The 112,808-nt window shown below is 50.7% G+C and carries 123 protein-coding genes (1 of these 123 running past the window's edge); 87 read left to right on the forward strand and 36 right to left on the reverse strand.

Annotated elements, in window-relative coordinates; all coding sequences use genetic code 11:
• Positions 1-253: 253 nt before the first annotated feature.
• Positions 254-337, reverse strand: a complete 84-nt coding sequence (yohP, locus tag ACJHWR_RS12770; RefSeq protein WP_000691708.1) for a small membrane protein YohP — start codon at positions 335-337, stop codon at positions 254-256.
• Between the two features lie 223 nt (positions 338-560).
• Between yohP and mdtQ the strand changes: the two genes are divergently transcribed.
• Positions 561-1,997: a multidrug resistance outer membrane protein MdtQ gene (gene mdtQ / locus ACJHWR_RS12775; RefSeq protein ID WP_001078163.1), complete on the forward strand. Its 1,437-nt coding sequence runs from the start codon at positions 561-563 to the stop codon at positions 1,995-1,997.
• A 52-nt stretch (positions 1,998-2,049) separates the two neighbouring features.
• Entirely contained in the window at positions 2,050-2,811 is a 762-nt protein-coding gene (locus tag ACJHWR_RS12780; RefSeq protein WP_000079513.1) for an SDR family oxidoreductase, read from the forward strand.
• A 119-nt stretch (positions 2,812-2,930) separates the two neighbouring features.
• On the opposite strand, the gene ACJHWR_RS12785 is transcribed toward ACJHWR_RS12780, so the two are convergent.
• The gene (locus ACJHWR_RS12785) at positions 2,931-3,509 is read right to left on the reverse strand and encodes a DedA family protein (RefSeq protein WP_410226700.1); all 579 of its coding nucleotides are present in this window, start codon (positions 3,507-3,509) and stop codon (positions 2,931-2,933) included.
• A gap of 169 nt (positions 3,510-3,678) precedes the next feature.
• Between ACJHWR_RS12785 and ACJHWR_RS12790 the strand changes: the two genes are divergently transcribed.
• Both ACJHWR_RS12790 and pbpG read left to right on the forward strand, forming a co-directional pair.
• Positions 3,679-4,266, forward strand: a complete 588-nt coding sequence (locus tag ACJHWR_RS12790) for a Yip1 family protein (protein ID WP_001295454.1) — start codon at positions 3,679-3,681, stop codon at positions 4,264-4,266.
• 173 nt (positions 4,267-4,439) lie between these two features.
• A complete protein-coding gene (gene pbpG / locus ACJHWR_RS12795; RefSeq protein WP_001319943.1) occupies positions 4,440-5,372 on the forward strand; it encodes a D-alanyl-D-alanine endopeptidase in 933 nt (310 codons plus the stop codon).
• 38 nt (positions 5,373-5,410) lie between these two features.
• Here the strand turns inward: pbpG and dld are convergent, their stop codons facing one another.
• Positions 5,411-7,126, reverse strand: a complete 1,716-nt coding sequence (gene dld, locus ACJHWR_RS12800) for a D-lactate dehydrogenase (RefSeq protein ID WP_000097379.1) — start codon at positions 7,124-7,126, stop codon at positions 5,411-5,413.
• A 195-nt stretch (positions 7,127-7,321) separates the two neighbouring features.
• Between dld and bglX the strand changes: the two genes are divergently transcribed.
• The 5 genes from bglX (at position 7,322) to yehW (ending at position 13,607) form a co-directional block, all read left to right on the forward strand.
• The gene (bglX, locus tag ACJHWR_RS12805) at positions 7,322-9,619 is read left to right on the forward strand and encodes a beta-glucosidase BglX (protein ID WP_000871485.1); all 2,298 of its coding nucleotides are present in this window, start codon (positions 7,322-7,324) and stop codon (positions 9,617-9,619) included.
• 251 nt (positions 9,620-9,870) lie between these two features.
• Positions 9,871-10,788 carry a glycine betaine ABC transporter substrate-binding protein OsmF gene (osmF, locus tag ACJHWR_RS12810; RefSeq protein WP_001131262.1) on the forward strand — a complete coding sequence of 306 codons (918 nt, stop codon included), beginning with the start codon at positions 9,871-9,873 and terminating at the stop codon, positions 10,786-10,788.
• Positions 10,789-10,794: 6 nt separating this feature from the next.
• Positions 10,795-11,952 carry a glycine betaine ABC transporter permease YehY gene (yehY, locus tag ACJHWR_RS12815; protein WP_000221775.1) on the forward strand — a complete coding sequence of 386 codons (1,158 nt, stop codon included), beginning with the start codon at positions 10,795-10,797 and terminating at the stop codon, positions 11,950-11,952.
• Positions 11,945-12,871, forward strand: a complete 927-nt coding sequence (yehX, locus tag ACJHWR_RS12820) for a glycine betaine ABC transporter ATP binding protein YehX (RefSeq protein WP_000569360.1) — start codon at positions 11,945-11,947, stop codon at positions 12,869-12,871. Before yehY ends, yehX begins: the two co-directional genes overlap by 8 nt.
• A gap of 4 nt (positions 12,872-12,875) precedes the next feature.
• Positions 12,876-13,607 carry a glycine betaine ABC transporter permease YehW gene (gene yehW / locus ACJHWR_RS12825; RefSeq protein WP_000783133.1) on the forward strand — a complete coding sequence of 244 codons (732 nt, stop codon included), beginning with the start codon at positions 12,876-12,878 and terminating at the stop codon, positions 13,605-13,607.
• Here the strand turns inward: yehW and ACJHWR_RS12830 are convergent.
• Entirely contained in the window at positions 13,588-13,695 is a 108-nt protein-coding gene (locus tag ACJHWR_RS12830; RefSeq protein ID WP_001216963.1) for a protein YohO, read from the reverse strand. The two genes, yehW and ACJHWR_RS12830, sit on opposite strands and share 20 nt — an antisense overlap.
• 59 nt (positions 13,696-13,754) lie before the next feature.
• Complete coding sequence (mlrA, locus tag ACJHWR_RS12835; protein WP_001240398.1) at positions 13,755-14,486, reverse strand: HTH-type transcriptional regulator MlrA; 732 nt, start codon at positions 14,484-14,486, stop codon at positions 13,755-13,757.
• Positions 14,487-14,707: 221 nt separating this feature from the next.
• On the opposite strand from mlrA, the gene btsS reads away from it, so the two are divergent.
• Genes btsS through ACJHWR_RS12850 form a run of 3 tightly spaced genes read left to right on the forward strand, consistent with a single transcriptional unit; the run spans position 14,708 to position 17,626 of the window.
• The gene (gene btsS, locus ACJHWR_RS12840) at positions 14,708-16,393 is read left to right on the forward strand and encodes a two-component regulatory system sensor histidine kinase BtsS (protein ID WP_001334139.1); all 1,686 of its coding nucleotides are present in this window, start codon (positions 14,708-14,710) and stop codon (positions 16,391-16,393) included.
• Positions 16,390-17,109 carry a two-component system response regulator BtsR gene (btsR, locus tag ACJHWR_RS12845; protein ID WP_012311742.1) on the forward strand — a complete coding sequence of 240 codons (720 nt, stop codon included), beginning with the start codon at positions 16,390-16,392 and terminating at the stop codon, positions 17,107-17,109. Before btsS ends, btsR begins: the two co-directional genes overlap by 4 nt.
• Positions 17,110-17,155: 46 nt before the next feature.
• A complete protein-coding gene (locus ACJHWR_RS12850; protein WP_012311821.1) occupies positions 17,156-17,626 on the forward strand; it encodes a DUF1456 family protein in 471 nt (156 codons plus the stop codon).
• Positions 17,627-17,666: 40 nt separating this feature from the next.
• Here the strand turns inward: ACJHWR_RS12850 and ACJHWR_RS12855 are convergent, their stop codons facing one another.
• The 9 genes from ACJHWR_RS12855 to metG form a co-directional block, all read right to left on the reverse strand.
• Entirely contained in the window at positions 17,667-18,128 is a 462-nt protein-coding gene (locus ACJHWR_RS12855) for a YehR family lipoprotein (protein WP_001296231.1), read from the reverse strand.
• A 124-nt stretch (positions 18,129-18,252) separates the two neighbouring features.
• The gene (locus ACJHWR_RS12860; protein WP_233336627.1) at positions 18,253-20,253 is read right to left on the reverse strand and encodes an SWIM zinc finger family protein; all 2,001 of its coding nucleotides are present in this window, start codon (positions 20,251-20,253) and stop codon (positions 18,253-18,255) included.
• Entirely contained in the window at positions 20,250-21,386 is a 1,137-nt protein-coding gene (locus ACJHWR_RS12865) for a VWA domain-containing protein (protein ID WP_012311939.1), read from the reverse strand. Before ACJHWR_RS12865 ends, ACJHWR_RS12860 begins: the two co-directional genes overlap by 4 nt.
• On the reverse strand, positions 21,379-23,658 hold the full coding sequence (locus tag ACJHWR_RS12870; RefSeq protein WP_001294440.1) for a DUF5682 family protein: 2,280 nt from the start codon (positions 23,656-23,658) through the stop codon (positions 21,379-21,381). Before ACJHWR_RS12870 ends, ACJHWR_RS12865 begins: the two co-directional genes overlap by 8 nt.
• A gap of 10 nt (positions 23,659-23,668) precedes the next feature.
• Entirely contained in the window at positions 23,669-24,757 is a 1,089-nt protein-coding gene (locus ACJHWR_RS12875) for an ATP-binding protein (protein WP_012311965.1), read from the reverse strand.
• Positions 24,758-25,332: 575 nt separating this feature from the next.
• The gene (yehK, locus tag ACJHWR_RS12880) at positions 25,333-25,653 is read right to left on the reverse strand and encodes a protein YehK (RefSeq protein WP_000636920.1); all 321 of its coding nucleotides are present in this window, start codon (positions 25,651-25,653) and stop codon (positions 25,333-25,335) included.
• Positions 25,654-25,713: 60 nt separating this feature from the next.
• Positions 25,714-29,370 (reverse strand): DUF4132 domain-containing protein YehI, encoded by a 3,657-nt coding sequence (yehI, locus tag ACJHWR_RS12885; protein ID WP_023141839.1) that lies wholly within the window; start codon positions 29,368-29,370, stop codon positions 25,714-25,716.
• Between the two features lie 9 nt (positions 29,371-29,379).
• Entirely contained in the window at positions 29,380-33,168 is a 3,789-nt protein-coding gene (locus tag ACJHWR_RS12890; RefSeq protein WP_001215564.1) for a DUF4132 domain-containing protein, read from the reverse strand.
• Positions 33,169-33,308: 140 nt separating this feature from the next.
• On the reverse strand, positions 33,309-35,342 hold the full coding sequence (gene metG, locus ACJHWR_RS12895) for a methionine--tRNA ligase (protein WP_001295427.1): 2,034 nt from the start codon (positions 35,340-35,342) through the stop codon (positions 33,309-33,311).
• A 131-nt stretch (positions 35,343-35,473) separates the two neighbouring features.
• On the opposite strand from metG, the gene apbC reads away from it, so the two are divergent.
• The 6 genes from apbC to ACJHWR_RS12925 all read left to right on the forward strand — a co-directional run bounded on the left by apbC (position 35,474) and on the right by ACJHWR_RS12925 (position 42,266).
• Positions 35,474-36,583 carry an iron-sulfur cluster carrier protein ApbC gene (apbC, locus tag ACJHWR_RS12900; protein WP_001005448.1) on the forward strand — a complete coding sequence of 370 codons (1,110 nt, stop codon included), beginning with the start codon at positions 35,474-35,476 and terminating at the stop codon, positions 36,581-36,583.
• 262 nt (positions 36,584-36,845) lie between these two features.
• The gene (locus ACJHWR_RS12905) at positions 36,846-37,127 is read left to right on the forward strand and encodes a YehE family protein (protein ID WP_001046488.1); all 282 of its coding nucleotides are present in this window, start codon (positions 36,846-36,848) and stop codon (positions 37,125-37,127) included.
• Between the two features lie 295 nt (positions 37,128-37,422).
• Complete coding sequence (locus ACJHWR_RS12910; protein ID WP_000830468.1) at positions 37,423-37,965, forward strand: fimbrial protein; 543 nt, start codon at positions 37,423-37,425, stop codon at positions 37,963-37,965.
• Positions 37,966-38,045: 80 nt separating this feature from the next.
• Entirely contained in the window at positions 38,046-38,720 is a 675-nt protein-coding gene (locus ACJHWR_RS12915) for a fimbria/pilus periplasmic chaperone (protein ID WP_000677183.1), read from the forward strand.
• A 15-nt stretch (positions 38,721-38,735) separates the two neighbouring features.
• Complete coding sequence (locus tag ACJHWR_RS12920; RefSeq protein ID WP_000945421.1) at positions 38,736-41,216, forward strand: fimbrial biogenesis outer membrane usher protein; 2,481 nt, start codon at positions 38,736-38,738, stop codon at positions 41,214-41,216.
• A gap of 15 nt (positions 41,217-41,231) precedes the next feature.
• Entirely contained in the window at positions 41,232-42,266 is a 1,035-nt protein-coding gene (locus ACJHWR_RS12925) for a putative fimbrial-like adhesin protein (RefSeq protein ID WP_000405736.1), read from the forward strand.
• A gap of 81 nt (positions 42,267-42,347) precedes the next feature.
• On the opposite strand, the gene rcnB is transcribed toward ACJHWR_RS12925, so the two are convergent.
• Positions 42,348-42,686: a Ni(II)/Co(II) efflux transporter accessory subunit RcnB gene (gene rcnB / locus ACJHWR_RS12930; protein WP_000153067.1), complete on the reverse strand. Its 339-nt coding sequence runs from the start codon at positions 42,684-42,686 to the stop codon at positions 42,348-42,350.
• A 218-nt stretch (positions 42,687-42,904) separates the two neighbouring features.
• On the reverse strand, positions 42,905-43,729 hold the full coding sequence (rcnA, locus tag ACJHWR_RS12935) for a nickel/cobalt efflux protein RcnA (protein ID WP_000134614.1): 825 nt from the start codon (positions 43,727-43,729) through the stop codon (positions 42,905-42,907).
• A 120-nt stretch (positions 43,730-43,849) separates the two neighbouring features.
• Here rcnA and rcnR point away from each other — a divergent pair, with 120 nt between their 5' ends.
• The 4 genes from rcnR to ACJHWR_RS12955 all read left to right on the forward strand — a co-directional run bounded on the left by rcnR (position 43,850) and on the right by ACJHWR_RS12955 (position 46,851).
• Positions 43,850-44,122, forward strand: coding sequence for a Ni(II)/Co(II)-binding transcriptional repressor RcnR (gene rcnR / locus ACJHWR_RS12940; RefSeq protein WP_000019944.1), 273 nt, complete (start codon positions 43,850-43,852; stop codon positions 44,120-44,122).
• Between the two features lie 329 nt (positions 44,123-44,451).
• The gene (locus ACJHWR_RS12945) at positions 44,452-45,672 is read left to right on the forward strand and encodes a tyrosine-type recombinase/integrase (RefSeq protein WP_000513574.1); all 1,221 of its coding nucleotides are present in this window, start codon (positions 44,452-44,454) and stop codon (positions 45,670-45,672) included.
• A complete protein-coding gene (locus tag ACJHWR_RS12950; protein WP_000163378.1) occupies positions 45,669-46,523 on the forward strand; it encodes a DUF6387 family protein in 855 nt (284 codons plus the stop codon). The genes ACJHWR_RS12945 and ACJHWR_RS12950 overlap by 4 nt, the downstream gene beginning before the upstream one ends.
• 103 nt (positions 46,524-46,626) lie before the next feature.
• The gene (locus ACJHWR_RS12955) at positions 46,627-46,851 is read left to right on the forward strand and encodes a helix-turn-helix transcriptional regulator (protein WP_001075377.1); all 225 of its coding nucleotides are present in this window, start codon (positions 46,627-46,629) and stop codon (positions 46,849-46,851) included.
• Between the two features lie 114 nt (positions 46,852-46,965).
• Here the strand turns inward: ACJHWR_RS12955 and ACJHWR_RS12960 are convergent, their stop codons facing one another.
• A complete protein-coding gene (locus ACJHWR_RS12960; RefSeq protein WP_157918692.1) occupies positions 46,966-47,139 on the reverse strand; it encodes a hypothetical protein in 174 nt (57 codons plus the stop codon).
• Positions 47,140-47,196: 57 nt separating this feature from the next.
• A complete protein-coding gene (locus ACJHWR_RS12965; RefSeq protein WP_000179579.1) occupies positions 47,197-47,502 on the reverse strand; it encodes a YlcI/YnfO family protein in 306 nt (101 codons plus the stop codon).
• A 197-nt stretch (positions 47,503-47,699) separates the two neighbouring features.
• Here ACJHWR_RS12965 and ACJHWR_RS12970 point away from each other — a divergent pair, with 197 nt between their 5' ends.
• The 7 genes from ACJHWR_RS12970 (at position 47,700) to ACJHWR_RS13000 (ending at position 51,556) form a co-directional block, all read left to right on the forward strand.
• Positions 47,700-47,903, forward strand: coding sequence for a host cell division inhibitor Icd-like protein (locus ACJHWR_RS12970; protein ID WP_012311676.1), 204 nt, complete (start codon positions 47,700-47,702; stop codon positions 47,901-47,903).
• Positions 47,896-48,216 carry a hypothetical protein gene (locus tag ACJHWR_RS12975; protein WP_001113141.1) on the forward strand — a complete coding sequence of 107 codons (321 nt, stop codon included), beginning with the start codon at positions 47,896-47,898 and terminating at the stop codon, positions 48,214-48,216. The genes ACJHWR_RS12970 and ACJHWR_RS12975 overlap by 8 nt, the downstream gene beginning before the upstream one ends.
• A gap of 6 nt (positions 48,217-48,222) precedes the next feature.
• The gene (locus ACJHWR_RS12980) at positions 48,223-48,522 is read left to right on the forward strand and encodes a DUF4222 domain-containing protein (protein WP_001261505.1); all 300 of its coding nucleotides are present in this window, start codon (positions 48,223-48,225) and stop codon (positions 48,520-48,522) included.
• On the forward strand, positions 48,519-50,336 hold the full coding sequence (locus ACJHWR_RS12985; protein ID WP_000710160.1) for a primase-like DNA-binding domain-containing protein: 1,818 nt from the start codon (positions 48,519-48,521) through the stop codon (positions 50,334-50,336). Before ACJHWR_RS12980 ends, ACJHWR_RS12985 begins: the two co-directional genes overlap by 4 nt.
• A gap of 287 nt (positions 50,337-50,623) precedes the next feature.
• The gene (locus ACJHWR_RS12990; RefSeq protein ID WP_000125507.1) at positions 50,624-50,869 is read left to right on the forward strand and encodes a hypothetical protein; all 246 of its coding nucleotides are present in this window, start codon (positions 50,624-50,626) and stop codon (positions 50,867-50,869) included.
• On the forward strand, positions 50,866-51,291 hold the full coding sequence (locus ACJHWR_RS12995; RefSeq protein WP_000126652.1) for a single-stranded DNA-binding protein: 426 nt from the start codon (positions 50,866-50,868) through the stop codon (positions 51,289-51,291). The genes ACJHWR_RS12990 and ACJHWR_RS12995 overlap by 4 nt, the downstream gene beginning before the upstream one ends.
• A 16-nt stretch (positions 51,292-51,307) precedes the next feature.
• Positions 51,308-51,556, forward strand: coding sequence for a hypothetical protein (locus ACJHWR_RS13000; RefSeq protein ID WP_024167808.1), 249 nt, complete (start codon positions 51,308-51,310; stop codon positions 51,554-51,556).
• Positions 51,557-51,591: 35 nt separating this feature from the next.
• Here ACJHWR_RS13000 and ACJHWR_RS13005 read toward each other — a convergent pair whose 3' ends face one another.
• Positions 51,592-52,098 (reverse strand): hypothetical protein, encoded by a 507-nt coding sequence (locus tag ACJHWR_RS13005; protein WP_001053662.1) that lies wholly within the window; start codon positions 52,096-52,098, stop codon positions 51,592-51,594.
• A 286-nt stretch (positions 52,099-52,384) separates the two neighbouring features.
• On the opposite strand from ACJHWR_RS13005, the gene ACJHWR_RS13010 reads away from it, so the two are divergent.
• From ACJHWR_RS13010 to ACJHWR_RS13070, 13 genes are all read left to right on the forward strand, one after another.
• Positions 52,385-53,554, forward strand: a complete 1,170-nt coding sequence (locus ACJHWR_RS13010; RefSeq protein ID WP_000733253.1) for a phage major capsid protein — start codon at positions 52,385-52,387, stop codon at positions 53,552-53,554.
• Positions 53,555-53,608: 54 nt separating this feature from the next.
• Positions 53,609-54,169, forward strand: a complete 561-nt coding sequence (locus ACJHWR_RS13015; protein ID WP_000798773.1) for an HK97 family phage prohead protease — start codon at positions 53,609-53,611, stop codon at positions 54,167-54,169.
• A gap of 1 nt (position 54,170) precedes the next feature.
• Positions 54,171-55,385, forward strand: coding sequence for a phage portal protein (locus tag ACJHWR_RS13020; protein WP_000270251.1), 1,215 nt, complete (start codon positions 54,171-54,173; stop codon positions 55,383-55,385).
• Positions 55,378-55,680: a head-tail connector protein gene (locus ACJHWR_RS13025; protein WP_001287546.1), complete on the forward strand. Its 303-nt coding sequence runs from the start codon at positions 55,378-55,380 to the stop codon at positions 55,678-55,680. The genes ACJHWR_RS13020 and ACJHWR_RS13025 overlap by 8 nt, the downstream gene beginning before the upstream one ends.
• Positions 55,680-56,120 carry an HNH endonuclease signature motif containing protein gene (locus ACJHWR_RS13030; protein WP_001145897.1) on the forward strand — a complete coding sequence of 147 codons (441 nt, stop codon included), beginning with the start codon at positions 55,680-55,682 and terminating at the stop codon, positions 56,118-56,120. Before ACJHWR_RS13025 ends, ACJHWR_RS13030 begins: the two co-directional genes overlap by 1 nt.
• Positions 56,104-56,289 (forward strand): hypothetical protein, encoded by a 186-nt coding sequence (locus ACJHWR_RS13035; RefSeq protein WP_001251188.1) that lies wholly within the window; start codon positions 56,104-56,106, stop codon positions 56,287-56,289. Before ACJHWR_RS13030 ends, ACJHWR_RS13035 begins: the two co-directional genes overlap by 17 nt.
• A 119-nt stretch (positions 56,290-56,408) precedes the next feature.
• Positions 56,409-56,765 carry a phage terminase small subunit P27 family gene (locus ACJHWR_RS13040; RefSeq protein WP_001353110.1) on the forward strand — a complete coding sequence of 119 codons (357 nt, stop codon included), beginning with the start codon at positions 56,409-56,411 and terminating at the stop codon, positions 56,763-56,765.
• The gene (locus tag ACJHWR_RS13045) at positions 56,749-58,410 is read left to right on the forward strand and encodes a terminase large subunit (protein WP_000127869.1); all 1,662 of its coding nucleotides are present in this window, start codon (positions 56,749-56,751) and stop codon (positions 58,408-58,410) included. Before ACJHWR_RS13040 ends, ACJHWR_RS13045 begins: the two co-directional genes overlap by 17 nt.
• A 5-nt stretch (positions 58,411-58,415) precedes the next feature.
• Entirely contained in the window at positions 58,416-58,697 is a 282-nt protein-coding gene (locus tag ACJHWR_RS13050) for a hypothetical protein (RefSeq protein ID WP_001353111.1), read from the forward strand.
• A 789-nt stretch (positions 58,698-59,486) separates the two neighbouring features.
• Positions 59,487-60,275, forward strand: a complete 789-nt coding sequence (gene thiM / locus ACJHWR_RS13055) for a hydroxyethylthiazole kinase (protein ID WP_001195575.1) — start codon at positions 59,487-59,489, stop codon at positions 60,273-60,275.
• The gene (gene thiD, locus ACJHWR_RS13060) at positions 60,272-61,072 is read left to right on the forward strand and encodes a bifunctional hydroxymethylpyrimidine kinase/phosphomethylpyrimidine kinase (RefSeq protein ID WP_000822274.1); all 801 of its coding nucleotides are present in this window, start codon (positions 60,272-60,274) and stop codon (positions 61,070-61,072) included. Before thiM ends, thiD begins: the two co-directional genes overlap by 4 nt.
• 64 nt (positions 61,073-61,136) lie before the next feature.
• Positions 61,137-61,955, forward strand: a complete 819-nt coding sequence (locus tag ACJHWR_RS13065) for a glycoside hydrolase family 25 protein (protein ID WP_012311759.1) — start codon at positions 61,137-61,139, stop codon at positions 61,953-61,955.
• A gap of 51 nt (positions 61,956-62,006) precedes the next feature.
• Positions 62,007-62,753, forward strand: coding sequence for a GntR family transcriptional regulator (locus tag ACJHWR_RS13070; protein ID WP_000434038.1), 747 nt, complete (start codon positions 62,007-62,009; stop codon positions 62,751-62,753).
• Here ACJHWR_RS13070 and ACJHWR_RS13075 read toward each other — a convergent pair.
• Genes ACJHWR_RS13075 through ACJHWR_RS13085 form a run of 3 tightly spaced genes read right to left on the reverse strand, consistent with a single transcriptional unit; the run spans position 62,727 to position 65,967 of the window.
• Positions 62,727-63,692: a carbohydrate kinase family protein gene (locus tag ACJHWR_RS13075; protein WP_000011975.1), complete on the reverse strand. Its 966-nt coding sequence runs from the start codon at positions 63,690-63,692 to the stop codon at positions 62,727-62,729. The genes ACJHWR_RS13070 and ACJHWR_RS13075 overlap by 27 nt on opposite strands.
• Entirely contained in the window at positions 63,689-64,693 is a 1,005-nt protein-coding gene (locus ACJHWR_RS13080) for an ADP-ribosylglycohydrolase family protein (RefSeq protein WP_000846208.1), read from the reverse strand. The genes ACJHWR_RS13075 and ACJHWR_RS13080 overlap by 4 nt, the downstream gene beginning before the upstream one ends.
• Positions 64,690-65,967, reverse strand: coding sequence for a nucleoside permease (locus tag ACJHWR_RS13085; protein WP_000858523.1), 1,278 nt, complete (start codon positions 65,965-65,967; stop codon positions 64,690-64,692). Before ACJHWR_RS13085 ends, ACJHWR_RS13080 begins: the two co-directional genes overlap by 4 nt.
• Before the next feature lie 256 nt (positions 65,968-66,223).
• Here ACJHWR_RS13085 and fbaB point away from each other — a divergent pair, with 256 nt between their 5' ends.
• The 8 genes from fbaB to ACJHWR_RS13125 all read left to right on the forward strand — a co-directional run bounded on the left by fbaB (position 66,224) and on the right by ACJHWR_RS13125 (position 73,753).
• Positions 66,224-67,276, forward strand: a complete 1,053-nt coding sequence (gene fbaB / locus ACJHWR_RS13090) for a class I fructose-bisphosphate aldolase (RefSeq protein WP_000129551.1) — start codon at positions 66,224-66,226, stop codon at positions 67,274-67,276.
• 228 nt (positions 67,277-67,504) lie between these two features.
• Positions 67,505-68,359 (forward strand): tagatose-bisphosphate aldolase subunit GatY, encoded by an 855-nt coding sequence (gene gatY / locus ACJHWR_RS13095; RefSeq protein WP_000289803.1) that lies wholly within the window; start codon positions 67,505-67,507, stop codon positions 68,357-68,359.
• A 28-nt stretch (positions 68,360-68,387) separates the two neighbouring features.
• Positions 68,388-69,650 carry a tagatose-bisphosphate aldolase subunit GatZ gene (gene gatZ, locus ACJHWR_RS13100; RefSeq protein WP_000853855.1) on the forward strand — a complete coding sequence of 421 codons (1,263 nt, stop codon included), beginning with the start codon at positions 68,388-68,390 and terminating at the stop codon, positions 69,648-69,650.
• A gap of 9 nt (positions 69,651-69,659) precedes the next feature.
• Positions 69,660-70,112, forward strand: a complete 453-nt coding sequence (gene gatA / locus ACJHWR_RS13105; protein ID WP_000182882.1) for a PTS galactitol transporter subunit IIA — start codon at positions 69,660-69,662, stop codon at positions 70,110-70,112.
• Positions 70,113-70,142: 30 nt separating this feature from the next.
• Positions 70,143-70,427 carry a PTS galactitol transporter subunit IIB gene (gene gatB / locus ACJHWR_RS13110; RefSeq protein WP_000823288.1) on the forward strand — a complete coding sequence of 95 codons (285 nt, stop codon included), beginning with the start codon at positions 70,143-70,145 and terminating at the stop codon, positions 70,425-70,427.
• Between the two features lie 3 nt (positions 70,428-70,430).
• The gene (locus ACJHWR_RS13115) at positions 70,431-71,786 is read left to right on the forward strand and encodes a PTS galactitol transporter subunit IIC (protein ID WP_000490678.1); all 1,356 of its coding nucleotides are present in this window, start codon (positions 70,431-70,433) and stop codon (positions 71,784-71,786) included.
• Positions 71,787-71,833: 47 nt separating this feature from the next.
• Positions 71,834-72,874, forward strand: a complete 1,041-nt coding sequence (gene gatD / locus ACJHWR_RS13120) for a galactitol-1-phosphate 5-dehydrogenase (protein ID WP_000844196.1) — start codon at positions 71,834-71,836, stop codon at positions 72,872-72,874.
• 105 nt (positions 72,875-72,979) lie between these two features.
• Positions 72,980-73,753: a DeoR/GlpR family DNA-binding transcription regulator gene (locus ACJHWR_RS13125; RefSeq protein ID WP_001295426.1), complete on the forward strand. Its 774-nt coding sequence runs from the start codon at positions 72,980-72,982 to the stop codon at positions 73,751-73,753.
• Positions 73,754-73,834: 81 nt separating this feature from the next.
• Here the strand turns inward: ACJHWR_RS13125 and yegS are convergent, their stop codons facing one another.
• Positions 73,835-74,734, reverse strand: a complete 900-nt coding sequence (gene yegS, locus ACJHWR_RS13130; RefSeq protein WP_000807362.1) for a lipid kinase YegS — start codon at positions 74,732-74,734, stop codon at positions 73,835-73,837.
• A 412-nt stretch (positions 74,735-75,146) separates the two neighbouring features.
• Here yegS and ACJHWR_RS13135 point away from each other — a divergent pair, with 412 nt between their 5' ends.
• Complete coding sequence (locus tag ACJHWR_RS13135) at positions 75,147-75,464, forward strand: hypothetical protein (RefSeq protein WP_001529307.1); 318 nt, start codon at positions 75,147-75,149, stop codon at positions 75,462-75,464.
• Between the two features lie 264 nt (positions 75,465-75,728).
• Here the strand turns inward: ACJHWR_RS13135 and ACJHWR_RS13140 are convergent, their stop codons facing one another.
• On the reverse strand, positions 75,729-76,742 hold the full coding sequence (locus ACJHWR_RS13140; protein WP_000985256.1) for a site-specific integrase: 1,014 nt from the start codon (positions 76,740-76,742) through the stop codon (positions 75,729-75,731).
• Positions 76,743-76,857: 115 nt separating this feature from the next.
• Positions 76,858-77,157: a helix-turn-helix domain-containing protein gene (locus ACJHWR_RS13145; RefSeq protein ID WP_001306384.1), complete on the reverse strand. Its 300-nt coding sequence runs from the start codon at positions 77,155-77,157 to the stop codon at positions 76,858-76,860.
• A 114-nt stretch (positions 77,158-77,271) separates the two neighbouring features.
• Here ACJHWR_RS13145 and ACJHWR_RS13150 point away from each other — a divergent pair, with 114 nt between their 5' ends.
• The 9 genes from ACJHWR_RS13150 to ACJHWR_RS13190 all read left to right on the forward strand — a co-directional run bounded on the left by ACJHWR_RS13150 (position 77,272) and on the right by ACJHWR_RS13190 (position 82,507).
• Positions 77,272-77,547, forward strand: a complete 276-nt coding sequence (locus ACJHWR_RS13150; protein ID WP_000043869.1) for a regulatory phage cox family protein — start codon at positions 77,272-77,274, stop codon at positions 77,545-77,547.
• Between the two features lie 10 nt (positions 77,548-77,557).
• On the forward strand, positions 77,558-77,728 hold the full coding sequence (locus tag ACJHWR_RS13155) for a hypothetical protein (RefSeq protein WP_001005162.1): 171 nt from the start codon (positions 77,558-77,560) through the stop codon (positions 77,726-77,728).
• Positions 77,725-78,225, forward strand: a complete 501-nt coding sequence (locus tag ACJHWR_RS13160) for a replication protein B (protein ID WP_097768294.1) — start codon at positions 77,725-77,727, stop codon at positions 78,223-78,225. Before ACJHWR_RS13155 ends, ACJHWR_RS13160 begins: the two co-directional genes overlap by 4 nt.
• 63 nt (positions 78,226-78,288) lie before the next feature.
• On the forward strand, positions 78,289-78,513 hold the full coding sequence (locus ACJHWR_RS13165) for a DUF2732 family protein (protein ID WP_000557703.1): 225 nt from the start codon (positions 78,289-78,291) through the stop codon (positions 78,511-78,513).
• Complete coding sequence (locus tag ACJHWR_RS13170) at positions 78,513-78,815, forward strand: DUF5405 family protein (protein ID WP_001277958.1); 303 nt, start codon at positions 78,513-78,515, stop codon at positions 78,813-78,815. The genes ACJHWR_RS13165 and ACJHWR_RS13170 overlap by 1 nt, the downstream gene beginning before the upstream one ends.
• Positions 78,815-79,039, forward strand: coding sequence for a TraR/DksA C4-type zinc finger protein (locus tag ACJHWR_RS13175; RefSeq protein WP_001113258.1), 225 nt, complete (start codon positions 78,815-78,817; stop codon positions 79,037-79,039). The genes ACJHWR_RS13170 and ACJHWR_RS13175 overlap by 1 nt, the downstream gene beginning before the upstream one ends.
• Positions 79,036-79,311, forward strand: a complete 276-nt coding sequence (locus ACJHWR_RS13180) for a DUF5405 family protein (RefSeq protein ID WP_000027664.1) — start codon at positions 79,036-79,038, stop codon at positions 79,309-79,311. The genes ACJHWR_RS13175 and ACJHWR_RS13180 overlap by 4 nt, the downstream gene beginning before the upstream one ends.
• A complete protein-coding gene (locus ACJHWR_RS13185; RefSeq protein WP_407241184.1) occupies positions 79,301-81,601 on the forward strand; it encodes a replication endonuclease in 2,301 nt (766 codons plus the stop codon). The genes ACJHWR_RS13180 and ACJHWR_RS13185 overlap by 11 nt, the downstream gene beginning before the upstream one ends.
• 417 nt (positions 81,602-82,018) lie before the next feature.
• Positions 82,019-82,507, forward strand: a complete 489-nt coding sequence (locus ACJHWR_RS13190; RefSeq protein ID WP_021561351.1) for a hypothetical protein — start codon at positions 82,019-82,021, stop codon at positions 82,505-82,507.
• Between the two features lie 13 nt (positions 82,508-82,520).
• On the opposite strand, the gene ACJHWR_RS13195 is transcribed toward ACJHWR_RS13190, so the two are convergent.
• The 4 genes from ACJHWR_RS13195 to ACJHWR_RS13210 all read right to left on the reverse strand — a co-directional run bounded on the left by ACJHWR_RS13195 (position 82,521) and on the right by ACJHWR_RS13210 (position 87,721).
• Positions 82,521-83,612, reverse strand: a complete 1,092-nt coding sequence (locus ACJHWR_RS13195; protein ID WP_021561350.1) for a ComEC/Rec2 family competence protein — start codon at positions 83,610-83,612, stop codon at positions 82,521-82,523.
• Positions 83,613-83,774: 162 nt separating this feature from the next.
• Positions 83,775-84,212, reverse strand: coding sequence for a hypothetical protein (locus ACJHWR_RS13200; protein WP_001752367.1), 438 nt, complete (start codon positions 84,210-84,212; stop codon positions 83,775-83,777).
• 702 nt (positions 84,213-84,914) lie between these two features.
• Positions 84,915-85,949, reverse strand: coding sequence for a phage portal protein (locus ACJHWR_RS13205; protein WP_047603079.1), 1,035 nt, complete (start codon positions 85,947-85,949; stop codon positions 84,915-84,917).
• Positions 85,950-85,951: 2 nt separating this feature from the next.
• Positions 85,952-87,721, reverse strand: a complete 1,770-nt coding sequence (locus ACJHWR_RS13210; protein WP_410226701.1) for a terminase ATPase subunit family protein — start codon at positions 87,719-87,721, stop codon at positions 85,952-85,954.
• 173 nt (positions 87,722-87,894) lie between these two features.
• Here ACJHWR_RS13210 and ACJHWR_RS13215 point away from each other — a divergent pair, with 173 nt between their 5' ends.
• The 27 genes from ACJHWR_RS13215 (at position 87,895) to ogrK (ending at position 107,231) form a co-directional block, all read left to right on the forward strand.
• A complete protein-coding gene (locus ACJHWR_RS13215) occupies positions 87,895-88,749 on the forward strand; it encodes a GPO family capsid scaffolding protein (protein WP_047603076.1) in 855 nt (284 codons plus the stop codon).
• A gap of 58 nt (positions 88,750-88,807) precedes the next feature.
• Positions 88,808-89,881, forward strand: coding sequence for a phage major capsid protein, P2 family (locus tag ACJHWR_RS13220; protein ID WP_001391285.1), 1,074 nt, complete (start codon positions 88,808-88,810; stop codon positions 89,879-89,881).
• 3 nt (positions 89,882-89,884) lie between these two features.
• Positions 89,885-90,628, forward strand: a complete 744-nt coding sequence (locus tag ACJHWR_RS13225; RefSeq protein ID WP_047603074.1) for a terminase endonuclease subunit — start codon at positions 89,885-89,887, stop codon at positions 90,626-90,628.
• A 99-nt stretch (positions 90,629-90,727) separates the two neighbouring features.
• A complete protein-coding gene (locus ACJHWR_RS13230) occupies positions 90,728-91,237 on the forward strand; it encodes a head completion/stabilization protein (RefSeq protein ID WP_000988639.1) in 510 nt (169 codons plus the stop codon).
• The gene (locus tag ACJHWR_RS13235) at positions 91,237-91,440 is read left to right on the forward strand and encodes a tail protein X (RefSeq protein ID WP_000846409.1); all 204 of its coding nucleotides are present in this window, start codon (positions 91,237-91,239) and stop codon (positions 91,438-91,440) included. Before ACJHWR_RS13230 ends, ACJHWR_RS13235 begins: the two co-directional genes overlap by 1 nt.
• A 3-nt stretch (positions 91,441-91,443) precedes the next feature.
• Complete coding sequence (locus ACJHWR_RS13240; protein ID WP_000123123.1) at positions 91,444-91,725, forward strand: phage holin family protein; 282 nt, start codon at positions 91,444-91,446, stop codon at positions 91,723-91,725.
• A complete protein-coding gene (locus ACJHWR_RS13245) occupies positions 91,725-92,222 on the forward strand; it encodes a glycoside hydrolase family 104 protein (protein ID WP_001144101.1) in 498 nt (165 codons plus the stop codon). The genes ACJHWR_RS13240 and ACJHWR_RS13245 overlap by 1 nt, the downstream gene beginning before the upstream one ends.
• A gap of 14 nt (positions 92,223-92,236) precedes the next feature.
• Entirely contained in the window at positions 92,237-92,662 is a 426-nt protein-coding gene (locus tag ACJHWR_RS13250) for a DNZ54_00345 family protein (RefSeq protein WP_000736595.1), read from the forward strand.
• Positions 92,650-93,075, forward strand: a complete 426-nt coding sequence (lysB, locus tag ACJHWR_RS13255) for an Rz-like lysis system protein LysB (RefSeq protein WP_047603069.1) — start codon at positions 92,650-92,652, stop codon at positions 93,073-93,075. The genes ACJHWR_RS13250 and lysB overlap by 13 nt, the downstream gene beginning before the upstream one ends.
• Complete coding sequence (gene lysC, locus ACJHWR_RS13260; RefSeq protein WP_234248334.1) at positions 92,975-93,220, forward strand: Rz1-like lysis system protein LysC; 246 nt, start codon at positions 92,975-92,977, stop codon at positions 93,218-93,220. The genes lysB and lysC overlap by 101 nt, the downstream gene beginning before the upstream one ends.
• On the forward strand, positions 93,183-93,650 hold the full coding sequence (locus ACJHWR_RS13265) for a phage tail protein (RefSeq protein ID WP_047603067.1): 468 nt from the start codon (positions 93,183-93,185) through the stop codon (positions 93,648-93,650). The genes lysC and ACJHWR_RS13265 overlap by 38 nt, the downstream gene beginning before the upstream one ends.
• The gene (locus ACJHWR_RS13270) at positions 93,643-94,095 is read left to right on the forward strand and encodes a phage virion morphogenesis protein (RefSeq protein ID WP_047603065.1); all 453 of its coding nucleotides are present in this window, start codon (positions 93,643-93,645) and stop codon (positions 94,093-94,095) included. Before ACJHWR_RS13265 ends, ACJHWR_RS13270 begins: the two co-directional genes overlap by 8 nt.
• A gap of 66 nt (positions 94,096-94,161) precedes the next feature.
• Entirely contained in the window at positions 94,162-94,797 is a 636-nt protein-coding gene (locus ACJHWR_RS13275; RefSeq protein ID WP_047603064.1) for a phage baseplate assembly protein V, read from the forward strand.
• A complete protein-coding gene (locus ACJHWR_RS13280; RefSeq protein WP_047603062.1) occupies positions 94,794-95,141 on the forward strand; it encodes a GPW/gp25 family protein in 348 nt (115 codons plus the stop codon). Before ACJHWR_RS13275 ends, ACJHWR_RS13280 begins: the two co-directional genes overlap by 4 nt.
• A 4-nt stretch (positions 95,142-95,145) precedes the next feature.
• A complete protein-coding gene (locus ACJHWR_RS13285) occupies positions 95,146-96,054 on the forward strand; it encodes a baseplate assembly protein (RefSeq protein ID WP_033550114.1) in 909 nt (302 codons plus the stop codon).
• On the forward strand, positions 96,047-96,577 hold the full coding sequence (locus ACJHWR_RS13290) for a phage tail protein I (protein ID WP_042032705.1): 531 nt from the start codon (positions 96,047-96,049) through the stop codon (positions 96,575-96,577). The genes ACJHWR_RS13285 and ACJHWR_RS13290 overlap by 8 nt, the downstream gene beginning before the upstream one ends.
• Before the next feature lie 10 nt (positions 96,578-96,587).
• Positions 96,588-98,882 carry a tail fiber protein gene (locus ACJHWR_RS13295; RefSeq protein ID WP_047603056.1) on the forward strand — a complete coding sequence of 765 codons (2,295 nt, stop codon included), beginning with the start codon at positions 96,588-96,590 and terminating at the stop codon, positions 98,880-98,882.
• Positions 98,883-98,885: 3 nt separating this feature from the next.
• Complete coding sequence (locus tag ACJHWR_RS13300; protein WP_001461858.1) at positions 98,886-99,413, forward strand: tail fiber assembly protein; 528 nt, start codon at positions 98,886-98,888, stop codon at positions 99,411-99,413.
• Positions 99,414-99,802: 389 nt separating this feature from the next.
• Positions 99,803-100,330 carry a hypothetical protein gene (locus tag ACJHWR_RS13305; protein WP_001461859.1) on the forward strand — a complete coding sequence of 176 codons (528 nt, stop codon included), beginning with the start codon at positions 99,803-99,805 and terminating at the stop codon, positions 100,328-100,330.
• Positions 100,331-100,628: 298 nt separating this feature from the next.
• Complete coding sequence (locus ACJHWR_RS13310; RefSeq protein WP_001286709.1) at positions 100,629-101,819, forward strand: phage tail sheath protein; 1,191 nt, start codon at positions 100,629-100,631, stop codon at positions 101,817-101,819.
• A gap of 12 nt (positions 101,820-101,831) precedes the next feature.
• Positions 101,832-102,350, forward strand: a complete 519-nt coding sequence (locus tag ACJHWR_RS13315) for a phage major tail tube protein (protein WP_047603452.1) — start codon at positions 101,832-101,834, stop codon at positions 102,348-102,350.
• Positions 102,351-102,406: 56 nt separating this feature from the next.
• A complete protein-coding gene (locus ACJHWR_RS13320; RefSeq protein ID WP_001031307.1) occupies positions 102,407-102,682 on the forward strand; it encodes a phage tail assembly protein in 276 nt (91 codons plus the stop codon).
• Between the two features lie 32 nt (positions 102,683-102,714).
• Positions 102,715-102,834, forward strand: coding sequence for a GpE family phage tail protein (locus ACJHWR_RS13325; protein ID WP_000785970.1), 120 nt, complete (start codon positions 102,715-102,717; stop codon positions 102,832-102,834).
• Positions 102,827-105,274 (forward strand): phage tail tape measure protein, encoded by a 2,448-nt coding sequence (locus tag ACJHWR_RS13330; protein WP_047603450.1) that lies wholly within the window; start codon positions 102,827-102,829, stop codon positions 105,272-105,274. Before ACJHWR_RS13325 ends, ACJHWR_RS13330 begins: the two co-directional genes overlap by 8 nt.
• Before the next feature lie 14 nt (positions 105,275-105,288).
• Entirely contained in the window at positions 105,289-105,768 is a 480-nt protein-coding gene (locus tag ACJHWR_RS13335; protein ID WP_000978920.1) for a phage tail protein, read from the forward strand.
• Positions 105,768-106,931 carry a phage late control D family protein gene (locus ACJHWR_RS13340; RefSeq protein WP_047603449.1) on the forward strand — a complete coding sequence of 388 codons (1,164 nt, stop codon included), beginning with the start codon at positions 105,768-105,770 and terminating at the stop codon, positions 106,929-106,931. The genes ACJHWR_RS13335 and ACJHWR_RS13340 overlap by 1 nt, the downstream gene beginning before the upstream one ends.
• Before the next feature lie 81 nt (positions 106,932-107,012).
• Positions 107,013-107,231, forward strand: a complete 219-nt coding sequence (ogrK, locus tag ACJHWR_RS13345) for a prophage transcriptional regulator OgrK (RefSeq protein ID WP_000468308.1) — start codon at positions 107,013-107,015, stop codon at positions 107,229-107,231.
• A gap of 272 nt (positions 107,232-107,503) precedes the next feature.
• On the opposite strand, the gene yegQ is transcribed toward ogrK, so the two are convergent.
• The 7 genes from yegQ to ACJHWR_RS13380 form a co-directional block, all read right to left on the reverse strand.
• On the reverse strand, positions 107,504-108,865 hold the full coding sequence (gene yegQ / locus ACJHWR_RS13350; protein WP_000476012.1) for a tRNA 5-hydroxyuridine modification protein YegQ: 1,362 nt from the start codon (positions 108,863-108,865) through the stop codon (positions 107,504-107,506).
• Between the two features lie 102 nt (positions 108,866-108,967).
• On the reverse strand, positions 108,968-109,264 hold the full coding sequence (locus tag ACJHWR_RS13355) for a type II toxin-antitoxin system RelE/ParE family toxin (RefSeq protein WP_001259172.1): 297 nt from the start codon (positions 109,262-109,264) through the stop codon (positions 108,968-108,970).
• A gap of 1 nt (position 109,265) precedes the next feature.
• Complete coding sequence (locus ACJHWR_RS13360) at positions 109,266-109,562, reverse strand: type II toxin-antitoxin system ParD family antitoxin (RefSeq protein WP_001305156.1); 297 nt, start codon at positions 109,560-109,562, stop codon at positions 109,266-109,268.
• A 208-nt stretch (positions 109,563-109,770) separates the two neighbouring features.
• Positions 109,771-110,103: a YegP family protein gene (locus tag ACJHWR_RS13365; protein WP_000929408.1), complete on the reverse strand. Its 333-nt coding sequence runs from the start codon at positions 110,101-110,103 to the stop codon at positions 109,771-109,773.
• A 179-nt stretch (positions 110,104-110,282) separates the two neighbouring features.
• Positions 110,283-111,005 carry a two-component system response regulator BaeR gene (gene baeR / locus ACJHWR_RS13370; RefSeq protein WP_000137877.1) on the reverse strand — a complete coding sequence of 241 codons (723 nt, stop codon included), beginning with the start codon at positions 111,003-111,005 and terminating at the stop codon, positions 110,283-110,285.
• On the reverse strand, positions 111,002-112,405 hold the full coding sequence (gene baeS / locus ACJHWR_RS13375) for a two-component system sensor histidine kinase BaeS (protein ID WP_000675174.1): 1,404 nt from the start codon (positions 112,403-112,405) through the stop codon (positions 111,002-111,004). The genes baeR and baeS overlap by 4 nt, the downstream gene beginning before the upstream one ends.
• On the reverse strand, positions 112,402-112,808 hold the 3' portion of the coding sequence (locus ACJHWR_RS13380) for an MFS transporter (protein WP_000130874.1). It continues 1,009 nt past the right edge of the window; the window shows 407 of its 1,416 coding nt (coding positions 1,010-1,416); the start codon falls outside the window, past its right edge; its stop codon occupies positions 112,402-112,404. Before ACJHWR_RS13380 ends, baeS begins: the two co-directional genes overlap by 4 nt.

The raw sequence follows: 112,808 nt of genomic DNA on the forward strand, positions 1-112,808 counted from the left end.
CATTGCATTCCGGGAGCGTCCATATATGTTACCTCGCGCCCGACCCGGTAGCCGCAAGGGATAAGCCGAGGGTACCGCGCAGCGGCGATTTTGTTCGCCAGAGCCCGGGGGTGCAGGGGGCGGCGGCGATTGGCCGCCCCCTGCGCGCTCCTTGCGCCAGTGATGATATGAAGCAATGCACATGACAGGAGCGCAACAGGATGAGAGACTGAAATATTCTCGTTATTTTCGGATCTGATGACGTTAATTAATTTTAAAATATCATCTTAAATACGCCAGTCACCACCAGTAGCCCAATCAGGAAAATAATCAATACAGCCCAGAGTATAATTTTCATTGGCGTTCCTTTATTTGTGAGTGCTGAATAAGTATAGGAAAAAACGAAGCCCTTTGCCGTTATCCATAAACGATTAAGATAAATCGGAAGATATCATTCACTTAGTGTATATTTTTCTGGATATGTCGTTTTATTGCTACTGATGTATTGCCACGCGAAACTAAAAAATATATCGCAACACACGGTAATCTCCGCGCACCTTTTCTTACCTGATTATTCCCCCATGAATCGTGATTCTTTTTATCCAGCCATCGCCTGTTTTCCGCTGTTACTGATGCTGGCCGGGTGTGCGCCTATGCATGAAACCCGCCAGGAGTTAAGCCAGCAAACACCCGCGGCACAAGTTGACACCGCATTACCCACGGCGCTGAAAAATGGTTGGCCAGACAGCCAATGGTGGCTGGAGTATCACGATAATCAACTCACTTCATTAATTAACAATGCACTACAGAACGCACCGGATATGCAGGTGGCTGAACAGCGCATTCAGCTGGCTGAAGCCCAGGCGAAGGCAGTTGCCACTCAGGATGGTCCGCAGCTCGACTTTTCTGCGGATATGGAGCGGCAAAAAATGTCGGCAGAAGGGTTAATGGGGCCGTTTGCTTTGAACGATCCGGCCGCAGGTACGACCGGTCCGTGGTACACCAACGGTACTTTTGGCTTAACGGCGGGCTGGCATCTCGATATCTGGGGAAAGAATCGGGCGGAGGTAACTGCTCGCCTGGGTACGGTTAAAGCACGGGTGGCGGAACGCGAGCAAACCCGCCAATTGCTGGCTGGCAGCGTAGCCCGCCTGTACTGGGAGTGGCAAACCCAGGCGGCGTTAAACACGGTCTTGCAGCAAATCGAAAAAGAGCAGAACACCCTTATCGTGACCGATCGCCAGCTATATCAGAACGGGATTACTTCTTCAGTTGAAGGTGTGGAAACCGATATTAATGCCAGCAAAACCCGGCAGCAGCTCAACGATGTCGCGGGGAAAATGAAAATTATTGAGGCACGGTTAAGTGCGCTCACCAACCACCAGACAAAGTCATTGAAGCTTAAACCGGTCGCGTTGCCGAAAGTGGCAAGTCAGCTTCCTGATGAACTCGGGTACTCCTTACTGGCCCGGCGGGCAGATTTGCAGGCGGCGCACTGGTACGTTGAGTCATCGTTAAGCACTATTGATGCGGCAAAAGCGGCATTTTATCCTGACATCAACCTGATGGCCTTTCTGCAACAGGATGCGTTGCACTTAAGCGATCTGTTCCGTCATTCCGCGCAGCAAATGGGCGTTACGGCAGGCCTGACGCTACCCATTTTCGATAGTGGTCGTCTTAACGCCAATCTCGATATCGCAAAAGCCGAAAGCAACTTGTCTATCGCCAGCTACAACAAAGCGGTGGTTGAAGCGGTGAATGACGTGGCGCGGGCAGCCAGTCAGGTTCAGACACTGGCGGAGAAAAACCAGCATCAGGCGCAAATTGAGCGCGATGCCTTACGTGTGGTAGGTCTTGCGCAGGCCCGCTTTAACGCGGGTATCATTGCCGGTTCCCGCGTCAGCGAAGCCAGGATCCCGGCGCTGCGTGAGCGGGCCAATGGCCTGTTATTGCAAGGGCAGTGGCTGGATGCCTCCATTCAACTCACTGGTGCGTTGGGCGGGGGTTACAAACGCTGATGATATGCGCCTTCTATACTTAACATTTATTCAGCGTTAAGTGGAGAACTCGATGGCACAGGTCGCGATAATTACCGCCTCCGATTCGGGGATCGGCAAAGAGTGCGCGTTATTACTGGCGCAGCAGGGGTTTGATATTGGTATTACCTGGCACTCAGATGAAGAAGGGGCAAAAGATACTGCGCGTGAGGTGGTTAGCCACGGCGTACGTGCGGAGATCGTGCAGCTGGATCTCGGTAAACTGCCAGAAGGAGCACTGGCGCTGGCGAAACTCATTCAACGGCTGGGGCGTATTGATGTGCTGGTGAATAATGCGGGCGCAATGACCAAAGCGCCGTTTCTTGATATGGCTTTCGATGAGTGGCGCAAGATTTTTACCGTTGATGTCGATGGTGCATTTTTATGCTCGCAAATTGCGGCTCGTCAGATGGTGAAACAAGGGCAGGGCGGTCGCATCATCAACATTACGTCGGTGCATGAACATACGCCGTTGCCGGATGCCAGCGCCTACACAGCCGCTAAACATGCGCTCGGTGGGTTAACCAAAACGATGGCGCTGGAGCTGGTCAGGCATAAGATTTTGGTGAACGCAGTCGCACCTGGGGCGATCGCCACGCCAATGAACGGCATGGATGGCGGCGACGTGAAGCCTGACGCGGAGCCTTCGATTCCCTTGCGACGTTTTGGCACAACGCATGAGATTGCCAGCCTGGTGGTATGGCTTTGTTCGGAGGGCGCAAATTACACCACCGGGCAGTCGTTGATAGTGGATGGCGGCTTTATGTTGGCGAATCCGCAGTTCAACCCAGAATAGCGCAGTGAGGTGCGTGGTTATTTCATTGGGTTAGGCCAGATAAGACACGCCAGCGTCGCATCAGGCATGGTGCACCGGATGTCGGATGCGGCGCGAACACCTTATCCAGGGCAATGGTTTTACGCCTGATGATCCGGCTTTTTCTTCCCGCGCCGTTTCAGCCACCAGCGCACGCCTACCACCAGAACCACGACCAGAATCAACCAGACCCAGTGCTTCAAATGCTGGTCGAGATTGTGCAACCACGGCGCAATCACCTGCCCACCAGCGTAACCGATAGTGGTAAAAATCAGCGCCCAGGCAAATGCGCCGAGAATATTCAGCGGCAGAAAGATTTTCGGCGGCAGCTGGCTGGCACCAATCAGCGTCGGGCCAATCACCCGAAAGTCATACATAAAACGCGTACCAATGACAAACAGATACGGATGGCGTTGGATAAGTTTCTGCGCCCGCTCAATTTTATCCTGATGTTTCGAGAAACGGCGTAACAGCTTGCCGCCAAAGCGCCGCCCGCACAGATAAAGCACCTGGTCGCCAATCATGCCGCCAAGCGCCACAGAAAGTACCACCAGCGGGAACTTTAATAGCCCCTGATGTGCCGCAACGCCTCCCAGCAAAGTCACGGTTTCACCTTCCGCCAGGCTACCGATCACCAGCGCGGCATAACCATATTGTGAGATGAGTGTATTGAGATCCATAGGACAGTCTGTCTCCCTTTGCTTGCCTGTAAGCATACACCCTGTGAATCATTCACGCTGAAAAAGGACATACATCAGACGGTGCAAATTACATGAGCGAACAAAAAATAATCACAAGCTGACTTATACTTGAACTGTCAGGTTCATGAACTCACAACAAGGGGGCGGTATGAGCCATGTCTGGGGACTGTTTTCCCATCCCGATCGTGAAATGCAGGTGATTAATCGCGAAAACGAAACGATTTCTCACCATTACACCCACCACGTTTTGCTGATGGCGGCGATTCCGGTGATTTGCGCCTTCATTGGCACTACACAGATTGGCTGGAATTTTGGCGATGGCACTATCCTGAAGTTATCCTGGTTTACCGGACTGGCGCTGGCTGTCTTGTTTTACGGCGTTATGCTGGCTGGGGTTGCGGTGATGGGGCGGGTCATCTGGTGGATGGCGCGTAATTATCCGCAGCGTCCGTCACTTGCGCACTGCATGGTCTTCGCGGGCTACGTTGCAACTCCGCTGTTTTTAAGCGGTCTGGTGGCGCTTTACCCGCTGGTCTGGTTGTGTGCGCTGGTCGGCACGGTGGCGCTGTTTTACACCGGCTACCTGCTGTATCTCGGTATTCCGAGCTTCCTGAATATCAACAAAGAGGAAGGACTTAGCTTCTCCAGTTCGACACTGGCGATAGGCGTGCTGGTGCTGGAAGTGCTGCTCGCCCTTACCGTTATACTATGGGGCTACGGTTATCGTTTGTTCTAGAAAGTTCTTTTGCGCTGCATTGCTGGCGTAAATGTCAGCAATGCAGCATTTCCTCACGATTCTTCTTTGACGATCGCACTTTTTGCTCGTTATGATGGCGTCGCTAGCCTCAGTAAATCCTTACTCCGGCGGTGCGCAACCCGTGCGCGTGAACCACTATCTGAATGCTCATCATGCCGAAATTTCGAGTTTCTTTATTTAGCCTGGCCCTGATGCTGGCTGTGCCTTTTGCACCGCAGGCCGTTGCGAAAACGGCAGCCGCTACCACCGCGTCACAACCGGAAATTGCCTCCGGTAGCGCGATGATTGTTGATCTGAATACCAACAAAGTGATCTATTCGAACCACCCGGATCTGGTGCGTCCGATTGCGTCTATCAGCAAATTAATGACCGCGATGGTTGTGCTGGATGCACGACTGCCGCTGGATGAAAAACTAAAAGTGGATATCAGCCAGACGCCGGAGATGAAAGGGGTCTATTCGCGCGTACGACTGAACAGCGAAATCAGCCGTAAAGATATGCTGTTGCTGGCGCTGATGTCTTCAGAAAACCGCGCGGCGGCAAGCCTTGCGCACCATTATCCCGGTGGTTACAAAGCCTTTATTAAGGCAATGAATGCGAAAGCGAAATCGCTCGGAATGAACAACACGCGCTTTGTTGAACCTACCGGATTGTCGGTGCATAACGTTTCAACTGCCCGTGACTTAACCAAACTGCTCATTGCCAGCAAACAATATCCGTTGATCGGGCAGTTAAGTACCACCCGGGAAGATATGGCAACCTTCTCTAACCCGACGTATACGCTGCCGTTCCGCAATACTAACCATCTGGTGTATCGCGATAACTGGAATATTCAGTTAACCAAAACCGGCTTTACCAATGCGGCGGGCCATTGTCTGGTGATGCGTACGGTTATCAATAATAAACCGGTGGCGCTGGTAGTAATGGACGCGTTTGGCAAATATACCCATTTTGCCGATGCCAGCCGCCTGCGTACCTGGATTGAGACCGGTAAAGTGATGCCTGTTCCGGCAGCAGCGTTGAGCTATAAAAAACAAAAAGCCGCCCAGATGGCGGCGGCGGGGCAGACGGCGCAGAACGATTAAGTGAAGTACGGATGGCGATACTCTGCCATCCGTAATTTTTACTCCACTTCCTGCCAGTTTTTCCGCTTACTGGTTTTACCGATCCCCGGATTCATACTGTTGGTCGGATCGTTCTCGCGATAGAACTTCTGCAACGTCTCCGGTGCTTTATACAAATGACCGACGTTATGCTCGGCAGGGTATTGCGCGCCACGCTGCTGCAGCAGTTCCAGCATCTGTTCTTTCAACGCATGCACATCCACGCCTTTTTTAACGATGTAATCCTGATGGAAGACATAGCACATAAAATGGCCGTAATAGAGCTTGTGCACCAGTTGGTTGTCGATCTCCGGCGGTAAATGCTCATACCACTCGGTGTCGTTACGCCGCAGAGCGATATCCAGTGCCAGAATGTCTTCGACTTCATCGGAATGCACCGCCTGATAACGAATTGCTGCGCCCGCAGCGGCGAAACGGTGTAAAAACGCTTTGCTACCTTCCTCCGGCGTACAGACAAAGAAATCGCCTTCGGCCTGTTTGAAATAATCCACCAGCCACGATTTGGCTTCACCGACGCCATCGCCCGCCATTTTTAACAGCAGATGATGTTCGTATTTATCGCGCCAGTTTTTCATGCGCGGCGGTAAATGGCTGGGGAACAGGTGACCGAATTTTTGCATCGCACGGTCGGTAAAATGGGGACGGAAGAATTTCACTTTCTCCAGCATCGCATCGGTGCGCCCCTTGAGATTAAAGAAGAATGGCATCTTGTCGGTGCCTAACTTATCAATCATCAGGAAGGTGTCTTTGCCGTATTTTTCCGCAATATCGTAGATATCCCGGTGCATATATTCCCCGGCAACCGGCAGATTTTCGAAATTAGCCAGAATATGACGGCGGATTTCGGTCAGCACTTCCGGCTGGTTGGTGCCGATATAAAACACCTGCTGATTTTTTTCCGCTTCGAAGGTATCAAGACGTACCGCAAAGACGGCCAGCTTACCTGCGCAACCAGAAGATTCAAATAACCGATCCGGATCGGCGTTATAACGTGCGGGCGTGTTGGCTTCAATATCACGAACGCGGTGGACATAGTCATAATCGTGGGCGTGACGACCATCGTGACGCACATCGTCATCTTTGATGCGATCGTCATCCAGCTTGCTAAGGATCTGCTCCGGCGTTTCGCCCAGATCAATCCCGAGATGGTTCACCAGCGTCAGTTTGCCGTCTTCATTTATACGCGCGAATAACGACATTTCGGTATACGCCGGGCCACGCTGCACCAGCGAGCCGCCGGAGTTGTTACAAATACCGCCGATGACCGATGCGCCTATACACGATGATCCAATCACCGAGTGCGGTTCGCGTCCCAGCGGTTTGAGTGCTTTTTCCAGCGAATAAAGCGTGGTGCCCGGATAGGCCAGCACTTGTTCGCCCTTGCCGAGAACGTGCAACTTATCGAGACGCAGGGTGCTGATGATCACGATATCGCGATCATAGTCGTTACCGTTTGGCGTCGAGCCTTCGGTCAGACCTGTATTGGCGGCCTGCATCAGAATAATTTTGTCGGCGGTGACGCAGGCTTTCAGCACCCGCCACAATTCCAGTAGTGAGCCAGGGAAAACGACAGCCAGCGCGTCGCCCTGACCAGAACGGAAGCCCTTGCGATAGCGGGCCGTTTTTGCGGGATCGGTGAGCAGGTGTGAATGACCGACCAGACGGGCAAGTTCATTCAAAAAGGCTTTATTATCAGTTGTTGTCATGGAAGACATTTTCCACTCCTTGTGGTGGCGAAAAAATATCACAAACTAGAATAGCGCCTTGTATGACAATTCAGCGAGTGAATATTTTGAAAATTCAGACAATAAACTGAGCATTCTTTTTCTCTCTCCATCATGCTTATGGCAAACTACGGTTTTTGCACCATTTTCGCTGCCTCGTCGGGCAACAGAGGAAGAAAAATCCATATGAAATGGCTATGTTCAGTAGGAATCGCGGTGAGTCTGGCCCTGCAGCCAGCACTGGCGGATGATTTATTCGGCAACCATCCATTAACGCCCGAAGCGCGGGATGCGTTCGTCACCGAACTGCTTAAGAAAATGACAGTTGATGAGAAAATTGGTCAGCTGCGTTTAATCAGCGTCGGCCCGGATAATCCGAAAGAGGCGATCCGCGAGATGATCAAAGACGGGCAGGTTGGGGCGATTTTCAACACCGTAACCCGTCAGGATATCCGCGCCATGCAGGATCAGGTGATGGAATTAAGCCGCCTGAAAATTCCTCTTTTCTTTGCTTACGACGTGCTGCACGGTCAGCGCACGGTGTTCCCGATTAGCCTCGGTCTGGCCTCGTCTTTTAACCTCGATGCGGTGAAAACAGTCGGGCGTGTCTCTGCTTATGAAGCGGCAGATGATGGCCTGAATATGACCTGGGCACCGATGGTCGATGTCTCGCGCGATCCGCGCTGGGGACGTGCTTCCGAAGGTTTTGGCGAAGATACGTATCTCACCTCAATAATGGGCAAAACCATGGTGGAAGCGATGCAGGGTAAAAGCCCGGCAGATCGCTACTCGGTGATGACCAGCGTCAAACACTTTGCCGCATACGGCGCGGTAGAAGGCGGTAAAGAGTACAACACCGTCGATATGAGTCCGCAGCGCCTGTTTAATGATTATATGCCGCCGTACAAAGCGGGGCTGGACGCAGGCAGCGGCGCGGTGATGGTGGCGCTGAACTCGCTGAACGGTACGCCAGCCACCTCCGACTCCTGGCTGCTGAAAGATGTTCTGCGCGACCAGTGGGGCTTTAAAGGCATCACCGTTTCCGATCACGGCGCAATCAAAGAGCTGATTAAACATGGCACGGCGGCAGACCCGGAAGATGCGGTGCGCGTGGCGCTGAAATCCGGCATCAACATGAGTATGAGCGACGAGTATTACTCGAAGTATCTGCCTGGGTTGATCAAATCCGGCAAAGTGACGATGGAAGAGCTGGATGACGCTGCCCGTCATGTACTGAACGTTAAATATGATATGGGGTTGTTTAACGACCCGTACAGCCATCTCGGTCCGAAAGAGTCTGACCCGGTGGATACCAATGCCGAAAACCGCCTGCACCGCAAAGAAGCGCGTGAAGTGGCACGCGAAAGCCTGGTGTTGCTGAAAAACCGTCTCGAAACGTTACCGCTGAAAAAATCAGCCACCATTGCGGTGGTTGGCCCGCTGGCAGACAGCAAGCGTGACGTGATGGGAAGCTGGTCGGCAGCAGGTGTCGCCGATCAATCTGTTACTGTGCTAACAGGGATTAAAAACGCCGTCGGTGAAAACGGTAAAGTGCTGTACGCCAAAGGGGCGAACGTCACCAGTGACAAAGGCATTATCGATTTCCTGAATCAGTATGAAGAGGCGGTCAAAGTCGACCCGCGCTCGCCGCAAGAGATGATTGATGAAGCGGTGCAAACCGCGAAGCAATCTGATGTGGTGGTGGCTGTGGTCGGTGAAGCTCAGGGGATGGCGCACGAGGCCTCCAGCCGTACCGATATCACTATTCCGCAAAGCCAACGTGACTTGATTGCGGCGCTGAAAGCCACCGGTAAACCGCTGGTGCTGGTGCTGATGAACGGGCGTCCGCTGGCGCTGGTGAAAGAAGATCAGCAGGCGGATGCGATTCTGGAAACCTGGTTTGCGGGGACTGAAGGCGGTAATGCAATTGCCGATGTATTGTTTGGCGATTACAACCCGTCCGGCAAGCTGCCGATGTCCTTCCCGCGTTCTGTCGGGCAGATCCCGGTGTACTACAGTCATCTGAATACCGGTCGCCCGTATAATGCCGACAAGCCGAACAAATACACTTCGCGTTATTTTGATGAAGCTAACGGGGCGCTTTATCCGTTCGGCTATGGTCTGAGCTATACCACTTTCACCGTCTCTGATGTGAAACTTTCTGCGCCGACCATGAAGCGTGACGGCAAAGTGACCGCCAGCGTGCAGGTGACGAACACCGGTAAGCGCGAAGGGGCGACGGTAGTTCAGATGTACCTGCAGGATGTGACGGCTTCCATGAGTCGCCCGGTAAAACAGCTGAAAGGCTTTGAGAAAATCACCCTGAAACCGGGCGAAACCCAGACCGTCAGCTTCCCGATTGATATCGAGGCGCTGAAGTTCTGGAATCAACAGATGAAATATGACGCCGAGCCTGGCAAGTTCAATGTCTTTATCGGCACTGATTCCGCACGCGTTAAGAAAGGCGAGTTTGAGTTGCTGTAATGCTTTAGCAAGGGCGCGACGTTTGCGCCCTTTGCCTGATGTTCATATCTTAACTTGCTGAATTTTCGCCCTTTGTAGGCCGGATAAGGCGCTCGCGCCGCATCCGGCAGGAAACGCCGGACCGAATATGCCTCTTAAGTATTTATCTGATTCTGCAACTGAATCCGTCCGCTCAGGCTAACCCTGTCATTATCAACTATGCTTTTCTCTTAATTCGCTGAAAACAACAGTAAAAGAATGAGGAAAGCATCATGCCACTCTCAAAGGTCTGGGCAGGTTCACTGGTTTTGTTGGCAGCCGTGAGCCTGCCGCTGCACGCGGCTTCCCCCGTTAAAGTCGGTTCAAAAATCGATACCGAAGGCGCGCTGCTCGGCAATATCATTTTGCAGGTGCTGGAAAGTCACGGCGTTCCTACGGTAAATAAAGTGCAATTGGGAACGACTCCCGTAGTGCGCGGGGCGATCACTTCTGGTGAGCTGGATATCTATCCGGAATATACTGGCAATGGCGCGTTTTTCTTTAAAGATGAAAACGATACGGCGTGGAAAAATGCCGGGCAAGGCTACGAGAAAGTCAAAAAGCTCGATGCAGAGCAAAACAAGTTAATCTGGCTGACGCCTGCGCCTGCAAATAACACCTGGACCATCGCCGTGCGTCAGGATGTGGCAGAGAAAAACAAACTCACTTCGCTTGCTGACCTGAGTCGTTATCTGCAAGAGGGCGGCACCTTCAAACTGGCTGCCTCAGCAGAGTTTATCGAACGCGCCGATGCGTTACCCGCCTTTGAAAAAGCCTATGGCTTTAAGCTCGGTCAGGATCAGTTGCTGTCACTGGCTGGTGGCGACACGGCGGTGACGATCAAGGCCGCTGCCCAGCAAACATCCGGCGTTAATGCCGCAATGGCTTACGGCACTGACGGTCCGGTCGCGGCGCTGGGGCTGCAAACCTTAAGCGATCCGCAAGGCGTTCAGCCTATCTACGCGCCTGCACCAGTGGTGCGAGAGTCGGTGTTGAAAGAGTATCCGCAAATGGCACAGTGGCTACAGCCAGTCTTCGCCAGCCTCGATGAAAAAACATTACAGCAACTGAATGCCAGCATTGCCGTTGAAGGACTGGATGCCAAAAAAGTGGCTGCCGACTACCTGAAACAAAAAGGGTGGACGAAGTAATTTCCCGTGACTTATTTACGTATTAATCCTGTTCTGGCGCTGCTGCTGTTGCTGACGGCAATCGCAGCGGCGCTGCCGTTTATCAGTTACGCGCCTAATCGTTTAGTCTCTGGTGAGGGGCGTCATCTCTGGCAGTTGTGGCCGCAAACGATCTGGATGCTGGTGGGCGTATGTTGCGCCTGGCTGACAGCCTGTTTTATTCCCGGTAGAAAAGGCAGCATTTTTGCACTCATTCTGGCGCAATTCGTCTTCGTATTGCTGGTGTGGGGAGCTGGAAAGGCGGCGACACAACTGGCGCAAAATGGCAGTGCGCTGGCGCGTACCAGCCTCGGCAGTGGTTTCTGGCTGGCTGCGGCGCTGGCATTGCTTGCCTGTAGCGATGCCATCCGACGAATCTCCACGCATCCGCTGTGGCGCTGGTTGTTGCATATGCAGATTGCCATCATTCCGCTGTGGTTGCTGTATTCCGGCGCGCTTAACGATCTCTCGCTAATGAAAGAATACGCCAACCGTCAGGATGTGTTTGATGACGCGCTGGCGCAACATCTGACGTTGCTGTTTGGTGCGGTGCTGCCTGCGTTAGTGATTGGTGTGCCGTTGGGCATCTGGTGCTACTTTTCCACCGCGCGGCAGGGGGCGATTTTTTCGCTACTCAATGTCATTCAGACCGTGCCTTCGGTGGCGCTCTTTGGCCTGTTGATTGCGCCGCTTGCCGCGCTGGTTACGGCCTTTCCGTGGCTGGGTAAGCTGGGCATAGCAGGAACCGGAATGACACCCGCACTGATTGCGCTGGTGCTCTATGCCTTGCTGCCGCTGGTGCGCGGCGTGGTAGTCGGCTTGAACCAGATCCCGCGCGATGTGCTGGAGAGCGCCAGAGCGATGGGGATGAGCGGGGCGCAGCGATTCCTGCATGTTCAGTTACCGCTGGCGTTACCGGTATTTTTGCGCAGCCTGCGGGTGGTGATGGTGCAAACTGTAGGCATGGCGGTGATTGCGGCGTTAATCGGCGCAGGCGGTTTTGGTGCGCTGGTTTTCCAGGGGCTGCTAAGCAGCGCCATTGATTTAGTGTTGCTGGGGGTGATCCCGGTAATTGTTCTGGCGGTGCTTACCGACGCGCTGTTCGATTTGCTTATCGCACTGCTGAAGGTGAAACGTAATGATTGAATTTAGCCATGTCAGCAAACTGTTCGGCGCACAAAAAGCCGTTAACGATCTCAATCTCAATTTTCAGGAAGGGAGTTTTTCGGTGCTGATTGGCACATCTGGCTCCGGCAAATCCACCACCCTGAAAATGATTAACCGCCTGGTGGAGCATGACAGCGGCGTGATCCGCTTTGCCGGAGAAGAAATTCGCTCGCTGCCAGTACTGGAGTTGCGCCGCCGGATGGGCTATGCCATTCAATCTATTGGCCTGTTCCCCCACTGGAGCGTGGCGCAAAACATCGCTACCGTGCCGCAATTACAAAAATGGTCGCGGGCGCGGATTGACGATCGTATCGACGAATTAATGGCGCTACTGGGGCTGGAGTCAAATTTACGTGAGCGTTATCCGCATCAGCTTTCCGGTGGTCAGCAGCAACGTGTGGGAGTGGCGCGCGCACTGGCTGCCGATCCGCAAGTCTTACTGATGGATGAACCTTTTGGCGCACTGGACCCGGTAACGCGCGGCGCGTTGCAACAAGAGATGACGCGCATTCACCGTTTGCTGGGGCGCACTATTGTGCTGGTCACTCATGATATTGATGAGGCGCTACGGCTGGCAGAACATCTGGTATTGATGGATCACGGTGAAGTGGTGCAGCAGGGCAATCCGCTGACGATGCTGACTCGTCCGGCGAATGATTTTGTTCGCCAGTTTTTTGGACGTAGTGAACTGGGTGTGCGCCTGCTTTCGTTACGTAGTGTGGCGGATTACGTGCGTCGCGAAGAACGGGCAGAAGGTGAGGCGCTGGCAGAAGAGATGACGCTACGCGATGCGCTCTCCCTGTTTGTCGCGCGGGGATGTGAAGTGCTGCCGGTGGTGAACACACAGGGCGAGCCTTGCGGCACGCTGCATTTTCAGGATCTGCTGGTGGAGGCGTAAGCGTATGAAGATGTTGCGCGATCCGCTGTTCTGGCTCATTGCTTTGTTTGTGGCACTGATTTTCTGGCTGCCTTACAGCCAGCCGCTGTTTGCTGCCTTGTTCCCACAACTGCCACGCCCCGTTTATCAGCAAGAAAGTTTTGCAGCTCTGGCACTGGCTCATTTCTGGCTGGTGGGAATTTCGAGTTTGTTTGCGGTGATCATTGGCACTGGTGCAGGAATTATTGTTACTCGCCCGTGGGGCGCGGAATTTCGCCCACTGGTGGAAACTATTGCCGCCGTTGGGCAGACTTTTCCGCCCGTCGCGGTGCTGGCGATTGCCGTTCCGGTGATCGGCTTTGGTCTGCAACCCGCGATTATCGCCTTGATCCTTTACGGCGTGCTGCCCGTCCTGCAGGCGACACTTGCCGGGCTGGGAGCGATTGATGCCAGCGTGACAGAAGTTGCGAAAGGTATGGGAATGAGTCGTGGTCAGCGACTGCGTAAGGTCGAGCTACCGCTGGCGGCTCCGGTGATTCTGGCGGGCGTGCGAACTTCGGTGATTATCAACATTGGTACGGCGACGATCGCCTCAACGGTAGGGGCCAGCACGCTGGGTATGCCGATCATCATCGGGCTTAGCGGATTTAATACCGCGTATGTGATCCAGGGGGCGTTACTGGTGGCACTGGCGGCGATCATCGCAGACCGCCTGTTTGAAAGGCTGGTGCAGGCGTTCAGCCAGCACGCAAAATAAAGGTATAACCTGCGAGCATGACGCCACCAATTCCGCCTAACGCCATAAACAGGAACAGGGCGATGACCCCAATTTTAGCTATGCGCATAATGCACTCCTTATGTTAACGAAAGGATTGTACAGTAAAGCGCATTTGTTAACGAATCATTAAATGCCGAGTGGGAAAATATCATGGCCTTGTTCCTGCCAACTGGTGAGTTGCTGCTGTTGGGCGGAGGTTCGATTTTCACCGCACCACACCAGCAATGTACGGCCTTCGAACAGTTCAGGGCGTAGTTGATTGAGCGAGTGGGCGAGGACATCAATGCGCCATCCTTGTTGACTGGCAATCCAGCCCTCCAGCCACAGACGGGTGGTATCGTGAATATTCCAGCCAACCACCAGCGCATCTTTACCCTGTTTTTTACGTGCCGAAGCCAGACAGATGGCGATGTAGTTGATCAGTACGCCGTCGAGGATCGCTAGCAGCGCCTGGAGAGTCGGTTGTTGACACTGAAGTCGTCGGCGCAGAGGAATAAACAGATGTGTGGTGAGTGTCTGGGCGGGGTAATCCTGACCGCGCTCTTTGATCCACGTTCGCAGGCTATGCAGATTGCCGCTTTGCAGGTAAGTCAGTAATGTTTCTTGCTGATCGCGCCAGCCGTTCTGCACATCAACATTTTCATTACTGAGCAGCATTTTTACTTTGCTGACCTGCACGCCGTTGTCGATCCAGCGTTTGATCTCGCGGATCCGGTCAATATCGGCATCGTTGAACAGCCGATGACCGCCGTCTGTCCGTTGCGGTTTCAGCAATCCGTAACGCCTCTGCCACGCGCGTAACGTGACAGGGTTAATATCACAAAGCAACGCCACTTCACCAATTGTGTAAAGCGCCATCGTCTCACCCTTGCTCGCGAGGTCCCGGTTTAACTTTAGACGCAGTTTTGCGAACCAGGTAGTTTTGCCCGTTTTTTGTGCATCTATAGGGTGATTTTATTTTTGCCAGGCGATTTTGAGTGATCGTACTCACGAATTCTCATTTTTCTGCAAGAGTTCAAAGAAAGTTAAACGCAAGCAATGTATGTTACGCGTTTTAAAGGGAAGTGTGGTTTGCGGGTATGTACGATTTTAATCTGGTGTTGCTGCTGCTTCAGCAGATGTGCGTTTTTTTAGTCATTGCGTGGTTAATGAGTAAAACGCCATTATTCATACCGCTAATGCAGGTCACGGTTCGTCTGCCGCATAAATTTCTCTGCTACATCGTCTTTTCCATCTTCTGCATCATGGGCACCTGGTTTGGGTTGCACATTGACGATTCTATTGCCAATACCCGTGCGATAGGCGCGGTAATGGGCGGCTTACTCGGCGGTCCGGTCGTCGGTGGGCTGGTTGGTCTGACCGGCGGGTTACATCGATATTCGATGGGGGGCATGACCGCGCTAAGTTGCATGATCTCGACCATCGTTGAAGGATTGCTCGGCGGCCTGGTACACAGCATCCTGATCCGTCGCGGGCGCACTGATAAAGTCTTTAACCCCATTACCGCCGGTGCCGTCACGTTCGTCGCTGAAATGGTGCAAATGTTGATCATCCTGGCGATCGCCCGACCTTATGAAGATGCGGTGCGTCTGGTGAGTAATATTGCTGCGCCAATGATGGTCACCAATACCGTCGGCGCGGCACTGTTTATGCGTATATTGCTCGATAAACGCGCGATGTTTGAAAAATACACTTCGGCTTTTTCTGCCACTGCGCTGAAAGTGGCGGCCTCGACGGAAGGCATTTTGCGCCAGGGGTTTAACGAAGAGAACAGCATGAAAGTGGCACAGGTGCTGTATCAGGAGCTGGATATTGGTGCAGTCGCGATTACCGATCGAGAGAAATTGCTGGCCTTTACCGGAATTGGTGACGACCACCATTTACCCGGCAAACCGATTTCTTCAACTTATACCTTAAAAGCGATTGAAACCGGTGAAGTGGTCTACGCTGATGGCAACGAAGTGCCTTACCGTTGCTCTTTGCATCCGCAATGCAAACTGGGGTCGACGCTGGTCATTCCGTTGCGTGGTGAAAATCAGCGAGTGATGGGTACCATCAAATTGTATGAAGCCAAAAACCGTTTATTCAGTTCAATCAACCGCACGCTGGGCGAGGGGATTGCGCAACTGCTTTCGGCGCAGATCCTCGCCGGGCAATATGAGCGGCAAAAAGCGATGCTCACCCAGTCAGAGATCAAACTGCTTCACGCCCAGGTGAATCCCCATTTTTTGTTTAATGCGCTTAACACCATTAAAGCGGTGATCCGCCGCGACAGCGAACAGGCCAGCCAGCTGGTGCAGTATCTTTCCACTTTTTTCCGCAAAAACTTAAAGCGGCCTTCGGAGTTTGTTACTCTCGCCGACGAAATTGAACATGTGAACGCTTATCTGCAAATTGAAAAGGCGCGCTTCCAGTCGCGGTTGCAGGTCAACATTGCTATTCCGCAAGAATTATCCCAGCAGCAATTGCCCGCGTTTACCCTGCAACCGATAGTGGAAAACGCCATTAAACATGGGACATCACAACTGCTGGATACAGGGCGAGTGGCAATCAGCGCCCGACGTGAGGGGCAACATTTGATGCTGGAGATCGAAGACAATGCAGGTTTGTATCAACCGGTAACCAATGCCAGTGGGCTGGGGATGAATCTGGTGGATAAGCGTTTACGTGAACGGTTTGGCGATGACTATGGGATAAGCGTCGCCTGTGAGCCTGATAGTTACACCCGAATAACGTTACGACTACCATGGAGGGACGAGGCATGATTAAAGTCTTAATTGTCGATGATGAACCGTTAGCACGGGAGAACCTGCGCGTATTTTTGCAGGAGCAGAGCGATATTGAAATCGTTGGAGAGTGTTCAAACGCCGTAGAAGGGATCGGCGCGGTGCATAAACTGCGCCCGGATGTGCTGTTTCTCGATATCCAGATGCCGCGCATCAGTGGTCTGGAAATGGTGGGGATGCTCGACCCGGAACATCGCCCGTATATTGTTTTTCTCACCGCGTTTGACGAATACGCCATTAAAGCCTTTGAAGAACATGCCTTTGATTATCTGCTGAAGCCAATTGATGAAGTGCGACTGGAGAAAACGCTGGCGCGATTGCGTCAGGAGCGCAGCAAGCAGGATGTTTCGCTGTTACCGGAAAATCAACAGGCGCTGAAATTTATCCCTTGTACGGGGCATAGTCGGATTTATTTGCTGCAAATGAAAGATGTGGCATTTGTCAGCAGTCGGATGAGCGGTGTCTACGTTACCAGTCACGAAGGGAAAGAGGGCTTTACCGAACTGACATTACGTACCCTGGAAAGTCGTACACCATTACTGCGCTGCCATCGTCAGTATCTGGTTAACCTCGCGCATTTACAGGAGATTCGTCTGGAAGATAACGGCCAGGCCGAGTTGATTTTGCGTAATGGCTTAACCGTGCCGGTCAGCCGCCGTTATCTGAAAAGCTTAAAAGAGGCGATTGGCCTGTAAAAGACTGCTAAAATGGCTTTTTGCCTCATCAACACCTGAAGGCCTCATGCTAAGTAACGATATTCTGCGCAGCGTGCGCTACATTTTGAAAGCCAATAATAATGACCTGGTGCGTATTCTGGCGCTGGGTAATGTCGAAGCCACCGCGGAACAGATCGCCGTCTGGCTACGTAAAGAAGACGAAGAGGGTTTTCAGAGTTGTCCGGACATTGTTTTGTCGTCATTCCTCAATGGCCTGATTTATGAAAAACGCGGCAAGGATGAGTCTGCTCCGGCACTGGAGCCGGAACGTCGCATTAATAACAACATCGTGCTGAAAAAATTACGCATCGCGTTTTCGCTTAAAACCGATGACATTCTGGCAATCCTCACCGAACAGCAGTTCCGCGTTTCGATGCCGGAAATTACGGCGATGATGCGTGCACCGGATCATAAAAACTTCCGCGAATGCGGCGATCAATTTTTACGTTATTTTCTGCGTGGACTGGCAGCGCGCCAGCATGTGAAGAAAAGCTAAGACGGGTATGGCGGCCATGCGAAACATGGCCGCCGACAGATTATTTCACTTCTTTAAAACCAGCGGCTTTCATCACCAGTTCCATTTGCGCCATAGTGATACCTTTTTTGGCATCTTCAGCAGAAACGTTGATTCCTGAAATACCCTGCAGGGCTTTAAAATCCACTTTTTCCATATCAATAGTCACGTTTTCCTGCGCGTAGGTATCGGTATAGGTTAATTTTTCTTCAACACCCGCGATGTTTTTGTATTTGGCGCTTAACGGCTCAAGTGTCCTGGCGGCATCTTCTTTGGTGGTTGCACCAATGGAGGCAAATTGAATTTTGGTTTCAGAAGATTGCTTAAGCACCTTGTCACCTTTGTAGACATAGGTAATGGCAATTTCAGTGCCGTTCAGATTGGCGCTGAATTTCTTTGATTCTTCTTTGTCACCGCAGCCAGCAAGAGAGAAAACCAGAACAGATGCAACAACAAGGGAAAACAGCTTATTGAAAGCCTTCATGTAAAACTCCATTTTATTTAATCAAGGAACTGGTGACTCTCACCAGGGGCTATATAGGATATGCCTAATACTGTGGCGTGAGCAGTCCGGAACAGGAGTAGAACTCTTAATAAAAAGCACTATTTCATCCTTGTTGCTGAAGCATGGGGAATAATTGTTCGCAAAGCAAAACACCGTTATTCATTGCTTCTACCCGTGCCTCGCTTTCTGTATTACGAAATTGTCCCAACACATGTGCCAGCCGATAAAAACCCACCGCGGTGAGGTCATTCGCCAGCAACTCTGCCTGACCAATAGCACTCTGTTCCTGATAGCGCCAGCCGTTATGGAGCAGTTGAATAAGTAACGCCTGGCAGCGCATCAGCAACTGATGAGCGGTAGACGGCACAGGCAAAACGCTGGCAGAAGGTAGCGGTGCTACAGGCGCAGTTTCTGCGTCCAGCGCCCAGGCGCGGGTTTTTGTCATCATCACCCGTGGTTCCAGTGTCAATTGCCCCTCTACAAAGCTGACAAAGCCAGAAACCAGACTCACGGGGTCGTCTGTTTGTTGCAAAAGCGCCGCCATGCGTTCAACAGCAAAGGGCGAACAGGCAGAGGCTGGTAGGGATAATGTCAGCACGTTATCTTCACCTTCGCCGCTGATTACCTGCGCATCCAGTGTCTGGCGGCTGCTATCCCAACTGAGTGAAATACACTCAGCGACTGGCAGAATAAATAAGTTATCGACCTGGTTGAGTGGTCGTATGCAGGCGGGGGGACGCTGGCGTAAATATTCACGCAAAGCCACAATGCCCGGCTGGCGCAATGGCGCGCTCAACATTTGCCAGGCGTCTGGCGACAGCGGCACAACACTACTCAAGCGGTTGCGGGTAGCTAATAGCAGTTCGCCATCGGCACTGCGTTTTGCTGCTTGTGAAACAATTTGCCCACCTGCCAGTGCGCCAGCCAGAAAACTAAACAGCCGACGCGTCGCTGCCGGTGAATTTTCCTGTTCGCTTCTCGGCCAACTACGCGAAAGATGCAAAATACTGCCGGTGTCGGGATCGGTGAACCAGATGCGTAAACCATACTGCTCAATATCCTGCCAGCAACGCATACCTAAAGACACCAGCCGCAGATGATCAAGCTTTGCTTCTCCGGCAATGCCAGCGCCAACGACCGTGCGCCACGGCACAGGAGGAACTTCACCAACACTGTCGCGCCGCGCCATCTCTTGTGCGCAATTTAATCGACTGTTTAATGCCGCAAGCTGACGTAAGCATTCTCCGGCATGGTAGTGGCTGGCGCGGGCGTGGAAGGCATCAACGCTGGCGCGCAATTGCCGTAGCGATTCACTCACCCATCGCCAGTTGCAGCGTTCCGCCGCTTGCTGCGCGCGGCTGAAAGCGGCCTCGTAATGAATAAGCGGCTGGCTGATGCCGCTCAGCCATAATGCCTGGCTTAGTTGCTGAACATATTGACGACACGCGTTGCCCTCTTCGCTGGCAAACGGATCGTCAGATGATGTGACGTGTTCGCTGCGCATCTGCCAGATTAAATGGTTAAATTCTGCTTGCTGCGCTTTGGCCTGGACAAAGGCCTGTACTGCCAGCACAACATGTTCGCAAAGTGTTCCTTCAATACAATCACAGCGTGCGAAACGAATGCTGCTGCGGGAATAAAAACGTACATCGCTCATCGGTAAGCGGGCAGAGGGAATTTCGCCCGGCGTACAGAACAACTCAATGGTGATGCCTTTAGCGACCAGCGCCTGCGCGCGTTTGCGGGTGGCATCGGGAAGGGTAGCCAGTTCTTCTAGCCAGATTGCCGGATCCCACTCTTCTTCTTTTTCCGTAGGCTGGGTGGTGGCGCAAAGTCGCTGATAACTTAAAACCAGCATCACGCGATGGCGGCACATGCCGCTGGCCCCGCAGCTGCATTGAGCCTCTTTCAGTGCCTGACCGTTCGCCAGCTGGGTACGGACACCGTCACTGAAGGTGGCGATTAAAGCGCCGTTCTTATGGCTGATTTCCGGGACGTTGCCATTTTCCAGTTCCTTAAGACTGCGTTTAACAAAACCGGCATTGCTTAACGCCGTCAGGGCCTGCGGCGTCAGTTCTAATAATTCCGGACGTAGTGAATTCATGACTGAAGATTCTCCGCAAGCCAGGCCGCCAGTTCGCCCGGTGTCATGGCAGCTATTTGTGCGCCGACATTAACCAGCGCCTGGGCCATATCGCGGTCATAGCAAGGTGTTGCGGTGCTATCGAGCGCCGCCAGTCCCAGCACTTTGACGCCGCTCTGGACACACTTTTTCACCTGATGCGTCAGCAATGATGATGAACCCCCTTCATAGAAATCGCTCACGAGGATAATGACGCTTTTTGCTGGTTGTTCAATAAGTTGCCGACCATACTCCACGGCACTGGCGATATTGGTCCCGCCGCCCAGTTGTACTTTCATTAATAACTCTACCGGATCAGCAACGTCTGCCGTGAGATCAACGACGCTGGTGTCAAACGCCACCAGATGGGTACGAATGCCGGGTAACTGCCATAAACAGGCCGCCATCACCGCAGAGTGGATCACCGAGTCAACCATCGATCCGCTTTGATCAACCAGTAAGACCAGTTGCCATTGTTCGCTTTGGCGTTTAATGCGGCTGTTAAAGCGGGGGGATTCGATATACAACTTGCCGTGTTGCGGGTGCCAGTGTTGCAGGTTGGCGCGCAGAGTACTTTTGAAATCAAAGTTTCGCACCAGTGAAATAAATGAGCGGCGACGGCGATCGCGTACTCCAGAAAAAGCCTGACGAACTTCCTTTGCCAGTCGAGCCATAATTTCTTCAACAACCTGGTGCACTATCCGGCGGGCGGCAGCCAGCACTTCGGGATTCATCAGATGTTTGGTGTGCAAAACGGCGCGTAGCAGGCTTTCCGAAGGCTGCATACGTTCCAGCACGTCGAGATTCGTCACCACATCTTCAATGCCGTAGCGCAGTACGGCATCGCTTTCCAGTCGCTCAATCACCTGTTGCGGAAACAGCGTGTGAATACTGTTGATCCACTCAGGGGGGGTGAGATTTGAGCCACCTAATCCACCAGAGCGTTCACCACGCTGGAGCCGTTCAGGATCGCGCCCGTACAGCCACTCCAGCGCGTGGTCTATCTGCCGGGCATTGTCATCCAGCCCACAAAGGGTCGTTTCTGCCGCTTCGCCAAGAATTAATCGCCAGCGTTGTAGCTCACGGGTGGTCAGAAGATCGTTCAGTTCAGACATGGAAAACTCCCCAGTGTTGCAGCGATGCCAGTGCCTGCTGTTCGAGTTGTTGATGATGTGCAATGGCTTGCGGTGGACAATGCAACGGCATTTGCAGCGCTGAAATGGGAAGCTGTGCGAGCTGGTAATGCTCAAGCACCTGATGCGCCAGTGTCCCGCGTTCTCGTGGTGGTAGCCAGGCCATCGCCGCGCGTAAATCGGGCAGGGCATTGATAAAATCGGCATCACTCAGTTGATTTAAATGACTGCTGAAACCGGCGATAAATGCCGGCTGACAGGCCAGTTGATGGCGGGCCAGCGCCAGCAAACCGTGCAGCGCCTCGCCGGATTGTGCCGGGGATAACTGCGCCAGCATCGTCAGCGCCGCTTCGGCACTGGCGTTGGGATGTTCCAGACGCATTAGTGCGCCAAGAGCCGCGCCGCGATCCAGCGCCGGGGCATGAATCGCCTGACTGCGTCGCTCCAGTAAGGCTACCGCCGCAGAAAGAGAAACGCCGGGTAAATTAACGCCGCTATGTAGATCGCGCAGGATATGGCAAAGCGCTTGCCAGCTATGCAGGTGAGCGTGAAACTCCTTTTCATCCGGTCTGCCGTTAGATTCACACAGCCACAGCGTGCGATCGATAGCCGCGCATAACGTCGTTTGTAATATCTGCGCGCCTTGCATACCGCTAATTTCATCCAGCCGCCATAAGGCATATAGCACTTCCAGCGCCTGGCCCATTTCGGCAAACTGATTTTCCTGGGCGATTAATAATGTAAGTTGCTCCAGTAATTGTTGACTGAAGGACGCCAGACCCGCTAACGCCGCCTGGCTAAGACATGTGGTGATACTGCCGATTCCACCCGCGTCCAGCATATCGGCTTCTAATTTATGGCGTGCGGCTTCCTGGAGTGTGGCACCAAAGCAGGCGGCCTCAATTAATGCCGCATGTTGGCTAAGCGGGCGGGTTAATTTCCAGCGTTCTTCACCGTTACCTGCAAGTGTCAGTGTGCTTCCCTGCTGGCGTACAATCCCTGGGATCTCCAGTATTGCCAGCCGATGTAACACCTGACTTTGCGCTAGTCCATTGGGGTTAAAGCGATTTAAGGTAAGCTCCGCCGGAAGAGAGATTGCGGTACGTTCCAGTTCGCAGGTGACATCTTTTGGCAGAGGCGGTTGTGGCGTAGAAGGGGCAAGTTTACCGAATCCGTCACCCGCTAATGTGTCTATCAACGTTAGCAGAATCGGATCGGTATCGGGATGAATAACGCCGCGATAGCTCCACGGCAACGGCGCATTCAGGGCTTCTTTAATCAGCGAGCCTGCTATGGCATCCAGCCAGTCAGTGCGTAACGGTAGTGTATGACCGCGCAACTGTGCCAGTGCCATCGCATGCAGATGAGCGGCAGCCATATCCGCTGTTGAAGCAGGCAAGTGGTGCTGGCGCAAACGGGTAAGAACCGTTTTCAGCAGTTGTTCACCTGCCTGCTGCAAGCCCCACCGCCAGCACCAGTTTTGCCAGACCGGGGCAGGCATTCCTGAAAGGTATCCTGCCAGCACATCAAGGCGCTTTTCACTGTAGGGCGTGAGATAGCAACCTGTAACGGCATCATCCAGTAAGAGCAATTCTGGCGTGTTAATTTCTTGCGGGCATTCGCGCCACATTTTTGCCAGTGCCGGAGCGTGCCAGCCTCCGCAGACGACTAATACGTCGCCATTATTTTGCTGCATCGCCCATGCAATCCAGCGGGCCATAAAGGCTTCGCGCTGACGATTGAGTGCATCGCCGGAGGCGTCGCCCCGCAGTTGTGCAAAATAGTGCGCCAGTGCAGAGGGTAATATAGTTTGCTGGCTTTCATCTTCGAACAAGTGATCCCACAGGGTGTCGCTGTTATCCATGCGGGTGGCACGCAGCAGCAAGGCCTGGCTTTCCTCTTGCATATCAGGCGAATCGTCCTCTTCTTCACTTTGTGCCCAGCAAGGCAAATCGATGAAGTAAGTTTGTGCCTGAATACGACGTGCGGCTTGTAGCGCCTGCCACTCCGGCGAAAATTCAGCAAATGGCGTCCAGGCACCACGCCCGGGGGCTGCACCGTCCTGATACTGGCAATAACTGTAAATAGCTACCGGAAGCTGGTGGGCTAACAACAGTTCGTCTACCCGGTCATTAAAATCAGCCGGGCCTTCAATCAACACGTATCGTGGCCGCTGGCTTTCGATTAACGATTTCACCAGCCGGGCGCAGGCCGGACTATGATGCCGGATGCCGACAATTAACGGCTCGCTCATGCATCTTTCCTCACGGCAGGCGGTGGCGAGCTTGATAATAAGCCTGCCAGTGAGCTTCTTTATGTGTAGCGACACGTTGTTCGAAGTAACGGCGCAGACGTGCGCGATCTTCTTCGTTATCTTTGACGATGGTTCCGGCAATGCAGTCCACCAGATCGGCAGGCTCCCCCGCGCGATTCGCTAAAAACCAGGCGCGGACACCCACAGCATGGGCCACGTTAACGGCTTCAGCGGTGGACATAATCGCTGTTAGTGTATCCATTGACGTTTTCTTTTCGCCGTTGGCACGCAGATCGCGGAAGGTGCGGACCAGTAACTCCAGTACCGCGTCAGGCACTTTATGCGGAATACCGCTATGGGCCAGCAAATGCGCCGAAGCACTGGCGACCAGTTCCAGCTCCTGGGCGAAATCCATAATCGGAAAGACGGTTTCAAAATCGAAGCGACGCTTTAGCGCGGCACTCATCTCATTGACGCCGCGATCGCGTGTATTGGCAGTGGCAATAATATTAAAGCCTTCCCGCGCATAGAGCTGACTGGCTTCACCGGTGAGTTCCGGCACCGTCATCACCCTGTCAGAAAGCATACCTAACAGACAGTCTTGTACTTCCAGCGGTGTACGCGTTATCTCTTCAAAACGGACGATTTTGCCGTCGCGCATTCCCTGGTAAAGCGGGGCAGGGACCAGTGCTTCCGTTGACGGACCATGGTTGATAAGCAGGGCGTAGTTCCAGCCGTACTTGATTTGATCTTCGGTGGTAGATGCGCCGCCCTGGATGGTTAACCCGGCATCGCCGCTAATAGCGGTTGCCAGTAATTCAGACAGGAGAGATTTTGCGGTGCCAGGTTCCCCCACCAACATCAAACCGCGCCCGGTGGCAAGAGTGACTAACATACGTTCGACAGCGGAGGGACTAATCACCACTTTACGGCTAATATTTTGCGCGCTATCGCCAAGGATAAAAGCACGGGCCGCAGGCAAACTTAACTGCCAACCGGGTGGGCAAGGTGCGTGATCATTTTGTTTTAATTTTGCCAGTTCATCGGCGTATAACACAGCGGCAGGCGGACGCTGCAGATGATTATTCTGCGGTGACATATATTCATCCCTGAAATGTATTAATGAAATAAACGATATTTTACGCGCAATAAATGTTTGGCGCATTAGTTGTTTGAGCGGAAAATATCTGGAAAGCAGATCACAGTAAATAAAAAAACCTGCTGGTGAGGCAGGTTCTTTTATTTACTATTTTCAGGCCCAACGCCGCAGCCTGTGCAACATCGTGTTCCAACGAACGAATTATAACCATCGGTGGACCCCGTTGCAATTAAGATAATGAGATTTATAATCCTGACTGTTGGGACGTTGCGCCGGATCGAACCCATTTCAAGTCATGGCTACCGGACGGGTGGTGCCGCAGGTAGTGCCCTGATCCGGAGTGCAACATCGTGGTCCAACATACGTAAACCAGTATCGACAGGCAGTGTAAGGGTAAGGTGCTGGTGTTGCGCTCCTTAATAAGGAGAGCGGATGGACACGCTGACACAAAAGTTAACTGTGCTCATTGCCGTACTGGAGTTATTAGTGGCTCTGTTACGGTTGATTGATTTGTTGAAGTAACGGGCAAATTGAAACGCATCTAAGGGGGAATACCGTCTCCCTCTTTAATAAAGCTATTTTTCTATTTCTTGGTTGAATATATTCTGTAGTTCACGATTAAAAATGGCTATTACCATTTCTGGTGATTCGCCCCGTAATTTTCGCTCATCAATAAACTCATCTCTTATATAAATCAACGCATCATTTATTAGCGGGTCGATATCCTCTCGATCACGTTGATGAAATGTTGGATGTAGCCGGAATCGCTCCAGCCGGTAGATGGAACCTGTAAATAATTCAGAGCATTTATGGATCTCAAGTCTGAAGGAAAACGGATCTTCAGGTACAGGGACTTCATAATCATAAATAGCGACCAGCTCTTTTTGCACGATCATCGCTTTTCCCGGTGGCAGGTCGTGTTAATAACGGGCAGTCGCATCACTGCCCGCTGTGGTTTAATGGAAAATGACGTCGGGTGCGCTTAACGCTTCACTCAAATCAAACACATCAAGTTCGGCAAAAGTGACAGATTTATTGTCACGGTATAAATGAAGAGAACGGAAGCTCATTAGCGCTTTGCTATCAACATTGTAGTGGTTAAAACCGGATGAAAACTTAAGGACCAGCCGGTACTCGCCCAGGTCATAGACAAATGCGTCCTCATAGCCTGACTCCCAGCCTTTGTATCGCATTCCCATAAGTTGCCCAACGGTAGCGGATTTACCTTCCCAGCGAGTCAGGCTGTTACTGGCTGACTCGTCAGGCGTGAGCAGCACTGTGCGCCTCGTCAACTGGCGAAAAGGCGGCATAATTTCGTAATCGGCAAAAAGCTGTGCAAATTCACTGCGCATTTCTGCTGTCATTTCTAACGGGTGGGCAATGCCAATCAAAGCATCCGCAGGCAGGTCAATGGGCTCATCTTGTGCATTGCAGAACTCCCCCTCTGCGGCCACACGAAAGGCGTTGAGTAAACGACGCGGTTCATTTGCCGGATACACGCCCCATATTAATCGCTGAGTAACCAGGCGGGTAAAGGGATGATTAACAAACAGAGTATGAAAATCTGCCAGCGACCAGCGTCGGGTGGTGCGTAGGGCCGTTTCAAGACGCGGGAGCAGGTTTTTGCTCACCTGAGTCGCATCTTTTTTTAGCCCTTTTAGTCGGGCCAGTGCCTCGGGCGCTTTCAGTTGATCGTCATCGGCGCGCAACCGGGGAACGCTTTTCTGGCGAACGTTTTGCTGATCAAAGATAACCGGGTTAAGGTTTTCATCAAAGCGAACGGTAAATTGCCGTGGACCAAAATCAAAACTCAACGCCTGCGGATCATCAAGACCCAGTGTTGGGACTAATCTGTCCGCTAACTGTTCCTGGCTTAGCCTACGATTTTCTGCGACCACCTGAAGAAATTCCGCCGCGTTATCACGTAAGGGGCGGGATTTCGCCCGTTGCGATATATGATGCAGCTGTATCAGCGCCATATCATTATTCATCTGAGTAAGTATGTTCAGGCCACTGACGGCACGGGCAGATTTGCCTTCCTGTGGCCAGGCGAGGATCTGTGTTGTCAGATCCCGAGCCGTGCTTTCGTCACCGAAGAGACTTAACGCCAGAAATGCCCAGTTGTCTTTTGCGGGGGCGCCAACTTGTTGCCACGCGGTGAAGAGATCCCAGGCAAAAGCTGCCAGCGTTTGTGGCTGGCAGAACGTTTTCAGTTGTTCCAGCCCGCAATAAAAACGTCCGCCCTGGGTAAAGCGCAGCATGTCGCCGATAATTTCCAGAGCATCATCGGTAACAGGCTGATTATTCGTGATAAGTCTCGGTCTGGACCACATTGTCGGATGCCAGAAATCAGGGGCTTTGGGAATGCGTGCCGGGTAAATGTCCATTGGACCCTGTTTAAGTAATTGCTCCAGGGCAGGCCATACATCTGTATGCTGCCAGCGGTTTGCCACGGTTTGCAGTAATTCGCCATGTCCCTGTTCGTAAAGTAAACGCAGGGCAAGTAATGCAGCTTCGCTATTATCGCTGGATTTGGTGAAGACAAGAGGGATAAGTGCAGTAGCTGTATGTTCCGGCCAATGTAAAATCCACTGGCGAGCCAGATCACGCTGCGCCGCGAAACGTCGCCAGACGCGGGCAACGGGCAGGGCCAGTTCTGTTGCGCCGAAATTTAAAATTAATGGAAATGTTTCTTTTGGACGATGTGAAAAAGCCAACAGCAGACCTGGTAGAGCATCCAATCCGAAGATACTGAGAAAATAGTCCTCACCCGCAGACAGATGCTTTTTCTCATTGATACGTAGCCAGAAAGTCAAAGCCATCTCACGCGGCAACTGCGCCAATAAATACAGGTTCCAGATACTCTTTTCCCGACGATAGCGTGAGTAGCTGTCATTTTCCCATATGTTAATTAACACTTCTACGTGACCGTTGCGAAGCGCCTGTTCTGCTAATTGAGCTTCCGGGGAGCTCCAGCCATTCATGATCTCTTCAACCCGCCCTGGGTAGTAATGCCACTGAACAATGAGTGAATTGCGTGCAGCATCCAGTTTTCCGGGGAGTATATAATTCAAAAACAGCCATACATCATCTCCAAAACCCAGCTCCTGTAATACAACTCGTCCACTTTTTTGTTCCATGCGTTCCGCAAGAGATTCCGTGCTGAAATAACGGGCAGACTCAGTGGCGGCAAGCCTCTCTCGTTCGCCTGGTTGCCAGTAAACTTGCGGCGTTAATTCGAACGGTGCCAAATCAAGACGTGGAACTGTCATTTTTTTCTTACTACGCCACGGTGGTGAAACGAGGATTTCAGGCATTTGGATGTTATCGGTGCTATCAATAACCGTTTTGGGCGGTGCCGATAAATAACTATTCAGCACTGCCTGGGCTTGAGTACTTAACCACGGCATCACCTCTTCTGCCAGTTGTGGCTGCGATGCCATCAGCGTTTGTAACAGCGTACGCCAGTATTCATCTCGAGCTTTTTGCTGTGCAGGCAGCTTTTTGTCTTCGATGATTGGATAACCAGGGCGTGCAGGCGGTTCTTTTAACGCCAGAAGCTCTGCCAGTGCGGCAAGCGTCGCATGGGGGAAGTTTTTACTGTATTTAGCCACACGTTGCAGGCTGGGTTTGTTTTTATCAGCAACTAACAGCAGGGTGCGGATGACCTGCGGATGGTTAATTTGTACCAGCAGGCTACCGCAATCTTCTTTATGGGCATACATCGCGAGGCGTGGAACGGCTGCAATTCCTTGTTCGCGCAAAAGGGCGGCGCAGGCCGCGTAGCCGAAGTGGTTTTCATGCGACATGTAGCTGGCTTCGCGATCGCTAAATATATCCTGGCTCCAGTAGCGTTCGAGTTTTCCCACTGCCCTGTGGTCAGTAGCAACAACTTTTAACCACTCCTTAGAATGAAAATGAGTCCACGGGCATTCAAGGCCTACCAACTCATTGGCGATTTCTGGTTTTTCCGGGAGGATGAGTGCAATAAAAGGACGGCGAACTTGGGGTAGTCCTGGCAGTGCGGCAATGAGTTTGTCGGCGCAACGCTGCCAGCAGCTTTCCTCTGCCAGAGAGAGATGCTTACGCAGTCGGAGATTGAATTCGTTATAGGTTTCTGAGCGATAACCATAGCCATAGCCATAGCCATAGCCATAGCCATAGTCCTCCTTCTGATACTGCAATGTTACTACCAGAGGATCACTCTCATAACACCGTACAATAAACTGGCGTGCAATCACCACTTCAGTCGCATATTCCAGTCCCTCTTGTTGGACGATTTCGTCGAGTAACTGTTGGCTATCATTTTGCGCGATACAGGCTAGCGCCGCCATTGTCCGGGCCGGGATTGAGGGTTTGTGTTCGCCGATCAAGTTGATGGCCTGCGTGATGGCGGACTGCCACTCCAGTGAAAAATTATCATAACGCCAGACAATGTTTTTTTTCTTCTCAGCAATGTGTAGCAATTCATCACCCAGTGTCTGGATGATGCTTTCAGTGATAACAGGCACCGGTTCACCCGGCCAATTGCGATGGCTGAGTGGTGTTTTACCCTTTTTATATTTCAGTTCCAGTTGCGCGTTATCCGCCAGCCACGGTAATTCCTTGTCCATGCTCTTTCCTTATTCAAAAAGGGCTTCAATATCGTTAATTAGCTCGCTGGCGGTGATGGCATCGAGTACGGAGAACTGCGCTTCCTGTGTTGAATTGCTCCCCCAGCCATAGCTTTCCGCTTTGCCTTCCCATAGCCACAGCTTACTTAAGAGTTGCTCGGCACTGAGTTCGGCTGGCGACATACCAACTGCAAATCCTTCATTGATTTCCATGATTAACGACCAGCGACCGAGAGGTTTGATCATCCAGCCGATCCAGCCTCCATCCTGCGGGGTGCCCTTTATCCAGCCTTTATTCGCCAGCCCCATTACCCGACCGCTCGGGCATTTTCTGCCTGCCCAGCGGGTCAGTTCGCTGGCGTTGCGCTCGGCTTCTGTCAGGGCGTAACTGTTACGGTCGAGCTGGCGGAACGGCGGTAGCAGTTCGTAGTCGGCAAAAAGTTGACCAAAGGCGGCAGCATCCGTGGGTGATATTTCCAGAACGTGAGGAATGCCAACAGAGATATCGCCTTCCGGCAGGGTGAAAAGATCATCGTCTGCGGTGCTGTAGCTGTTATCTTCCGCCACGCGAAAGCAAGCCAGTAGCTCGTTTTCGGTGCTATAAACGCCCCAAATCAGACGGCGGGTTAAGTGGCGAACCAGCGGATGCTCAACCAGGAAGAGCTGAAAGTTTTCCGGCGACCAGCGGCGGCGCAGGCACATGGCGGATTCCAGCCTTGCTACCTGCTGGGCGGCAACGGTACGCGCATCTTTTTTCAACAGTTTGTAGCGGTTAACTGCATCGTTCGCTTGGGTTTCATCATCGCTTTTGTTCGGTTTAGGCAAGTCTTTCAGGCGGCTGCCGGAAGCATCACGCACAAACGGTTTTAAGGTTTCATCAAAGCTGACGGTGAACTGCCGTGGCCCGAAATCCAGCAGCAGCGAACCGTTATCATCCAGACCGAGATCCGGTGCTAACCGATCTTCAAGTTCTGCCACTGTGAGTTCGCGACTTTCGGCAATGTCGGCAATTTTTTCTTTCGCCCGCTCCTGTAAGGCTTTGAATTTCAGTTTCTGGGCGATGCCGTTAAGCTGCATCAGGGCGATATCGCTGCCGATAGCAGCGAGAATATCCAACCCAACGGTGGCACGTTTATGCTGAGATTCGCCAGGCCAGGCGCGGATTAATGGCGTCAGTTTGCGGGCGGTGTCATCGTTGCCAAGAACACCTAATGCAGTGAACGCCCAGCTCTCTTTCGACGGCACGCCAGCGGTCTGCCAGGCGGTAAACAGATCCCAGGCAAACTCAGCCAGTGAGTCGGCAGTACAGGCGTCTTTCACCTGTAATAACCCCGGATACAGCGTATCTTCCTGAGGGAAGCGGAGCATTTCACCGAGGTGGAAGAGGGCGCTATCTGGCAGTGATTGGGCGTTTGCTTTTAATACCGGGCGCGTCCAGAGCGATGGCTGATAAAAGGCCGGAAGTGTCGGGATTTTAGTCGGGTGATTATCTAAGGGATCGAGCGCAAGTAGAGCGTTCACCGCATCGGTTACTTCCGGCTGGTTATAACGCTGGGCGATTTCTTGCAGTAATGACGGATAACCATTTTCAATCAACATACGTAAAGCGGCACGGGCGTTATCCTGGGATTCACCGGCTTTGCCGAGTGCCGCAGGTAGCAGGCCGGTAATGGCGTGTTGCGGGTATTTCAGCAGCCAGGTGCGGGCGTCTTGTCGTAGGGTTTTGAGTTTGTTGAAGGCGCGGGCGACGGCAGGTGCCAGTTCCGTTGCGGCAAAATAATTAGCAACCGCAAAACCTTCTTGAGGGTAGCGTGAAAACGAGTGTAGAAAACCACTCATACCTGCCAGTCGCAAATAAAGCATGACTGGTTTTATCGCGGTATGCGGCTCTTTGCTGAGAAATTCCCATAGCTTAATCGCTTTTTGCATAGGTAAAAAGGGAAGTGAGTTGAGATGCCACTCCCCCTGATACGGTGCATGGTGGGCTTTAAACATTTGGATGAGTGTAGCGAAGTCCTCACGTTCCCATGCGTCAATTGCTGAGTCAGAAGCGCCGATATATTTATATGTGTCAAAATCCCAGCGGCGATACCCCAGCGAGTAAAGGAAATCTTTAGCACCTTCACCTGGCTTATGCGGTTCCCAGTCCCAATGAGTTTGAAACTCTTTAGCTTCTGTGTCGGTTATTGTGCATATGGATTCGAGGTTGAGCGGTGCTAAATCAAGCACCGGAATCGGCGATTTTTTCTTTTTCGAAAGCCATGGTGGGGAGACTACTATGGCCGGCAGTAGATCGGCACTGGCATGGTTTGAGGGCTGTTTCAGTTGTTGCTGGCATGATTTCAGCACTGCAACTGCGGGTGTCGAAAGCCAGGGAATGACCTGTTCTGCTAGTGTAGGTTGCGAGATAAGCATCGTCATTAGCATAATGCGCCAACTATTCTCTTCTTTTTGCACTAGAAGTTCCGCCAGTGCTGCCAGTGCTGCGTGTGGGAACGCAGCGCAGGCTTTCGTCATTCGATCGTGACAGCGTTTAGTATGCCCGGCTACACGTATAAGCAGTGTTAATGCGAACGGATGATTGATATGACGCAACACATCGGCGCAGTAGTCACTTGCGACATAGGGAGCAAATCGGGGCAGGGCCGCAACACCTTGCTCCTGTAATACGGTGGCTGACCATATCGCACCACAATAGTAATCATCAAAAATGGCATATGGCTCGTGATATTTTTCTAATGAGGCAAGAATGTGCTCATCAGTCGCCACTATTTTTAGCCACTCCAGCGAGGGTAATTTCTTTTGCCCCAGTAGACGCTGGGCAATTTCATGTGCAATTTCTGGTTTTTCGGGCAATAACAAAGCAATTAATGGTTGCCGCCATTCTGGAATATGTGGAACTGCGGCAATAAGTTTTTGTGCACATTTTTGCCAGAGAGACTCTTCCGCCAGTGATAAATGTTTACGTAGGCGTAATTCAAAGCTGGAATATTGCTGCAAATAATCAGGTGAAATGCCAGACGACAGGAAAACAATATTATTGTTGACATAATCCCATTCAATAGATATTTGTTGAAGATGTATTATTACATCAGTAGCATATTCCAGACCGCCTTCCTGAATAATCTGATCCATAACATCCTCACGCTCTTTATATCTCGTGCAGTGCAGTTCAAGTGCCGCGAGTACAGCCATTACCGGTGATGGTAATTTTGTCGTTTTCGGGCTGTTAATCAGATCGATCGCCTGAGCGATGAAGTTTTGCCACTCTAAAGTACAGGCGCTGAAGTCAAATGTAGCTGTTTTGTTATCCCGTTGCGACACGCCACAGGCTAAGCGACGTAATTGGGTCAATTTGTCTGCTTGCTGAACAGGAACTCCGGGAAAGCGGCGATGACTTAACGTGGTGTGTACAACTTCGGGCGGAAAAACGACAGCAATATCTTTCGCCAGCCACGGTAAAACAGCATCTGTATTTTTGTCAGCCGCACGGGTTTCTGCTACGAAAGAGGGTTGTTCCTGAATAATGGTGGATAAGTTCGCTACCTTGAGAGAGTCCGTTACCGTTTGGGAAGGTTGCAAAGAATTATCCTTCGCTTGCTCCACATATCCCTTCTTCACCTTCTCCGCAATCAGCTTCAGTCCCGCTTTTTCCGCCGCTGCTGCATCCGCAAAACTTTTTACCTGGCTTTGTCCGTTGGTGCCGACTTTACCCCAGTTGATGTGCAGTTCGTTTCCCTGCTGCTCCACCGCCCAGAATTTATGTGATTTTTCGTCCTGAAAGATAAAGTGTCTCATTCTGCATCCCTGTAATTTTATCCAGTTGAATGCAGATGCTATCAGTATTTATGCGGGTTAGAGAGAGACAAAATCGCAAGAAAACAACTTTAGGAATTTATAAAGAAAAGGCGCTGTCGATGCAGCGCCTTGATGGGGGATTATTTCACCTGATGACCCGGTTTAGCACCGGCATCCGGGCTTAGCAGGAAGATATCTTTCCCGCCAGGACCGGCAGCCATCACCATGCCTTCGGAGATACCGAAGCGCATTTTACGTGGTGCCAGGTTAGCCACCATAATGGTGTGACGACCAATCAGTGCCTGCGGATCCGGGTAAGCAGAACGAATGCCGGAGAAGACATTGCGTTTTTCACCGCCGAGATCCAGCGTCAGGCGCAGCAGTTTGTCAGAACCTTCAACAAACTCTGCGTTTTCGATCAGCGCCACGCGCAGGTCAACTTTGGCGAAGTCGTCAAAGGTGATGGTTTCCTGAATCGGATCATCTGCCAGTGGGCCAGTAACTGGCGCGGCAGCTGCTTTCACTTCTTCTTTAGACGCTTCCACCAGTGCTTCAACCTGCTTCATATCGATGCGGTTATACAGCGCTTTGAACGGATTCACTTTGTGGCCCAGCAGCGGTTGCTGGATACCATCCCAGGTCAGTTCTGTATTGAGGAATGCTTCTGCGCGCTCGGTCAGTTTCGGCAGTACCGGCTTCAGGTAAGTCATCAGCACGCGGAACAGGTTTATGCCCATTGAGCAAATTGCCTGCAGGTCGGCATCGCGGCCTTCCTGTTTTGCCACCACCCACGGAGCCTGTTCATCGACATAGCGGTTAGCCAGATCAGCCAGCGCCATGATTTCGCGCACTGCTTTACCAAATTCGCGGCTTTCCCACGCTTCACCAATCACTTCAGCGGCATCAGTGAAGGTTTTGTACAACTGCGGGTCAGCCAGTTCGCTTGCCAGCACGCCGTCAAAACGTTTGTTGATAAAGCCTGCATTACGGGAGGCCAGGTTAACCACTTTGTTAACGATATCGGCATTCACGCGCTGAACGAAATCTTCCAGGTTGAGATCGATATCATCAATGCGCGAAGAGAGTTTCGCAGTGTAGTAGTAACGCAGGCTGTCGGCGTCAAAATGATTCAGCCAGGTGCTGGCCTTAATAAAGGTACCGCGAGACTTAGACATCTTCGCGCCGTTCACCGTCACATAGCCATGAACAAACAGGTTGGTCGGCTTGCGGAAGTTGCTGCCTTCCAGCATTGCTGGCCAGAACAGGCTGTGGAAGTAAACGATATCTTTACCGATGAAGTGATACAGCTCGGCAGTGGAATCTTTCTTCCAGTATTCATCGAAGCTTACGCTGTCGCCGCGCTTATCACACAGATTCTTGAAAGAGCCCATATAGCCAATCGGTGCGTCCAGCCAGACATAGAAATATTTGCCCGGCGCGTTCGGAATTTCAAAACCGAAATAAGGGGCGTCGCGGGAGATATCCCACTGTTGCAGGCCGGATTCAAACCACTCCTGCATTTTATTTGCCACCTGCTCCTGCAACGCACCGCTGCGGGTCCATGCCTGCAACATTTCGCTGAAAGAGGGCAGATCAAAGAAGAAGTGTTCAGAATCACGCATTACCGGCGTAGCGCCAGAAACCACCGATTTCGGCTCGATCAATTCAGTCGGGCTGTAGGTCGCGCCGCAGACTTCGCAGTTATCGCCGTATTGATCCGGGGATTTACATTTCGGGCAGGTGCCTTTCACAAAACGGTCCGGCAGGAACATGCCTTTTTCCGGATCGTACAGCTGAGAAATAGTGCGGTTTTTAATAAAACCGTTTTCTTTCAGGCGAGAGTAGATAAGTTCTGACAACTGGCGGTTCTCTTCGCTGTGCGTCGAGTGATAGTTGTCATAGCTGATGTTAAAGCCTGCGAAATCAGTCTGATGCTCCTGACTCATTTCGCCAATCATCTGCTCCGGGGTGATACCGAGCTGCTGAGCTTTCAGCATGATCGGTGTGCCGTGGGCATCGTCGGCGCAGATGAAGTTGACCTCGTGGCCGCGCATTCGCTGGTAACGGACCCAGACATCAGCCTGGATGTGCTCCAGCATATGGCCGAGGTGGATTGAGCCGTTAGCGTACGGCAGTGCGCACGTCACCAGAATTTTCTTCGCGACTTGAGTCATAGTAGGCATTACTTCTTAATAGTGAAAAGGGGTTAGATAGTACCAAATGGGAAAATGTTAAGTAAGTACTTCTCTATATTCTTCAGGTAAACTATCAGCTGATGGTTTATCTATACAAAAAAGGAGTCGGGATGAACGAACAATCCCAGGCCAAATCACCAGAAGCCTTGCGCGCAATGGTCGCCGGGACACTGGCCAATTTTCAGCACCCAACCCTGAAGCATAACCTCACCACGCTGAAAGCGTTGCACCATGTCGCCTGGATGGACGACACGTTGCATGTGGAACTGGTTATGCCATTCGTCTGGCATAGCGCGTTCGAAGAGTTAAAAGAGCAATGTAGCGCCGAACTGCTGCGTATCACCGGGGCGAAAGCTATCGACTGGAAACTGTCGCACAATATCGCCACCTTAAAACGCGTGAAGAATCAGCCGGGAATTAACGGCGTGAAGAACATCATTGCGGTCAGCTCCGGTAAAGGCGGCGTGGGTAAATCCTCCACGGCGGTAAACCTGGCGCTGGCACTGGCGGCGGAAGGGGCGAAAGTCGGCATTCTGGACGCCGATATCTACGGCCCATCAATCCCCACCATGCTGGGCGCAGAAAATCAGCGTCCAACTTCGCCGGACGGTACCCACATGGCACCGATTATGTCTCATGGCCTTGCAACCAATTCAATTGGTTATCTGGTCACTGACGACAATGCGATGGTGTGGCGTGGTCCGATGGCGAGCAAGGCGTTAATGCAAATGTTGCAGGAAACCTTGTGGCCGGATCTCGACTATCTGGTGCTTGATATGCCGCCAGGCACCGGTGACATTCAATTGACACTGGCACAGAACATTCCAGTAACTGGCGCGGTAGTGGTCACCACCCCGCAGGACATTGCGTTGATCGATGCGAAAAAAGGCATTGTGATGTTCGAGAAAGTCGAGGTTCCGGTGCTCGGTATTGTCGAGAACATGAGTGTGCATATTTGCAGTAACTGTGGTCACCATGAACCGATTTTCGGTACCGGTGGTGCAGAGAAACTGGCCGAGAAATACCACACGCAGTTGCTGGGGCAGATGCCGTTACACATCTCCTTACGTGAAGATCTCGATAAAGGCACGCCAACGGTTATCAGCCGTCCGGAGAGCGAATTTACCGCTATCTACCGCCAGCTGGCTGACCGCGTTGCAGCCCAGCTTTATTGGCAGGGAGAAGTCATTCCTGGCGAGATTTCCTTCCGCGCGGTCTAACGCGTATAAACCTTTTTGGTTGCTTTTCATACACCGCAGAGATGTTACATTGATGCGGTGTATTTGTTTTTGCCGCATTAATGAACACTTATTTAATGCTGCAAATATTCTGCGGACCTTCGTCCGAAACTCTATAAAGTCGATTGATCGTACAGGCAATGCTTCATTATCATCCTTCGTGGCTGTGTAGTGGATGTACAGCTATAGTTTGTTATGCACTCATTCTATCCAGGCATAACCTTTACTACAGGGATAACGTTCAATGAATAAGTACTGGCTGTCAGGAATTATTTTTCTTGCCTATGGAATGGCTTCTCCCGCGTTCTCTTCACAGACTGCCACATTAACGATTAATGGCAGGATCAGTCCCCCAACATGCAGTATGGCTATGGTTAATGGACAACCTCAACAGCATTGTGGTCAGTTAACGTATGATGTTGATACCCGTCATCAGGTTTCTTCGCCAGTCAAAGGTGTAACGACAGAAGTGGTTGTTGCAGGTAGCGATAGCAAACGTCGAATCGTGTTAAATCGCTACGATTAATTTGCCACCCTGGTTTTTTAATCGGATTTAGAAAGCTGAAATCATTCGTGTGAATGATTTTAGCTTTTTTATTGATATAAATAATACCATTTACAAAAATCTGCATTAATTAATAGATGTGATAAATATTTAATATGCTTAAGTATTTGTTGTATTTATATTGCAATAGTTAATTTGCTTTAAATCAATAAAACAATATGTTTACATTGCGGCAACTTTTTTGATGTGAGAAATTTGTTTCTAAGAGATACAGACTCTTAACAACCAAAAAATAAATTTTATTAAGGAACATATTATGAAACGTTCAATTATTGCTGCCGCTGTCTTTTCTTCTTTTTTTATGAGCGCTGGGGTATTTGCCGCAGACGTTGATACCGGAACATTAACCATTAAAGGGAATATTGCAGAATCTCCGTGTAAATTCGAAGCGGGTGGCGATTCAGTAAGTATTAATATGCCAACTGTACCAACCACTGTCTTTGAAGGTAAAGCTAAATACTCGACCTATGATGATGCAGTCGGTGTAACCAGCAGCATGTTAAAAATTAGCTGTCCGAAAGAAGTTGCTGGTGTAAAACTCTCGTTGATTACCAACGATAAAATAACCGGAAACGATAAGGCGATAGCCAGTAGCAACGATACCGTGGGGTACTATCTCTATTTAGGTGATAACAGCGATGTCCTGGATGTTTCTGCACCTTTTAACATTGAGAGTTATAAAACAGCGGAAGGTCAATATGCTATTCCGTTTAAAGCAAAATACCTGAAGCTGACAGATAATTCAGTGCAATCAGGTGATGTGTTATCTTCTCTGGTTATGCGTGTGGCGCAGGATTAATAAATAAAATTTCAAGTTTCTCCAGGTAATAAACATGGCCGCTATCCCCATGGCGGCCTTTTAATTTAAGAGGCATTAAGATGAAAGGATTATTTGCTTTACTCATTTCTTCTATGGTCCTTCCTGCACATGCCGGTATTGTTATCTACGGGACGCGTATTATTTACCCGGCAGAAAATAAAGAAGTGATGGTGCAGTTGATGAATCAGGGAAACCGTTCTTCGCTGCTGCAGGCGTGGATTGATGATGGTGATACGTCGTTACCACCAGAAAAAATTCAGGTTCCTTTCATGTTAACGCCACCAGTGGCAAAAATAGGGGCAAATTCCGGGCAGCAAGTAAAAATCAAAATTATGCCGAATAAACTGCCCACTAATAAAGAGAGCATTTTTTATCTGAATGTTCTGGATATTCCACCAAATAGTCCAGAGCAAGAGGGCAAGAATGCACTGAAATTTGCAATGCAAAACAGAATCAAATTGTTTTACCGGCCTGCGGGTATTGCACCGGTAAATAAAGCGACATTTAAAAAGTTACGGGTAAATCGCAGTGGCAATGGATTGGTGATAAAAAATGACTCAGCAAATTGGGTGACGATTTCGGATGTCAAAGCTAATAATGTCAAAGTCAATTATGAAACTATTATGATTGCCCCCTTAGAAAGTCAGAGTATTAATGTCAAAAGTAATAATGCGAATAACTGGCATCTGACCATTATCGATGACCATGGCAACTATATTAGTGACAAAATTTAATTGCAGGAGCTGCCTATGTTGAGAATGACCCCACTTGCATCAGCAATCGTAGCGTTATTGCTCGGCATTGAAGCTTATGCAGCTGAAGAAACCTTTGATACCCATTTTATGATAGGTGGAATGAAAGACCAGCAGGTTGCAAATATTCGTCTTGATGATAATCAACCCTTGCCGGGGCAGTATGACATCGATATTTATGTCAATAAGCAATGGCGCGGGAAATATGAGATTATTGTTAAAGACAACCCGCAAGAAACATGTTTATCAAGGGAAATTATCAAGCGGTTAGGCATTAATACCGATAACTTTGCCAGCGGTAAGCAATGTTTAACATTTGAGCAACTTGTTCAGGGTGGGAGCTATACCTGGGATATCGGAGTTTTTCGTCTCGATTTCAGTGTCCCGCAGGCGTGGGTGGAAGAACTGGAAAGTGGCTATGTTCCACCGGAAAACTGGGAGCGGGGTATTAATGCGTTTTATACCTCTTATTATGTGAGTCAGTATTACAGCGACTATAAAGCGTCGGGTAATAGCAAGAGTACATATGTACGTTTTAACAGCGGGTTAAACTTACTGGGGTGGCAACTGCATTCTGATGCCAGTTTCAGTAAAACAAATAGCAATCCAGGGGTGTGGAAAAGCAATACCCTGTATCTGGAACGTGGATTTGCCCAACTTCTCGGCACGCTTCGCGTGGGTGATATGTACACATCAAGCGATATTTTTGATTCTGTTCGCTTCAGCGGTGTGCGGTTGTTTCGTGATATGCAGATGTTGCCTAACTCGAAACAGAATTTTACGCCACGGGTGCAGGGGATTGCTCAGAGTAACGCGCTGGTAACTATTGAACAGAACGGTTTTGTGGTTTATCAGAAAGAGGTTCCTCCTGGCCCGTTTGCGATTACAGATTTGCAGTTGGCCGGTGGTGGAGCAGATCTTGATGTCAGCGTGAAAGAGGCGGACGGTTCGGTAACCACCTATCTGGTGCCTTATGCAGCGGTGCCGAATATGCTGCAACCCGGCGTGTCGAAATATGATTTTGCGGCAGGTCGTAGCCATATTGAAGGGGCGAGCAAACAAAGTGATTTTGTTCAGGCGGGTTATCAGTATGGTTTTAATAACTTATTGACGCTGTATGGCGGATCGATGGTCGCGAATAATTATTACGCGTTCACTTTGGGGACTGGCTGGAATACACGCATTGGTGCCATTTCCGTCGATGCCACGAAGTCGCATAGTAAACAAGACAACGGCGATGTGTTTGACGGGCAAAGTTATCAAATTGCCTACAACAAATTTGTGAGCCAAACGTCGACGCGTTTTGGTCTGGCGGCCTGGCGTTATTCGTCGCGTGATTATCGGACATTTAATGATCACGTATGGGCAAACAATAAAGATAATTATCGCCGTGATGAAAACGATATCTATGACATTGCCGATTATTACCAGAACGATTTTGGCCGTAAAAATAGCTTCTCTGCCAATATGAGTCAGTCATTGCCAGAAGGCTGGGGTTCTGTGTCCTTAAGTACGTTATGGCGAGATTACTGGGGGCGTAGCGGCAGCAGTAAGGATTATCAGTTGAGTTATTCCAACAACCTGCGAAGGATAAGCTATACCCTCGCGGCAAGCCATGCTTATGACGAGAATCATCATGAAGAGAAACGTTTTAATATTTTTATATCGATTCCCTTTGATTGGGGTGATGACGTTACGACGCCTCGTCGGCAAATATATATGTCTAACTCAACGACGTTTGATGATCAGGGGGTTGCCTCAAATAATACGGGATTATCAGGAACCGTTGGAAGCCGGGATCAGTTTAACTATGGGGTCAACCTGAGTTATCAGTATCAGGGAAATGAAACGACAGCTGGGGCGAATTTAACCTGGAACGCGCCGGTTGCGACAGTGAATGGCAGTTATAGTCAGTCGAGTGCTTATCGACAGGCTGGAGCCAGTGTTTCAGGGGGCATTGTCGCCTGGTCGGGTGGCGTTAATCTGGCAAACCGTCTTTCTGAAACGTTTGCTGTGATGAATGCGCCAGGAATTAAAGATGCTTATGTCAATGGGCAAAAATATCGCACAACAAACCGTAATGGAGTGGTGGTATACGACGGAATGACACCTTATCGGGAAAATTACCTGATGTTGGATGTGTCACAAAGCGATAGCGAAGCAGAATTACGTGGCAACCGGAAAATTGCCGCCCCTTATCGCGGCGCGGTTGTACTGGTTAATTTTGATACCGATCAGCGCAAGCCATGGTTTATAAAAGCGTTAAGAGCGGATGGGCAACCATTAACGTTTGGTTATGAAGTCAATGATATCCATGGTCATAATATTGGTGTTGTCGGCCAGGGAAGCCAGTTATTTATTCGCACCAATGAAGTACCGCCATCGGTTAATGTAGCAATTGATAAGCAACAAGGACTTTCATGCACAATCACCTTCGGTAAAGAGATTGATGAAAGTAGAAATTATATTTGCCAGTAATAGTCAGGTGGTTCTATGGAAATTCGCATAATGCTATTTATAGTAATGATGATGGTTATGCCTGTGAGCTATGCGGCATGTTATAGTGAGTTATCTGTTCAGCACAATTTGGTTGTTCAGGGGGATTTTGCACTTACTCAAACACAAATGGCGACATATGAGCATAATTTTAATGATTCGTCATGCGTGAGTACAAATACTATCACCCCTATGAGCCCGTCGGATATTATTGTTGGACTTTATAACGATACCATTAAATTAAATTTACATTTTGAATGGACCAATAAAAACAACATCACGTTGTCAAATACTCAGACCAGTTTCACCAGTGGTTATTCGGTAACGGTGACACCTGCGGCCAGTAATGCAAAAGTGAATGTTTCTGCGGGGGGCGGCGGTTCAGTGATGATTAATGGTGTTGCGACATTATCCAGTGCTTCATCATCGACACGCGGGAGTGCTGCAGTACAATTTTTACTGTGTTTATTCGGTGGCAAGTCATGGGATGCATGTGTAAATAGCTACAGAAATGCATTGGCACAAAATGCAGGTGTCTATTCCTTTAATCTGACATTGTCATACAACCCGATAACCACAACCTGCAAACCGGACGATTTATTAATTACGTTAGAGAGTATTCCCGTTTCACAATTACCAGCTACAGGTAACAAAGCAACAATAAATAGTAACAAAGGGGATATTGTTCTGCGTTGTAAAAACTTATTAGGTCAACAAAATCAAACATCACGGAAAATGCAGGTGTATTTATCAAGTTCTGACTTGTTAACCAACAGCAACACGATCCTGAAAGGTGCGGAAGATAATGGCGTAGGATTTATTCTTGAAAGTAATGGTACGCCAGTCACACTTTTAAATATCACTAACAGCAGTAAAGGATATACAAATTTAAAAGAAATTGCGGCAAAGTCAAAACTTACAGATACAACGGTTTCAATTCCGATAACGGCCAGTTACTACGTTTACGATACAAACAAAGTTAAATCTGGCGCACTGGAGGCAACCGCATTAATCAATGTGAAATACGACTAATAATAAGCAAGACGAGCAAGTGGCTAATAATAAAAAATAACAAGGTGTTTGCATTTCCCCCTCTCTCCGAGGGGGCTTTTTTTAGCGATGATAAAAAATCTCACCGTCGTAGGCTTTAATGATTTTACCGTCGGTGTCGCTGATCAACACGTACGCGCCACCCATATAGGTCCAGTGCGTCCCGGCATCAGGCGCGGGCAGGTTACGTAACTGCCACTGCTTAATGTTGTACTCATCGGTACGGTACATTTCTGGTACGGTGTCACCTGGTTTGAAATGCTTAAAGTCAGCAATGAAACTGCTTAACTCATACTTAGAAATTCCCGAGGTATTGGTCGAACCCGCGGTGGCTGGTGCGGCCCAGGCGGCACTGGTAACCAGCAAAAGCGCACCCAGCAACATCTTATTTTTAATGGTCATAAACTCTCCACTTTGGGGATCTGTAATATCAGTCGCATATCTTTCCTGCCATACAATATAACTGACAAGCGATATTTTGTTAGTGATCCCATGATTTCGTAAAAAGTGTAAATGAAAGGATGCCCTAAAAGCATCCTTAGCGAGCAGAGAGTCAGCGGAAATAGCTGATTTAAGAATCATCCTGGGCTGAAGATAACATGCAAGCCTAAAGGATTGAGTTATCGCATTATGCCCATGAAGCCATGTACGCCCATATACACACCAACTAAGCCAATCAACAGACTGGAAAAATAGGGAGCGCGTTTAGCGAGAGTGTTAAATCCGCTCCAGCGTTTTGCGACCTGCTGAACGCTGATTGCTGCGCCAACGCCTACGGTGACAAGCGTTAACGCCAGGCCGAGGCTGAAACTGACGACCAGTGTTGCGCCCAGTGTCAGGGCTTTCAACTGAATGCAAATCAACAGCACGGTAATTGCTGCCGGGCAGGGGATAAGGCCACCGGTTAAGCCAAATAGCAAAATTTGCCAGTTGGTGACCTCTCTACCATCAAAGCGTCGTTTAATGTCATTGGCATGGGCTCGTGCATGGGCATCCTGATACTCGCCATGTTCGTGATGGTGATGATGTCCATGGTCGTGGTGATCTTCGTGATCGTGGTGATGATGCTCATGATCATGCTCGTGCATATTCTCCAGCCAGTTGCGTTCGCCGCGCCAGGTACGCCAGAACATCCAGAACGCGGTGCTAATAATGATCACTGCGGAAATCAACTGGAGCCACGGTTCTGCTGATTGAGCAGTAAAGCGTTTGCTGATCACCATCCCGCCAAAGGCAATTAACCAGACCACTGCGGTATGCGAAATAGTTGCTGCCAGTCCGAGCATCACCGCCTGTTTAATGGTGCCTTTGATGGCGATGATAAACGCCGCCATCATCGTTTTTGAGTGCCCCGGTTCCAGGCCATGAAGCGCACCAAGTAAGATGGCGCTGGGGATGAAGAACCAGGCGTTTCCTTGCTGAAGAAGAGTTGTAAATTCGGTCATGATAATAATTCTTAGTATTAATTCGGCAATCTGATTCTACTCCCCCCCAGTACCTGATACTACCCCCCAGTAGATTAATAGTGCTATGATTTTTCATATTCTTGTTAACCTGGTGTTGCCATGTCTCATACCATCCGTGATAAACAGAAACTGAAAGCGCGTGCCAGTAAGATTCAGGGCCAGGTCGTGGCGCTCAAGAAAATGCTCGACGAGCCGCACGAATGCGCTGCAGTTTTACAACAGATTGCTGCTATCCGTGGCGCGGTAAACGGTCTGATGCGGGAAGTGATTAAAGGTCATCTGACGGAACACATCGTTCACCAGGGGGATGAGCTAAAACGTGAAGAAGATCTGGATGTCGTTCTGAAGGTGCTGGATTCATATATCAAATAATTTATTAACGCGATTGTAAAACTGCCGTTTTTCCTCGTTTACAACGCGTGCGCTGGACATTACCATCCTCCTTTGCGATTTATCATCGCAACCAAACGACTCGGGGTGCCCTTCTGCGTGAAGGCTGAGAAATACCCGTATTTTCTCATTTAGTGTTTTTTGTGGTTCGGGGTTGCTTGTGGTTGTTTATGTATGTATTTGATAAACAATAAATTATCCTGTTTTATTGTTTGTTGTTGTTCGTCGTTGTTCGTAGAGCTTCAACAAAATGTGTGGTCAGTTGTGTGGTCAGTTTTTTGAGGCTGGAGGACTGAAAAGAGGATCTGATAGTGGGAAAAGCACTAAACAAACTGAGCGATTCGACGTTAAAAAAATTGGCGGCTGTCCAGGCAGAAAAAGAGCGTTTTTACTCCGACGGGGGCGGGCTGGAGATTAAACACTCAAAGGGCGGCAAATTAACCTGGTATTTCCGGTACCGAACGGGAGGCCGTGAGGTTGCCGCAGAGCGGTTAAAGCTGGGGGCTTACCCTGAATTGTCGCTGAAAGCCGCAAGGGAAAAACGCACACTGTGCCGGGCATGGCTGGCTGAGGGTAAAAACCCCCGTTATGAGTTGTGCGCCACAGTACAGGAAGCACTAAAACCCGTTACGGTGAAGGAAGCGATTAACTACTGGCTGGAGGAATACGCGAAGGATAACCGCAAAGATTACATAAAGCTGGTGCAGCGTATGGATAAGCACATCATTTGCCATATTGGGGCAATTCCCCTTGATAAGTGTGATACAAGGCAGTGGATCGCATGTTTTGACCGCGTACGAAAAAAAGCACCAGTAGCAGCGGGCCATGTCATGCAGACATGCAAACAGGCGCTAAAGTTTTGCCGCAGGCGGCGCTACGCGTTTAGCAACGCCCTGGACGATTTGATCGTTACTGATGTGGGTAAGAGAGCAGAAATCCGCGAGAGAGTGCACAGCAACAGCGAACTAAAAGAAATTCTACGCGCTATTGATGGTGATGTGTTCGCTCCCTATTACAGTGCGTTAATGCGCTTGTTAATTGTGTTCGGGTGCAGAACGGCAGAGATCAGACTTTCAGAGATCAAAGAATGGGATCTGAAAGAAATGTTGTGGACAGTGCCAAAAGAGCACAGCAAAACGAAGGTAACAATATTCCGACCTATTCCTGATGGTATTTTGCCGTTCATTCAGAAGCTGGTGGAGCAAAACGCACACACTGGGTTATTACTCGGCGAACTGAAAAAAGATACCACGGTGGCGCAATATGGACGAAATGCGCATAAGCGGCTTAAGCAGGAACACTGGACGCTGCATGATTTCCGACACACGTTTACAACTATGCTGAATGATTTAGGTGTCGATCCGCATATCGTGGAGCACATCACAGCGCATCAGATGCCAGGTCAGCAAAAAACCTATAACCATTCACGCTATTTGCAGGCGAAACGGGACGCACTGAATCTATGGGTTGAGCGTCTTGATATGATTGCAGGATATAATGAAAATATTGTGATATTGAGAGGGATACAATGACGAAAAAAGTAAATAGTAAAAAAGATTTACCAAAGTCATTTGATTTAGGCAAATATGATTGCCTAGAAAACTTGTCGGATAAAGATCTATTTCGCCAATTATATTGGCGACAAGATGATTTAACGATGAAACATTCTGAGATGCCTGAATATGGATTTATGTTTGGTGCTGAATACCCGTTGCATAATAATTACGGGGATCCATTTGGAGAGCTGAAAGAAGACGATTGGTTTTGTGATAAACAAAAAGAATATGACCATAAAGTGCAACCGAAGTTAATTGAGCTAAGTTATGATGATGGAATTAAACCTGTAACAAGGTTTGATATATCAATGATTAATAAACTGACTGCGGAAAGAGGATATTGGAAGGATAAACCAATCATCATAGATAATGAGATGGTTGGAAGTTTAATATCAGAAGATAATGGGATGTTTTGGGCTGTGATGCGTGAACCAGTGAATCTCCTTTCTGATACATTAGATAATATGCTTGTTTCTGTTGACTTACTACATAACAGAGATGATGAGTTGATTGAAGCGTTTACAAAACTATTACCAAAATGGCGTAGTGAACTTTCAATTGTTGAGCCAGACAAACCAATTGCAGGAAGTTGGGAGAGCATACGACGTAAAATTATTGATTATAAGATAATCCCATTAATTGACTTATTATCTTGGGAGTTGTCTACAGATAGAAAAATTTCATTAGGGGTGCTTGCCGTATCTTTGTATCCTGATGGTGAAAAGGACACCTTTGCTATTGCTCAGACTGTAAAACCCTTCTTAGAAAAAATAATGCGCAGCGATTCTTTAGAAAAAATAAGAAAAATGTTATCTAATGAAAATTAATCATGGAGAACGATAAATTAGAATAAAGTTTATTTTTCCAATATTGCACCAACTGCTATGGTAAATAAGATGCCCTTGTTCGGTTACGTTCGAGGGTGTTTTTATGAATCAAAATACACAATTTCAATCACTAACAGATCGCGTAATTCGTGAGGATGAATGTCGTAAGTTAACAGGCGTCAGCCGTACTACACGCTACGAACTGGAGAAGAAAGGGGGCTTTCCGTCTCGCCGTAATCTTGGGGGGCGTTCTGTAGGCTGGTTGCTTTCCGAAGTTATGGACTGGGTGCAAAGCCGTGACCGCGTTAATTCAGGTAAGGCAGCGTAAAGGGGAGCATATGACATATAAAACAAAGACGACCGGGGGCGGTCGCCAATGGATACACACTAAACTTGAACGCATCACCAACAATGCCACATTTGCGGCTGGTGGGCAATGTGATCAGTCAGATTTGGTTCGTTCCAAGGTTTGCAACGAGAGCTTTTTCCTGTGCTCTTTAAGGAATTTCTCAAGAGCAAAAGCACATGGCGCGAATCTTTCTGATTCATGCTCTATCTTTCTGCGCCGTCTTTTCCGTGCCGGTGATAATGTTTTGGTCAATTCTTTATCGGTCATTGTGTTGTCCTGCATAGCAATGCGCCGTAATACCTTACACCACGGCGCTGATGGTGATTACTCTGGTTCTTTGGTCTTGCGACGCTGGAGTTCTTCGCGTGCAACGGTGACAAGCTGCCCGATTTCTTCCGCTGCTTTGATGCCGATTTGTTCGACCTTAGCCAGGGCATCCAGTGACGACACAAGGGGATTTTCTCCGCTGCCTTCTGCTTGGCGGCGGGCTATTTCTCCGCGCATGGCGGTTACGATAAATCCGGCATTGCTTTCGCCGTCCAGCTTAACGGATTCCATCCCTTGCATAACATCTAGTGGGACTCTGACAGTTGTCAGTTGTGATTTTGCGTTTTTGTTAGCCGTTGCCATTTCTGAAACTCCTAATCATCGGTGTGTTTCAGTATACACAAAAAAAGAAATACAAAAAGCCTTGACGTGTGTTTCATGCGCTCATAACATGAAACACACCGAAAGGATTGTTGAAATACAAAGAGCAACGCCCCGCAGTGCCGGAAACACATACGGGGCGTCTAACCACCAACGATAACGAGAGTATCGAGGCAGCTATGAGAAATCATACCATACACCCGCAAGGGCGGGACTCGTACAACCTGAATAAATACATCTGGCGTTTTATCGCCCTGAGCACGGCACAACCGCGCGTGATTACCATTGAGGCCAGCAGCGAACAGGAAGCACGCCAGCAATCCCCGGCTGGCTGCGTGATGGTATTCGCCGCCCGTATTCGTCAGGGGGGGTGCCATGCCTGATATGTCAAATTACCAGTACCTGATTAATCCGCATTTTAACTGTGAGCATGATATTGCTAAAAAGGTTTATTCCGCTGCGGATGGGGCTACTGACAATATATCAATGGCTGTTGCGTCAATTGGTAGCCTGATGTGGCATGCGTCAGAAAATGAGGACTATGACGAAAAGGCCATGCGCATTGATATGGGTAATATCGGTTTGTTACTGGCAATGCTTGGACATTTTGATATTTCGTTACGGTGCACCATTGAAAATGCCACAGATGCATTAAATGCTATAAAGAAAGCGAATACTGATTCAAATCGGGGATAAATAATCATGAGAACGTATTTATCTGGCTTGACTGCCAGCGGTTATGCACACCCCCAAATTATCCCCGGCGCTATTTATCTGGATAAGAACGGTAACAGAGTAACGGTAAAAGAACTGATGTTTGACCGTGTGTATTTTATCCGTGATGGCTATTCATTTCTTAGTTCGCTGAACGTGGAGATCTTTATTAGCAGATTCAGTCGGGAAATCCCGCTTTCCAGAAATAACCATGTGTCATGTATGGATGTTGATAAAAAACTACAGGAACTAAAAAACATGATTGCCGCGTGGAGAGAGCAGAAATGAAAAAAGCGCCAAATTTAAAACACCAGCCGCGTGACAAAATGACGGAAGTCATCATTTTTGCGGGTAGTGATGCGTGGGCACATGCGAAACAGTGGCAGGAACAGGACGGGCGACTGGCTGGCGATAACGTGCCACCTGTCTGGCTTGGAGAGCAACAACTTGCCGAACTGGACAACCTGCAAATCGTACCGGACGGACGCTATCGCGTGCGTCTCTATCAGGCGGGGTTATTGCGTCCGGGGCTTGTTAATACCATCGGGCAGAAACTGGCAGTGGCAGGTGTCAGGGATGCTGATTATTACCCTGAAGGAATGCACAGCCAGAAACGGGAGAACTGGCGCGAATATCTGGAACGTGAACGGGCAGAGCAGGCGGAAAAGAAAAAGGTAGTTGAACTGCCTGTAAAGAAAAAAGAGCGGGTAAAAGACGATAACGCTTCATCACTGGCGCTTAACCAGATGGGAGCAAGTCAACGCGGCGAAGTTCTCCTGGCACATTATGGCGGTGAACTGGCGATTCATGCTGACTCTGACACTGTTCACCATTACAACGGCGTTGTATGGGAGCCAGTACAGGATAAAGAATTACAGCGAGCTATGGCACAGATTTTCATTGATGCGGAGATCAGCTATTCGCAGAACGCCATTAAATCGGCGGTCGATACCATGAAGTTAAGTTTGCCTGTAATGGGGAATACAGCCCGTAACCTGATTGGATTCAGTAACGGGGTATTTGATACCAGAACAGGTAATTTTCGGGAGCATAACAAAAACGACTGGTTGTTAATTGCCAGTGAATTACCTTTCAGCCCACCAGCAGAGGGGGAAACGCTGGCAACACATGCGCCGAATTTCTGGAAGTGGTTACGCCGTTCGGTGGCTGAGAATGACCGCAAGGCGGATCGCGTACTGGCTGCATTATTCATGGTGCTGGCGAACCGGTACGACTGGCAGTTATTCATTGAGGTAACAGGTCCAGGGGGAAGTGGTAAAAGCGTGATGGCGGAGATTTGCACCATGCTGGCGGGTAAGGCCAACACAGTATCGGCAAGCATGAAGGCGCTGGAAGATGCAAGGGAACGCGCGTTAGTGGTTGGCTTTTCGCTGATTATCATGCCGGATATGACCCGCTACGCTGGTGATGGGGCAGGGATTAAGGCTATTACAGGCGGTGACAAGGTGGCAATTGACCCGAAACACAAAGCCCCCTACTCAACGCGTATTCCGGCAGTAGTGCTGGCGGTTAACAATAACGCCATGTCATTCAGTGACCGCAGCGGGGGGATCTCACGTCGTCGGGTGATATTCAATTTTTCGGAAGTTGTACCGGAGAACGAACGCGATCCAATGCTGGCGGAAAAAATAGAAGGTGAGCTGGCGGTAGTGATTCGCCATCTGCTTACACGGTTTGCTGACCAGGACGAAGCCAGACGCCTGTTATATGAGCAGCAGAAATCTGAAGAAGCACTGGCGATAAAGCGAGAGGGGGATTCGCTGGTGGACTTCTGCGGCTATCTCATGGCGTCGGTAATGTGTGATGGCCTGTTAGTGGGTAATGCTGAAATTGTGCCATTCAGCCCACGCAGGTATCTCTATCATGCCTATCTGGCTTATATGAGGGCACATGGGTTTGGTAAACCTGTAACACTGACGCGCTTCGGTAAAGATATGCCGGGGGCAATGGCGGAATATGGCAGGGAGTATATGAAACGGAAAACGAAGCACGGTTTTCGTTCAAACGTGACACTGACGGAGGAATCAGAAGACTGGATGCCATCATGTGTATCGGTCACTAATGACGATAGCAAAAATTAAACTTATTGAATAACTGTTCACCACTGTTCAGCCTGTCATAATTATCTTTTATATCAGTATATTATAGGGTGAACAGTTATTTATGAACTGTTCACCAAACTATTCACTGTTCACCTTTTTGGTTGTTTATTGAGCTTCAAGGGTGAACAGTGGTGAACAGTTGGTGAATAGTTTTTGTGAAACTGTTCACCCCTTAACAGTATGAATTTAAATGGAAAATATCAAAAGGTGAACAGGTGAAGGGTTAAAACGCAAAAATTTTAATTTACTGCTGTGAGATAAAGCCTATGACAGCGAAGCACACAAAAAAATCACAATCGCACGCCCTTGATTTGACGGAACACTGGTTAAGGGTGTCGATAAAAATCATCGACCGCAACGCCGGGGAAGGATATGCGAAAGCACATCCCGAACTGATTAGCGCATTCATGACAACGGCAGCTGCAAACTTTGCCACGCTGACAGAACGGGAGATTGCCGAAGCGGAACAGGTGACAACCATCAACGTTAAAACCGGAGAGCAGACAGCATGACAGCACAGATAGCGGCTTACGGGCGGCTGGTGGCTGACCCGCAGTTAAAGACCACCAGCAAGGGTACACAAATGACGATGGCTAGTATGGCGGTCCCCCTTCCGTGCAGCCAGGCAGATGACGGAACGGCGATGATGTGGTTATCCGTCCTGGCGTTTGGCAGACAGGCCGACGCACTGGCAAAACACCACAAAGGCGAACTGGTGAGCGTGGCGGGTAACATGCAGGTAAGCCAGTGGACAGGCCAGAACGGCGAAACGCGGCAGGGCTGGCAGGTTATCGCAGACAGCGTGATCAGTGCGCGAACAGCGCGACCGGGCGGCAAAAAAGGCCAGCAGGGGCAGGCCACTGACGCACTGAACAGGGCAAAACAGCAGACGGGTCAGCACGATGATCCGTACGGGGACAACATACCGTTTTAGCGACAACAGAGGGGACATTCCAGTGACATTTGAAGAAGTCCAGCAACATAAAAAGTTTCATGATTTTGATGATCTGGAAACCATGACAGCAAAAAAATATCGCCGTCTGCTTTCTTCCGATGCGTTGTTTGTTGTGGATCATCATGATTTTCTGCGTAGCTCACTGACCGGGGAAATTTTCGCAACCAACCGTGAGCAGGTGGAAGCGATGATCGAATATCTGTGGAAAATAAGGCGCAGAATGCGAGATCCCGTGAAACGGTAAAATAATAAAGGCCTGGTAAAATCCAGGCCATTTTTTTACAGTAAGCCTATTAGGGCACTTGCGCCAGCCCCAACAATGCTGGCAACGGTACTGTTTTCCAGTAACTGCTTTAATACTGATTTGGCTTGTACATCCCCCGATTTAGCGACTTTTTCAACCAGTTCAGTGATGCTGATGTTTACCAGCATATGGTTATGCTCACCTATCTGCACTTGATCACCACTAATTGAACCAATGTTAAATGTATTACTTTTAGTTGGCGTCATATGTTCATTTCCCGTGATATTTTCAATATAGAGAGTCAACATATTTGGATGATTGGTTCCCTGTCTGCGGGTTCCATTGGGAAGCAACTTCATATCTATAATTTTTAGATTTATCTCGTTTTTACCGACACGCTGGATAATGTGTTGACCAATAGTTACTTCCGGTTCATTTGTATATGGAATTAATACCTTGTTTTCTTTTGCGTTTCTTTTACCTCTGAATGATTCGCCATTAATTATGAAAGTATCAGGATATACCATTGCGCTTAAATTCATGATGCGTCCTTTGTTGTAGTCAGAGACAGCAATAATAGGCCATGGTTTACTTCTTTTGTAAATTATTTGTTCGTGTTCTTTCGTGGTTGTTCGGTCTGACTGACAGGTGTTTACATACTGATTTTTATGTATATGTTGGAGCGTGGCACTCAGACGTGAGCCGCCACAATGCCGCCTGACCCCCTGCGCGATGCCGGGTTGATCTGCGAGATGCCGAGAGTGTCGGGCGGCGCTCCCCCCGTGTTGGTTTCACGTCCTGAATCTTAACCAATACGAGAAAACCTTCATGAAGAAATTAATCGAACTCCGCCAGCAAAAAAACGCCCTGAAAAACCAGATGCGATCCCTGCTGGAAAAAGCCGACAGTGAAAACCGTAGTCTGAACGCTGAAGAAGGCAAACAGTTTGATGAACTGCGTGCAAAAGCTGATGCCCTCGACACAGAAATTTCCCGCCTCGAGTCTGTGGCTGATGAAGAACGCAGCAAGCCAGGAACGGGCATCCAGAAATTATCATCTGATGAATTGCGTAACTACATCGTAACCGGAGATGTGCGATCACTGTCCACCAGCACTGACAGCGGCAGGGATGGCGGATATACCGTAATTCCTGAGCTTGATCGCGAAGTCATGCGCCAGCTACAGGATGACAGTGTTATGCGCGTGATCGCGACCGTGAAGACCGCAAAATCAAATGAGTTTCAGAAACTGGTTTCCACTGGCGGCGCAACTGTAGGACGAGGCACAGAAGGCAGCGCACGCAGTGAAACCAACACCCCGAAAATTGAACGCGTAACCATCAAGTTGAATCCGATCTACGCCTACCCGAAAACCACGCAGGAAATCCTGGATTTTTCAGAGGTGGATATTCTGGGCTGGTTATCCTCCGAAATTGCCGACACGTTCGCCAGCACCGAAGAGGATGATTTTGTTAATGGCGACGGTAACGGCAAGCCGAAAGGCTTCATGGCTTACACCCGTGCGGCGACCAGTGACAAAACCCGCGCTTTTGGCACCATTGAAAAAATAGTAGCGGCAAGTGGAACCGCCATTACAGCGGACGAACTGATCGACATTCTCTACAAGCTGAAAGCGAAATACCGCAAAAATGCCGTCTGGGTGATGAACTCGGGCACGGCAGGGACACTACAGAAGCTGAAAAATGAGAACGGCGATTATATCTGGCGCGACAGCCTTAAAGAAGGTGCGCCGGATATGTTGCTTGGTCGTCCTGTTTACTGCCTGGAGTCCATGCCGGACATCGGCGCAGGAAAAGCACCGCTAGCGGTTGGCGATTTCAGTCGTGGTTATTTCATCGTTGATCATGTAACAGGGATTCGCACCCGACCGGACAACATTACTGAACCCGGATTCTACAAGGTCCACACGGATAAATATCTGGGCGGTGGTGTGGTGGATTCAAACGCCATCAAAATTCTGGAAATGAAAGCTGGCTAGTCATGAGTAAGGAGGAGGCTGCGGCCTCCTTTTTCAGCTTTATGGAGTACACCGATGAAAAACACCGATTTTGAAATCCGCACATCTGAACTGACCGCCAGCAATAAAAAGCTGGTGGGGTATGCCGTTCGCTGGAACAGCCTTTCAGAAATTATCTGGGACGAATTCCGCGAACAGTTCACGCCGGGGGCTTTTGCTGACTATCTGGCGACGGGTAATGATGTGCGCTGCCTGTATGAGCATGACTATACCCAACTGCTGGGGCGCACCAAATCCGGCACTCTGGTACTGACTGAGGATAACACCGGGTTACGTTTTGAACTGACACCGCCGGATACCCAGCTTGGAAAAGATGTGCTTACGCTGGTGGAGCGTGGCGACATTACAGGAATGAGCTTTGGTTTTCGCGCATTATGCGAGGAGTGGAGTATCGCGCAAAAACCGTATCTGCGTACCGTAACCGCCGCTGAACTCCGTGAAATCACAATAACGTCGATGCCTGCTTATCCAGAATCTGGCGTGGAGATTGCCCACCGTTCGTTGTTTGCACAGCACCCTGAATTACGTCCGACAGGAAATAATCGTCATCGCTGGTCTGAGCTGGCGGGGTTGTGATATGTGGTGGCCTTTTAGTCGTAAAAAAAGCGAGCAGCGTAACCTGTCCATTGATGATTTTCTGGCGCTGTCCGGCGTACCGAATACCGGATCCGGAGAATATGTTTCTGCCGGGACGGCTGAATCATTGCCTGCAGTGATGAATGCGGTTTCTGTCATCGCTGAGGCGGTGGCCACGATGCCGTGTTATCTGTATCTGGTACGTAATGACAAGGGCAGGGAGGCGCGGGAATGGCTGGACAGTCACCCAGTAGATATTCTGCTGAATGAGCAGCCTAATTCGTGCCAGACACCTTACCAGTTTAAACGCACAATGATGCGTCACTGCCTGCTGAACGGTAACGCCTATGCGGTTATTGAGTGGGGGCAGGACGGGCAGCCAAAATCACTTCATCCTTATGCGCCGGGGTGTGTTGTACCGGAACGCACAGGCGCACACAAATACCGCTATACCATCACCGAACCCTGTACAGGAACGGTGCGCACGTATTTACAGGAAGAAGTTTTGCATCTCCGCTATGCCTCGGATGATGGCTTTCTGGGGCGTTCCCCCGTCACGATTTGCCGTGAGGCGCTGGGGCTTGGCCTTGCTCAACAGCGTCACGGAGCCAGCATTATGAAAGATGGCATGATGGCGGCAGGGATTATCACGTCAGGCGAATGGCTGGACGGCGTGAAAGGTAAACAGGCATTGGATGCTCTGGAACGCTACAAGGGGGCGAAAAATGCCGGAAAAACGCCAATCCTTGAAGGGGGCATGGATTACAGGCAACTGGGAATGAGTAACCAGGATGCGGAATGGCTGGCCTCCCGTCGCTTCTCCATTGAAGACATCGCCCGCATGTTCAACGTATCGCCTATTTTTCTGCAGGAATACAGCAACAGCACCTACAGCAATTTCAGCGAGGCAAGCCGCGCGTTTCTGACCATGACAATGCGCCCGTGGCTGGCGAACTTCGAACAGCAAATCAAGGCCGCTTTGCTGGTGGCTTCTCCCGTACCTGGTACCCGTTATCTGGTTGAGTTTGATTCAGCCGATTTATTACGCGCCACACCCACCGAACGTTATGCCACGTATGAGAAAGGGATTAAGAACGGGATCATGAATCCGAACGAAGCCCGTGAGCGTGAGGGTATGCCGCCGCGTGAAGGTGGTGATGAGTTCAGCCAGGCATGGAAACAGACTGTGGAAATTAAAGGGAGAAAAGATGAGTGAAGCCAGAATTACACCTGATGAAGTCAGGGCACATCTTCGACTTGATGATGATTTATCCGGTGAAGGCGAACTTCTGAAAATGTATACCGATGCGGCGCTGGAAGCCTGCCAGAAGCATATCGGGAAACGTTTTGAAGACGGGCTGGAATTTACCCCGGCAATGCGTGTTGGTTGCCTGATGTACATCGCTTTCCTGTACGAGAACCGGGAAGCGGTTTCACCAGTGGAGCACTCGGAACTGCCTATGGCTATTTCTGCGCTCTGGTCAGTTTATCGTGACGTAGGGGTGTACTGATGCCGTGGCAACCATTAAGGCGATGCACTGAGCCTGGCTGTAATAAGCGCGTGAAGTCCGGCAAGTGTGAAGAGCACAGGCGGGCTGCATGGCGTGCAGAGGATGCCAGACGGGGACACCGCCGCGCGCGCGGGTATTCCCGACAGTGGGACAAATACCGCGCCCTGTACCTGAGCAAAAACCCGTTATGCGTGCGTTGTCTGGCTAAGGGGATTTATACGCCAGCTCTTGTGGTGGATCACATCATTCCCATCAATGGCGGCGGTGATGTTCTCTTCTGGCCTGAGTGGAATCACCAGGCATTGTGCCAGACGTGCCACAACCGTAAGACGACACGAGAAGATCCAGCCACGAAAGCAAACCGTAAAGCGGGCATGTATCGCGAGCAGGAAGAACGGGCGGCACACCGTAACGACTGGATGTATGGCGATGATGACTGAACAGGAGCAAACCAGGCTGATACGTGGACTGATAAGGCAGCGTGACACATGGAAGACACAGGAGACAGAGCACAAAGCCAACAGGACAGGGCGCACAAAACGCACCACAGCGAAGCGATTAACCGACCGTGACCGCGAGGTCATGGAATGTTTTCGCAATCGCTGGTGAGGCCGTCAGAGGGGGTGGGGGTGGTTTTCAGGACGAAACCGTCCCTGCCGGACACCGACCGCCCCCTCAAATTTTTGTGCACGGTAATTTTTTTGAAAATAATTGGGCGAAAAAAGAACATGGCAAGACCACCAAAAGCCCCCGCTTACCTGGATGAAATCGCGGTCAGGCAGTGGAAGGAAAAATCGCGCCAGCTTTCCGGGCGGGAAGACCTTACCCCCGCCGACTGGAGCAATCTGGAACTGTATTGCGTTAACTACTCTATATACCGCAAAGCCGTCGAAGACCTTGCGACGCGCGGGTTCAGCATTGTTAACAGTCAGGGCAGCGAGAGCAGAAACCCCGCACTGAGCGCAAAGGCTGACGCAGAAAGAATAATGATCAAAATGGCTTCTTTGCTGGGTTTTGACCCGGTAAGCCGTCGCAGAAATCCACCGGAAACAGAGGAAGAGGACGAACTTGACCGCCTGGCATGAGTACGCAGAAGGCGTAAAAAACGGCAAAATTACGGCCTGTAAACGACTGAAACAGGCTGTTAAACGGTATTTTTCTGACCTTGAAAACTCCCTTTACACGTTCGATCCGGAGGTCGTGGAGCGGTTTATTGCCTTTTCCCGGGTGTGCCCGCACGTAAAAGGCGCAATGCGCGGTAGCCCCATTGAACTTGAGCCGTGGCAGCAGTTCGCCTTTGCCTGCATCCTGGGATTTAAGGTTAAGGCCACCGGACGGCGCAAATACACCAGCGCATTCATTGAAGTACCGCGAAAAAATGCCAAATCCACGGTCGCCGCTATCCTGGCTAACTGGTTTCTGGTTATGGAAAACGGGCAGCAGGATATTTACACCGCCGCCGTGAGTCGTGATCAGGCGCGGATCGTGTTTGATGATGCGCGTCAGATGTGCCTTTTATCCCGACCGTTACGAAAGCGGGTAAATATTCAGGCGCACAAGGTGATACACCCGAAAACCAACAGCCTGTTAAAGCCACTGGCAGCAAAAGCGGCAACCATTGAGGGGACAAACCCGAGTCTTGCCATTGTGGATGAATATCACCTGCACCCAGACAACGGGGTTTATTCCGCACTTGAACTGGGGATGGGGGCGCGTCCGGAGGGGCTGTTATTTGCCATCACCACATCGGGGAGCAACGTTGTTTCAGCCTGTAAACAACACTACGACTATTGCTGCCAGATACTGGATGGTGAAGAGGTGAACGAATCCATGTTCGTACTGATTTACGAGCTGGATGATGAAAGCGAGGTTGACGATCCGGCGATGTGGATAAAGGCGAATCCCAATATCGATGTTTCCGTCGATCGTGAAAAACTGGCCTCAACCATCCAGAAAGCGCGGGGTATTCCGTCGCAGTGGGTGGAAATGCTCACCAAGCGATTCAATATCTGGTGTCAGGGGGCTACGCCGTGGATGGGTAACGGTGCATGGGCGGAGTGCGCCGGAACGTTCGCTGAGGCGGATTTATACGGGCAGGAGTGCTATGCGGGGCTGGACTTATCATCAACCAGCGATATTTCCAGCGTGTGCTATGCCTTTCCGGTCGGTAAAAAGATTATGCTGGTTTCACGTCACTATCTACCGGAATTTCAGCTACAGAACCCTGCCAATAAAAACCGCGCCATCTATCGCCAGTGGGCAAAGGCGGGCTGGATACGCACAACACCGGGTGACTGCATTGATTATGACCGTATCCGTGATGACATCATGGCGGATGCAGAGAATTTCAATATCAGGCTGGTGGGTTTCGATACATGGAACGCCACGCACCTGAGGACGCAGCTACAGGGAGCGGGATTTGAGGTGGAGCCGTTCCCGCAAACGTACCTTCGTTTTAGTCCGGCGGCGAAATCGTTCGAAGTTTTTGTTAACCGGAAGGTGATTGTTCATCGTGGTGATCCGGTGCTGGCCTGGTCAATGAGTAATGTTGTGATGCAGAGTGACGCGAACGCCAATATCAAGCCGAACAAGAAAAAATCATCCAATAAGATAGACCCGAGCGTTGCGGCGCTGATGGCGTTTGGCACATTCCAGGCTGAGCATGAGGAATTTGCATTTGATATGAGCGACAGCCAGAAAGAGCGACTTGCGGCATTTGATGGGGTATGACGAGAATGACTGAAACTGATCTACTAAAAATAATTCGCCGCATTACCGGAATCAGTCAGCAGCCTGACGAACAGGCTACACAGCCGGACAGCGTGATAGCCGAAAATTACGCGCGTGTGGTGGCTGAGGTAATGCGCCGTGACGGTATTGAGCTTAACGGCGTGGATATGCGCAACATACGAACCAGAGTTCTTGAGTTGCTGGCATACCGTCGCCGTTCTCAACAACGGAGGGAGAGCGCGAAAAATACTTACCAGTGGAGGAAGCCGGAGCACTTACGGCGGTAACTGGTTGATATTACCGAAAGTGCAAAAATGCACTTAGCAACTGGTGGCGAGTTGCAGATCTGCAACTCGACTATGAAACTACCCGTAGTTTGGGTAGTAAGAGTAACACCCAGATTTTGGGGCTTACTCGCGATACCCAAATAAAGGGTATCGGTGTAAGAAATATCGTTTCTCATATGTGAGCACCGAGGGCGGAATTCCGCCTTCGGTTACTTATTGTGCTCATGCACAGGGAGGGGCGGGTCAAATCTCTGTACCCTGACGTCTTCCGGACTGCCAGCCCCATCGATTTTTTATACCCGCGAAAAATGAAAAACGCTTCACGCTGGTGGGCCTGATGCCGATATGGTGAGCCACATACCGGAAATATCCACCAGCACGGCAACGGCAGAATAGCCACAACACAGAAAACCCACGAATATGGGGTTTTTGTTATGGCATGGTCATGATGACCGCCCCTGCTCTGAATGGTGGAAATCACCACGCAGATCATCCACCAGCTTCATGACGGATAGCCGGAAAATGATAACGGTTACGCAAAACCACCAGCAAATTTCCCTTTTGTTTGTTATTGTTCATCGTTGTTCGTAGAGCTTCAACGAAATGTGTGGTCAGTTGTGTGGTCAGTTTTGAGGCTTTTAATTTATGCATTCTTAAAAACTTATTTATTATCAATTACTAACAGGAATTAGTAAGAAATACCCGTATCACCTGATCTGGATAATGCCAGCGTAGGGAAGTCACGGACCACCAGGTCATTGCTTCTTCACGTTATGGCAGGAGCAAACTATGCAAGTCGACCTGCTGAGTTCCGCGCAATCTGCGCACGCGTTACATCTTTTTCACAAACATTCCCCCCTTGTGCACTGTATGACCAATGATGTGGTGCAAACCTTTACTGCCAATACCTTACTGGCGCTCGGTGCATCGCCAGCGATGGTCATCGAAACCGAAGAGGCCAGTCAGTTTGCGGCAATCGCCAGTGCGTTGCTGATTAACGTTGGCACGCTGACGCAGCCACGCGCACAGGCGATGCGTGCCGCCGTTGAACAGGCAAAACGCTCTCAAACACCCTGGACGCTTGATCCAGTAGCGGTGGGTGCACTCGATTATCGCCGCCGTTTTTGTCTGGAACTTCTGTCTCATAAGCCAACCGCCATACGTGGTAATGCTTCGGAAATCATGGCATTAGCTGGCGTTGCTAATGGCGGACGGGGAGTGGATACCACTGATGCCGCAGCTAACGCGATACCTGCTGCACAAACACTGGCACGGGAAACTGGCGCAATCGTCGTGGTCACTGGCGAGGTGGATTATGTTACCGATGGACATCGTATCGTTGGCATTCACGGTGGCGATCCGCTAATGACCAAAGTGGTAGGAACTGGCTGTGCACTATCGGCGGTTGTCGCTGCCTGTTGTGCGCTACCAGGCGATACGCTGGAAAATATCGCATTTGCCTGTCACTGGATGAAACAAGCCGGAGAACGCGCAGTCGCCAGAAGCGAGGGGCCAGGCAGTTTTGTTCCACATTTCCTTGATGCGCTCTGGCAATTGACGCAGGAGGTGCAGGCATGAAACGAATTAACGCTCTGACGATTGCCGGTACTGATCCGAGTGGTGGTGCGGGGATTCAGGCCGATCTTAAAACCTTCTCGGCACTTGGCGCTTATGGTTGCTCAGTGATTACTGCACTGGTGGCGCAAAATACCCGTGGCGTACAGTCGGTGTATCGCATTGAGCCTGATTTTGTCGCCGCCCAGCTCGATTCGGTGTTCAGCGATGTGCGAATCGACACCACTAAAATCGGTATGTTGGCGGAAACTGATATTGTTGAAGCGGTGGCAGAACGGTTGCAACGTTATCAGATCCAAAACGTGGTACTCGACACCGTTATGCTGGCAAAAAGCGGCGACCCGCTGCTTTCACCTTCGGCGGTTGCTACGCTGCGCAGTCGATTATTGCCACAGGTTTCATTAATAACGCCAAACTTGCCCGAAGCAGCCGCCTTGCTCGACGCGCCACACGCGCGCACCGAACAGGAAATGCTGGAACAAGGGCGATCGCTGTTGGCGATGGGCTGTGGCGCAGTGCTAATGAAAGGTGGTCATCTGGATGATGAGCAAAGCCCGGACTGGCTGTTTACCCGCGAGGGTGAACAACGGTTTACCGCACCGCGCATTATGACCAAAAACACTCACGGCACTGGTTGTACGCTCTCTGCGGCGTTGGCTGCACTGCGCCCGCGCCATACAAACTGGGCTGACACCGTACAGGAGGCAAAAAGCTGGCTTTCATCGGCGTTAGCCCAGGCCGACACGCTGGAAGTTGGTCACGGTATTGGTCCGGTTCACCACTTCCACGCTTGGTGGTGAGCACCGTACTATAGCTGCTTTGGTTATTGTCAGCCTTTGGCGCTGACATTCAGGGATGAAACCAATGCAGCTGAGAATCACCAGTCGAAAAAAATTCACCGTTTTATTATGCGCTCTTGGGCTAATTTCCATCGTTGCAATTTATCCGCGTCAGACGGTGAATTTTTTCTATTCGACAGCAATTCAGATTAAAGACTACATCCACTTCTACGGTTATCGCCCGGTCAAATCTTTTGCTATTCGCATTCCTGCCAGTTACACCATTCATGGTATTGATGTTTCACGCTGGCAGGAGCGAATCGACTGGCAGCGGGTGGCAAAAATGCGCGATAACGGTATTCGCTTACAATTTGCCTTTATTAAGGCGACGGAAGGCGAAAAGCTGGTGGACCCCTATTTTTCGCGTAACTGGCAACTAAGCCGCGAAAATGGCCTGCTGCGCGGGGCGTATCATTATTTCTCCCCGTCGGTATCCGCTTCAGTTCAGGCGCGATTATTTCTGCAAACGGTGGATTTCTCACAAGGCGATTTACCTGCCGTGCTGGACGTAGAAGAACGGGGAAAATTATCGGCAAAAGAATTACGCAAGCGGGTAAGTCAGTGGCTAAAAATGGTCGAAAAACGCACGGGAAAAAAGCCGATTATTTACTCAGGAGCCGTTTTTTATCACACGAATCTGGCGGGCTATTTCAATGAATATCCGTGGTGGGTGGCTCACTACTATCAACGTCGTCCGGACAATGACGGCATGGCCTGGCGCTTCTGGCAGCATTCCGACCGTGGGCAGGTAGATGGCATTAATGGTCCGGTGGATTTTAATGTGTTTAATGGCACAGAGGAGGAGTTGCAGGGATTCGTTGATGGGATTAAAGAAACGCCTTAAATAAGAAGCAGTGATATACTCCCACCAGACTCCCCGGCAGGAAAAAGACAAATGGAACAAGCGCATACCCAGCTGATTGCCCAACTGAACGAACGTATTTTAGCGGCGGATAACACGCCGCTTTATATTAAGTTTGCCGAAACGGTAAAAAATGCCGTGCGCAGCGGGGTGCTGGAGCATGGCAATATTTTGCCCGGTGAGCGTGATTTAAGTCAGTTAACCGGCGTTTCGCGCATTACGGTGCGCAAGGCGATGCAGGCGCTGGAAGAAGAGGGCGTGGTGACGCGTTCGCGTGGTTACGGTACGCAGATCAACAACATCTTCGAATACTCGTTGAAAGAAGCGCGAGGTTTTTCTCAGCAGGTGGTATTGCGCGGGAAAAAGCCCGATACGCTATGGGTTAACAAGCGTGTCGTGAAATGTCCCGAAGAAGTTGCGCAGCAGCTGGCGGTCGAAGCGGGAAGTGATGTCTTTTTGCTTAAGCGTATTCGCTATGTCGATGAAGAAGCGGTATCGATTGAGGAATCGTGGGTTCCGGCACATTTAATTCATGATGTTGATGCCATCGGGATTTCTCTTTATGACTACTTCCGCAGCCAGCACATTTACCCACAACGTACGCGTTCCCGCGTTAGCGCCCGGATGCCGGATGCCGAGTTTCAGTCACATATTCAGTTAGATAGCAAAATACCGGTGCTGGTGATCAAGCAAGTGGCGCTTGACCAACAGCAACGGCCTATTGAGTACAGCATCAGCCACTGTCGCAGCGATCTATACGTTTTCGTGTGCGAGGAGTAGTTCCTCGCGCGTTGGCGCACAATCACCGCCCCGATGCCCGACAACCAACGACGCCACTGCATTGCCCAGTAATACGGCATCCGCCAGTGGCAGACCAGAGGCCAGCCCGGCAAGTACGCCGCCGGCATGACTGTCGCCCGCCCCAATGGTGTCTACAACTTGCGTTGGAAATGCCGGAATGCAGCCAGAAGCGTCGTTGCTGAAATACCATGCGCCCTCTTTATCGAGACGAACGATCAACGGCGCGGCAAATTTCTCCTGCCATTGCTTGCCTAGTGTTGTTATCTCTGCGGATAAAGCAAAACGTTCGGCGGCAATCTCAGCCTCTTGACGATTGAGTGACACTAAAGGTCGACAGGCCATGATCCGCGCCAGTAATGCATCCGGGATATCGCCAATACGTGGGCCAAAATCGATAAATGGCGTCACGTCTTGCAGCTCTTCCAGCCATTCCACTAACAATTCGCCGCAGGGCGAGGCCAGTTGATAACCGGAAAAATAGAGCAGGCTGCCAGGCGCAACGGTTAATCGCGCCAGCCACTGGCGATTCCACTGATTTTCCACACCGCTGAATGACATAAAAGTGCGTTCGCCATCAGGCTCAACCAGCGCCAGACACCAGCCGTTATCACCTTCGGCGTTATCGATCAGGCTGATTAAGCCCTCTTTTGCCATCCGGTTGCGAATAATCTCCGCCCACACGCCCTGACCGAGCGGCAAGGCATTACCCGCTTCGATGCCGAGGCGCTTTAACGCCACGGCAATATTCAGTGCGCAGCCGCCAACGTTAACGCTCTGCTGTTTCAGTTCGATATCGCACCCACGCCAGGGGAGGGCATAAGCGTCGGCGATCACATCAATGACCGCCGCGCCGACGACCATCACCGGCTGACGCGTGGTTAATTCAGGCAGCAGCGTGTGTAATCGAGCGCCGCTCATATCGCCTCCCGTTGTTGGCGATACTTCGCCAGCGCCGTGGCATAGCGGTTGAAATCAAGCTGATTTACTGCATCCAGTTCCGCCTTTAACGCAGGATCGATAGCGTTAACGCCATGCAACGCGCCACAAATTGCCGTCGCCATAGCACCGATGGTGTCTGTGTCGCCGCCAAGGTTAGCGCACAGGACGGCGCAACGGTTCGGGTCGGTTTGTGCCAGTTCAACCAGCGCAATGGCGCACGGAACGGACTCAATAGTGCTGGTACCTGCGCCAACGACCTGGTAAAGCTGTTCGCTGGCGGATTCGGTGCCATCGGCATTGCGCACAATTTTCAGCGCAATCTCCAGACGTGCTGCCAGTGAGGCGCTGAAGGTAGTGATGCGTTTTTGTTGAGCATGTCGCGCAATTGAAGGCAGTGAATCAACAATCGCTGACCAGCTTTCTCCGTCAATGGCACGAGAAATCGCCCATGCGATGACTACCGCCCCCGCAACCGCCAGATCGGATTTATGTGTCGGGCTGGAGGCCAGCGCCACATCATCAATAAAAGAGTCAATATCGCGCGCCGGAAGCAAACAACCTAATGGCGAGACGCGCATCGCTGCGCCGTTGGTCACGCCGTTATTTTCCAGTTCAGCAACGGGTTTACCGTCGCGAATGGCGTTAAGCGCAATCTTCGAGGTCGGACCTAGTACGTTTTTGTTAAAGGCGTCGAAACGCAGCGCCCAGTCGAGAATATTACGCCCAATCAGATCCGGATCGATCTTGCCTTCACGTTCCAGTAACGCATCCGCCAGACACAGCGCCATCGAGGTATCGTCGGTGAATTCGGCGCGGTTAAAATAACAGGCTGCGTTATTCTCCTTTGGCCCAGGCAGAAAACGGTCAATCCAGCCAAAGTGTGCTTTGACGCGACTGCGCGGCCAAAGCTCGGAGGGCATCCCCATCGCATCCCCTAACGCCTGCCCATAAAGAGCACCGAGAATACGTTCTGTTTTCATTTAACTTCCCCTTGTGTCAACGCAATATCGCGATCATCGACCTTGATAGCCGTAATTTCGTTGTCGGATTCGCGGAAAAAAATCATGAACAGCACGGCGATAATGGCAATCATCACCGCGCCGAAAGTCCACATCCCGGCCCAGTTGAAAGTCAGTCCGTTTACCGGTTCCTGATAAGCGAACATCTTTTCCATCATCACACCGCCAAGACGATAGCCGAGCAAACTGCCGAAGCCCTGGCAGCAGAGCGTGATCAGCCCCTGCGCAGCGGTACGCATATGCACGGGGGCTTTTTTATCGACATAGATGTAAGCGGTAACGTAGTAAAAATCGTAACTTACGCCGTGCAGCAAAATGCCGAGGAACAGTAACGCGTAGGTGAAATATTCATCCGCACTACCGTAAATAAAGAAGCCATAGCGGATCGCAGCGGTGACCAGACCAAGCAACAATACCTTTTTGATACCAAAGCGTTTAGTGAAAAACGGCAATGCCAGCATAAAGAAGATTTCAGAGAACTGGCCGAGCGTCATCCAGCCAGTGGCGTTTTTCATGCCAACTTCGGTCAGATAACCGTTGGCAAAGATGTAATAGAACGCCAGTGGCATCGCAAACAGGAATGAACAGAAGAAAAAGACGAGGAAGTTCTTATCGCGCAGCAGGATCAGCGCATCCAGGCCGAGCATGACTTTAATATCCATTTTGCCGGTGCTTTTTGGTGGCGTGTCGGGCAGGAAAAACGCAAACACACCAAGCAGAGCAGAACTTCCGGCAGTAATCAGCAGCGGGATGTTCGTCGGTGAGATATCGGCATAACCCAGCATTTGCGGCAAGAATCCACATGCCAGACCAGAGGCAATCCAGCCGATAGTGCCCATCACACGAATGCGCGGGAAATCACGCTCCACATCCGGCACGTTGGCAAAAGCGATACTGTTAGTCAGCGCAATGGTCGGCATATAGGTTAGCGAGTAGGCCAGCAGTAACGGGAAGAAGCCGGCAAAAGTGGTCTGTTGCGCAGCGAAATACATCAGCACCGCACCAGCGAACATCAATACCGCCAGCACTTTCTGTGCCGAGAAAAAGCGGTCAGTGATGGAGCCAACCAGAATCGGCGACAGGATCGCCGCAATGGCGGTACAGGCATACGACCAGCCAATTTCTCCGGCACTAAAACCGCTTTTACTTAACCACAACCACAATGGCACAAACCACGCGCCCCAGATAAACCATTCAACAAACATCATGAACGACAGCTTTGCTGTTGTTTTCATCTTTTAATTCCTTCATGACAGGTAATGTAAGGTACGCGATGACAATACCACTTAATAATACCTTTTAAATACCTTTGCGGTGAAAACTTGACCGCTGTAACATTTTTTCTGATGAATCGAGCCAACAGAAAACGCTGAAAAAACATCCAAAAGATGGAAAAACTCGCCCGTAACGACCAGGATTATGATTGCCCGCAAAAGGCGGGCCAGGACAATCCATAGCCGATATCCAATCGGAATTTACGGGAGCATAGTAATGACAGATATTGCGCAGTTGCTTGGCAAAGACGCCGACAACCTTTTACAGCACCGTTGTATGACTATTCCTTCTGACCAGCTTTATCTCCCCGGACATGACTACGTAGACCGCGTGATGATTGACAATAATCGCCCGCCAGCGGTGTTACGTAATATGCAGACGTTGTACAACACCGGGCGTCTGGCTGGCACAGGATATCTTTCTATTCTGCCGGTTGACCAGGGCGTTGAGCACTCTGCCGGAGCTTCATTTGCCGCTAACCCGCTCTACTTTGACCCGAAAAACATTGTTGAACTGGCGATCGAAGCGGGCTGTAACTGCGTGGCGTCAACTTACGGCGTGCTGGCATCGGTATCGCGGCGTTACGCGCATCGCATTCCATTCCTCGTCAAACTTAATCACAACGAGACGCTAAGTTACCCGAATACCTACGATCAAACGCTGTATGCCAGCGTGGAGCAGGCGTTCAATATGGGCGCGGTGGCGGTTGGGGCGACTATCTATTTTGGCTCGGAAGAGTCACGTCGCCAGATTGAAGAAATTTCTGCGGCTTTTGAACGTGCGCACGAGCTGGGCATGGTGACAGTGCTGTGGGCCTATTTGCGTAACTCCGCCTTTAAGAAAGATGGCGTTGATTACCATGTTTCCGCCGACCTGACTGGTCAGGCGAACCATCTGGCGGCAACCATAGGTGCAGATATCGTCAAACAAAAAATGGCGGAAAATAACGGCGGCTATAAAGCGATTAATTACGGTTATACCGACGATCGCGTCTACAGCAAATTGACCAGCGAAAACCCGATTGATCTGGTGCGTTATCAGTTAGCTAACTGCTATATGGGCCGGGCTGGGTTGATAAACTCCGGCGGTGCTGCGGGCGGTGAAACTGACCTCAGCGATGCAGTGCGTACTGCGGTTATCAACAAACGCGCTGGCGGAATGGGGCTGATTCTTGGACGTAAGGCGTTCAAGAAATCGATGGCTGACGGCGTGAAACTGATTAACGCCGTGCAGGACGTTTATCTCGATAGCAAAATTACTATTGCCTGATACGCCTCATACGAACAGCACTACCCCGTAGGGCGGATAAGGCGTTTACGTTGCATCCGGCATAAAAACACGCGCACTTTGCTACGGCTTCCCTAACGGGAGGCCGTTTTTTTTGCCTGTAATTCTGATTAATTTTCACATTGTCGTTTTTGTGATCGTTATCTCGACATTTGAAAACAAATCATTTCATTGTATTTTGAAATCGAAAACAAACGACAGGATATGAAAATGTACGTGGTATCGACAAAGCAGATGCTGAACAACGCGCAGCGCGGCGGTTATGCGGTTCCGGCATTCAATATTCACAATCTCGAAACGATGCAAGTGGTGGTGGAAACTGCTGCCAGCATGCATGCGCCGGTCATCATCGCCGGAACGCCCGGCACATTTACTCATGCCGGTACAGAAAATCTGATGGCGCTGGTCAGCGCGATGGCGAAGCAATATCACCATCCACTGGCGATTCATCTCGACCATCACACGAAATTTGACGATATCGCTCAGAAGGTTCGTTCTGGCGTGCGCTCAGTCATGATTGACGCCTCGCATTTGCCTTTTGCGCAAAATATTTCACGGGTCAAAGAGGTGGTGGATTTTTGCCATCGCTTTGATGTCAGCGTCGAAGCGGAGCTGGGGCAACTTGGCGGCCAGGAAGATGATGTGCAAGTCAATGAAGCCGATGCGTTGTACACCAACCCCGTTCAGGCGCGTGAATTTGCCGAGGCAACCGGGATTGATTCCCTGGCGGTCGCCATCGGCACGGCTCACGGTATGTATGCCAGCGCACCGGCGCTTGATTTTTCTCGACTGGAGAACATTCGCCAGTGGGTGAACTTACCGCTGGTGCTGCATGGTGCGTCAGGATTATCGACTAAGGATATTCAGCAAACCATCAAACTGGGGATATGCAAAATCAACGTTGCAACGGAGCTGAAAAATGCCTTCTCGCAGGCGTTAAAAAATTACCTGACCGAGCACCCCGAAGCGACCGATCCCCGGGATTATTTGCAGTCGGCTAAATTCGCAATGCGCGATGTGGTGAGCAAAGTGATTGCCGATTGTGGCTGCGAGGGCAGGGCATAACGCACCTGCCATTTAACAAGGAAAAAATATGAAAACGTTAATTGCCCGGCATAAAGCTGGTGAACATATCGGCATATGTTCAGTCTGTTCTGCCCATCCGTTGGTTATCGAAGCGGCGCTGGCATTTGATCGCAACAGCACGCGCAAAGTGCTGATTGAAGCAACGTCAAACCAGGTCAATCAATTTGGCGGTTATACCGGAATGACACCGGCAGACTTTCGCGAATTTGTTTTTGCGATTGCCAATAAAGTTGGGTTTGCACGCGAACGCATTATTCTCGGCGGCGATCATCTGGGGCCAAACTGCTGGCAGCAAGAAAATGCGGATGCGGCGATGGAAAAATCCGTCGAGCTGGTAAAGGCATATGTTCGTGCCGGCTTCAGTAAAATTCATCTTGATGCGTCAATGTCCTGCGCGGGGGATCCTATACCGTTAGCCCCAGAAACGGTTGCTGAACGAGCTGCTGTGCTTTGTCTGGCGGCGGAAAGTGTGGCGACAGATTGCCAGCGTGAGCAACTGAGCTATGTCATTGGCACCGAAGTTCCGGTTCCGGGTGGTGAGGCCAGCGCCATTCAGTCAGTACACATCACCCAGGTTGAAGATGCCGCCAATACTTTACGCACGCATCAAAAGGCCTTTATTGCCCGTGGTCTGGCAGAGGCGTTAACACGCGTGATTGCCATCGTGGTGCAGCCTGGTGTGGAATTTGACCATAGCAATATTATTCATTATCAGGCGCAAGAAGCTCAGGCGCTGGCGCAATGGATAGAAAAAACCAAAATGGTTTATGAAGCGCATTCCACCGATTACCAGACTCAGGCGGCCTATCGGGAATTAGTCCGCGATCACTTTGCAATATTGAAAGTCGGTCCCGCATTAACCTTTGCTTTACGTGAGGCGGTATTTGCGCTGGCACAAATTGAGCAGGAACTTATCGCCCCCGAAAATCGCAGCGGTTGCCTGGCGGTAATTGAAGAAGTAATGCTCGACGAACCGCAGTACTGGAAGAAATATTATCGCACGGGTTTTCACGATTCATTACTGGATATTCGTTACAGCCTGTCGGATCGTATTCGTTATTACTGGCCGCATAGCCGGATTAAAAATAGCGTCGAAACGATGATGGTGAATCTGGAAGGCGTGGACATCCCACTGGGCATGATTAGTCAGTATCTTCCCAAACAATTTGAACGCATTCAGTCCGGGGAATTATCAGCAATACCGCATCAGTTGATTATGGATAAAATTTATGATGTTTTGCGCGCCTATCGCTACGGCTGTGCGGAATAAGGACGGTATATGACTAACCTGTTTGTTCGTAGCGGAATTTCTTTTGTCGATCGTAGCGAAGTTTTAGCCCATATCGGTAATGAGATGCTCGCGAAAGGTGTGGTTCATGATACCTGGCCACAGGCATTAATTGCCAGAGAAGCAGAATTCCCTACCGGGATAATGCTTGAGCAGCACGCCATTGCAATACCGCATTGTGAGGCGATTCATGCTAAGTCGTCAGCCATTTATCTGTTAAGGCCAACAAATAAAGTTCATTTTCAGCAAGCGGATGATGATAACGACGTGGCGGTATCGTTGGTTATTGCGTTGATTGTGGAAAATCCGCAGCAGCAATTGAAACTTTTACGCTGTTTATTTGGCAAGTTACAACAGCCCGATATCGTCGAGACACTAATTACTCTTCCTGAAACTCAGTTAAAGGAATACTTCACAAAGTATGTTTTAGATTCAGACGAATAAATCCCTCTGTAACAATAAAAAGGACTGTTTATGAAACGCAAGATTATTGTCGCTTGCGGAGGCGCGGTTGCGACCTCCACGATGGCGGCGGAAGAAATTAAAGAGTTGTGTCAGAGTCATAATATTCCTGTTGAATTAATCCAGTGTCGGGTTAATGAAATAGAAACCTATATGGATGGCGTGCATTTGATATGCACCACGGCCAGGGTGGATCGTAGTTTTGGCGATATTCCGTTAGTTCACGGCATGCCTTTTGTTTCTGGTGTCGGTATCGAAGCATTACAAAATAAAATTCTGACTATCTTACAGGGGTGACCTATGTTTTCAGAAGTCATGCGTTATATTCTCGACCTCGGCCCTACGGTGATGCTGCCGATTGTCATCATTATTTTTTCTAAAATATTAGGCATGAAGGCAGGCGATTGCTTTAAAGCGGGTCTGCATATCGGGATTGGCTTTGTTGGCATTGGCCTTGTGATTGGCTTAATGCTGGATTCCATTGGTCCGGCGGCGAAAGCGATGGCGGAAAATTTCGACCTGAATCTGCATGTGGTCGATGTCGGCTGGCCGGGCTCTTCACCCATGACCTGGGCGTCGCAAATTGCGCTGGTGGCGATTCCGATTGCGATTCTGGTTAACGTGGCGATGTTACTGACCCGTATGACGCGGGTGGTAAATGTTGATATCTGGAATATCTGGCATATGACCTTCACCGGCGCGTTGCTGCATCTGGCAACCGGTTCATGGATGATAGGGATGGCGGGTGTGGTAATTCACGCGGCGTTTGTTTATAAGCTCGGCGACTGGTTTGCCCGCGATACCCGAAATTTCTTTGAGCTGGAAGGCATTGCCATCCCGCACGGTACGTCGGCGTATATGGGGCCAATTGCGGTGCTGGTGGATGCTATCATCGAGAAAATCCCAGGCGTTAACCGAATTAAATTTAGTGCCGACGATATTCAGCGCAAATTTGGTCCGTTTGGCGAGCCTGTCACCGTGGGTTTTGTGATGGGGCTGATTATCGGCATCCTCGCGGGTTACGATGTCAAAGGTGTATTGCAGCTGGCGGTAAAAACGGCGGCGGTTATGCTGCTGATGCCACGGGTGATTAAACCCATCATGGATGGTTTAACGCCCATCGCTAAGCAGGCCCGTAGTCGTTTACAGGCGAAGTTCGGCGGTCAGGAGTTCCTGATTGGCCTGGATCCCGCATTACTGCTGGGGCATACGGCGGTGGTATCGGCAAGCCTGATTTTTATCCCGCTCACCATTTTAATTGCTGTTTGTGTGCCGGGTAATCAGGTGCTGCCGTTTGGCGACCTTGCCACCATCGGCTTCTTTGTGGCGATGGCGGTCGCGGTGCATCGTGGAAATCTGTTCCGCACCTTAATCTCGGGTGTCATCATTATGAGCATCACCCTGTGGATCGCGACGCAAACTATTGGTTTGCACACCCAACTGGCGGCTAATGCGGGCGCGTTAAAAGCCGGGGGTATGGTGGCTTCAATGGATCAGGGCGGTTCTCCCATTACCTGGTTACTGATTCAGGTTTTCTCCCCGCAAAATATTCCCGGTTTCATTATTATCGGCGCAATTTATCTGACCGGTATTTTCATGACCTGGCGTAGAGCGCGTGGTTTTATTAAACAAGAGAAAGCCGTTCTCGCAGAATAATTTTTACCTGAGGGGGAGGTTATCCCCCTTAACAATCAGGAGTTTTTATGAAATCAGTGGTGAATGATACTGATGGTATCGTGCGCGTAGCAGAAAGCGTCATTCCTGAAATTAAACATCAGGATGAGGTGCGGGTAAAAATTGCCAGCTCGGGCTTATGTGGTTCCGATTTACCCAGGATATTTAAAAATGGTGCACATTATTATCCAATAACGTTAGGCCATGAATTTAGCGGCTATATTGATGCGGTGGGATCCGGTATTGATGATTTACATCCCGGCGATGCGGTTGCCTGTGTGCCGTTATTACCCTGTTTTACTTGTCCAGAGTGTCTGAAAGGGTTTTATTCCCAGTGCGCAAAATATGATTTTATTGGCTCACGGCGTGATGGTGGATTTGCCGAATATATTGTCGTTAAGCGAAACAATGTCTTTGCACTACCTGCGGATATGCCTATTGAGGATGGCGCTTTTATTGAACCGATTACCGTTGGCCTGCATGCGTTCCATTTAGCGCAAGGATGTGAGAATAAAAACGTTATTATTATTGGTGCCGGAACCATTGGCCTGCTGGCAATTCAGTGCGCTGTCGCGCTGGGAGCAAAGAGTGTGACGGCTATCGACATTAGCTCAGAAAAACTGGCACTGGCAAAATCTTTCGGTGCGATGCAAACATTTAACAGCCGTGAAATGAGCGCGCCGCAAATACAGGGCGTTTTACGCGAGCTGCGCTTTAATCAGCTTATCCTCGAGACGGCTGGCGTCCCGCAAACCGTCGAACTGGCGGTAGAGATTGCCGGTCCTCATGCCCAACTGGCGCTGGTGGGCACGTTGCATCAGGATCTGCATTTAACATCGGCAACGTTTGGCAAAATATTGCGTAAAGAGCTGACGGTGATTGGCAGTTGGATGAACTACTCCAGCCCTTGGCCGGGGCAGGAGTGGGAAACGGCGAGCCGGTTGCTGACAGAACGTAAGTTAAGCCTGGAGCCATTAATCGCTCACCGTGGAAGCTTTGAAAGCTTCGCCCAGGCGGTGCGTGACATCGCTCGTAATGCTATGCCGGGCAAAGTGTTGCTCATTCCCTGAAACCGCGGGCCAGCGTGATGCTGGCCCGGTATTGTGCAAAACAGATCATTCACCAATGGTCCCCCTTCGTTTACACTAGCCACAATTGAATATGGGTAAATGACGATGAATTCATTCGAGCGAAGGAATAAGATCATCCAATTAGTGAATGAACAGGGAACCGTGCTTGTTCAGGATCTGGCGGGAGTATTTGCTGCCTCGGAAGCGACAATCCGTGCCGATTTGCGCTTTCTCGAACAAAAAGGCGTGGTTACGCGCTTTCATGGCGGTGCGGCGAAAATAATGTCCGGTAATAGTGAAACCGAGACCCAGGAAGTCGGGTTTAAAGAGCGATTTCAGCTCGCCAGCGCGCCAAAAAACAGAATAGCGCAGGCGGCAGTCAAAATGATCCACGAAGGGATGACCGTTATTCTCGACAGCGGAAGTACGACAATGCTTATCGCCGAAGGATTAATGACCGCCAAAAATATCACGGTGATTACCAACAGTCTCCCGGCAGCATTTGCCCTTTCCGAAAATAAAGACATTACTCTGGTCGTCTGCGGTGGCACGGTCCGCCATAAAACGCGCTCGATGCATGGCTCCATTGCTGAGCGTTCATTGCAGGATATTAATGCCGATTTAATGTTTGTCGGTGCTGATGGTATTGATGCGGTTAATGGTATTACGACCTTTAATGAAGGCTATTCGATTAGCGGGGCGATGGTCACAGCCGCAAATAAAGTGATTGCCGTTCTCGATTCATCGAAATTTAATCGTCGCGGTTTTAATCAGGTACTGCCAATCGAAAAAATTGACATTATTATTACCGATGATGCTGTGTCTGAGGTGGATAAACTGGCATTGCAGAAGACACGGGTAAAATTAATTACGGTGTAGTATTGTTCTGTATGCCGGATAAGGTGTTTACACCGCATCCGGCATTACGGATTCTCCCTGGTTCAAGAGAGAATAGTTTGATTAACGCAATAATGGACAATCCGGTGGTAATCGACAACGCAACGCCGCCGGAAGTATTTCAATATGAAAGTTTTGTCCGCTCAACGGTTCGCCATCAAGATTAAAAGTGATTTCGTGTGGGGCTTGTATATCAAACCACGACGAAGCGCCTTCGATAATATTCGGGTTATCTTCGTCAGATTTTAAGGTTGATACGAGAGCCGGAAGAATTTCATCGCCGGTAAAAATGCGCAGTTGCAGCAAGCCATCGTTAATTAACGCGTTCGGGCACAATTGCTGACCGCCACCAGCCTGACGCCCGTTACCAATACCAATGACCAGGGCGTCACCTTGCCAGTGAAAGTTTTCACCGCGGATTTCACAACGGTCCGGTTGCAGAGTATCCATGCGCATTAAGCCATGAATGATGTAAGAGACGCCACCCAGCGCGGCTTTTAATTTTTCCGGCGTTTCTGTGGTAATACGCGTCCCAAATCCGCCTGTCGCCATATTAATAAAACAGGTTTGTTTGTTGACCTGCGCCATATCTATCGCAATGGCGTTACCGGCAATTGCCAGTTTCAGCGCCTTATCCAGTGCCTCAGGAATCCCTACACTGGTGGCAAAATCATTGGCGGTTCCTAATGGCAAAATTCCCAGCGCGGGTATGTCATCCCCCTCACACTGAATCAACGCCGTAGAAACTTCATTAATGGTGCCATCGCCACCACCGGCAATCACCGTTGCGACGCCCAACTTCCGGGCCTCCTCTACATATCGTGCGGCATCGCCTTTCTCCCAGGTGACCCGCACATGGATCGTCATTCCTTCCTCACGCAACAGCATAATTGCTTCGCGCAGGGGTAGATTGTCAGTACTTTTGCCATTAAGAATCAGTAAGCTGGCGGGAAATTCTGCCATGATCGTATGTGCCTTTATGATTGGTCTGTAGATAGTGTAGAGCAGAAAAGAAAAGGTGGAGTCAGAACAGGATGAAAGTCGGAGGATAAAAAGTCAGTTCAGGTATGGGGATTCAGTGCTTACCACCAGGAGCTTGCAATGGGGACAGTGAATGTTAACGGTAGCCACCGATAAATTTCAAAAAAGAACATATACCTAATATTCAACTGAACAGTGGCATCTTCAATATACTATTAAAAATATATTACCCCCCCATGGGGTTTCCCGGAAGGGCATCCGTGTCTGTAATTCCTACTTATGTAGGAAATGTTGTACAGAACATTTATTATAATCCTATTCAATTATAATAATCATGCCATTATTATATTTAAACACCAGAGCGTGTCGTTGGTATTTAATGGGGGAAGGTAAGATGAAAAAGATAGCTGCTATATCATTAGTTAGTGTTTTTCTTATGTCTGGTTGTGCTGTACATAATGATGAAACAAGTATCGGTAAATTTGGCCTTGCATATAAAAGTAATATTCAGCGTAAACTCGATAACCAATACTACACCGAAGCCGAAGCTTCTTTAGCCAGGGGTAGAATATCTGGTGCAGAAAATATAGTAAAAAATGATGCAGTTCATTTCTGTGTTACACAGGGCAAAAAAATGCAGATAGTTAAATTGAAGACAGAAGGTGCAGGATTACATGGCGTCGCTCGTCTGACATTCAAATGTGGAGAGTGAGAATATTTTTTGGTAAGCGTCAAACATGCGCGTTCTGGCTGTGCGTAACCGGAACCTGTGCGAGCACGATGCCAATAAGTGAAAGGCATCGTGCTATGAAGGGAGATTCTATCGATGTGGTCAATGGAAGACGGTTACCAGAGATAGGGCTTAAGCATAAAAAATAAGCCCGTGTAAGGGAGATTTAGGGTGTCACCAGTAGGGGCTTTCAACGGTACAATGCGGGTTTGAGCGGCATAAATTACCACTGAAAGCCCTTAAACGTTACTCTACTGTGGACACTGTGTGGACACTCTCGGCCTCAGTACCACCTCTTAGCGGATTAAGAGAAATGGCGTCCTGAAGGTACTCTGGCGCAAAATGAGCGTAAACCATAGTTTGCTCAATCCGCGTGTGACCTAGTATCCGTTGTAGCGTGATAATACTTCCTCCATTAATCATGAAATGAGTGGCAAAGCTGTGCCTTAGTGCATGTGTGGCTTGCCCCATTGGCAAATCCGGTTTTATTGCTTTCATTGTTCGTCTGAAGCGAGGGTAATCAGCATCAGGGAATAAAAAACCTCGTTTGTTATCCGCGATCATTTTGGCAACAGCCTCTGAGATCGGGACGGTGCGTGGTTTGTTTGTTTTCGTTTTAACAAACGTGACGCGGTTATGGATGATATTTTCTGCTTTCAAACGAGCTGCTTCTCCCCAACGTGCTCCAGTACTCAGGCAAAGAATCGCAATCTTTTTGTTGTCGCCGTCAAGAGCAGCAAGCAGTAAGGCAATTTCTTCCTGCGTGAGATAGCCTGTGTCTGGTTTTTCCTCCTTAAGCCTTTTTGTCCCTCTGATAGGGTGCTCACCAAAGAATAACTCCGCTTCAATCAGGGCTGTAAACATGCCGCTAATACATGTTAAATCACGATTGATACTCGAAGGTTTAATACCCTGACTTCTTCGGGTGGCGCAGTACTGGCTGATAAGCGATTTCGTAATTTGAAATGCGCATGGGTCATTCGTTATTTTTGTGAAGATTTCAATTTTTCCAAGATTAGATTTCCCATGCTCTTCGTGTTTACCCTTTAAATCCCACCAGATCTGTGTCAGCTCCGACAGACGTCGCTTGTCTGTTGGTTTTGATAGCCATTCTTTATTGTGGTGGTTGTACAACGTGTATTTCTCGAAAGCGACAGCTTCGCTTTTCTTATCAAACTTCCTACGGATGCGTTTTCCATTACGTCCAGTAGGGCGGATGTCCACTTCATATCGACCATCATCGAGTTTTTTGATTGCCATCAGAAAACCCTCCGAGTGGTGTGTTTTTTTGCGACTACTAATCGCTTTTTTCGTGGTGGCTGAAATTTAGCCACCAATAGTAGGCACTTGTGATGAATATATTCACGATGAATTGTTAACCAGTCTTTTGACCGGAGTGGGGCGACGTTGTTTCGTTTTGCCCAAAGTGTGCGAGAGCGGGCGCAATTTGCCCGGACTCAGGAGCGATCTGATTGGTCATGAACCATAAAGTGTATTTGGTGAATTGTGGGGTCTGCAGGATGTTCATCATGACATCTGTTGGAGGTGTTGAACGACCACTTTCATAGTAACTCAGCGTGCCATACGGAACCCCTGTTAAATCAGCAAGTTGTTGTCTGCTCAAATACTCTGATTTTCGCATTAAGACTATCTTCTCGCTTATCGTGTTTGACATGGTGTTTAGATCTCAATAGTATTTAGTTTAGATGTAGATTGTTTAGTGCTTGGATGTGGGCACTAAAAGGCATTATAAGACATTAAACGCAATTCATGAGGGCTAGAGGACGACATGAGCAAGCAAGTAACACTCATGACTGATGCGATTCCTTATCAGGAGTTCGCAAAACTAATAGGAAAATCGACAGGAGCGGTTCGTCGGATGATCGATAAAGGAAAGCTGCCTGTAATTGATATGACCGATCCACAATCAGCTTCAGGTCGTGCAGGTGAATATTGGGTATACCTTCCGGCATGGAATAACGGACTAAAACTGGCTTATGAAAGCCGACCTAAAGAGATTCGTGACGGCTGGTTGATGTGGTTAGGTCTCGGTGAACCACGTTAAGGAGAACCGTATGAATGAGCCTCGTTGTATTGCTCAGTTACTGCGTAACGAAAGCCCCAGGGCGATTGACTTCACCATCACCCACGGTAAGGGGCGTAAGGGAATCATTATCCGCACCAAAAAACAGAGTCCGTTAAAAAAGGCTCTGACCTTTCTGAAAAGCCGGAGGGTCTGGAAATGACAGTGATGACGCTCAATCTCGTTGAAAAACAGCCAGCAGCTATGCGCCGGATAATTGGTAAGTATCTTGCCGTTCCTCGCTGGCAGGATACATGTGATTATTATAATCAGATGATGGAGCGCGAACGGCTAACAGTTTGCTTTCATGCGCAGTTAAAACAGCGTCACGCAACGATGCGTTTTGAAGAAATGAACGACGTCGAACGTGAACGACTGGTATGTGCAATTGATGAATTGCGTGGGGCATTCTCAAAACGTCGTCAGGTCGGTGCAAGTGAGTATGCATATATTAGTTTTTTAACAGTCAGTCAGCGTCGTACTTTATTTATGCATGCCGGATTGACTGAAAAAGAATTTAACCAGCCATACTGGCGAATTAATGAAGAGTCATGTTACTGGCGTGATGCTTTATTCCGTGCATTACGTGAATTATTCAGCCTGTTTGAGTATGCACCGACAATTCTGACGTCGGTAAAACCAGAGCAATATCTGCATTAAGTAATTAACCAGAGTTTTTAACGCACTTAATCGTGCGGGGCTTCTTTTTGCCTGGAGAAAGTTATGCATACAGTTTCTGAAAATCAGTGCGGTAAATACGCATTACTGCTGCAACAGGCCAGAACCGAAGCACAGGCCGACGCTGCGACGCGCTTTTCTTCTCATCTTGATGCCATGATTCGCCACATCACAAAGGCGGAGTTATCCCGCGTGGAGATAGTCGAGCTGCTCAGTCAGGAGTCGGAAAAATTTCACAATATCGGATTGTCTCGCGGGGAGGTGCTTTGATGTCCTGTTCTCGTTCAGTTGTATTACTGAATAACGCCTTAAAAATCGCCGTTATGAAAAATGGCGATTTGTCTCTTATTCAACTTGGTCTTGATAAAGAAAAACGCGAAATAACTGAGTCTGTTATCGCGATTTATCAGAACGAATTAAACCTCCTGTCTGATGTGGTCAATTTGCTTGTTAAACGCGCTGTGTTTCACAAGCAAATCTCCTCCGTGGATGAACTGACGAAATTAACGACAGAAATCGCCAGCTATTGCGCTGATGAATTTAAAAACCTTAACGACAAAAGGAACTGGTAATGCCGGACAACGTAGATTTTATTCAGGCACAACAGGCTGAATTACTGGAGCGCCAGATTAACGCGGCAAGGGTAAAACATTGCGGTGCTTCTGCGATGGTTTGCGAAGAGTGTGACGCGCCAATACCTGCTGCCCGTCGTGCGGCTTATCCGTCAGCCACGCGTTGTGTTTCCTGTCAGTCAGTTTTTGAAGCAAAAAACAAACATTACCGGAGAACGGCATGAGTATTCGTATTGAAATTGGCGAACGTTATGTCGTTACCAGTGACAGCTTTCAGTTTATTCTCCACGAGAAAAAGAGAGCTGAAAGCGGTAAAAACGCCGGTCAGGAATGGCTGGCGGTGGTTGGTTATTACCCGAAATTAAGCCAGCTCGTTTCCGGCCTGATGCATCACGATATTCTGACCGGAAGCGCAAAGTCTTTTGCTGATTTAAACGCGCAGGTTGAGCAACTCAGCAAGCGTTGTTCAGAGGCTTTTGGCTCATATGGCCGTTAAAGCCTCCGGGCGTTTTGTCCCTCCGTCAGCATTTGCCGCAGGCACCGGTAAGACGTTTACCGGTGCTTATGCATGGAACGCGCCACGCGAGGCCGTCGGGCGCGAAAGACCCCTTACACGTGACGAGATGCGTCAGGTGCAAGGTGTTTTATCCACGATTAACCGCCTGCCTTACTTTTTGCGCTCGCTGTTTACTTCACGCTATGACTACATCCGGCGCAATAAAAGCCCGGTGCACGGGTTTTATTTCCTCACATCCACTTTTCAGCGTCGTTTATGGCCGCGCATTGAGCGTGTGAATCAGCGCCATGAAATGAACACCGACGCGTCGTTGCTGTTTCTGGCAGAGCGTGATCACTATGCGCGCCTGCCGGGAATGAATGACAAGGAGCTGAAAAAGTTTGCCGCCCGTATCTCATCGCAGCTTTTCATGATGTATGAGGAACTCAGCGATGCCTGGGTGGATGCGCATGGCGAAAAAGAATCACTGTTTACGGATGAGGCTCAGGATCACCTGTATGGTCATGTTGCTGGCGCTGCACGAGCTTTCAATATTTCCCCTCTCTACTGGAAAAAATACCGTAAAAGACAGATGACCACGAGGCAGGCATATTCTGCCATTGCCCGTCTGTTTAACGATGAGTGGTGGACTCATCAGCTTAAAGGCCAGCGTATGCGCTGGCATGAAGCGTTACTGATAGCTGTCGGGGAGGTCAATAAAGACCGTTCTCCTTATGCCAGTAAACACGCCATTCGTGATGTGCGTGCGCGCCGCCAGGCAAATCTGGAATTTCTTAAATCGTGTGACCTTGAAAACAGGGAAACCGGCGAGCGCATCGACCTTATCAGTAAGGTGATGGGCAGTATTTCTAATCCTGAAATTCGCCGGATGGAGCTGATGAACACCATTGCCGGTATTGAGCGTTACGCCGCTGCAGAGGGTGATGTGGGGATGTTTATCACGCTGACCGCGCCGTCAAAGTATCACCCGACACGTCAGGTAGGAAAAGGCGAAAGTAAAACCGTGCAGCTTAATCACGGCTGGAACGATGAGGCATTTAATCCAAAGGATGCGCAGCGTTATCTCTGCCGTATCTGGAGCCTGATGCGCACGGCATTCAAGGATAATGATTTACAGGTCTACGGTTTGCGTGTCGTCGAGCCACACCACGACGGAACGCCGCACTGGCATATGATGCTTTTTTGTAATTCACGCCAGCGTAACCAGATTATCGAAATCATGCGTCGCTATGCGCTCAAAGAGGATGGCGACGAAAGAGGAGCCGCGCGAAACCGTTTTCAGGCAAAACACCTTAACCGGGGCGGTGCTGCGGGATATATCGCGAAATACATTTCAAAAAACATCGACGGCTATGCACTGGATGGTCAGCTCGATAACGACACCGGCAGGCCGCTGAAAGACACTGCAGCGGCTGTTACCGCATGGGCGTCAACGTGGCGCATCCCGCAATTTAAAACGGTTGGCCTGCCGACAATGGGGGCTTACCGTGAACTACGCAAATTGCCGCGCGGCGTCAGCATTGCTGATGAGTTTGACGAGCGCGTCGAGGCTGCACGCGCCGCCGCAGACAGTGGTGATTTTGCGTTGTATATCAGCGCGCAGGGTGGGGCAAATGTCCCGCGCGATTGTCAGACTGTCAGAGTCGCCCGTAGCCCGTCGGATGAAGTTAACGAGTACGAGGAAGAAGTCGAGAGAGTGGTCGGCATTTACGCGCCGCATCTCGGCGCGCGTCATATTCATATCACCAGAACGACGGACTGGCGCATTGTGCCGAAAGTTCCGGTCGTTGAGCCTTTGACTTTAAAAAGCGGCATCGCCGCGCCTCGGAGTCCTGTCAATAACTGTGGAAAGCTCACCGGTGGTGATACTTCGTTACCGGCTCCCACACCTTCTGAACACGCCGCAGCAGTGCTTAATCTGGTTGATGACGGTGTTATCGAATGGAGTGACCCGGAGGTTGTGAGGGCGCTCAGAGGTGCATTAAAATGCGGACTGAGAACACCAAATCGTCAGCAAAGAAACGGAAGTCCGTTAAAACCGCATGAAATAGCGCCATCAGCCAGGCTGACCAGGTCGGAGCGATTGCAAATTACCCGTATTCGCGTTGATCTTGCTCAGAACGGTATCAGACCTCAGCGATGGGAGCTTGAGTCGCTGGCGCGTGGGGCAACCGTAAATTATGACGGGAAAAAATTCACGTATCCGGTCGCTGATGAGTGGCCGGGATATTCAACTATAACAGAGTGGAATCAATTTGATGACGGGTAATCGAATGGAATGATCCGGCGGTCGTGAGGGCGCTCAGAGGTGCATTAAAACACGGTCTGAGAATACCAAATCGTCAGCAAAGAAACGGAAGTCCGTTAAAACCGCTTGCATTTGTGCCATCGCGAGGCTGATCAAATCAGGTTTGTGATAAATTACTAGTATTTATATAGACCTCGCTCAGTATGGCATCACACAGAAGTAATGTAAGCGTGGGGGGCGTGGTGTACCATTGATATACGACGGTCGAAAATTTACATAGCCGATTTCCTGTGATTGGTTTTCGTTATGCACTCTTTTCTGAAGAGATTAACTACTGATAGACTCAGGTTGGATGTCAGAATCGCTATAGATTTCTTGCTATATATGTATTTTTCAATGAAAATGATCTCTGATTTAAACTGTAGTAAGGTGATTGGTATGGATGGTTTATGGGAAAAAATATCGTCATATAATATATTTAATAATCTTTTTCCAGGTGCTCTTTTTATTTATCTTCTTGAGAGAATGACGAATATCGTTTTATCTGGCGATGATTTAATAAAAAATGTTGTCCTCTATTATTTTGTTGGCTTAGTCATTGGCCGGATTGGTTCTATCGTATTGGAACCTTTTTTAAAACTATCGCGTTTGATTAAGTTTGCTCCTTATAAAGATTATGTGTCAGCATGTGGTGTGGATGGAAAAATTGAAACTTTGCAAGAGATTGCGAATATGTATAGGACGATATTTTCAATGTCAATTATTCTTTTGGCGACATTGTGCGTTGTAGGACGGTTTACTGGCGAGACATATGGCTTATCTAAAATAACGTTGGCGGTTTTTGCTATTTTGTTTGTTGTCTCATATATTAAACAAATAAGATACATAATATATAGAGTAAATGCTGTTAATAATAAGCTGCCGTAAGGCAGCTTTTGAATTATTCTTCGGTTCTATAGTTACTAATGTATGATCGTGGAGTGGCTGTTTTCCATCCTGCCCTTTCAGGAGCATTATAAAAATGGTACTTACCAAGCCCCTCGGTGGCGATAACTTTCGCTCCTCGTCGAGTAAAGGCATTAATTACAGCTTGATGGGGATGTTTATCTGAACCTGGGGCACATGATACAAATGCGGTTATCTCCCTTTTTTCGCCTTCATTTACAATGTTACCAACAAGTTTATCGAGAACATCAGGGCCTACATTTCTCCGGCTACCATGATGAGGTACTTGAATGAATCTTAATGATTCTTTATTAATGTATTGGGAGGCTTGATCTAAGGCTGTTATACCAGCATCGCCAGTGAACACTAACGTTCTTCCATCAATCTCAAGTTTCAAAATGACACTTGAGTTATTTTGTGCCGAGGTGGTATCTTCATTATCAATACCTTCATCAGTAAACCATTCAGCAACGTAATCAATAAATTTCTTCGTTTTTTCAACTACAGACTCAAAGACTGCTTTTAGTACTTCAAATCCAGCTGTATCCTCAGCTTTTTTGGGCATTCTTGCGAAATCAGGTATTAGAGTCTCATAGTAAGATTGGGTTGGCCCGATAACAACCAGAGTAGCATTATCCCAGGTCATTCCTTGAAAAGGCTCTTTTATTTCAATTCCTTTTTTTTCCGCTAATTTGACAGCGTCATAAGCTTTTTGTAAGTTTTCTTTCATTCGATTTGCAATACTGGCATCAGTTATCCTGCCATCTGCAAACTCACTTGCGAGACCTTGATTATGTTCCCAAGGCTTATGAATCCAAAACTCTTTTACTTCTGCATTTTCTAGAACAGATGTAAGTCCACCGACGTGGTCACCATCGGGGTGTGTGGAGATAAGCAAGTCAATAGTTTTTGTGCGGTAGTATTTTTCAATATGCTCAATGACTTGTTCTCCGGTGCTGGCATATCCTGCATCAATAACGACAACTTTTTGTTCATCTCTTGAACCATGTAGGTTTCCCCATCTGATGCAGATCGCATCGCCGCTTTTTTTTTCGCCAACAGCTAGAAAATCAATTTCGTAACCCATTCCATATCCTTATTAAACTGTGAATTAACATGAATCCAAGATGTTAAATCATATGGATAATAACGCAACTTTTCCGCAGTAAACACTGTGAGCGGATTTAATCTCGTCAGAACTAAAAGCAAGTAGTGTGACGAGGGACAATGAGTCTCTTTGGGGCGTTGGCTATGATACTGACGCAACCAGATTAACGCCGTGAGTCAGCAGATTTGTAATCACACCGGCAATGACCCCAGGAGTCCCATCTTTCACCGCACTGATCACTTTATCCCCCATCGTTTCATTTCCACCAAGCACCTCGGGTTTTTTGTTAAGAACTGTGAGCGCTTTTTCAGTAAGTCGAACATCGTAAAAATACGACTGATGGTCTGTGTTGTACTGAATGTACCCGTTTTCACAGAGAAAATTGAATGTACCTTCAACCACACTACGCAACTGATTTAACGCTTTCATTTCTGGTGAGTTAAGTTGGTCAAAGTAGTCATCAGGTAGCGCGGCGTTAAATTTGTCGTAGTTAATCACCTGTGGTACGGGAAAATTTTCCCATAGTACTGCAAAGATTTCCGCCGTTTGTTGGTTAAATAAATCGAGATTTTTCGACATGCAAAATTCCATTTCTTTTGATAATGAGTGGGTTAAACGCTGGACGAGGCAGATTACCACTCTGGCACAAAACAATGATCTTAGTTCACGCGAAGTTGACATATATACCGATAAGCTGGTTGCGCAGGCAACTAGCGTAGAACTCGCTCAGGTCATCAAGATGCTATTGAATTATATTCGAATGAACAAATAAAATGATCTGTATCAATCTGTTAGGTGTCGTTTGTAAAAATGTGTGGACACGATTGTTCTGCTAATTGTTGTCAACATGTGCGTCAACAGTGAGATTGGTGCATTGCGCGGCCAGTGACAACTTTAAAAATTGGCCAAAACCGGCACTATGAATGCCGGTTTTTTTGTGTTTTTTTCTGCGATACTCCTATTTTTAGCAGTGCATGCAATATGTGCGTGGTTTTGCATGTGCCTAAGTTGCATGTTCTGGCTGTGCACCGTCAGGACGGACGCCCCTCAAAAGTGGTAATGCACCTGCATTAAAACCGACCTATGAAGCGGGCGGGCGAGGCGGGGAAAGCACTGCGCGCTGACGGTGGTGCTGATTGTATTTTTTCAGCGTCTCAGCGCGTCGTGACGGCGCTTAGTCTGCCCGTTGAGGCGTTGTGTGTCTGCGGGGTGTTTTGTGCGGTGGTGAGCGTGTGAGGGGGGATGACGGGGTGTAAAAAAGCCGCCCGCAGGCGGCGATGTTCAGCCGTTGTCAGTGTCCAGTGAGTAGTTTTTAAAGCGGATGACCTCCTGACCGAGCCAGCCGTTTATTTCCCGAATTCTGTCCTGTAACGGGATAAGCTCATTGCGGACAAAGACCTTTGCCACTTTCTCAATATCTCCCAGTGACCCGACGTTCTCCGGCTTGCCGCCCATCAACTGAAAGGGGATACGGTGCGCGTCCAGCAGGTCAGCGGCGCTGGCTTTTTTGATATTAAAAAAATCGTCCTTCGTTGCCACTTCACTGAGCGGGATAATTTTAATGCCGTCGGCTTTCCCCTGCGGGGCATAGAGAAACAGGTTTTTAAAGTTGTTGCGGCCTTTCGACTTCACCATGTTTTCGCGAAGCGTTTCGATATCGTTGCGATCCTGCACGGCATCGGTGACGTACATGATGTATCCGGCATGTGCGCCGTTTTCGTAATACTTGCGGCGGAACAGCGTGGCCGACTCATTCAGCCAGGCAGAATTAAGGGCGCTGAGATATTCCGGCAGGCCGTACAGCTCCTGATTAATATCCGGCTCCAGCAGGTGAAACACGGAGCCGGGCGCGAAGGCTGTCGGCTCGTTGAAGGACGGCACCCACCAGTAAACATCCTCCTCCACGCCACGACGGGTATATTTGGCCGGTGAGGTTTCCAGTCTGATGACCTTACCGGTGGTGCTGTAACGCTTTTCCAGAAACGCATTACCGAACACCAGAAAATCCAGCACAAAGCGGCTGAAATCCTGTTGCGAAAGCCACGGATGCGGGATAAATGTCGAGGCCAGAATATTGCGTTTAACGTAAATCGGTGAGCTGTGATGCACGGCAGCACGCAGGCTTTTTGCCAGACCGGTAAAGCTGACCGGCGGCTCATACCATCTGCCGTTACTGATGCACTCGACGTAATCCAGAATGTCACGGCGGTCGAGTACCGGCACCGGCTCACCAAAGGTGAATGCCTCCATTTTCGGGGCGCTGGCGGTCATTGTTTTTGCCGCAGGTTGCGGTGTTTTCCCTTTTTTCTTGCTCATCATTAAAACTCCAGAATGGTGGATGTCAGCGGGGTGCTGATACCGGCGGTGAGTGGCTCATTTAACAGGGCGTGCATGGTCGCCCAGGCGAGGTCGGCGTGGCTGGCTTCCTCGCTGCGGCTGGCCTCATAGGTGGCGCTGCGTCCGCTGCTGGTCATGGTCTTGCGGATAGCCATAAACGAGCTGGTGATGTCGGTGGCGCTGACGTCATATTCCAGACAGCCACGGCGGATAACGTCTTTTGCCTTGAGCACCATTGCGGTTTTCATTTCCGGCGTGTAGCGGATATCGCGCGCGGCGGGATAGAACGAGCGCACGAGCTGGAACACGCCGACACCGAGGCCGGTGGCATCAATTCCGATGTATTCGACGTTGTATTTTTCGGTGAGTTTGCGGATGGATTCAGCCTGAGTGGCAAAGTCCATGCCTTTCCACTGGTGACGCTCAAGTATTCTGAATTTGCCACCGGCCACCACCGGCGGTGCCAGTACCACGCATCCGGCGCTGTCGCCACGGTGTGACGGGTCGTAACCAATCCATACCGGTCGGGAGCCGAACGGATTTGCGGCAAACGGCGCATAGTCTTCCCATTCTTCCAGCGTGTCGACCATGCAGCGTTGCAGCTCCTCGAACGGGAATACCGACGCCTTGTCGTCAACAAATTCACACATGAACAGGTTTTTAAAATCGTCGGCGCTGTTTTCGCGTTTAAGCTGCTCAATGTCGAACAATGTGCAGCCACCTTTCAGGGCGTCCTCAATGGTGACAATCTGCCGCCACTGGCCGTCCGCACAGAGAAGACCTCCGGCAAGGGCGTTATGACTGACGTCGATTTCCACGCGTTCGGCGGCGCTGGCGCGTCCCCGGTTAAACAGTTCACCGGACCAGAACGGATAGGCGTCGTGCGCCAGCGTGGACGGGGTGGAGAAATAGGTCGAGCGCAGGTGACTCTGTGAGGCCATACCTGATGCCACCTTACGCAGTACCTGAAAATTCGGGATCCAGAAAATCTCGTCGACGTACAGGTCGCCGTTATGGCTCTGTGCGGTGTTGGAGTTGGTGCCGAGAAAAATCAGTTTTGCGCCGTTATTGCCCAGGACAATCGGGTCACCGGTCAGGTCAACGTCAACCAGCCGGGCAAAGGCGATGATGTATTCACGGAACACATACGCCTGCGTTTTACTGGCCGACAGAAAAATCTGGTTATGACCGGTTTTCAGGGCGCGCAGCAGTGCCTCGCGGGAAAAATAAAACGTCGCGCCAATCTGGCGGGATTTCAGGATATCGCGGATGCGGTGCTCAAGCCCGGCGCGATACCAGTGCAACTGATAGTCGAAAGACTGCTCAAAGAAAATCTGCTCCAGCTTTTCGATGGCCTCGTCACTGAAAAAATTTTTTTTCGGTTTGCGCCACCCGCCTTTGTTGCGGTTAGCGACGTTCGGATTAAGGTCTGCCTCGTTGCCGGTCTGGCTGTAACGATTTACCCGTGCCAGTCGTTCAATCTGGCGTCCCAGCAGGTCAATTTCCTTGAAGTCACCGCCGGTTTTCTGCGGTTTGATGATGAGCTGGGTCAGCCGCGCTTCCAGGCTCATTTCGACACGGCTGATGGGGGCAACGCTGTCCCAGCCGTCGCGCTGTTTCCAGCTCTGCACCGTCGGGCGTTTCATCTGCAACATGGCGGCAATCTGCGGCACGGAAAACCCCTGCCAGTACAGCAGCGCCGCCTGACGACGCGGGTCGTGTAAAAGAGTGGTGTCTGTGGTGATGGTCATGAATACCTCGCCGTGATGAATACACGGCAAGGCTACTGAGTCGCGCCCCGCGATTCGCTAAGGTGCTGTTGTGTCAGTGATAAGCCATCCGGGACTGATGGCGGAGGATGCGCATCGTCGGGAAACTGATGCCGACATGTGACTCCTCTAATCACTATTCAGGACTCCTGACAATGGCAAAAAAAGTCTCAAAATTCTTTCGTATCGGCGTTGAGGGTGACACCTGTGACGGGCGTGTCATCAGTGCGCAGGATATTCAGGAAATGGCCGAAACCTTTGACCCGCGTGTCTATGGTTGCCGCATTAACCTGGAACATCTGCGCGGCATCCTGCCTGACGGTATTTTTAAGCGTTATGGCGATGTGGCCGAACTGAAGGCCGAAAAGATTGACGATGATTCGGCGCTGAAAGGCAAATGGGCGCTGTTTGCGAAAATCACCCCGACCGATGACCTTATCGCGATGAACAAGGCTGCGCAGAAGGTCTACACCTCAATGGAAATTCAGCCGAACTTTGCCAACACCGGCAAATGTTATCTGGTGGGTCTGGCCGTCACCGATGACCCGGCAAGCCTCGGCACGGAATACCTGGAATTCTGCCGCACGGCAAAACACAACCCTCTGAACCGCTTCAAATTAAGCCCTGAAAACCTGATTTCAGTGGCAACGCCTGTTGAGCTGGAATTTGAAGACCTGCCTGAAACCGTGTTCACCGCCCTGACCGAAAAGGTGAAATCCATTTTTGGCCGCAAACAGGCCAGCGATGACGCCCGTCTGAATGACGTGCATGAAGCGGTGACCGCTGTTGCTGAACATGTGCAGGAAAAACTGAGCACCACTGAGCAGCGCCTCGCTGAGATGGAAAACGCCTTTTCCGCACTTAAGCAGGATGTGACTGACAGGGCGGATGAAACCAGCCAGGCATTCACCCGCCTGAAAAACAGTCTCGACCACACCGAAAGTCTGACCCAGCAGCGCCGCAGCAAGGCCACCGGCGGTGGCGGTGACGCCCTGATGACGAACTGCTGACCGGCGTCAGTCAGTCCGGGAAAACCTTCACGATTAACCCTTAATTTCAGGAAAAACTATGCGCCAGGAAACCCGCTTTAAATTTAATGCCTACCTGTCCCGTGTTGCCGAACTGAACGGCATCGACGCCGGTGATGTGTCGAAAAAATTCACCGTTGAACCGTCGGTCACCCAGACCCTGATGAACACCATGCAGGAGTCCTCTGACTTTCTGACCCGCATCAACATTGTGCCGGTCAGCGAAATGAAAGGGGAAAAAATTGGTATTGGTGTCACCGGCTCCATTGCCAGCACCACCGACACCGCCGGTGGCACCGAGCGTCAGCCGAAGGACTTCTCGAAGCTGGCGTCAAACAAGTACGAATGCGACCAGATTAATTTCGATTTTTATATCCGCTACAAAACGCTGGACCTGTGGGCGCGTTATCAGGATTTCCAGCTCCGTGTCCGTAACGCCATTATCAAACGCCAGTCCCTTGATTTCATCATGGCCGGTTTTAACGGCGTGAGGCGTGCCGAAACCTCTGACCGCAGCAGCAATCCGATGCTGCAGGATGTGGCGGTCGGCTGGCTGCAGAAATACCGCAATGAAGCCCCGGCGCGCGTGATGAGCAAGGTCACTGACGAGGAAGGTCACACGACCTCTGAGGTCATCCGCGTGGGTAAGGGCGGTGATTATGCCAGCCTCGATGCACTGGTGATGGATGCGACCAACAACCTGATTGAGCCGTGGTATCAGGAAGACCCTGACCTTGTGGTGATTGTGGGGCGTCAGCTACTGGCGGACAAGTATTTCCCCATCGTTAACAAGGAGCAGGACAACAGCGAGATGCTGGCCGCTGACGTCATCATCAGCCAGAAACGCATCGGCAACCTGCCGGCGGTACGCGTCCCGTACTTCCCGGCGGATGCGATGCTCATCACGAAGCTGGAAAACCTGTCCATCTACTACATGGATGACAGCCATCGCCGCGTGATTGAGGAAAACCCGAAACTCGACCGCGTGGAGAACTACGAGTCAATGAATATTGATTACGTGGTGGAAGACTACGCCGCCGGTTGTCTGGTGGAAAAAATTAAGGTCGGTGATTTCTCCACACTGGCTAAAGCGACCGCAGAGCCGGGAGCGTAACCGATGACGAGTCCCGCACAGCGCCACATGATGCGGGTCTCGGCAGCGATGACCGCGCAGCGGGAAGCCGCCCCGCTGCGACATGCAACTGTCTATGAGCAGATGCTGGTTAAGCTCGCCGCAGACCAGCGCACACTGAAAGCGATTTATTCAAAAGAGCTGAAGGCCGCGAAAAAACGCGAACTGCTGCCGTTCTGGTTGCCGTGGGTGAACGGCGTGCTGGAGCAGGGCAAAGGTGCACAGGATGACATTCTGATGACAGTCATGCTGTGGCGTCTGGATACCGGCGATATTGCCGGTGCGCTGGAGATTGCCCGTTATGCCCTGAAGTACGGTCTGACCATGCCGGGTAAACACCGCCGCACCCCGCCGTACATGTTCACCGAGGAGGTGGCGCTCGCGGCCATGCGCGCTCACGCTGCCGGTGAGTCTGTGGATCCCCGCCTGCTGACGGACACCCTTGAACTGACCGCCACGGCTGACATGCCTGATGAAGTGCGCGCAAAGCTGCACAAAATCACCGGTCTGTTTCTGCGTGACGCTGGTGATGCCGCAGGGGCGCTGGCACACCTGCAACGTGCGACACAGCTCGACTGTCAGGCAGGCGTCAAAAAAGAGATTGAACGACTGGAGCGGGAGCTGAAACCGAAGCCGGAGCCACAACTCAAAGCGGCCACCCGCGCCCCGCGTAAGACCCGGAGCGTGACACCGGCAAAACGTGGACGCCCGAAAAAGAAAGCCAGTTAACAACCGAATGCGCCCCGCGCCAGGGCGACACGCCGGTCAGTGTGGGTGAATCACCTGACACTGCACCGGCGTCCACCGCCCTACTTTTCAGAGGTAGTCATGATGACGCTGATTATTCCGCGAAAGGAGGCTCCCGTGTCCGGTGAGGGTACGGTGGTCATCCCGCAACCGGCAGGCGACGAGCCGGTGATTAAAAACACGTTCTTTTTTCCCGATATCGACCCGAAGCGCGTCCGGGAACGTATGCGCCTTGAGCAGACCGTCGCCCCCGCCCGTCTGCGTGAGGCCATCAAGTCAGGCATGGCGGAGACGAATGCGGAGCTGTACGAGTACCGCGAACAGAAAATTGCCGCCGGTTTTACGCGTCTGGCGGACGTCCCGGCGGACGACATCGACGGTGAAAGCATCAGGGTTTTTTACTACGAGCGCGCCGTGTGTGCGATGGCGACCGCATCGCTTTATGAGCGTTATCGCGGCGTGGATGCCAGTGCGAAAGGCGACAAGAAGGCCGACAGCATTGACAGCACCATTGATGAGCTGTGGCGGGATATGCGCTGGGCGGTGGCGCGTATCCAGGACAAGCCGCGCTGCATCGTGAGTCAAATCTGATGAAGACCTTTGCGCTACAGGGCGACACGCTCGACGCCATTTGTGTCCGGTATTACGGGCGCACTGAGGGCGTGGTTGAGACCGTGCTCGCCGCAAATCCGGGACTGGCTGAACTGGGCGCGGTGCTGCCACACGGCACCGCCGTCGAACTGCCCGACGTTCAGACCGCGCCCGTGGCTGAAACTGTCAATCTGTGGGAGTAACGCATGACAGCAGAAGAAAAAAGCGTCCTGTCGCTTTTCATGATTGGGGTGCTGATTGTTGTCGGCAAGGTGCTTGCCGGTGGTGAACCCATCACCCCGCGTCTGTTTATCGGGCGCATGTTGCTCGGTGGTTTTGTCTCGATGGTTGCCGGTGTTGTTCTGGTGCAGTTTCCTGACCTGTCACTGCCTGCAGTGTGCGGCATCGGCTCCATGCTGGGTATCGCCGGTTATCAGGTGATTGAGATTGCCATTCAGCGCCGCTTTAAGGGCAGGGGGAAACCGTAATGCCGGTAATTAACACGCATCAGAATATCGCCGCCTTTCTCGACATGCTGGCGGTATCCGAAGGGACGGCGAATCATCCGCTGACGAAAAACCGTGGCTATGACGTGATAGTCACCGGACTGGACGGGAAGCCGGAAATTTTCACCGACTACAGTGACCACCCGTTCGCGCATGGCCGACCGGCGAAGGTGTTTAACCGTCGCGGTGAAAAATCCACGGCCTCCGGTCGCTATCAGCAGCTTTACCTGTTCTGGCCGCATTACCGCAAACAGCTTGCCCTGCCGGATTTCAGTCCGTTGTCACAGGACAGACTCGCCATTCAGTTGATCCGCGAACGCGGTGCGCTGGATGACATCCGGGCGGGACGCATTGAGCGCGCCATTTCACGCTGTCGCAATATCTGGGCGTCCCTGCCGGGTGCCGGTTACGGTCAGCGTGAGCATTCACTGGAAAAACTGGTCACCGTCTGGCGTACCGCTGGCGGCGTACCGGCTTAAACGGAGTAAACACCATGAAGAAATTATCCCTTTCACTGATGCTGAACGTGTCGCTGGCGCTGATGCTGGCACTGTCCCTGATTTACCCGCAGAGCGTGGCCGTCAGTTTTGTCGCCGCCTGGGCGATTCTGGCGACGGTTATCTGTGTGGTTGCCGGTGGTGTCGGCGTGTATGCCACTGAGTATGTGCTGGAACGCTACGGGCGGGAGCTGCCGCCGGAATCGCTGGCCGTGAAGATTGTCACGTCGCTGTTTTTGCAGCCGGTGCCGTGGCGCAGACGGGCGGCGGCTCTGGTTGTGATGGTGGCGACATTTATCTCGCTGGTCGCTGCCGGGTGGATTTTTACCGCGCTGATTTATCTCGTAGCGTCGCTGTTTTTCCGGCTGATACGCACGGCCTGCCGTCAGCGTCTTGAGGGGCGGGAATTATGTCAAAGCTGATGATTGTGCTGGTCGTGTTGTTATCGCTGGCGGTGGCGGGTCTGTTTCTGGCGAAGCATAAAAACGCCAGCCTGCGCACCTTACTGGACAGGGCAAACAACGTAGCCAGCGAGCAACAGGCGACCATCACCATGCTGAAAAATCAGCTTCATGTTGCGCTCACCAGGGCAGACAAAAACGAGCTGGCGCAGGTGGCACTGCGTCAGGAGCTGGAGAACGCTGCGAAGCGTGAAGCACAGCGCGAGAAAACCATCACGAGGTTACTTAATGAAAACGAGGATTTTCGCCGCTGGTACGGTGCTGACCTGCCTGATGCTGTGCGCCGGTTGCACCAGCGCCCCGCCTGCACCGACGCCAGTGATTGTCCACAACGACTGCCCGAAAGTGAGTCTTTGCCCGATGCCGGGCAGTGACCCGGAGACGAACGGCGATTTAAGTGCCGATATCCGGCAGCTTGAGAACGCGCTGGCACGCTGTGCCAGCCAGGTAAAAATGATTAAACACTGTCAGGACGAAAACGATGCTCAAACCCGACAGCCTGCGCAGGGCGCTGACTGATGCCGTCACGGTGCTGAAAACCAGTCCCGAGATGCTGCGGATATTTGTGGATAGCGGGAGTATTGCCTCCACGCTGGCGACGTCGCTGTCATTCGAAAAGCGTTACACGCTCAATGTGATTGTGACCGACTTTACCGGTGATTTTAACCTGCTCATCGTGCCGGTGCTGGCGTGGCTGCGGGAAAATCAGCCCGACATCATGACCACCGACGAAGGCCTGAAAAAGGGCTTCACGTTTTATGCAGACATCAACAATGACAGCAGCTTTGATATCAGCATCAGCCTGATGCTGACCGAGCGCACGCTGGTCAGTGAGGTGGACGGCGCGCTGCATGTGAAGAATATCCCGGAACCCACGCCGCCGGAGCCGGTCACCCGCCCGATGGAGCTTTATATCAATGGCGAACTGGTGAGTAAGTGGGATGAATGAGTTTAAGCGTTTTGAAGACCGGCTGACCGGACTGATTGAATCGCTGTCACCGTCAGGGCGTCGGCGACTGAGCGCCGAACTGGCGAAACGTCTGCGGCAGAGTCAGCAGCGTCGGGTGATGGCACAGAAAGCCCCGGACGGCACACCCTACGCGCCACGCCAGCAGCAGAGCGCCAGAAAAAAGACTGGTCGTGTTAAGCGAAAAATGTTTGCGAAACTTATCACCAGTCGTTTTTTGCATATCCGCGCCAGCCCGGAACAGGCATCAATGGAGTTTTACGGCGGGAAGTCACCGAAAATCGCCAGTGTGCATCAGTTCGGTCTGTCGGAAGAAAACCGGAAAGACGGTAAGAAAATTGATTATCCGGCGCGTCCCCTGCTCGGCTTTACCGGTGAGGATGTGCAGATGATTGAAGAGATTATTCTGGCGCACCTCGACTGTTAGTTGTGCCATTCCCGACACCTCATCGTCACATTGCCGCCGGTATGACCCGGCGGCATCCTTCCCGTTATGAACACTCTCGCAAATATTCAGGAACTCGCGCGCGCACTGCGCAACATGATCCGCACCGGCATTATCGTCGAAACCGACCTTAACGCCGGTCGCTGCCGTGTGCAGACCGGCGGCATGTGCACCGACTGGCTTCAGTGGCTGACCCATCGCGCCGGTCGTTCGCGCACATGGTGGGCACCTTCCGTGGGGGAACAGGTGCTGATTCTGGCCGTGGGCGGTGAACTCGACACGGCATTCGTTCTGCCGGGGATTTATTCCGACGATAACCCCGCGCCGTCTGCGTCGGCGGATGCCCTGCATATCCGTTTCCCTGACGGGGCGGTGATTGAGTATGAACCCGAAACCAGTGCACTTACGGTAAGCGGAATTAAAACGGCCAGCGTGACGGCTTCTGATTCTGTTACTGCCACGGTGCCGGTGGTCATGGTGAAAGCATCAACCCGCGTCACCCTGGACACACCGGAGGTGGTCTGCACCAACAGGCTGATTACCGGCACGCTGGAAGTGCAGAAGGGCGGGACGATGCGCGGCAACATTGAACACACCGGCGGTGAACTCTCATCAAACGGTAAGGTACTGCATACCCATAAACACCCCGGCGACAGTGGCGGCACAACCGGGAGTCCTCTATGACAGCGCGTTATCTTGGAATGAATCGCAGTGATGGCCTGACTGTCACTGACCTTGAGCATATCAGCCAGAGTATCGGCGATATCCTGCGCACGCCGGTCGGCTCACGGGTGATGCGTCGTGATTACGGCTCGTTGCTGGCGTCAATGATTGACCAGCCGCAGACTCCGGCGCTTGAGTTGCAGATTAAGGTCGCCTGTTACATGGCGATGCTGAAATGGGAACCCCGCGTCACCCTGTCATCCGTCACCACTGAGCGCAGTTTTGACGGGCGAATGACTGTCACTTTGACCGGCCAGCACAACGACACCGGCCAGCCACTTTCGTTAACCATCCCTGTGAGTTGAAACCATGCCGATTATCGACCTGAACCAGCTACCCGCACCGGATGTGGTCGAGGAGCTGGACTTTGAAACCATTCTTGCCGAACGCAAGGCGACACTGATTTCCCTTTACCCGGAAGACCAGCAGGAGGCGGTTGCCCGTACCCTGACGCTGGAATCCGAGCCTCTCGTCAAACTGCTGGAGGAAAATGCTTATCGTGAGCTTATCTGGCGTCAGCGTGTGAATGAGGCCGCACGGGCGGTGATGCTGGCCTGTGCCGCCGGTAATGACCTTGATGTGATTGGTGCCAATTACAACACCACGCGCCTGACTATCACCCCGGCAGATGATTCGACTATCCCGCCGACACCGGCAGTGATGGAGTCTGACACCGATTATCGTCTGCGTATTCAGCAGGCGTTTGAGGGCTTAAGCGTCGCCGGGTCGGTGGGAGCCTATCAGTATCATGGTCGCAGTGCCGACGGGCGTGTCGCGGATATCTCGGTCACCAGTCCGTCTCCGGCCTGCGTCACCATCTCTGTGCTGTCACGTGAAAATAACGGTGTGGCATCCGAAGACCTGCTGGCCGTGGTGCGTAACGCCCTTAATGGCGAGGACGTCAGGCCGGTGGCCGACCGCGTGACCGTGCAGTCTGCCACCATTGTTGAATACCAGATAAACGCCACGCTTTACCTTTACCCTGGTCCCGAAAGCGAACCCATCCGCGCTGCTGCCGTGAAAAAACTGGAAGCGTACATCACGGCGCAGCACCGGCTGGGGCGCGACATCCGTCTGTCTGCCATTTATGCCGCTTTGCATGTGGAAGGCGTGCAGCGTGTCGAGCTGGCCGCACCACTGGCCGACATTGTGCTCAACAGTACGCAGGCGTCTTTCTGTACCGAATACCGCGTCGTGACCGGAGGCTCGGATGAGTGATTCGCGCCTGCTGCCGACCGGCTCATCGCCGCTTGAAATTGCTGCCGCAAAAGCCTGTGCGGAAATTGAAAAAACGCCGGTCAGTATTCGTGAGCTGTGGAACCCGGATGCCTGTCCGGCAAATCTGCTGCCGTGGCTGGCGTGGGCGTTTTCGGTCGACAGGTGGGATGAAAAGTGGCCGGAAGCAACAAAACGCGCCGTTATCCGCGATGCGTATTTCATTCACTGCCATAAGGGCACTATAGGCGCAATCCGGCGTGTGGTGGAGCCGCTCGGCTATCTCATCAACGTGACGGAGTGGTGGGAAAACAGTGACCCGCCCGGCACCTTCCGGCTTGATATTGGTGTACTGGAAAGTGGCATCACAGAGGCAATGTATCAGGAAATGGAACGGCTTATTGCTGATGCCAAACCTGCAAGTCGTCATCTTATTGGCCTGAACATTACCCGGGACATTCCCGGCTACCTGTTCGCCGGTGGTGTGGCTTACGACGGCGATGTAATTACGGTTTACCCCGGATAAGTGAGGAATAATGAGCACAAAATTCAAAACCGTTATCACCACTGCCGGTGCAGCAAAGCTGGCAGCGGCAACCGCACCGGGAGGGCGGAAGGTCAACATTACCACGATGGCCGTCGGGGATGGCGGTGGTAAATTGCCTGTCCCGGATGCCGGACAGACCGGGCTTATCCACGAAGTCTGGCGGCATGCGCTGAACAAAATCAGCCAGGACAAACGAAACAGTAATTATATTATCGCAGAGCTGGTTATTCCGCCGGAGGTGGGCGGTTTCTGGATGCGTGAGCTTGGCCTGTACGATGATGCTGGAACGTTAATTGCCGTGGCGAACATGGCCGAAAGTTATAAGCCAGCTCTTGCCGAAGGCTCAGGGCGTTCGCAGACCTGCCGCATGGTCATCATCGTCAGCAGTGTGGCCTCAGTGGCGCTGACCATTGACACCACAACGGTGATGGCGACGCAGGATTACGTTGATGACAAAATTGCAGAGCACGAACAGTCACGACGTCACCCGGACGCCTCGCTGACCGCAAAAGGTTTTACTCAGTTAAGCAGTGCGACCAACAGCACGTCTGAAACACTGGCCGCAACGCCGAAAGCGGTAAAGGCTGCTTATGATCTTGCTAACGGGAAATATACCGCGCAGGATGCCACCACAGCGCGAAAAGGCCTTGTCCAGCTCAGTAGCGCCACCAACAGCACGTCTGAAACGCTCGCCGCAACGCCGAAAGCGGTAAAGGCAGCATATGACCTTGCTAACGGGAAATACACTGCACAGGACGCCACCACAGCGCGAAAAGGTCTTGTCCAGCTCAGTAGCGCCACCAACAGCGATTCTGAAACGCTGGCCGCAACGCCAAAGGCGGTTAAGACAGCGTATGACCTTGCTAACGGGAAATACACTGCACAGGATGCCACCACGGCGCGGAAAGGTCTTGTCCAGCTCAGTAGCGCCACCAACAGTGATTCTGAAACGCAGGCTGCAACGCCAAAGGCGGTGAAGTCTGCCTATGACAATGCTGAAAAACGTCTTCAGAAAGATCAGAATGGTGCGGATATTCCGGGAAAGGATACCTTCACGAAAAATATCGGTGCCTGTCGTGCTTATAGCGGTGCTTTGAGCACTGAAGCCGGAAACTGGACAACCGCTCAGTTTATTGAATGGCTGGATTCCCGTGGTGCATTTAATCATCCGTACTGGATGTGCAAAGGCTCCTGGTCATATGCAAATAACAAAATCATTACGGATACCGGATGTGGTGATATCCACCTGGCTGGTTGTGTCGTCGAGGTCATGGGAACTAAATCTGCAATCACTATCCGAGTGACCACGCCGACAACATCAAGCGGTGGCGGTACAACCAGCGCACAATTCACTTACATTAATCATGGGGACGGCTACTCCCCCGGCTGGCGTCGTGACTGGAATCGTCAGGGCGACGCAATGACCGGAACGATTAATCAGGACGGTGGAAGCCAGAATGCCTATATGTCTACGGCCTTATGTTCAGGCACAAGAGGCGGCAAAAAATATCTCAGAAAGTTTCGTGGTGGAGAAGGAGACACTATCTGGCATGAAACAGTACAGGGCGGGGTAGTTCGTTGGGCGACTGGTAATACTGATGCTCAGGAAGAATTATCACTCAGCTCCGCTTATGGTCTCCGTTCAAGAGGTGAGATTACATCACTCAGTGCTAATGGTCTGCGCATTGCTTATGGCAATTATGGTTTCTTTATCAGGAATGATGGCGGCAGCACATATTTAATGCTGACGGCCTCTGGCGATAAATTTGGGACATGGAACGGCTTAAGACCGCTGACTATCAATAACGCCAATGGCGGAGTGTCAATGGGGCATGGCCTGAGTGTTACAGGTGATATTGTCTCAAGTACCAAAGTACGTGCCGGTAGCGGGAAAAAGTTCACGGTCAGCAGCAGCAATACATCCACGAAGGAAGCCGCATTCAATTTGTGGGGAAACTCAAGTCGTCCTGTGGTGGCTGAATTAGGTGATGATGCAGGCTGGCATTTTTACAGTCAGAGAAATACAGATAACAGCATCACTTTTGCTGTTAACGGGCAGGTATCACCATCTAACTATAGTAATTTTGATTCCCGTTATGTACGCGATATCCGGCTTGGGACTCGAGTTGTCCAGACCATGAAGAAAGGGGTGATGTATGAGAAAGCAGGGCACGTAATTACCGGGCTTGGTATTATCGGTGAAGTCGATGGTGATGACCCCGCAGTATTCAGACCAATACAAAAATACATCAATGGCACATGGTATAACGTCGCACAGGTGTAATTTATGCAGCATTTAAAAAATATTACTGCGGGTAATCCAAAAACTGTTGCCCAATATCAACTGACAAAAAATTTTGATGTTATCTGGTTATGGTCCGAAGAGGGAAAAAACTGGTATGAGGAAGTAAGTAATTTTCAGGCAGACACGATAAAGATTGTTTACGACGAGAATAATATAATTGTCGGCATCACCAGAGATGCTTCAACGCTTAACCCTGAAGGTTTTAGCGTTGTCGAGGTTCCTGATATTACCGCCAACCGACGTGCTGATGACTCAGGGAAATGGATGTTTAAGGATGGTGCCGTGATTAAGCGGATTTATACGGCAGACGAACAGCAACAACAGGCAGAATCACAAAAGGCCGCGTTACTTTCCGAAGCGGAAAGCGTTATTCAGCCACTGGAGCGCGCTGTCAGGCTGAACATGGCAACAGATGAGGAGCGTAGCCGACTGGAAGCATGGGAACGCTACAGTGTTCTGGTCAGCCGTGTGGATCCTGCAAATCCTGAATGGCCGGAAATGCCGCAATAAGTGATATGATCTCTTGTGTTAGTTAACATAGCTATAGTACAGAGTAAGGCCTAATCTGACAGTCCGCTCTGTGCTAGGAGCGGACATTATCAACATCATGCTATGTTAATGTATAAAGTGAAGATAAATTGATATAATAAGGCCACCATGAATATTTCAGAACCTTGTCAAAAGGTTTGCACATACTCTAGTCTTGCAATGTGTAGTTGATAGTTCCACTGAGGAGGTTCTTCGACATTCTTTATAAAAATGTACATTTTCATCAATAATAAGAGGTAAAAGGGCTTTAATAGTTTTTTGTGGATGTTATTTCTACTCATAAATTTTGAGATAAGTATTGAGTTGAGATAAAGTTAAACTCGTTAAATTCACCTTTAAAAGGATAAAACATGGACTGGAAAGATCTTGCATCAACCGCTGTGTATACAGGTATGACTGATGAAAATGAAAGCATATGGGAACGTGTTGATGGGGTTGACGTTGCCTTCATAGGTGCCTTTCTTACTGCGCACTTGAGCCTTGAAAAGTATATTACTGATTATCTTGGATTAAGATATCCTTCGTTAGCTTGGGGTGATGCAAAACTCACATTTTCACAAAAAATAGCTTTAATACAACATGAGCCTGCAAAACCCCCTTATGATGAAATATATTTAAGAATAAAAGACTTTAACAGCATAAGAAATAAAATCAGTCATCAATTGAATTATCAGATTACGGATAAAGAAAAAAGTAAGTTTGTGGACTTCTATATGAAGATTACTAAAGCCAGTAAAACTAAACCAAATATTGATATTGATAACATGGCAGATTTGTTGGGTTTTTTCGTATCGATGACAAAATCCTATTTTGCTAGTGCTATTTCTTATTATCATTATAATAAAAAGGTTGCAGGTAAAAGTAATAAAATTGATTAATAAAACTGGGCTTAGGGATAATTAATATATAGACGTTCTATCATTTTTAGAGTGTGCGGCAGCTCCATACATTCATGCGGATGTCAGCACCTCGCTCAAAGCAGACAGTCAGATTTGATAGCGTTTGGACTATGTAAATAGTCAGTTGGAAAATGAGTGAGTACAAATCAGGACAGGCGGGCGAATTGCCCGCCTTTTCTTTATCTGTTGTTTCATCCACTGACCAGCCAGGTCAAATAGCGTCTCATGCTCTGCACAACAGAAAATAGTTGCACCCATTAACCACGGAGTTAAACGGATGAGTGACTATCATCACGGCGTGCAGGTGCTGGAGATTAACGACGGCACCCGCGTCATTTCCACCGTATCCACTGCCATTGTCGGCATGGTCTGCACGGCCAGCGATGCGGATGCGGAAACCTTCCCCCTCAATAAACCTGTGCTGATTACCAATGTGCAGAGCGCAATTGCAAAGGCCGGTAAAAAAGGCACGCTGGCGGCGTCGCTGCAGGCCATCGCTGACCAGTCAAAACCGGTCACCGTTGTCGTGCGTGTGGAAGACGGCACCGGCGACGACGAGGAAACGAAACTCGCGCAGACCGTTTCCAATATCATCGGCACCACCGACGAAAACGGTCAGTACACCGGACTGAAAGCCCTGCTGGCGGCGGAGTCGGTAACCGGTGTTAAACCGCGTATTCTCGGCGTGCCGGGACTGGACACCAAAGAGGTGGCTGTTGCACTGGCATCAGTCTGTCAGAAGCTGCGCGCTTTCGGGTATATCAGCGCATGGGGCTGTAAAACCATTTCCGAGGTGAAAGCCTACCGTCAGAATTTCAGCCAGCGTGAGCTGATGGTCATCTGGCCGGATTTCCTCGCATGGGATACGGTCAGCAGCACCACCGCCACCGCGTATGCCACCGCCCGTGCGCTGGGTCTGCGCGCTAAAATCGACCAGGAGCAGGGCTGGCATAAAACGCTGTCCAACGTCGGGGTAAACGGTGTTACCGGCATCAGCGCATCTGTATTCTGGGATTTGCAGGAGTCCGGCACCGATGCTGACCTGCTTAACGAGTCAGGCGTCACTACGCTGATTCGCCGCGACGGTTTCCGATTCTGGGGTAACCGTACCTGCTCTGATGACCCGCTGTTCCTTTTTGAAAACTACACCCGCACCGCGCAGGTGCTGGCCGACACGATGGCTGAGGCGCACATGTGGGCGGTGGACAAGCCCATCACCGCAACGCTGATTCGCGACATCGTTGACGGCATCAATGCCAAATTCCGTGAGCTGAAAACAAACGGCTATATCGTGGATGCGACCTGCTGGTTCAGCGAAGAATCCAACGATGCGGAAACCCTCAAGGCCGGAAAACTGTATATCGACTACGACTATACACCGGTACCTCCTCTTGAAAACCTGACCCTGCGCCAGCGTATTACCGATAAATATCTGGCAAATCTGGTCACCTCGGTTAACAGCAATTAAGGAGCCTGACCGATGGCAATGCCGCGCAAACTCAAGTTAATGAACGTCTTTCTGAACGGCTACAGCTATCAGGGCGTCGCGAAGTCCGTCACGCTACCAAAACTGACCCGTAAGCTCGAAAACTATCGCGGTGCGGGGATGAATGGCAGCGCACCGGTAGACCTCGGCCTTGATGACGATGCGCTGTCAATGGAGTGGTCGCTCGGTGGCTTCCCGGATTCGGTTATCTGGGAGCTTTACGCCGCAACCGGTGTGGATGCCGTACCGATTCGTTTTGCAGGCTCTTACCAGCGCGACGATACCGGCGAAACGGTGGCCGTCGAGGTGGTCATGCGTGGACGTCAGAAAGAAATCGACACCGGCGAGGGTAAACAGGGAGAAGACACCGAGTCGAAAATCTCCGTGATCTGCACCTATTTCCGGCTGACGATGGACGGTAAGGAGCTGGTCGAAATCGACACCATCAACATGATTGAGAAGGTGAACGGCGTCGACCGGCTGGAGCAACACCGCCGAAATATCGGCCTGTGATTTTCATCCGGTCAGCCAGGCTGACCGGTTAACCCTGATTAAGAAGTGAGAAAACCATGAACAAAGAAAATGTGATTACCCTGGACAATCCGGTCAAGCGTGGTGAGCAGGTTATCGAACAGGTCACGCTGATGAAACCCAGTGCGGGGACGCTGCGCGGTGTCAGTCTGGCTGCGGTCGCAAACTCCGAAGTCGATGCACTGATTAAAGTGCTGCCTCGCATGACGGCACCGATGCTGACCGAGCAGGAGGTCGCCGCGCTGGAACTGCCTGACCTTGTGGCGCTGGCCGGTAAGGTGGTCGGTTTTTTGTCGCCGAACTCGGTGCAGTAACGTTCCCGAAAAATCTCTCGGTCGATGACCTGATGGCGGATGTGGCAGTGATATTTCACTGGCCGCCATCAGAACTGTATCCCATGAGCCTGACCGAACTCATCACATGGCGCGAAAAGGCGCTCCGGCGAAGCGGAAACACGAATGAGTAACAATGTAAAATTACAGGTATTGCTCAGGGCTGTTGACCAGGCATCCCGCCCGTTTAAATCCATCCGCACAGCGAGCAAATCGCTGTCGGGGGATATCCGGGAAACACAAAAATCACTGCGCGAGCTGAACGGTCACGCATCCCGTATTGAGGGATTTCGCAAGACCAGTGCACAGCTCGCCGTGACTGGTCATGCACTTGAAAAGGCACGGCAGGAGGCCGAAGCCCTTGCCACACAGTTTAAAAACACCGAACGTCCGACACGTGCTCAGGCGAAAGTGCTGGAATCCGCAAAGCGTGCGGCGGAGGACTTACAGGCGAAATATAACCGCCTGACGGATTCAGTTAAACGCCAGCAGCGGGAACTGGCCGTTGTGGGAATTAATACCCGCAATCTTGCACATGATGAGCAGGGACTGAAAAACCGTATCAGTGAAACCACCGCACAGCTTAACCGTCAGCGTGACGCGCTGGCGCGTGTCAGTGCGCAACAGGCAAAACTTAACGCAGTAAAACAGCGTTATCAGGCAGGCAAGGAACTGGCCGGAAATATGGCCTCAGTGGGCGCTGCCGGTGTGGGGATTGCGGCGGCGGGAACGATGGCCGGAGTTAAGTTGCTGATGCCCGGTTATGAGTTTGCGCAGAAAAACTCAGAATTGCAGGCCGTGCTCGGAGTGGCAAAAGACTCCGCCGAAATGACCGCACTACGCAAACAGGCGCGCCAGCTCGGCGACAATACCGCCGCTTCGGCGGATGATGCGGCCGGTGCACAGATAATCATCGCGAAAGCGGGTGGGGATGTTGATGCCATTCAGGCGGCAACGCCGGTCACGCTGAATATGGCGCTGGCGAACCGCCGCACGATGGAAGAAAACGCCGCCCTGCTGATGGGGATGAAATCCGCCTTTCAGCTTTCAAACGATAAGGTCGCTCATATCGGGGATGTTCTCTCCATGACGATGAACAAAACCGCCGCCGATTTTGACGGCATGAGCGATGCGCTGACCTATGCCGCACCTGTGGCAAAAAATGCCGGTGTCAGCATTGAAGAAACCGCCGCAATGGTCGGGGCGCTGCATGATGCAAAAATTACCGGTTCAATGGCGGGGACGGGAAGCCGTGCCGTGTTAAGCCGCCTGCAGGCACCGACGGGAAAAGCATGGGATGCACTCAAAGAGCTTGGTGTGAAAACCTCAGACAGCAAGGGAAACACCCGGCCAATATTTACCATTCTGAAAGAAATGCAGGCCAGTTTTGAGAAAAACCGGCTCGGTACTGCCCAGCAGGCTGAATACATGAAAACTATTTTCGGGGAGGAGGCCAGCTCAGCCGCCGCCGTGCTGATGACTGCCGCCTCAACCGGAAAGCTGGACAAACTGACCGCTGCGTTTAAAGCCTCAGACGGGAAGACCGCCGAGCTGGTAAATATCATGCAGGACAACCTCGGCGGTGACTTTAAAGAGTTTCAGTCCGCTTATGAGGCGGTGGGGACTGACCTGTTTGACCAGCAGGAAGGCGCGCTGCGTAAGCTCACGCAGACGGCCACAAAGTATGTGTTAAAACTCGACGGCTGGATACAGAAAAACAAATCACTGGCGTCAACCATTGGTCTCATTGCCGGTGGCGCACTGGCGCTGACTGGCATCATCGGTGCAATTGGTCTTGTAGCCTGGCCGGTTATCACCGGCATCAATGCCATCATCGCGGCAGCAGGCGCAATGGGGGCAATCTTCACGACGGTTGGCAGTGCTGTTATGACGGCCATCGGGGCGATTAGCTGGCCGGTTGTGGCCGTGGTGGCTGCAATTGTCGCCGGGGCGTTGCTTATCCGTAAATACTGGGAGCCTGTCAGCGCATTCTTTGGCGGTGTGGTTGAAGGGCTGAAAGCAGCATTTGCGCCGGTGGGGGAACTGTTCACGCCACTTAAGCCGGTATTTGACTGGCTGGGTGAAAAGTTACAGGCTGCGTGGCAGTGGTTTAAAAACCTGATTGCACCGGTCAAAGCCACCCAGGACACCCTGAACCGTTGCCGTGACACGGGCGTCATGTTCGGGCAGGCACTGGCTGACGCGCTGATGCTGCCGCTTAATGCGTTCAACAAATTACGCAGCGGCATTGACTGGGTACTGGAAAAGCTCGGTGTCATCAACAAAGAGTCAGACACACTTGACCAGACCGCCGCCAGAACTCATGCCGCCACGTATGGCACCGGTGGTTATATTCCGGCGACCAGCTCTTATGCAGGCTATCAGGCTTATCAGCCGGTCACGGCACCGGCTGGCCGCTCTTATGTGGACCAGAGTAAAAACGAATATCACATCAGCCTGACGGGTGGTACTGCACCGGGGACACAGCTTGACCGCCAGTTACAGGATGCGCTCGAAAAATACGAGCGGGATAAACGTGCGCGCGCCCGTGCCAGCATGATGCATGACGGTTAAGGAGGTGACGAAAAATGATGCTCGCGTTAGGTATGTTTGTTTTTATGCGCCAGACGCTGCCACACCAGACCATGCAGCGTGAATCAGATTATCGCTGGCCGTCAAATTCCCGTATCGGTAAACGGGATGCCTACCAGTTTCTCGGTGTTGGCGAGGAAAACATGACGCTTGCCGGTGTGCTTTATCCCGAACTGACCGGCGGCAAGCTGACGATGACCACGCTCAGGATGATGGCTGAGGAAGGCCGGGCGTGGCCGTTGCTGGATGGCACCGGCATGATTTACGGCATGTATGTCATCAGCAGGGTGAGTGAAACAGGGAGTATTTTCTTTGCAGACGGCACACCCCGGAAAATTGATTTTACGCTGTCGCTCACCCGCGTTGATGAATCACTGGCCGCGCTTTATGGCGATATCGGTAAACAGGCGGAGTCGCTCATCGGTAAGGCTGGCAGTATGGCGACCAGATTCACGGGTATGACGGGGGCAGGATAATGCTGGATGCGCTGACATTTGATGCAGGCAGTACGCTGACGCCGGATTACATGCTGATGCTCGACAGCAGGGATATTACCGGCAATATCAGCGACCGTCTGATGAGCATGACCCTGACGGATAACCGGGGCTTTGAGGCTGACCAGCTTGATATTGAACTGAACGATGCCGACGGGCAGGTCGGGCTGCCGGTTCGTGGCGCTGTCCTGAAGGTGTATATCGGCTGGAAAGGTTTTGCCCTGGTATGCAAAGGGAAATTTACCGTTGATGAGGTTGAACACCGGGGCGCACCGGATGTGGTCACCATCCGCGCCCGGAGTGCAGATTTTCGCGGGACGCTCAATTCCCGCCGGGAAGGCTCCTGGCATGACACCACGCTCGGTGCGATTGTTGAGGCGATAGCCTCCCGTAACAGGCTGGAAGCCAGTGTTGCTCCGTCACTGGCCGGAATTAAAATCCCGCACATCGACCAGTCGCAGGAGTCTGATGCGAAATTCCTGACCCGCCTTGCTGAACGCAACGGCGGTGAGGTGTCGGTAAAAATGGGAAAACTGTTGTTTCTCAAAGCGGGGCAGGGGGTGACGGCCAGCGGTAAAAAAATCCCGCAGATTACCATCACCCGCAGTGACGGTGACCGTCATCATTTTGCGATTGCTGACCGTGGAGCCTATACCGGCGTAACGGCAAAGTGGTTACACACCAAAGACCCGAAGCCACAAAAGCAGAAGGTAAAACTGAAACGCAAAAAGAAAGAGAAACACCTGCGCGCACTGGAGCACCCGAAAGCGAAACCAGTCACGCAGAAGAAAGCGCCAAAAGTACCGGAAGCGCGCGAAGGTGAATACATGGCAGGTGAGGCTGACAACGTTTTTGCCCTGACCACGGTATATGCCACGAAAGCACAGGCCATGCGCGCAGCTCAGGCGAAGTGGGATAAACTGCAACGGGGTGTAGCGGAGTTCTCCATCAGCCTGGCTACCGGTCGGGCAGATATTTACACGGAAGCACCGGTCAAAGTGTCAGGCTTTAAGCGCGTCATAGACGAGCAGGACTGGACAATCACTAAGGTGACACATTTTCTGAATAATAGCGGCTTCACGACGTCCTTAGAGCTTGAGGTCAGGCTTTCTGATGTGGGGTACGAAACAGAAGGTGATGAGTGATGTCTATTGTTTATCTGTTTGTTTTATAAGGATAAATTAACTAAAATGGCACCATCAACAAAACCGGAAGAGGTGCTCGCGATGTTTCATTGTCCTTTATGCCAGCATGCCGCACATGCGCGTACAAGTCGCTATATCACTGACACGACAAAAGAGCGTTATCATCAGTGCCAGAACGTGAATTGCAGCGCCACGTTCATCACTTATGAGTCGGTACAGCGATACATCGTGAAGCCGGGAGAAGTCCACGCCGTAAGGCCGCACCCGTTGCCATCAGGGCAGCAAATTATGTGGATGTAATTACAAACAGAAAGCCCCTCAGTCGAGGGGCTTTTTTGTCGATGTGGTCAATGTGTGGACGTGACCAGAAATAAATCCTTTTATTTCAATTTATTGTACGTAAAAAATAAGCCCGTGTAAGGGAGATTACACAGGCTAAGGAGGTGGTTCCTGGTACAGCTAGCATTTTATGGGTTATGTTTTTCAGCGAAACGGATGATAACCTTAATAAATGCAGCTGTATGTGATCGGTTTCTAAGAATTTTCCATCCGGGAAAAATAATCGAAATTAATCACTTACCGTGGGGGTTACGCGTGGTTTCCCCGGAGAAATTACGCATCAGCAGCGCGTAATTTAGCTCAAGATCCTGCGGCACCGGGATCCACACAGTATAACCATCGCCCGGTGCGACCGGCATTGCTTCGCCTTTGGCGTTTTCCATATGCTCAAGGGTAAAGTTAATGTTCCCTTGCGGCGTCATCAGCTCAAGGCTGTCGCCAACGGAGAATTTATTTTTCACCGCTACCGCCGCGAGGTCGCCCTTGCGCTCACCGGTAAACTCACCAACAAACTGCTGGCGGTCAGAAACTGAATAACCGTATTCGTAGTTCTGATAATCGTCGTGAGTATGACGACGCAGGAAACCTTCGGTATAGCCACGATGCGCCAGACCTTCCAGAGTTTCCAGCAGGCTGGTATCGAATGGTTTTCCCGCAGCTGCGTCATCGATAGCTTTACGGTAAACCTGCGCGGTGCGTGCGCAATAGTAGAAAGATTTTGTACGACCTTCGATTTTCAGCGAATGCACGCCCATTTTGGTCAGGCGTTCAACGTGGGCGATAGCGCGCAGATCTTTCGAGTTCATGATGTAAGTGCCGTGCTCATCTTCAAACGCAGTCATATACTCGCCCGGACGCTGAGCTTCTTCGATCATAAACACTTTGTCGGTTGGCGCGCCGATGCCCAGCGTCGGCTCAACATTTTGCACCGGAATCGGCTCGTACTTGTGCACGATGTTGCCAACGTCATCTTCTTTCCCTTCCTGGACGTTGTACTCCCAGCGGCAGGCGTTGGTGCAGGTGCCCTGGTTCGGGTCGCGCTTGTTGATATAGCCAGAGAGCAGGCAGCGACCGGAGTAGGCCATGCACAGCGCACCGTGAACGAAGATCTCGATCTCCATATCCGGCACCTGATTACGGATCTCTTCAATCTCTTCCAGCGACAGCTCGCGAGAGAGGATCACGCGGGTCAGTCCCATTTGCTGCCAGAATTTCACCGTCGCCCAGTTCACGGCGTTAGCCTGCACCGAGAGGTGGATCGGCATTTCAGGGAAGTGCTCGCGCACCAGCATAATCAGCCCTGGATCGGACATAATCAGCGCATCCGGCCCCATCTCCACCACCGGTTTCAGGTCACGGATAAAGGTTTTCAGCTTGGCGTTGTGCGGTGCAATGTTGACCACGACATAAAACTTTTTCCCCAGCGCGTGGGCTTCATTGATGCCGAGCTGGAGATTTTCGTGGTTGAATTCGTTGTTGCGCACACGCAGGGAGTAACGCGGCTGGCCCGCATAAACAGCATCTGCGCCATAAGCGAAAGCGTAACGCATATTTTTCAGCGTTCCCGCCGGGGAAAGGAGTTCCGGTTTAAACATAATTCTCTCGTTCTGATGACAGGTCAGATCCGCTTCACCTGATGAAGCGGTTAGGGGAGTGCCCCCACTTTAAGGGCGGGCATTGTAGCGCAATCGGCGGGTTTAGCTCCAGTGTAAATGTCTGGAGGCGTACTGGTTTTGGTTAAGGATACGAATGACGATAATTTCCTCTGGTGATTGCAGGAAATAAATTACGTGGCGTTCAAAAGGAAGAACAAAAATACCTTCGCCTAATTCAGGTCTGGGCGTACCTATATTATTGTTACTCAGAATCTGGAGAACGTCTGAAAGATGTTCCACATATCTGTCGGCTTGTGGTTCGCCGAAATGGTGATAGCTGTAATACCAGATGCCTTCTAAATCCTCATTGGCTTTTGGCATGAGTTTTATAGTACGCACATTATTTCCTTATCCCTGCTTTCACCTTCCGTAAAAACGCGTCCTTTTCCCACGGCTGAGCTTCACCACTACTCAACCCTTCAGCGAGCATGTCACGTAACGCTTGCAGGCGAGACTCTGCTTGCTTTTCTCGAAGTAAGCGCAGCGACTCACGGATCACTTCGCTTTGGGTGCGATAGTCGCCGGATTCAATTAAGGACTCGATAAATTCACGCAACTCATCGCCGAGATCAACCGTCATCGTTCTGGCCATTTTACGCCCGCCTGTAAGTAAAAATCTTACATCAGTGTATTTCATAAACCGGATAGCGTCACGAAAGTATTAGAAGATATTTTGGCATATGAACATGTTCAGGAAGATAAGTATGGGATGGTAAACAAAGAAAGCACAACGAGTGCTCGTCAGTGCCCACTATTTTAATGGCGGAGGTTAATCTTAATTATCAATAAATAAGAGTTGTTTTGATATAAAGCCGGACGCCAACAACCCACGCCCGGCATCGTCATTACGTATTATCTTTTACCGTCTGGCTTGTGCCATTGGCTTTAACGGAGGCAATTCCGGTTTCACGAGATTGCGCGGTGGCGTACATCTGGCTGGAGCCGATAATTTGATGATTGGCGGCTTTCAGATTGAAATAGAATTTGCCGTTGCTTGCCGTTTTTTTCTCATAGCGTTCTTCTTGCGGGCTGTTGCTACGTACCGACGCGATGCCCTTTTCCGCAGAGGCTTTTGAGGTATACAGCTCGCTGGTGAGGATAGTCTCACCATTGCCCGCTTTTAGCACAAACCGGAATTGATTATCACTGCTCTTACTGAGTTCAAACCAACCAGCCATAATGACTCCTTGATTGAAATTGCGTATCGAAAACAGCATCTAAAAGGACTGTTTGCCGATTAAAGTATGAGCGATTTTCAGGTGCTTGCCAGGGCGGAGAGATAATGTCAGATAGCCGACAATGCATGGGATAATGTTGCCGGATGCGGCGTGAATGCCTTCTCCGGCAGGTAAAAATATTAAACGATGCGGCAGGCGTCGGCTTCCCAGCGGTAACCGACGCCGTAAACGGCGCGGATAAATGACTGTTCGGCGTCGAGAGATTCCAGCTTGCGGCGCAGGTTTTTAATGTGGCTGTCGATGGTGCGGTCGGTTACTACGCGGTAGTCGTCATAAAGATGATTGAGCAATTGCTCGCGGGAGAACACTTTTCCTGGTTCATGAGAGAGCGTTTTCAGCAGACGAAATTCCGCAGGCGTCAGGTCAAGCATTTTTCCGCGCCATGAAGCCTGAAAACGACCTTCGTCGATAATCAACGGGCTTTCAGCATCCTGTTGCTGCAACTCACGCTGCGGTTTGCAACGGCGCAAAATGGTTTTGACGCGCGCTACCACTTCCCGTGGGCTGTACGGTTTGCAGATGTAGTCATCTGCGCCAATCTCCAGCCCGAGCAGGCGGTCGATCTCTTCGATTTTTGCTGTCACCATCACGATCGGAATGTCAGAAAAACGACGAATCTCCCGACACAACGTCAGGCCATCGGTGCCAGGGAGCATCAGATCCAACAGGATCAGATCCGGTGGTGTCTGGCGCACATATGGCAGTACCTGATCGCCGTGGCTGATAAGCGTCGGCGCATAGCTCGCAGCACGCAGATAATCAATGAGTAACTGCCCCAGCTTCGGTTCATCTTCCACGATCAAAATACGTGGCGTGTTTTCGTCGATTGGTAACTCGGTCATACTTCTCTCTGTAAATCCCGTTCCAGCGGTAACTCTACTGTAATGCTTACCCCGCCAAAAGGCGAATGGGCAGCAATAATGCGACCATTATGTGCTTCAACAATGTTCAGGCAAATCGCCAGCCCCAGCCCGGAACCGCCGCTGGCTCGGTTGCGGGAGCCTTCGGTGCGATAAAAACGTTCAAACAATTTTTGTAGCTGATCGTCACTGACGCCCGGCGCGCTGTCGGCAAAGGTCAGGCGCACCGTTTTGTCGTGCTGCTCGGCAGAGATTTTCAGGCTACCGCCGCTGTCAGTGTAGCGCAGGCTGTTTTCCAGTAAGTTATTGAATAACTGCATTAAACGGTCGCGATCGCCAAATACGGTAATACTGTCTGGCAGGGAAAATTGCAGTTTCAGCCCGCGGCTGGCGAAACGCTCACGAAATGCGCCACCCGCGACTTCCAGTAGCGGGATCAGATCCACCGACGATTTCTGGTAGGCGAGAGCGCCTTCATCAGACATCGACAATTGATGAAGATCATCCACCAGTTTGGTCAGTGTACCGACCTCTGCCTGTAAAGAAGCCACCGTCTCCGGCGTGAATTTACGCACGCCATCCTGAATAGCTTCCAGTTCGCCGCGCAGTACCGCTAAAGGCGTGCGCAGCTCGTGGGAGATATCGGCCATAAAATCGCGGCGCATCTGTTGGTTTTTCTCCAGCGTGCTGGCGAGCTGGTTGAAGTCTTGCGCCAGTTTGCCCAATTCATCTTCACTGGTGGGCGTCACGCGAGTAGTGAAATCGCCCGCTGCCAGTTTGTGTGTACCGTCCACCAGTCGTTTGACCGGAGCCAGCAAACCGCGCGCCAGTGGGAATGTCGCCAGCGCCGCTAACAAGGTAGATAAAGCGACAATCAGCCAACTGGTTTGCCTCTGTTGTCTGTCAAAATTGATATCGGTATTGCGGGTCAGTCGTTCAACAGGGGAGGCGATCACCGCACCCACTTCCGCCCCATTGACCATAATGGGCCGCCGTGTGCCGTCGGGTGGAATCGGTGCTCGCGGGCCAACCAGCACTTTGTTGTTTTGATCAACCACCCAGAATTGCGTGCGCCAACCGTGTGGCGGCATACCGGGGCCGGGCTTATCTTCGTTGTTATCATGCTCCAGCGAACGTAGGATCTGAAATACAAAGCGATCGTTATTACGCAGGAAGCGCCAGTTCCCGTGCTGGGCGTACTGCTCACCAAGCGCATCGCCGAGCATTTGCAGCCGTTGTTCATTACCATGCTTGATGTAATCGATAAAGCCGCGCTCAAAACTGATACGTACCGCCCAGTGCATCGTGATCAATAAGACAATGCAGGTGGCGAAAATCGCCAGAAACAGTTTGCCGGTAATACCGGGTCGCCAGAACTTCATTGCGCGCTCCTTTTTCGCCGCGAAATAGCTACATTTTGATGCGTATCGTTCGGCACTCTGGCAAAGATGAACGCCGGAAGGGCGATGATAAACGCCATGCTAAGCCAGGTGTACATAAAGACGGTTTGTGTGGTGCCGCTGTCGACGCTGACATGCTGTGAACCAAAAAGTCCCAGCAACAGCCCGGCGATAGTGACGCCGATACTCATCGACAATTGCATAATCATCGACAGCAGGCTGTTTCCGCTGCTCGCCAGATTGTCCGGGAGATCTTTCAGCGTCAGGGTGTTCATGGAGGAGAAACGCGTCGAGTTGACCATCCCTTGTAAAAACAGGACGAACGGCAAAACGTAGTACCAGCCCAGCAGAGCAGTGGTCATAAACAACAGGGTGACCAGCGACA

This window comes from Escherichia sp. WS568 (genome assembly GCF_046486085.1).
GTDB classification, from domain to species: Bacteria; Pseudomonadota; Gammaproteobacteria; order Enterobacterales; family Enterobacteriaceae; genus Escherichia; species Escherichia coli.

Bases quoted from the DNA above. Each gene is read 5' to 3' on its own strand.
- yohP (WP_000691708.1), bottom strand. From the start codon at position 337: ATGAAAATTATACTCTGGGCTGTATTGATTATTTTCCTGATTGGGCTA.
- mdtQ (WP_001078163.1), top strand. From the start codon at position 561: ATGAATCGTGATTCTTTTTATCCAGCCATCGCCTGTTTTCCGCTGTTA.
- ACJHWR_RS12780 (WP_000079513.1), top strand. From the start codon at position 2,050: ATGGCACAGGTCGCGATAATTACCGCCTCCGATTCGGGGATCGGCAAA.
- ACJHWR_RS12785 (WP_410226700.1), bottom strand. From the start codon at position 3,509: ATGGATCTCAATACACTCATCTCACAATATGGTTATGCCGCGCTGGTG.
- ACJHWR_RS12790 (WP_001295454.1), top strand. From the start codon at position 3,679: ATGAGCCATGTCTGGGGACTGTTTTCCCATCCCGATCGTGAAATGCAG.
- pbpG (WP_001319943.1), top strand. From the start codon at position 4,440: ATGCCGAAATTTCGAGTTTCTTTATTTAGCCTGGCCCTGATGCTGGCT.
- dld (WP_000097379.1), bottom strand. From the start codon at position 7,126: ATGTCTTCCATGACAACAACTGATAATAAAGCCTTTTTGAATGAACTT.
- bglX (WP_000871485.1), top strand. From the start codon at position 7,322: ATGAAATGGCTATGTTCAGTAGGAATCGCGGTGAGTCTGGCCCTGCAG.
- osmF (WP_001131262.1), top strand. From the start codon at position 9,871: ATGCCACTCTCAAAGGTCTGGGCAGGTTCACTGGTTTTGTTGGCAGCC.
- yehX (WP_000569360.1), top strand. From the start codon at position 11,945: ATGATTGAATTTAGCCATGTCAGCAAACTGTTCGGCGCACAAAAAGCC.
- yehW (WP_000783133.1), top strand. From the start codon at position 12,876: ATGAAGATGTTGCGCGATCCGCTGTTCTGGCTCATTGCTTTGTTTGTG.
- ACJHWR_RS12830 (WP_001216963.1), bottom strand. From the start codon at position 13,695: ATGCGCATAGCTAAAATTGGGGTCATCGCCCTGTTCCTGTTTATGGCG.
- mlrA (WP_001240398.1), bottom strand. From the start codon at position 14,486: ATGGCGCTTTACACAATTGGTGAAGTGGCGTTGCTTTGTGATATTAAC.
- btsS (WP_001334139.1), top strand. From the start codon at position 14,708: ATGTACGATTTTAATCTGGTGTTGCTGCTGCTTCAGCAGATGTGCGTT.
- btsR (WP_012311742.1), top strand. From the start codon at position 16,390: ATGATTAAAGTCTTAATTGTCGATGATGAACCGTTAGCACGGGAGAAC.
- ACJHWR_RS12850 (WP_012311821.1), top strand. From the start codon at position 17,156: ATGCTAAGTAACGATATTCTGCGCAGCGTGCGCTACATTTTGAAAGCC.
- ACJHWR_RS12855 (WP_001296231.1), bottom strand. From the start codon at position 18,128: ATGAAGGCTTTCAATAAGCTGTTTTCCCTTGTTGTTGCATCTGTTCTG.
- ACJHWR_RS12860 (WP_233336627.1), bottom strand. From the start codon at position 20,253: ATGAATTCACTACGTCCGGAATTATTAGAACTGACGCCGCAGGCCCTG.
- ACJHWR_RS12865 (WP_012311939.1), bottom strand. From the start codon at position 21,386: ATGTCTGAACTGAACGATCTTCTGACCACCCGTGAGCTACAACGCTGG.
- ACJHWR_RS12870 (WP_001294440.1), bottom strand. From the start codon at position 23,658: ATGAGCGAGCCGTTAATTGTCGGCATCCGGCATCATAGTCCGGCCTGC.
- ACJHWR_RS12875 (WP_012311965.1), bottom strand. From the start codon at position 24,757: ATGTCACCGCAGAATAATCATCTGCAGCGTCCGCCTGCCGCTGTGTTA.
- yehK (WP_000636920.1), bottom strand. From the start codon at position 25,653: ATGATCGTGCAAAAAGAGCTGGTCGCTATTTATGATTATGAAGTCCCT.
- yehI (WP_023141839.1), bottom strand. From the start codon at position 29,370: ATGGACAAGGAATTACCGTGGCTGGCGGATAACGCGCAACTGGAACTG.
- ACJHWR_RS12890 (WP_001215564.1), bottom strand. From the start codon at position 33,168: ATGAGACACTTTATCTTTCAGGACGAAAAATCACATAAATTCTGGGCG.
- metG (WP_001295427.1), bottom strand. From the start codon at position 35,342: ATGACTCAAGTCGCGAAGAAAATTCTGGTGACGTGCGCACTGCCGTAC.
- apbC (WP_001005448.1), top strand. From the start codon at position 35,474: ATGAACGAACAATCCCAGGCCAAATCACCAGAAGCCTTGCGCGCAATG.
- ACJHWR_RS12905 (WP_001046488.1), top strand. From the start codon at position 36,846: ATGAATAAGTACTGGCTGTCAGGAATTATTTTTCTTGCCTATGGAATG.
- ACJHWR_RS12910 (WP_000830468.1), top strand. From the start codon at position 37,423: ATGAAACGTTCAATTATTGCTGCCGCTGTCTTTTCTTCTTTTTTTATG.
- ACJHWR_RS12915 (WP_000677183.1), top strand. From the start codon at position 38,046: ATGAAAGGATTATTTGCTTTACTCATTTCTTCTATGGTCCTTCCTGCA.
- ACJHWR_RS12920 (WP_000945421.1), top strand. From the start codon at position 38,736: ATGTTGAGAATGACCCCACTTGCATCAGCAATCGTAGCGTTATTGCTC.
- ACJHWR_RS12925 (WP_000405736.1), top strand. From the start codon at position 41,232: ATGGAAATTCGCATAATGCTATTTATAGTAATGATGATGGTTATGCCT.
- rcnB (WP_000153067.1), bottom strand. From the start codon at position 42,686: ATGACCATTAAAAATAAGATGTTGCTGGGTGCGCTTTTGCTGGTTACC.
- rcnA (WP_000134614.1), bottom strand. From the start codon at position 43,729: ATGACCGAATTTACAACTCTTCTTCAGCAAGGAAACGCCTGGTTCTTC.
- rcnR (WP_000019944.1), top strand. From the start codon at position 43,850: ATGTCTCATACCATCCGTGATAAACAGAAACTGAAAGCGCGTGCCAGT.
- ACJHWR_RS12950 (WP_000163378.1), top strand. From the start codon at position 45,669: ATGACGAAAAAAGTAAATAGTAAAAAAGATTTACCAAAGTCATTTGAT.
- ACJHWR_RS12955 (WP_001075377.1), top strand. From the start codon at position 46,627: ATGAATCAAAATACACAATTTCAATCACTAACAGATCGCGTAATTCGT.
- ACJHWR_RS12960 (WP_157918692.1), bottom strand. From the start codon at position 47,139: ATGACCGATAAAGAATTGACCAAAACATTATCACCGGCACGGAAAAGA.
- ACJHWR_RS12965 (WP_000179579.1), bottom strand. From the start codon at position 47,502: ATGGCAACGGCTAACAAAAACGCAAAATCACAACTGACAACTGTCAGA.
- ACJHWR_RS12970 (WP_012311676.1), top strand. From the start codon at position 47,700: ATGAGAAATCATACCATACACCCGCAAGGGCGGGACTCGTACAACCTG.
- ACJHWR_RS12975 (WP_001113141.1), top strand. From the start codon at position 47,896: ATGCCTGATATGTCAAATTACCAGTACCTGATTAATCCGCATTTTAAC.
- ACJHWR_RS12980 (WP_001261505.1), top strand. From the start codon at position 48,223: ATGAGAACGTATTTATCTGGCTTGACTGCCAGCGGTTATGCACACCCC.
- ACJHWR_RS12985 (WP_000710160.1), top strand. From the start codon at position 48,519: ATGAAAAAAGCGCCAAATTTAAAACACCAGCCGCGTGACAAAATGACG.
- ACJHWR_RS12990 (WP_000125507.1), top strand. From the start codon at position 50,624: ATGACAGCGAAGCACACAAAAAAATCACAATCGCACGCCCTTGATTTG.
- ACJHWR_RS12995 (WP_000126652.1), top strand. From the start codon at position 50,866: ATGACAGCACAGATAGCGGCTTACGGGCGGCTGGTGGCTGACCCGCAG.
- ACJHWR_RS13005 (WP_001053662.1), bottom strand. From the start codon at position 52,098: ATGAATTTAAGCGCAATGGTATATCCTGATACTTTCATAATTAATGGC.
- ACJHWR_RS13010 (WP_000733253.1), top strand. From the start codon at position 52,385: ATGAAGAAATTAATCGAACTCCGCCAGCAAAAAAACGCCCTGAAAAAC.
- ACJHWR_RS13015 (WP_000798773.1), top strand. From the start codon at position 53,609: ATGAAAAACACCGATTTTGAAATCCGCACATCTGAACTGACCGCCAGC.
- ACJHWR_RS13020 (WP_000270251.1), top strand. From the start codon at position 54,171: ATGTGGTGGCCTTTTAGTCGTAAAAAAAGCGAGCAGCGTAACCTGTCC.
- ACJHWR_RS13025 (WP_001287546.1), top strand. From the start codon at position 55,378: ATGAGTGAAGCCAGAATTACACCTGATGAAGTCAGGGCACATCTTCGA.
- ACJHWR_RS13030 (WP_001145897.1), top strand. From the start codon at position 55,680: ATGCCGTGGCAACCATTAAGGCGATGCACTGAGCCTGGCTGTAATAAG.
- ACJHWR_RS13035 (WP_001251188.1), top strand. From the start codon at position 56,104: ATGGCGATGATGACTGAACAGGAGCAAACCAGGCTGATACGTGGACTG.
- ACJHWR_RS13040 (WP_001353110.1), top strand. From the start codon at position 56,409: ATGGCAAGACCACCAAAAGCCCCCGCTTACCTGGATGAAATCGCGGTC.
- ACJHWR_RS13050 (WP_001353111.1), top strand. From the start codon at position 58,416: ATGACTGAAACTGATCTACTAAAAATAATTCGCCGCATTACCGGAATC.
- thiM (WP_001195575.1), top strand. From the start codon at position 59,487: ATGCAAGTCGACCTGCTGAGTTCCGCGCAATCTGCGCACGCGTTACAT.
- thiD (WP_000822274.1), top strand. From the start codon at position 60,272: ATGAAACGAATTAACGCTCTGACGATTGCCGGTACTGATCCGAGTGGT.
- ACJHWR_RS13065 (WP_012311759.1), top strand. From the start codon at position 61,137: ATGCAGCTGAGAATCACCAGTCGAAAAAAATTCACCGTTTTATTATGC.
- ACJHWR_RS13070 (WP_000434038.1), top strand. From the start codon at position 62,007: ATGGAACAAGCGCATACCCAGCTGATTGCCCAACTGAACGAACGTATT.
- ACJHWR_RS13075 (WP_000011975.1), bottom strand. From the start codon at position 63,692: ATGAGCGGCGCTCGATTACACACGCTGCTGCCTGAATTAACCACGCGT.
- ACJHWR_RS13080 (WP_000846208.1), bottom strand. From the start codon at position 64,693: ATGAAAACAGAACGTATTCTCGGTGCTCTTTATGGGCAGGCGTTAGGG.
- ACJHWR_RS13085 (WP_000858523.1), bottom strand. From the start codon at position 65,967: ATGAAAACAACAGCAAAGCTGTCGTTCATGATGTTTGTTGAATGGTTT.
- fbaB (WP_000129551.1), top strand. From the start codon at position 66,224: ATGACAGATATTGCGCAGTTGCTTGGCAAAGACGCCGACAACCTTTTA.
- gatY (WP_000289803.1), top strand. From the start codon at position 67,505: ATGTACGTGGTATCGACAAAGCAGATGCTGAACAACGCGCAGCGCGGC.
- gatZ (WP_000853855.1), top strand. From the start codon at position 68,388: ATGAAAACGTTAATTGCCCGGCATAAAGCTGGTGAACATATCGGCATA.
- gatA (WP_000182882.1), top strand. From the start codon at position 69,660: ATGACTAACCTGTTTGTTCGTAGCGGAATTTCTTTTGTCGATCGTAGC.
- gatB (WP_000823288.1), top strand. From the start codon at position 70,143: ATGAAACGCAAGATTATTGTCGCTTGCGGAGGCGCGGTTGCGACCTCC.
- ACJHWR_RS13115 (WP_000490678.1), top strand. From the start codon at position 70,431: ATGTTTTCAGAAGTCATGCGTTATATTCTCGACCTCGGCCCTACGGTG.
- gatD (WP_000844196.1), top strand. From the start codon at position 71,834: ATGAAATCAGTGGTGAATGATACTGATGGTATCGTGCGCGTAGCAGAA.
- ACJHWR_RS13125 (WP_001295426.1), top strand. From the start codon at position 72,980: ATGAATTCATTCGAGCGAAGGAATAAGATCATCCAATTAGTGAATGAA.
- yegS (WP_000807362.1), bottom strand. From the start codon at position 74,734: ATGGCAGAATTTCCCGCCAGCTTACTGATTCTTAATGGCAAAAGTACT.
- ACJHWR_RS13135 (WP_001529307.1), top strand. From the start codon at position 75,147: ATGAAAAAGATAGCTGCTATATCATTAGTTAGTGTTTTTCTTATGTCT.
- ACJHWR_RS13140 (WP_000985256.1), bottom strand. From the start codon at position 76,742: ATGGCAATCAAAAAACTCGATGATGGTCGATATGAAGTGGACATCCGC.
- ACJHWR_RS13145 (WP_001306384.1), bottom strand. From the start codon at position 77,157: ATGTCAAACACGATAAGCGAGAAGATAGTCTTAATGCGAAAATCAGAG.
- ACJHWR_RS13150 (WP_000043869.1), top strand. From the start codon at position 77,272: ATGAGCAAGCAAGTAACACTCATGACTGATGCGATTCCTTATCAGGAG.
- ACJHWR_RS13155 (WP_001005162.1), top strand. From the start codon at position 77,558: ATGAATGAGCCTCGTTGTATTGCTCAGTTACTGCGTAACGAAAGCCCC.
- ACJHWR_RS13160 (WP_097768294.1), top strand. From the start codon at position 77,725: ATGACAGTGATGACGCTCAATCTCGTTGAAAAACAGCCAGCAGCTATG.
- ACJHWR_RS13165 (WP_000557703.1), top strand. From the start codon at position 78,289: ATGCATACAGTTTCTGAAAATCAGTGCGGTAAATACGCATTACTGCTG.
- ACJHWR_RS13170 (WP_001277958.1), top strand. From the start codon at position 78,513: ATGTCCTGTTCTCGTTCAGTTGTATTACTGAATAACGCCTTAAAAATC.
- ACJHWR_RS13175 (WP_001113258.1), top strand. From the start codon at position 78,815: ATGCCGGACAACGTAGATTTTATTCAGGCACAACAGGCTGAATTACTG.
- ACJHWR_RS13180 (WP_000027664.1), top strand. From the start codon at position 79,036: ATGAGTATTCGTATTGAAATTGGCGAACGTTATGTCGTTACCAGTGAC.
- ACJHWR_RS13185 (WP_407241184.1), top strand. From the start codon at position 79,301: ATGGCCGTTAAAGCCTCCGGGCGTTTTGTCCCTCCGTCAGCATTTGCC.
- ACJHWR_RS13190 (WP_021561351.1), top strand. From the start codon at position 82,019: ATGGATGGTTTATGGGAAAAAATATCGTCATATAATATATTTAATAAT.
- ACJHWR_RS13195 (WP_021561350.1), bottom strand. From the start codon at position 83,612: ATGGGTTACGAAATTGATTTTCTAGCTGTTGGCGAAAAAAAAAGCGGC.
- ACJHWR_RS13200 (WP_001752367.1), bottom strand. From the start codon at position 84,212: ATGTCGAAAAATCTCGATTTATTTAACCAACAAACGGCGGAAATCTTT.
- ACJHWR_RS13205 (WP_047603079.1), bottom strand. From the start codon at position 85,949: ATGAGCAAGAAAAAAGGGAAAACACCGCAACCTGCGGCAAAAACAATG.
- ACJHWR_RS13210 (WP_410226701.1), bottom strand. From the start codon at position 87,721: ATGACCATCACCACAGACACCACTCTTTTACACGACCCGCGTCGTCAG.
- ACJHWR_RS13215 (WP_047603076.1), top strand. From the start codon at position 87,895: ATGGCAAAAAAAGTCTCAAAATTCTTTCGTATCGGCGTTGAGGGTGAC.
- ACJHWR_RS13220 (WP_001391285.1), top strand. From the start codon at position 88,808: ATGCGCCAGGAAACCCGCTTTAAATTTAATGCCTACCTGTCCCGTGTT.
- ACJHWR_RS13225 (WP_047603074.1), top strand. From the start codon at position 89,885: ATGACGAGTCCCGCACAGCGCCACATGATGCGGGTCTCGGCAGCGATG.
- ACJHWR_RS13230 (WP_000988639.1), top strand. From the start codon at position 90,728: ATGATGACGCTGATTATTCCGCGAAAGGAGGCTCCCGTGTCCGGTGAG.
- ACJHWR_RS13235 (WP_000846409.1), top strand. From the start codon at position 91,237: ATGAAGACCTTTGCGCTACAGGGCGACACGCTCGACGCCATTTGTGTC.
- ACJHWR_RS13240 (WP_000123123.1), top strand. From the start codon at position 91,444: ATGACAGCAGAAGAAAAAAGCGTCCTGTCGCTTTTCATGATTGGGGTG.
- ACJHWR_RS13245 (WP_001144101.1), top strand. From the start codon at position 91,725: ATGCCGGTAATTAACACGCATCAGAATATCGCCGCCTTTCTCGACATG.
- ACJHWR_RS13250 (WP_000736595.1), top strand. From the start codon at position 92,237: ATGAAGAAATTATCCCTTTCACTGATGCTGAACGTGTCGCTGGCGCTG.
- lysB (WP_047603069.1), top strand. From the start codon at position 92,650: ATGTCAAAGCTGATGATTGTGCTGGTCGTGTTGTTATCGCTGGCGGTG.
- lysC (WP_234248334.1), top strand. From the start codon at position 92,975: ATGCTGTGCGCCGGTTGCACCAGCGCCCCGCCTGCACCGACGCCAGTG.
- ACJHWR_RS13265 (WP_047603067.1), top strand. From the start codon at position 93,183: ATGCTCAAACCCGACAGCCTGCGCAGGGCGCTGACTGATGCCGTCACG.
- ACJHWR_RS13270 (WP_047603065.1), top strand. From the start codon at position 93,643: ATGAATGAGTTTAAGCGTTTTGAAGACCGGCTGACCGGACTGATTGAA.
- ACJHWR_RS13275 (WP_047603064.1), top strand. From the start codon at position 94,162: ATGAACACTCTCGCAAATATTCAGGAACTCGCGCGCGCACTGCGCAAC.
- ACJHWR_RS13280 (WP_047603062.1), top strand. From the start codon at position 94,794: ATGACAGCGCGTTATCTTGGAATGAATCGCAGTGATGGCCTGACTGTC.
- ACJHWR_RS13285 (WP_033550114.1), top strand. From the start codon at position 95,146: ATGCCGATTATCGACCTGAACCAGCTACCCGCACCGGATGTGGTCGAG.
- ACJHWR_RS13290 (WP_042032705.1), top strand. From the start codon at position 96,047: ATGAGTGATTCGCGCCTGCTGCCGACCGGCTCATCGCCGCTTGAAATT.
- ACJHWR_RS13295 (WP_047603056.1), top strand. From the start codon at position 96,588: ATGAGCACAAAATTCAAAACCGTTATCACCACTGCCGGTGCAGCAAAG.
- ACJHWR_RS13300 (WP_001461858.1), top strand. From the start codon at position 98,886: ATGCAGCATTTAAAAAATATTACTGCGGGTAATCCAAAAACTGTTGCC.
- ACJHWR_RS13305 (WP_001461859.1), top strand. From the start codon at position 99,803: ATGGACTGGAAAGATCTTGCATCAACCGCTGTGTATACAGGTATGACT.
- ACJHWR_RS13310 (WP_001286709.1), top strand. From the start codon at position 100,629: ATGAGTGACTATCATCACGGCGTGCAGGTGCTGGAGATTAACGACGGC.
- ACJHWR_RS13315 (WP_047603452.1), top strand. From the start codon at position 101,832: ATGGCAATGCCGCGCAAACTCAAGTTAATGAACGTCTTTCTGAACGGC.
- ACJHWR_RS13320 (WP_001031307.1), top strand. From the start codon at position 102,407: ATGAACAAAGAAAATGTGATTACCCTGGACAATCCGGTCAAGCGTGGT.
- ACJHWR_RS13325 (WP_000785970.1), top strand. From the start codon at position 102,715: ATGGCGGATGTGGCAGTGATATTTCACTGGCCGCCATCAGAACTGTAT.
- ACJHWR_RS13330 (WP_047603450.1), top strand. From the start codon at position 102,827: ATGAGTAACAATGTAAAATTACAGGTATTGCTCAGGGCTGTTGACCAG.
- ACJHWR_RS13335 (WP_000978920.1), top strand. From the start codon at position 105,289: ATGATGCTCGCGTTAGGTATGTTTGTTTTTATGCGCCAGACGCTGCCA.
- ACJHWR_RS13340 (WP_047603449.1), top strand. From the start codon at position 105,768: ATGCTGGATGCGCTGACATTTGATGCAGGCAGTACGCTGACGCCGGAT.
- ogrK (WP_000468308.1), top strand. From the start codon at position 107,013: ATGTTTCATTGTCCTTTATGCCAGCATGCCGCACATGCGCGTACAAGT.
- yegQ (WP_000476012.1), bottom strand. From the start codon at position 108,865: ATGTTTAAACCGGAACTCCTTTCCCCGGCGGGAACGCTGAAAAATATG.
- ACJHWR_RS13360 (WP_001305156.1), bottom strand. From the start codon at position 109,562: ATGAAATACACTGATGTAAGATTTTTACTTACAGGCGGGCGTAAAATG.
- ACJHWR_RS13365 (WP_000929408.1), bottom strand. From the start codon at position 110,103: ATGGCTGGTTGGTTTGAACTCAGTAAGAGCAGTGATAATCAATTCCGG.
- baeR (WP_000137877.1), bottom strand. From the start codon at position 111,005: ATGACCGAGTTACCAATCGACGAAAACACGCCACGTATTTTGATCGTG.
- baeS (WP_000675174.1), bottom strand. From the start codon at position 112,405: ATGAAGTTCTGGCGACCCGGTATTACCGGCAAACTGTTTCTGGCGATT.